Origin of the sequence: Glaciibacter sp. 2TAF33 (assembly GCF_052114945.1) — a bacterium.
Lineage (GTDB): Bacteria > Actinomycetota > Actinomycetes > Actinomycetales > Microbacteriaceae > Cryobacterium.
Genome location: NZ_JBFRFS010000002.1, coordinates 228,206 through 311,690, shown reverse-complemented (window position 1 = coordinate 311,690; position 83,485 = coordinate 228,206). Strand labels below are relative to the sequence as shown.

Here is an 83,485-nt window from a genome sequence, read left to right as displayed (position 1 = left end):
GTGCCGAAAGTCACCCCGTCCTCGAAAGTCGTCGGCGACCTGGCCCTGTACCTGGCCGCGGTGAACGCCGACCCGGCGGACTTCGAGGCGAACCCGGACAAGTACGACGTCCCGGACTCGGTGGTCGGGTTCATGGCCGGTGAGCTCGGGGACCTCCCCGGCGGCTGGCCGGAACCGTTCCGCAGCAAGGTCCTCGCCGGCCGCACCATCAAGATCGGTGTCACCGAGATCACCGACACCGAACGCACCGCGTTGAACGGCGACAGCACCACCCGGCGGCAGATGCTGAACCAGCTGTTGTTCCCCGCGCCGACCCGCCAGTTCGAACAGATCCGGGAACTCTTCGGCGACCTCTCCGTCGTCGACACCGTCGACTATTTGTACGGCCTGAACCAGGGCAGCGAACACGTCGTCGAGATCGACAAGGGTGTGCGCCTCTACGTGGGCCTGGAAGCCATCGGCGAAGCCGACGACAAGGGCATGCGCACCGTGATGACCATCCTCAACGGGCAACTCCGCCCCGTGTTCGTCCGCGACCGGTCCATCACCGTGCAGTCCAAAGCCGCCGAGAAAGCGGACGCGAACCGGCCCGGCCAGATCGCCGCCCCGTTCTCCGGCGTCGTCACCCTCCAAATCGACGACGGCGACCAGGTCGAAGCCGGCCAGGCCGTCGCCTCCATCGAGGCCATGAAAATGGAAGCCGCGATCACCACCCCCATCGCCGGCACCATCGAACGCGTCGCCATCCCCAAGACCGCCCAGGTCGACGCCGGCGACCTGCTCGTGGTGGTGCGGCCATAGCCCAAACACCGTACCGCGCCCGCTGATCTCGGGCGCGTTCTTGACAACCGATTGATTGCAGGGAGACACCAATGTCCTTCGTTTCAGCATCGCCACGTGCACCGTCAGTGCGCGACTATCCGAATGAGGTTCGCGTGAGGGCCGGCATCGCGCGCGAGCGCGTTGAGGGCGAACGCCGCGTGGCGGCCACGCCGGAGTCGGTGGGCCAACTCGTGTCCCTCGGTCTCGATGTGACGATCGAGTCCGGGGCGGGAATCACCGCTGGGCACTCCGACGCTTCCTTTTCGGACGCCGGTGCCACCGTCGTGTCCTCGCTGGACGTCGAGAGCCTCGACCTTTTCGCTCACGTGCGCCCGCTCACCCCCGAGTTCGTTTCCCGTGTCCGGCCCGGCGCCATCACAATCGGACTCGCCTCTCCCGCCGCGGAGCTGCCCACTGTGCAGGCTCTGGCAGAGCGCGGCGTCACCGCCTTCGCCCTCGAGCTGGTTCCGCGCATCTCCCGCGCGCAGTCGATGGACGCGCTCAGCTCCCAGGCACTGGTCGCCGGTTACCGCTCCGTGATCGAAGCGGCGACGCGCTTCCCACGGTTCTTTCCCCTTTATATGACCGCGGCCGGCACCATACCGCCGGCCAGTGTGCTGGTGCTCGGAGCGGGAGTCGCCGGTCTACAGGCCATCGGAACAGCCAAGCGGCTCGGTGCCAGGGTGAGCGCCAACGATGTGCGGCCGGCATCCGCCGACGAAGTGAAGTCAATGGGCGGGAAGTTCATCACCCTCGACCTCGACGCGAAAGCCGCCGAGGGAACCGGCGGCTACGCCAGGGAGCTGGGCCAGGACCGCGCCGCCCGGCAGCGTGAGCTGCTGACCCCGCACGTGGCAGCATCCGACGTGCTGATCACAACCGCCGCCATCCCCGGGCGCCCTGCCCCGCTGCTCGTCACGACCGAGATGGTGGCCGGTATGAAGGCCGGGTCGGTGGTCATCGATCTCGCCGCGGAAACCGGCGGAAACGTCGAAGGAGTGGTCGCGGGCGAGGACACCCTGGTCGCGACGCGTGCCGGTGACGGGTTTGTGACGCTGGTTGGAATGAAGGACGCCGCATCCGCAATGGCGACGGATGCCTCGCGTCTCTACGCGAAGAACGTCGCCAACCTGCTCGCGCTGATGATCAACGACGGAGCCGTCGGCCTGGACTTCGACGATGAAGTGATCGCGGGGGCGTGCCTCACCCACGCAGGGCGGGTGCGACATGCGCCGACGCTCGAGTCAATGAACGCTTTGGAAGGAGCCCGCTGATGGATCCCGTCACCCTCTTGACGCTTGTCGTACTGTCCGTCTTCGTCGGATTCGAGGTGGTGTCCAAGGTATCGAGCACGCTGCACACCCCGCTGATGTCCGGAGCCAACGCCATCCACGGCATCATCCTGATCGGCGCCATCATCGTGGCCGGCCAGGCCGACGACCCGTGGCTGCTCACCGTGGCGCTGATCGCGGTGGTACTGGCGACCGCAAACCTGGTCGGCGGCTTCGTCGTCACCGATCGAATGCTCCACATGTTCCGTGGTCGCCGGGCGACCCGCCCCGAAGTGAAGGAGGACGCCGCATGAGCATCCTGTCCCTCGAGTGGACCGCCCTGCTCTACCTGGCGGCCGCAGTCTGCTTCATCCTCGCCCTCAAAGGGCTGAGCTCACCCCGCACCGCCCGCCGCGGCAACCTGATCGGCGCCGGCGGTGCCCTCCTCGCAGTCGTGACGGTGTTCCTCTCGGTCAAGCTGGAGAACATCCCACTGATCCTGGTGGCCATCGCGGTGGGGTCGGCCATCGCCACCCCGATCGCCCGCCGGGTGCAGATGACGCAGATGCCACAGCTCGTGGCTTTGTTCAACGGCGTCGGCGGCGGCGCGGCGGCGCTGGTGGCCGTGCTCGAACTCGGCCACAACACCGACCCGTGGTTCCGGCTCGCCGTGGTGTTCACGATGCTCATCGGCGCCGTGTCCTTCGCGGGCTCCAGTGTGACGGTGGCCAAACTGCAGGAACTGATCACCACCCGCCCGGTGGTGTTCCCCGGGATGCGCTGGATCATGACGCTCGCGCTCGTTGCGGTCATCGTCGCCGGCGGTTTCGTCATCGCCAGCGGTTCCACCGGCTGGGCTATCGCACTCCTGGCGTTGGGACTCCTGGCCGGGCTGCTACTGGTGCTGCCCGTCGGCGGCGCCGACGTGCCCATCGTGATCTCGCTGCTGAACGCCTTCACCGGTCTCGCCGTCGCGGCATCCGGTCTCGTGCTCGGCAACGTGCTCCTGGTCGTGGCCGGAACCCTCGTCGGCGCCAGCGGTACCATTCTCACCCGGGCAATGGCGGCGGCAATGGGCCGCGGCGTGAGCGGCATCATGTTCGGCGCATTCCGCGGCGGCTCGACGGCGGGATCGACCGTGCAGAGCGATCGCCCGGTGCGCTCCTCGTCCGCGGAAGATGTCGCGGTGCTGCTGGGGTACGCCCAGCGTGTGGTCATTGTGCCCGGCTACGGGCTCGCGGTGGCGCAAGGCCAGCACACCATCGCCGAACTGGCCACGGCCCTCGAAGCACGCGGCATCGACGTGGCCTTCGCGATCCACCCGGTCGCCGGCCGGATGCCCGGACACATGAACGTGCTCCTTGCCGAGGCAAATGTGCCCTACGAGTCGCTGAAGGAGATGGCGGAGGCCAACCCCGAATTCAAGAACACGGACGTCACCCTGGTCGTCGGCGCGAACGACGTGGTCAACCCGGCCGCACAGACCTCCCCGGGCTCGCCCATCTACGGCATGCCGATCCTCGAAGTCGGACACGCGAACCAGGTGGTCTTCCTTAAGCGTTCGATGCGGCCCGGGTTCGCCGGAATCGAGAACGAGTTGCTCTTCGACGCGAAGACGACGTTGCTGTTCGGCGACGCGAAGGATTCCCTCGGGAAGGTCCTGGTGGCGGTGAACGCGCTTTAGCGTCGCCGGCGCTCGTGGCGTCGCGCGACGATCACAGCAGCGGTCTCGTCAGTCGCGCCACGACGGGAGCCCAACGATGTCCGTATGCATCGATGCGGCCATCCGATTCGAATTCGGACTCAAGGAGGAAGAGTCCGGGAAGCGCCGTCGTCGCTCCCAGCTCCGCCAGTACCGGCTTCAGAGTCAGCTCTGCGGCGAGAGCGTGATCCATCGCGCCCCCCACCATCACGGGGACGGCGACGACGTCTTGCATACCGGTCGCCCCCGCGAATTTGTCGAGGAAAGTCTTGAGCAGGCCGGTGTACGTCGCTTTGTAGGTGGGGGTGGCGATGACGGCGAGGTCAGAGCGGCCGACCGTGGCGACGGCCGCGGCGATGTCGTCGTCGCCCCATTCGAGCAGCGCAGGGCCGAGGTCGACCACCTCAATCACGCAGTCGGCCGGATTGCCGGACAACGCTTCGGCGACGCGTTCCGCCGCGGCGCGGGTGCGCGAATTCCGCTTGGGGTTTCCCACCACGACAGTTACGAACATGAGTTTCGCCTTCCCTGTTTTGCCAATCCCTTTAATAGATCAAGTATATTAATGATGGAATCCAGCAGTGACGTTGAGTAACGATGGGCAGGTCCGAGTGAACGCTGAGCACGAATCGGTTCGAACGGACGACGGACGGCGTCCCATCAAGGTTGCCGTCATCCACGACTATCTCGGCATCGCGGAGGCCTCCGCGGACTGGTCGGCTGTGAAGTCCCTCGCCGACGTGGACTTCTTTTCAGAGGCGTTCGCCGACGACGACGCGATCGCTCGGGCGCTGGTCGAGTATGACGTGATCAGCACGATGCGTGAACGGCTTCCGCTGACGGCATCTCTGATGGACCGGCTTCCGCGGCTGCGACTTTTCGTGGCCACGTCACAGTCAAACCGGGTGATCGACTTTGACGCCGCGGAGAAACGCGGGATAGAGATCGCCGCCACGGAGGACGGCGCATACGCCCGCGTGGCCACGGCGGAGCTGACGTGGGGACTCATTCTCGCGGCAACGCGCGGCATCGCGGCCGAGGACCGAGCGATCCGCGAGGGCCGGTGGCAGACCGGTGTCTTTCCGGCGCTCTACGGGCGGACGATCGGGATCGTCGGCCTCGGTGGGACTGGCCGCTACATCGCTCGTTTCGCACGTGAGTTCGGCATGCGGGTTCTGGCGTACAGTCCGCACCTTTCGAAGATGGCAGCCGTCGAGGGGGGCGCCGAACCGGTCGGACTGGACGAACTGCTCGAGCGCAGTGACGTTGTGACGATCCACATGGTCCTCTCCGAGTCCAGTCGGCACATCATCGATGCACGCCGAATCGCACTCATGAAGCCGTCGGCGGTCCTCGTCAACACGTCACGCGGTCCCCTCATCGACGAAGCGGCACTCATCCACGCTCTCCGCGATCGGCGAATCGCCGGCGCCGCTCTCGATGTCTTCGACGTTGAACCGCTCCCGGCCGGCCATCCGTTCACCGAATTGGACAATGTCGTCCTGAGCCCGCACAGCGGCGGATTCACCGAGGAGACCTACCGGGTGTGGCACCAGGGCAGTGCCGATGCGGTTCTCGCATTCCTTGAGCGGCGCGACATTCCGCTTCATCATCGTCGCCCGTGACTGCTGGCGCCAGCGAGGCGGTTGCGGTCGGCCATCAACTTGGAGTACTCCATGACAAATACCGTCGGGCTGGGACTTGAGGGTTTCACCTTCCCCGGACTGGACCCTTTTGAACTGGTCGATCTCGCGGCGCAAGCCGGATACACGCATGTCGGCATCCGGTTGATTGACCCCGCAACGAATACTCCGAGGCTCACACCGGGTGAGGCCCGGAATTTGCGCTCGCTCGCCCGGGAACGCGAGATCACACTGCACGGCGCCGACATCATCGATCTCGAAGGACCGCGTGTGATGTGGGAAGAGAGCCTCTCGACACTGGCGGCGTGCGGCATCACACGGCTCAGCTCGTTCTGCCGCGGTGCCGATATGAAAGTCGCAAGCCGGCACTTCCGCGATTTCGTCGCCCAGGGTCGAGAGTACGCTGTCACGCCATATGTGGAACCGGTGTCGTACTTCGGCGTGAATTCGATCGGTGTGGCCGCTGACCTCATCGCAGACGCGGGAGGCGGCGGGATCACGCTCGACACGCTGCACTTCGGCCGCGCCGGAGATGATCTCACCCTGCTCGCGGAAATCGCGCGAAGCATCCCATTCTGGGTGCAGGTGTGCGATGGTCCTGCGTTGGAGGAACTCGTCCCAGCCGGAGCCACTGTCCAGGAGCGGACTGCGTTGTTGCGTCACGAGAGTATTGCGTGTCGTTTGCTCCCCGGCGAGGGCGTCTGCGGTGTCACCGACGTCGTCCGGGCAGTCCGCGCGAACGCGCCTGGCTCTGACCTCGTGCTCATGGTCGAGGCTCCGAATCATGAGGGAGTCCGCGACGTCGGCCCACTCGCGTACGCCTCCGCCGGTCGCACGGCCGCGTCGAATGTCATCGCCCAATCCGGCTGCACGGAGGACCACGCATGAACGTCGCCCAGCCCAGCGCTCTGACCGGCCCCGTCGACGTCGGTGTCGGTCATGCACTCATAACCCTGGTCGCGCCGCGGCGAGGGCGCGAGCGAGACTACAACCGCTGGTATGAAGACGACCATTTCTGGGCGGGAGGGCTGTACTGCCCGTGGATCTTCGCGGGTCGCCGATGGACGGCGACTCGAGGGCTGACCGAGCTTCGGTACCCGGCGGTCACACCCGTGGTGGATGACGTAGCGGACGGGTCGTATCTCACCACCTATTGGATCGCTTCGGGCCGTCTGCGGGAGGCGACGGACTGGCTCGCCGCGATGAATGCCCGCCTGGGTGAGGAAGGGCGCATCTTCACGGATCGAGACCACGTCTACACGTCATTCACCGATCATGTGGGGACGGTGTATCGCGACTCTGGCGTGCCACGAGACGTCTTCAGCCTCATGGACCCCGCACCCGGGCTCGTTCTCGGGCTGGTGGACGCCGAGAGCGCCGATGACCGACCACGGCTGGAGCGCTGGCTCCTCGACGATTATCTTCCCGCGGCCGTGGTCCCGGGCGGCCACTCAACGTCTGCCATGGTCTTTCGCACCAACCCGCCGGATCCTCGGCTGCGACCCGACGTGCTCGACCGGCTGGCGCGAGTGGCAGGAAACGGGGGTCGCCTCACCATCCTTTGGTTCCTGGACCGTGATCCGGCGACGCAGTGGACAGCGACGTTTGCGCGGGTCGGCGAAGAGATTGCCGTCGGTGGGGGCGAGTTGACGCTACTCGCCCCCTTTATCCCGAGCATGATGGGGACCGACGCGTACGCTGACGTCATCCGTCCCCAGGGCGGATGACGCCAGTCGCCTCCTTCGTCAGGCCAGCGTTCCTGCCAACTCTTCCAACTGTGCGAGCCATTCGGAGGCGTTCGTTATCGACGTGTCGAAGTTGGTGTCGATGATCACTCCCTCGATCCCGTGACGCCGTGCATCAGCGATGACCTCGCCGATGCCGTCGACACCGAGCTTGACGCCAGCTGTCGATTCTGTGGCGGTTCGATACACCATGCGCACGGGCGGTCGACCTTCAGGTCGCCAGGAATTGATCCGCTCGAGCGTAGCCATCGCATCATCGAGGGAGGTGGCTGGACCGCCTGGATTCCAGAGGTCGAAGTCGCGCGCGGTGCGCCGCAGCCCGGCCTCCGACCACATGCCGGCCATCAGCGGGATCGGCTGCGGTGGTTTCGGTCGCATGATTCCGTCAGGGATATCGAACGTGGGGGACTCGTGCCGGATCGGATCTTCATCCCAGCATGCGCGCAGGGCAGGGATGAAGTCGTCGAGCCGCTTCCCGCGCGTGGAGGGGTCCACACCGGCGGCGATGTGCTCCTCGCGCGACCATCCCACTCCGAACCCCGCGATGAACCGCCCCCCGGACAGTTGGGCAAGGGTCGCGAGCCGGTTGGCGAGCGGTGCCGGGTGGTGATAACCGGCGACCAGGATGCTGGTGCCGATGCCGATGCCGGGCGCCCACGCCGCTATGGCTGCAAGGGTCTCGAGCGGCGAGTACACCGACTCGTACACGGACCGCTGGGTTCCGCCCGAGCGCTGGGGATAGGCCGAGAGCGAATCGGTCGCGAAGAGGAAATGCTCCTGGACCCACAGGGAGTCGAATCCCAACTCCTGGCTACGAATGCTGTAGTCGCGTATGAGCCCAACGTCCACGAGGGCGCCGAGTTGCGGCACGGCCAGCCCCACGAACGTCACGTCGCACACTCCGTCGTTGATCGGTACATGAGCGCATGGCCCCTTCTGTTCGTTGGTTCCTGACGCCCGCGTCGGGCGTGTTCACTTCGAGTCGTGTCGCTCATCGAGTCGAGACCGCGTGCGCGAGCGCCTCGATGCGAGACTGCAGTGTCGTCGAGATGGCATCCTGCTGTTCGGAACTCATGTCACCGTCACGGATGGACTGCCAGAGCACGATTGTGCGGTCGGGGCCGTTGTGGCCAAGCCGGATGTCGACCGTCGACAGAGCGCCAGCCTCGGTCTGCACTGAGTAGCGGAGATGCCACTCGTCGGCGTCCCTGTCCTCGAGTGTTTCTGCGATGCGTGCGCCACCCTGCGCCGTGATTGTGCGTGTCATGCCGATTCCGTCACCGGCAATTTCCGCGCTGGCCACGAATGGGTTCCACGCCGCTACCCCACCGAAATCTCCCACGACGGCCCAGACCGCTGACGGGGACGCCTCGATCTCACCACTCACTTCGACTATTGTCACTGTAATCCTCGCTATCATTTTAAGACTAGTTGTATTCTGCCTCTGAGGGGAGCAGGACTCAATGTCTTCTCATCGAAACGGAGAGATCAATTCATGAAATTCGCAAGCGAACTGTTGCAGATCCCCGGCCCGGCAGACGTCACAGACACGGTCATCAGCCGGGCCACGCTCCTCGACGCGTTGGGCTTCGACATCGGGATGGTTGGGCATCACCGTTTCGCGCGGGGCAACCCCTCTGCCGTCTTCACCCTGCTGGCTGCGGTCGCCGCGCGTACCGAGCGGATCATGCTCGGCCCCGGGGTGCTGGTCCTCCCGGCCTACCATCCGCTCGATATCGCGGAACAGGTCGCCACTTTGGACCAGGTGTCACATGGCCGCGCGTTCGTCGGTGTCGGAGCGGGATACCGGGCCCCGGAACTGGCCGCGACCGGACGCAATCCCGACGATCGCGGCTCGCTCATGACTGAGGCACTCGAGGTGCTTGAGGCGGTCTGGAGCAACGAGTCTGCGAGCTATCACGGACAACACTTCCAGTTCGACGACGTGACCATTGAGCCACGCCCGGTGCAGCAGCCTCACCCGCTCGTGATCGTCGGGACGAAGGCCAAGGTCGGAGCACGACGTGCCGGCCGCCTCGCCGACGGCATCCTCGGGGGTCTGGTGCAGACGGTCGACGAATTTCGGCCGACGATCGAGCTGTACTCCGAGACGGCGCGGGCAAACGATCGTACCGCGCGCCTGTGGTTGCAGCGCAGCGTGTGCATCGCGGACTCCCGAGCCGAACTCGAAGACAGCTGGCTTCCGGGCTTCCTGGATAACCGCCGTGGGAAACTCCTGCTTGGGCCTAACCTGGCATCGTCAGCAGTCGACCACGCCATCCTCGCCGGGCGCACTCCGAGTCTGGAAGAGGCGGCAGGGGGGTGCGCGATCATCGGAACCGCGGACCAGGTGATCGAGCAGATTCGTGAGCTCCAGCAGCAGGTCGAGGTTGACGCGCTGGTCGTGAACCACCACTGGTCCACGGGTGACAATCCTCGGATCGAGCACCAACTCCGGCGATTCGCTGACGAGGTATTACCCGCCTTCCAACCGGTTGCTTCGGCGGCGGGCCCGCGGTGACAAACCGCACGGTTCGAAAATCATCAATGGCGCGCCAATTCATGCTTTCGGGCGTATTGTGGCGATAATGACAGGGATGGAAAAGATGCTCGTGGATCGAGCACGACCGAAGAGCTCTCACCCGAGCAATTCTTCGGCTGCTGTGCGCACCTGCCGGCAGCCACGCCCCCGTTCCAAAGGAGCAATGCGATGACCACCCTGAGCGATCGAGTACCTACCAGGGGAAACGGCATTCAGCAGGTGAGAGTCGCGGAGACGGTGGCCACCGAATTGCGCCGACGCATCCTGCGCGGTGACTTCCCGGATGGGGCGCTGCCCAAGCAGGACCAATTGCGTGAAGAGTACGGTATCAGCCACCCATCACTGCGAGAAGCCTTGCGCATTCTCGAGACGGAAGGTCTGGTGGTGGTCCGTCGCGGCAACGTGGGTGGCGCGATGGTGCAGCAACCCGGTGAGGCTCGGTTCGGTTACACGCTTGGCCTGGCCCTGCAGTCGTCTGGCACACACGTCCAGGAGTTGGCGACGGCGGTTGCAACATTGGAGCCTGTTTGCGCGCGGTTGTGCGCCGAGAATCCCAAGCGGTCCAAGGACATAGTGCCGCGGCTCCGCGCGATCCTCGACACCACGAGGGACGAAGGAGAAACCAGCGAAGGTGTCCCGTTCACTCGGTCGGCCCGCAGTTTCCACTCGGCGGTTGTCGATCTGTGCGGCAACGAGCCGACGAAGATGATCGTCGGCGGTCTCGTCGCGCTGTGGGACGCCCAGGAAGAGGCGTGGGCGCAACACCTCACCGCCGAAGGCCAGTATCCCGGCCACGACCGCCGCGTCGCGACGATTGACGCTCACAGCCAGCTACTCGACCTCATTGAGGCGGGCGACGGCCCGGGCGCCGAGGACTTCTCACGCCGCCACATCCGTTCGACCCAGAAGGTGGTCCTGTCGCGGATCGAGGATCGCGTCATCCAAGCGTCTTCGGTGCGCGCGAACATACTCGGCTCGTAGCCGGGCGCCAGGGGGCATTCGACGTATGAACAGCGGACGACCGATTCCACGGCGCCCAGAGGTGATTGACGCCTGGATTCAGCCGTGGACGAAGGAGATCGTAGACGGGCTCCCGTGGCGCACTGCAAACGTGTTCAAGCGGTACGGCGAGTCCCGCGCCATGCACGGGATTCCGCTCGAAGTGATGATGGAAGAGCTGGATGCGTCGCCTGTCGACTTGGCGCTGATTTCCGGCGGCCCGGTCATGCCGAACTCGATCGTCCTGGAATGCCTTGAACGGTGGCCCGACCGACTCATCGGAGTCGTGGCGGTAGACCCCACCGACGGCATCATGAAAGCTGTTCGCGAGCTTGAGGCGCTGGCTCGGGACTACCCGATCTGCGCGATGAAACTCGAGCCGTTCTATCACTGGGCCGATCCAACGCACCGGTGGTTCTATCCGCTCTACGCCAAGTGCGAGGAACTCGGCCTGGCAGTACAGACGCAGGTCGGCGGCACCGGCCCGTACTACCCCTCGCGCTCGGGCCAGCCGCTCCACATCGACGACGTCGCACTGGATTTCCCGGATCTCTCGATCGTGTGTGGACACGTCGGAACTCCGTGGGCTGAAGAGATGATGCACGTCGCGTGGAAGCACGAGAACGTCTTCATTGACACGTCGGCACGGCTGCCGAAGCATTTCGAGCCGAGCTTCGTGAAATTCCTTTCTCGATACGGGCAGGACCGGTGCATCTACGCGAGCGACTGGCCACTGCTAGACATGGATCGGCCGCTGGTTCAGGTCGACGACCTGAACCTGACCGAAGACGTCAGGCGCAAGTTCCTCGCGGAAAACGCCATTCGGGCCTTCCGGTTGGAACGGTTCATCGCGGAAGACCCCGCCTGATTCGACGGCCGGCGGTCCCGAAACAGGACTCCGGGCAACGTGGCCCGGGAGCGAAGCCGGCTCGGTGGGTGCCGGGCGGGCTCCGAGCGGGGGCGCCACATTGACGGAGCAAACCGCACTCGCTATCATTGAAATATCATATTCAGTTTTGATATATCAAATTCGGAGAGACAATGAAGTTCTCGCGCAATCGACCAACTCCCCGCATCGCAATCATTGGCGGTGGCTTCGGCGGCATTGGCATCAGCGTTCTGCTCAAGAAGGCAGGAATTGACTCATTCGAGGTCTTCGAGAAATCAGCCAACATCGGTGGGGTCTGGTGGGACAACCGCTATCCCGGCGCGGAGGTCGATACGCCCTCGGTGATGTACTCGTATTCGTTCGAGCCGTACCGCTGGAGCCGGACCCACGTCCGGCAGGCCGAACTCCTCGAATACATGGAGTTCGTCGCCGAGAAGCATGACATTGTGCGCCATGTGCACACCCACACAACGGTTGTGCGCGCTGACTGGAGCGATAAGGCCCAGCAGTACACCGTGGCATTCGGCGATGGGTCAAGGCGCGCCTTCGACATCGTGATCAGCGCGGTCGGTCTGCTGTCCGACCCCCGCTACCCCACCTGGCCGGGTCTTGATGCCTTCAAGGGCGAGAAGTTCCATACTTCGCGCTGGGACCAGTCGATCGACCTGGCCGGAAAGCGCGTAGCCGTGGTTGGCACGGGGTCAACCGCAGTGCAGATCGTGCCCAACATCGCGCCGATCGCCGATAAGGTGACGCTTTTCCAGCGGGAGCCGGGGTGGGTCCTCCCAAAGGGCGCACAAACCTTCGGGCCCGCTGAGCGCGAAGCCCTGAACGATCCGATCGCGCAGAAACTCGTTCGCTGGGGAATGCTCGTCCAGCGCGAGAAGTTCCAGTTCCGGAACGCGGCATGGCGCCCGGGTACACCGCAGAATGTCGCTTCCGAGAAAGCGGCCCGCGCTTACATCGCGAACGTGTTCGCAGATCGACCCGACCTCGCCGCACTCGTGACCCCCGGCTACCCCTTCGGTGGCAAGCGTCCGATTCTGACCGACGACTTCTACCCGTCTCTTCTTCGCGAGAATGTCGAACTCGTCCCCCATGCGGTGGACTCCGTCACGCCGGACGGTCTGGTCGACATGAGCGGCACGCACCACGAAATCGACGTGCTGGTCATGTCGACGGGGTTCAAGTCATCCTTCGCCTCGACCTTCAACGTCACCGGGAGCAACGGAATCGACCTCCATTCCACGTGGGCCGGCGACGACAAGGCGTTCCTCGGGATCATGGTTCCGTCGTTCCCCAACTTCTTCATGCTGTATGGTCCGAACACCAACGGCGGCGCAATCGTGACGCACCTCGAGGAACAATGCCGCTACGTTGTCGCTGCCATCAAGCACCAGATACGGCATCGCTACTCTGCGCTCTCTGTCGACGAGTCCATCTCTGAGGCGTACAACGTCATCCTCCAGGATCGGCTCAAGGGCACCTCCTTCGACGGTGCGAACAACTACTACACGAGCCCCAGTGGAAGGATTATCACACAATGGTCGGACGGCGCGATCGTCTACGGTCTTGCGACCCGTTTACTGCGCCGTGTCGCATGGCGCGGCAAGCGGGTAGTCCGGTCATCCGTGCGGCCCCCCGTCGTGATTCCAGTCGACCTTGCAGCCGCACCAATACCGATCGACAACGAACTCGAAGACATCCTGCTAGCGAACGAGGTTTGATGATGAATTCCGGAATCCAATTCGCGAAGAATGTGACTGCCACGGGCCTCGGAGTGGCGGCGGTGTACGGAGCCGCACTGGTCGCGCTGCGCGCCCGTCGGGCGTGGAAAAACATGAAGATCATCCAGTCGGTCGACACCGGCTCCGTCTGGACCACCGAGTAAGCGCCTGCGCCTGAACCCGGCGAAACGAGGACCTTCGGTTCGGATAGCTCATGACACAGATCCGAGCCGAAGGTCCTCGGGTTAGCGCGTGAGGGAAATCCTGATCTCCATATCGTCGAACGGAGTACCGGCAGCATAGGTATCGTCGAACAGTTCCTCAGCCCCGGGGGCAAGACGGCTCGCGAGCACAAGCGTCGCCACTGAATCGTTCGCCCAGGAGTCGGAGACCCGCACTTCTGCCAGGTCTCGCCTGCCGCCGGCGAAACCGGTCTGCACCATTCCCGTTCCTGCGGTCAGCACGATCGTCAGCTCTCCGAGCCGGAAGTCGATCATGCCTGCGTGGCCACGGAATCGCACGCCACCGGAGAGAGCGATCTCGGCGTCGAGGGCATCCAGGTCGAAGACTGTCACCGTGTCCACCGGGAAGTAGAGCCGACCGTCCGGCAGGGACCCGCCACCGCCGTCGAGTATCTCATCCCCGTGTGCAACGCGCAGCACATAACGACGAAAGCTCCCGCGAACTCCCCACGCGAGGCCCTCGGTTTCCACGGACTGCACTACCTCAGGCACGCCACTGGCCCTTCGGTCGTCGCGTCCGGAGTCCTGTTTCAGTCGACTTCCACGAGTCGAAGTGCGTTGACCGGACAGCCGCTCACGGCGCTGCGCACGGATTCCAGCGCGCCCTCCGGCACGGCCGTCAACTCGTCCACCTCGAGCTCACCGTCGTCGTTGAGCACGAAAATATCCGGCGCCAGGCCTTCACAGATACCGAGACTGACGCACTTGTCTCGATCTACGACGATCTTCATTCAGTGACCTCCCACGCGTACGGGCGAGCTGCGCTGCTGCCACGACCGTGTGGAAGCGAACCCGATGTTTCCCAATCATAACAAACATAATGATATTGCCTGAAAGTGGCGTGAGGAACCGCCGGAGGTTCTGCGCGGTCGGCCTCAGGTAAGGCGCTGGGCAACACCGGTATCGGCGGCGCGACGCAAGGCCTCGAGCATCTGCTTCCGTGTGACGGCGTCATCGAAAGTCGGGGCGAGTCGCGTACCGTGGCGCAGATCGCTCTCGGCGAAGAGAAGTGCTTCGGCTACCGTCGCGGCGACGTACGGCAGTGAGGGGTCGGCGCGAACGTACGAGGGGGGGATCGGGAGCTCGTGCAGGGTGCTCTCTCCTGTCGTGGCCCCGTATATCGTCATGGGGCTCAACTGCAGACTCGACTGGGCCGTCACGACGATGGTGCCCTCGGTGCCGTTGATCTCCCAGTGCAGGGTTGTTCCCGCGGTTCGCCCACCCCGGTAGTGCGCCGAAATCATCACTCCGTCTGCGAGTTCGCCTGAAACGAGCAGCTGGTCCGGCGTCGTCTTCTCCACCGTGTCGTCGGTTCCCTCAAGGCGCACGATCGGGCGTTGGATTGCGGTCATCGCCGAGATCGCGGTGAATTCGCCGAGGACATTGCAGATGCCGTCGAGGTTGTGTCCGAACGGAATCGTCATCATCGTGCCGCCGAGCGAATCGTCCTGCAGATAGGCGTTGCCCGGATCGACGACGTCGCCCCACGGTCCGGCGGCGCCGACCAGCGTCGTGGAGAGCACCCGACCGACATAACCATGACGCACGAGGTCGCGGATGTAGCGCAGGCCGGGTGTAGACCGAGCCTGCAGGCCCGTCATGGCCGGGACTCCGGCGGTCGCGAACGCGTCTCGCAGCTGTGTGGTTTGCTGCAAATCGGAGCCCGAGGGCCACTCGCTGTAGACGGGCTTTCCTGCTCGTGCGATTTTCTGCAGGATTTCGTGGTGGTGCTCCACACGCACCGCGACGACCACGAGGTCGACAGCATCAGAGGCGATCAACGCGTCCGGGTTGTCGTACGCCTCTGGCACGCCGAATTCGTCGGCGGTCGCCTGAGCGGACTCCTGCCGGGTGGTGCTGACCGCAGTCAGCTGAAGTCCCGGTATCGATGCGATGGCGGGCAGGTGCGCGAGTCTGCCCCACCCCGTTCCGGAGGCGCCGATGAGACCGACGCGGATTGGGCTGTCAGCGGCGAATGCGGGCAGTGGCATGGGAGGACTCTTTCTCAACGTGTCAGCCACGCGCTTGTGTATGAAACCCGGGAGAGGCCGCCGTCGATGAAGAACTCGGATGCCGTGATGTAGCTGCTCTCATCAGAGGCAAGAAAGACGACGAGGCTCCCGAAGTCCTCCGGTCGGCCGAATCGCCCGAGCGGCACTGTCTCCCGCATCTGCTGGATGTGCGGCAATCGCGCGACCTCCGGGTCCTCAAGGATGGCGGTCGCGTGAGGTCCGGGATGAACCGAGTTCGCCCTGATCTCGTAGCCCTTGAGCGCCACGTGCACTGCAGTGGTCTTGGTCAGGTTGGCCAGGGCGGCCTTGCTGGCCGCGTAGTAGGTGGTCGTCGGCACGATCATCTCGGTCGAGTTCGACGACACATTGATGATTGAACCGGATCCGCGCGCGATCAACGCGGGCAGCACAGCCTGCATTCCGAGGAATGGCCCATACAGGTTGACGTCCATGACGCGCTTGAACTCGTCCAGTGTCGCGTCCTCGATCGTTCGGGGGAGGGCGATGCCGGCGTTGTTGACGAGCACGTCGATGCCGCCGTACGCTTCGACGCTCTCGTCGACGACCTGCGCCCACGCACCCGCGTCCCTTACGTCAAGCGGCGCGAAACGGGCGGTGCCGCCGCCGATAGCAATCTCCTCGACTTTCGCACGCCCCGCGTCAGCGAGTATGTCCGCAACGACGACGCTCGCCCCCTCCGAGGCCAAAGCGGATGCGGCGGCGCCGCCGAGTCCGCGAGCGCCGCCGGTGACGATGGCGACTTTGCCGCTCATTCGGTGCATCTGGAGATCACCTCTCTGGTTCGCGCTGGTGTGCGAGGGGTCAGTGGATTGATTCGGGCATCGGGAGTCCGTAGTGGCCACGGAGCGTCGTGGCGTCGTAGGCGCTGCGAAACAACCCGCGGCGCCGCAGGATCGGAACGACGTGGTCGACGAAGTCTTCCAGTCCGTCCGGGAAAGTCGCCGGCATGACGTTGAACCCATCGGAAGCTCCGGTGGTGAACCATGTCTCGATGACGTCCGCGATCTGTTCCGGCGTGCCGATGAGTTTCTGGTGGCCGCGGCTCCCATTGAGGCGAATGAGCAACTCGCGAACCGTCAGACTTTCACGACGCGCCATTTCGATGGTGATCTCGTATCGGCTGCGTCCGTCGACGATCTCTTCTGGGCGGCGGATGTGTTCAGGGAGCGGACGGTCGAGGTCGAGGTCTTTGATGGGTACACCGGTCTGATCCGCGAGCTGGGCATGGGCGTGGTCCAGGACGATCAGTTCGTCGAGCTGGCGTGCCTTCGCTTGTGCTTCGGCTTCGGTTCCGCCGATGACCGTCACGATCCCCGGCAGGATTATCACGTGCTCAGGGTTGCGGCCATTGGCTGCCGCCTGGGACTTGAGGTCAGCGTAAAACGCGCGTCCTTCCTCGATCGTGCCCTGGGCTGTGAACACGGCCTCGGCGTACTTCGCCGCAAATGCGATGCCGGGACCGGACGACCCGGCCTGGACGATGATCGGTCGTCCCTGGGGTGTCGGGGGGAGAAGGGCGGGGCCCTGCACGGAGTAGTACGTGCCCGCGTGGTCGATTCGATGCACCTTGGTCGGGTCTGCATAGATGCCGCGCGCCTTGTCCACGACGAGCGCGTCATCCTCCCAGCTGTCCCAGAGTTTGAGCACGACGTCGATGAATTCATCGGCGCGCGCGTACCGTTCCTCCGGTGTGGGGAAATCCGTGACGCCGAAGTTGGGGCCGATCTCCTTCGCGATGCTCGTCACCACGTTCCAACCGACCCGCCCACCGCTGACGATGTCCACGGAGGCGAACCGCCGCGCGAGATTGAACGGGTCGTCAAACGTCGTGGAGGCTGTGGCGATTAACCCGATCCGCTCGGTGGCGGCAGCGAGGGCAGTCAATTTCACAACCGGATCGAGCATCTCCCCTGGTCGTCGGCTCGGGCTCGAGATCAACCCCTGGATGTCGGCGAAGAAGATCGAGTCGAGCGTGCCGCGCTCGGCGATTCGTGCGAGGTTCTTGTAGTGCTCGATGTCGAGGTTCCAGTTCGGAACCGCCTCGGGGAGACGCCAAGCGGCCTCGTGATGCCCCACGGCGTTGATGAAGGTATTGAGGTGCAGTTGTCTGTTCACTGGGGGGCTCCCGTGTAGTGCGCCATGGCTGGCTCGATCGTCTGGTGGTCTTGTTCGCCGCGTTGTGTATCCGGCGGTGTCAGTTCGAGCCCCTCGAGGTTGTCGGCTGCACGCCATCGTGCCAGCACCGCGAAGAACTCGATCGGCCCGCCTGGGTAGCGTCCCGCGACGAATCGGTTCTCATCGTCCGGCTTGCCTTCGCCGTTCGTGTAGCTCGGTGTGCACTCGCGGAGGAACTTCAGCTGGGACAAAGAACGGCCCTCGCGGATCGTCCGCACCCATTCGTCCTCTGCCTCCTGGGAGGTCTCGACAACGCGGATGCCGCGCTCTCGAACAGTGCCGAGCAGGTATCCGATGTGGGAGGCCTGCTCGTTCAGCGTATGTGTGAAGTTCGGCGAATACCCCGTCTGCGTGAAACCCAGGAAGAAGCAATTTGGGAATCCGCGACCGTGGAGGCCGTGGAATGTCCGCATCCCGTCGGCCCACCGCTCTGAGAGTCGAGCTCCGCCGCGCCCGACCAGATCGAAGCTCCGTGAATGTGTATACGCGGTCCCCACGTCGAACCCGGTCGCGAAGACCAGGACGTCGAGCTCGTGGAGCTCACCGTTGACGATGACGCCTTCCGGCGTGACTTGCTCGACCCCGCGGCCGCCCGTGTCGATGAGCCTCACGTTGGGCCGGTTGTACGCGGGGAGGTAGTCGTCATTGAACGTGGGACGTTTGCAGTTGAACCGGTAATAGGGTTTCAGGGCTTCCGCCGTATCGGGGTCCCGTACCGACTCGTCGACGCGTGAGCGGATCCGCTCCATGATCGCGAAATCGACGAGTTCGTTGGCGGCGAACGGATCCGCCTTCCCCGCCGAGGCGGCGTTCAGCTCCATCATGGTGCGGGTCCATGAGTCGCCGACAAGGTCATCGTCGACGGCGACACCGGTGACGCACGCGGTGAAATTCGCGGACCGATGCTGTTGCCAGCCCGGCTCGAGCGTGGAGGCCCATGCCGACTCAGTCGGCCTGTTGTCACGAACGGAGATGGTGGCGGGCGTGCGCTGGAATACGAGCAACTCTTCGACGTGCGCGGCGAGGTTGGGGATCACCTGCACTCCCGTGGCACCAGTGCCGATGACGCCGACGCGCTTGCCTTTCAGGCCCGAGAGGTCCTTGCCGGCATACTCGCCATCCCAGCGGCTGGTGTGGAACATCTGGCCGGCGAAGCTGAGAATCCCAGGCACGGCCGGCAGCCGGGGTTTGTGTTGATCCCCGGTGGACAGGATGAGGTACTGCGAGCGAATCTGGTCTCCGCGGTCCGTCGACACGATCCACTCGGCCTGGTTTTCATTCCAGGCCATCTCGGTGGCCGTCGTCTGGAAGAGGGCGCTGTCATACAAGCCGTAGTACCGACCGACCGACCGGAGGTGGTCCAGAATCTCGGGCTGGTGAGCATACTTCTCACTTGGGACGTATCCCAGTTCCTCCAGCAGCGGCAGATAGATATATGACTCCGTGTCGCACTGTGCGCCCGGGTATCGGTTCCAGTACCAGGTGCCGCCGAAGTCGGCCCCCTTCTCAATCACACGGATCTTTTCGTAGCCGGCCTCCCGTAGTCGTGCCGCGGCGAGGAGTCCGCCGATGCCGCCCCCCACCACGACAGCGTCGACGGCCTCTGTGATGGGGTCCCGAGTGAAGGCCGGATCGGCGTAGTGGTCTCGCTGGAAGTCCGCGTACACGCCGTCAGCGTCGATGAACTGCCCGCTACCCTCGCTGCGAACTCGCTTCGCGCGCTCGCGGCGGTAGGTGTCGCGGGCTGCGTCGAGGGCATCAGCCCTCGCCTGGTCGTCAACCATTGTTCCTCGATTCTGCGGTGGTGGACATCGACGTTGACGCCCCATCTGCTGTCTGGGTTGCTGCCCCGGAAGCGATGAAACCCTCGATGTCAGCGATGCCGAGCGCAGCGAGGACCTCACGCGTGTGTGCGCCCGGTAGCGGGGAACTGCCTGGAGGCGGCGGAACCAAGTTGTAGGCGGGGAACCGCGGCGCGACGCCCGGCTGGATCGCGCCGTCGGTCTCGATGAGTGTGCCACGTTCGCGCACGTGGGGATCGGTCGGTGCTTCCCTCAGTGAGAGCACGGGGGAGACGCACGCATCGGTCCCCGCGTACGTTTCGATCCACTCGGCCTGGGTTCGCTGAATGATTCGCTCTGCGATCCGCGTGCGCATATCAGCCCAGCCCGCCTTGTCGTTTTGTGAAGACAACGCAATGTCGACTCCGAGCCCCGATACGAAGGCGGCGAAGAACTTCGGTTCGATGGCGCCCACTGCGACATGCTTGTCGTCCGCCGTGCGGTAGACGGCGTAGAAGGGCGTTCCCCCATCAAGCAGGTTCGACCTTCGGCGGTCTTCCCAGCGCTCCGCATTCAGCAAGGAGTAGATGATGGTGGCCAGGCTCGCCGCACCATCGACCATCGCGGCGTCGACGACCTGACCCACTCCGGTCGTGGTCGCTTCGTGTAGCGCCGCCAGGACGCCGATGGTGAGGAACGCCCCACCGCCGCCGAAGTCACCCACCAGGTTCAGAGGGATCACGGGATCTTCGTCACCGATCGCGTGCAACGTTCCCGTTACCGCAACGTAAGCGATGTCGTGACCCGCCGCCAGCTTGTACGGGCCGTCCTGTCCCCAACCGGTCATACGTCCATAGACGAGTCTCGGATTAACGCTGAGCGCGTGGTCCGGGCCGAACCCGAGCCGCTCCATGACTCCGGGACGAAAACCCTCGATGAGGATGTCGCTGTTCCTGATCAGCTCAGTGACCACGGCTTTCGAGGATTCATGGCGCAGGTCCAGGGCGATGGAGCGCTTTCCGCGGTTGACCAGGTTGACTCGAGGATCCATCGTGATCTCGTCCCCGGTCGGAGGTCGATCGACTCGGATGACGTCAGCCCCGAGATCACTGAGGATCATTGCCGCGTATGGCGACGGTGCCAGGCCCGCGAACTCGAGTACCCGGACACCGTCGAGCGGTCCCTTCCTGTTTTGCGTCACTGCGTTGTGCCCGACCTTTCCTTCATTGCGACCCGAGGGTCGTCCGGTTTTCAGCCTCGCTGTTGAAGCCCGAGCCGTTCGCGGAGCGTCCCTTGTCGTGCGGGATCGTCTGCGATGAGCCCGCGTCTACGCAGTTCAGGCATGACGAGCCGGCCGAAGTCCTCAAAGGAGCCCGGCATGTCCGTCGACATGATTGCAAAGCCATCGCAACCGTAACCCTGGAACCATTCCTCCAAGCCATCTGCCACCTGTATCGGGTCCCCGACGAAGCGTGCGCCGCCCTGCTTGCGACGTGACTCGATGACGTCGTTGAGGGTCGCATCCTCGCCGAATTTGAGCCGGGCGCCCTTGACGTAACCCTGGAGGGAGCCCTTCGTGCCGGTGAATGTCTCCAGCAATTCGTCGGTGAGCGGCTCGTCCATGGGGAGCTTTGAAAAGTCGAAGTTTGCCTGCTCGGACAGCGTGACCAGCTGCTCACCCGGCTCGAACAGTGAATCGAAGTAGGCCTCCTTCGCCTTCGCGATCTCCTCGGTCTCTCCGACGATCGGTAGCACCGCGGGGAGGATCTTGACGGTTCCGGACGGGCGCGCGTCGGCGGTGAATTGTGCTTGCAGTCCGGCGTAGTAGTCGCGCGCGGTTGCGAGGCTGTGCTGGCTGGTGAAGACGATGTCGGCCCAGCGCGCGGCGAACTGCTGTCCGCGCCCGGACTGCCCGGCTTGAAGGAGGGTCGGCCAGCCTTGTGGAGCGCGCGGCACCGTCAGCGGGCCCCGCGAGGAGAGGTACTCGCCCTCATAGTTGATCTGGTGCACGGAGTCGGGTTTGGCGAACCGTCCAGTGAGCCGGTCCATCTCCAGCGCATCCTTGTCCCACGACTCCCACAGTTGCGTCACGATCTCGACGAACTCGTCGGCGCGGTCGTAGCGCTGGTCGGGATTCAGGTAATCGGTACCGAAGTTCGCCGCCTCGTCTTCGTTCAACGACGTCACGATGTTCCACACCGCCCGTCCGTTCGACAGGTGGTCGAGTGTCGCGAACTTGCGAGCGACGTGGAACGGAGACGTGTAGGTCGTGGAATAAGTGCCGCCGAGCCCGATTCGCTCGGTATGCCCGGACAACAGCCCGAGGATGGTGATCAGATCGAGCTTGATGGCGCGAGAGCCTCGATCAACTGTCTCTTGGATCGAACCCTGGTACGCGGCCGGCATCGCGAGTCGGTCGTCGAAGAACATGAGGTCGAAGCCGGTTCGCTCGAGCTCCTGCGCGAGGTTGATGTAGAACTTGGCATCCAGGATGCCGCGATCGGCTCGTTTGTGCATCCAGGAGGTCAGGCCACCCTTCGTCACGGATGCGGAGACGAATGCGGTGAAGAGCATGTGATCTGTGCGGGACACGGTACCTCCTTGGAGGATGCGCCATGAGTGGCGACGTTGCTACGAGATGTGGACTATGGTTGCGAGTTACATTACCTGATTGAATGATTTCAAACATTACAACTAAAGGGGGAATGGTTGTGAATTATGCATGAAACTCTGAGCTTCGAGGATCGGTTTGAGATCACGCAGGTGCTGGCCAGGTACGGCCACGTGATGGATGGGCGTGATTTCGCCGGACTGGCAGGGGTGTTCGTCGAGGATGCCTCATTCGACGTGACGAGCGTGGGCGGGCCGGTCTACTGCGGTTTGTCCCAACTGGAGGGGTTTCTCGCACTCGGGGAGGCGGTCCATCCGCCGTTCCACATCCTCGCGAACGCCTGGGTGTTCCAGGACGGGGAGGCAGTCAAGTCCATGAGTAAGTGGCTGACGATCGATCAAGCCACCGGACTGCCGCGAAGCGGGGACTACATCGACACCTGGCAGAAGACCAGCAATGGGTGGCGTATCGCGGCGCGAACCGCACGCGTGCGCTGGGCTGGTGGCTCATGGAGCGACGGCTACGGGGCGTAAGTAGGACCCCGCTTCAGTCACGTGACAGATGTTCATTGACTGCTGTCCAACCCCGGGTTAGTCTTTGGCCAGCCTTTTCTTATAAGTCGTACAAGGATGTATAACTTGCTTCGCAACCTCTCACCAGCCGCTGCAGCCCAAGTCGCCTCGGTCGGCCTCACTCTCAGGCGGGCGGCGACCCACCGTGTCTGCGCCCGTGTGCCTCGCCTGTCTCTCTGACTATTTCGATCCATCCACCACGAGGAGGTTCTTTCAATGACGACAAGAAACGGACGGAACAAGCGATGACCTACACAATCGGCGTCGACATCGGCGGCACATTCAGCGACTGCGTTGCGGTCGATGACCAGGGGCGCGTATTCAACGGAAAGGCGCTGTCGACGCACGCCACAAACCCTGTCGAGGGCGTCCTCGACGGTTTGACCCGCCTCGCTGAAGAGGCTGGCGAGACACTGGAGTCGCTGCTGGCTGCCACGAGTGAGTTCAGCCACGGCACGACCATCGGCACGAACCTGATGGTGGAGCGTAAGGGTGCGCGCGTCGGCCTTGTCGCGACCAAGGGCCATGGCGATGCGCTCCAGATCATGCGTGGACGTGGTCGCACCGCGGGTGTTGCCGCCGATCTCCTCCTCAACGTGCGCGAGACCGACAAGCCGGCTCCGCTCGTGCCGCACCGTGATGTGGTCGAGGTCGCGGAGCGGGTGCTGGCCGACGGCAGCGTGCTTGCCCCACTGGACGATGACGCTGCGCGGGAGATCCTCCGCCCGCTGCTGGAGAACGTCGACGCGGTCTCGATCTCGCTGATCTGGGCGTTTCGGAACCCGGTGCACGAGCAGCGGCTGCGTGAACTGGTGCACGAGATCCGCCCGGACATCTTCGTGAGCATCTCGTCGGAGACGGCACCGCGGCTGGGTGAGTATGAGCGCACTGTCGCGACGGTGATCAACTCTTATGTCGGCCCGGCATCCAGCCGTTACCTCGGCCTGCTCGAGACGGCGCTGCACGAGCGGGGTCTGACAACTCCGGTGTTCATCATGCAGTCGAACGGTGGTGTATTGCCGGTGGAGACCGCGCGGCACCGTCCGGTGCAGACGATCGGGTCCGGTCCCGCGGGTGGGCTGGCCGGGACGGCGTTCATCGCCAGGCGCACCGGCCACAAGAACGTCATCGCGACCGACATGGGCGGTACCTCGTTCGAGGTGGGGCTCCTCATCGACGGGCGCCCGGTGCTCACCAGTGAGAAGATCATCGATCAGTACACGTTCAAGATCCCGCAGCTCGACGTGCGCTCGATTGCATGCGGCGGTGGTTCGATCGCACGGGTCGACCCGCACAGCGGGGGCCTGCGGGTTGGGCCGGAATCGGCCGGATCGAATCCCGGGCCGGCGTGTTATGGCAGCGGTGCCCTGCCGACGGTCACCGATGCTGACGTGGTGCTCGGCTTCATCGACCCCGACCGTTTCCTCGGCAGCGCGATGCAGCTCGACAAGGGTGCCGCGATCGCGGCGGTGCAGCGGCTCGCCGAGGAGGCGGAGCTGTCGCTGGAGCAGGCGGCCTCCGGCATCCTGAGGGTGAACAGTCACAGCGCGTCGATCCTGATCCGTCAGCGCACGATCGAGCAGGGGCTCGACCCGCGCGACTTCGTGCTGTACGCCTTCGGCGGGGCGGGTCCGCTGCATGCGTTCGCGTTCGCGGAACACCTCGACATCGACCAGGTTGTCATCCCGATGGGTAACGGCGCTTCCACCCTGTCGGCGTACGGCATCGCGGCGAGCGACGCGATGGAGGTGTTCGAGGAAGAGTGCACCATCCGCTCGCCATTCGACACCGACGCGCTGGCGGACACGATCGGCCGACTCGAGGAACGCGCAGTGACCCAGATGGTCTCCGCCGGGTTCAAGAAGGAGCAGGTGCGGCTCACCCGCACGGCGCAGGCCCGGTACGCCGAGCAGTACCTGCAGGAATTGAACCTGCCGGTGCCATCGGGCCCGGTGGACGCGTCGTTCAGCGACACGCTGTCCGCGACCTTCGCCGAGGAGTACTCCCGCCTGTACAGCGCCACAGCGCTGTCTGTACTGCACACCTCGGAGATCTTCACCATCCGGGTGACAGCGTCCGTGCCGCTGCAGACCGCGCCGACGGCGACGCCGACGGCCGGTGAGACCCAACCCGCGCGGGAGCGTGAGGTGTACTGGCCAGGACACGAGGCGTGGATCCGCACCGCCGTGTATGACGGCCCGCCCGCCATCGGCTTCACGATCCAGGGGCCTGCGCTCGTGCAGTTGCCCCACACCACCATCGCGGTCGCGCCCGGGCAGTCGCTCAAGACCGACGACTACGCGAACTGCATCCTCCACACCCAGAAGCAGGAGACCCAGGCATGACTCTCATCGACGCCCAGTTGGGCACCGAACAGGAAGACCGTTTCAGCACCGAGTCCGCGTTCCGGTCGGTGAAATGGGACGGCACCGCCCGCGGCTACATCCCGTCCGACCCGCCGAAGTACTCCCCAGCGGTGACGATGCACGACCCGGCGCCGGCGGAGATCGACGCGGTCACCTACGAGGTCATCCGCTACGCGCTGATGAGCGCCAACCTCGAGCACGGCGACATCATCGCGCGGCTGTCGATGTCGCCGGTGGTGATGGTCGCCCGCGACTTCCAATCGTCGCTGATGACCGAGCGCGGCGACCTCGTCTACCTGGGGTCCGGGGTGCAGTACTTCTCGAACCAGAATGCGCTGACGGTGAAGTACATCCTCGAGCACCACAGCGAGGACGGCCTCACCGATGGCGACATCTGGCTGAGCAACGACCCGTACATCGGGGCGTCGCACCAGTCCGATGTGTCGCTGGTGAGCCCGATTTTCGTGGGCGGCGAGTTGTTCTGCTGGCTGTCCAACTCCCAGCACTTCCAGGACGTCGGCGGGTCCATGCCTGGCAGCCAGGTGACGACCGCCGCGGACGCGTTCGCCGACCCGTCCTCGTGGCCGCCGCTGCGTCTGGTCGAGGGCGGACGGATGCGTGACGATGTGGAGCACGCGTTCGTGCGCCAGTCGCGTGTGCCGAACTACAGCCGGATGGACATCCGGGCGGCCATCGGCGCGATCCAGGCCACCCGCGAGAAGGTTCTGCGGATGGTCGACCGGTACGGCGCCGATGTTGTGAAGGGCGTGATGCACCGGCTGATCGACGCCGGTGAGAAGGTATTCGTCGACCGGATCGCGAAGATCCCCGACGGGCGCTGGTCGCACCGCATATACACGGAGGGTGCATTGCCGGGCGATAAGAACATCTACGCCTACCAGGTGAACGTCACCAAGAAGGGTGACCGCGTCATCGTCGACAACGCGGGCAGCGACCCGCAGACCGGGTCGATCAACCTCACTTACGCCGGGTTCAGCGGCATCGCGCAGGCGACGATCACGCAGCAGCTCATCCCGGACCTCGCCGGCGCGTACGGCGGCGCGTACCGCCGCATCGACATCCGGCCGGTGCCGGGGCTGCTCAACTGCGCCGATTACCCCGCCGCGGTGAGCCCGTCAGGCGCGTCGACGGTGATGCAGGTGCTCAGCTGCGCGGCGACAGCGGTGTGCAAGATGCTCGCCAGCGGCACCGACGGCACCCGGGAACTGACCCTGGGGGCGCCGTCGGCGAACCTCGCCTCGCTGATCGGCGGTGGACTGAACTCGACCGGCCAGCAGTTCATCTACCAGAACACCGACGGCCTGATGGGTTCGCTCGCCGGACGCGCGACCCGCGACGGTGTCGATGCCGGTGGGCAGTGGTGGATCCCGGACAGCGCAATCGAGAACGCTGAGCAGATCGAATCGGGGATGCCGTTCATCATGCTCGGACGGCGGCTGCGTCCGGCGGGCCTCGACGGCAGCGGCCGCTACCGTGCCGGCGTCGGGTTCCGCGAGACCTTGCTCGTGCACGGGGCGCTCGGGGGCCAGATCTTCTGGTACGTGAACGAAAGCTTCAGCAACGGGCAGGGCTTGTTCGGCGGCAACCCCGGGTCGATCGCCCGGGCCAGGGTGAAGCACGCCACTGACGCCGTGGACCTGCTGGGCAAAAGCGTGGGCATCGGTGGGCTCGACGACGTGAACGGTGAGGAGGAGATCCTGCCGTTCAAGGGCATGTTCGCCTTCGCCGACGGCGACGTGATCGAGTGGACCTCCCCGGCTGCCGCCGGCTACGGCGACCCGCTGCTGCGAGACCCGGAGCTCGTTCTCGCCGACATCAAGGCCGGCCTCACCACCGAGGAGATCGCGAAGCGCGTCTTCGGTGTGGTGATCAGCGAGGGGAAGATCGGCCACGCGGCGACCGTGAGTGAACGGCTCGCGACGCGGCGGGAACGCCTGGGGTCGGAGCCCAAGGCGGAGGCCGAGGCGCCCGACGGCGCCGTTCAGATCGGTGACGTGCTCCACGTGGTCGACGGCCGCTGGTGGAGCAACGGCGCCGACCTCGGCCCCGCGAGCGAGACCTACCGGTCGAACGCGGTCATCCGTGAGACAAAGCTGAGCGAGATCGGTCCGGAGTTCGAACCGGCCGACGTGGAGAGCGCCGACCGGTTCGTGCTCCGCGAGTTCCTGTGCCCGGTCACCGGGTACCGGATCGACGCGGAAATCGCCCTCGCCGGCTCGGAACTCTTGGAAGATGTGCTGATCAGAGCACTCTGATTGCGTCCAACGGAGGTACCCTCGCTCTCTCGTGCGCGGGTACCTCCGTTGTCTGACGCGCGAAACGCTCGGACGAGGTGGTTTGGAAATGAATTCAACGTCGACAGTCTGGAACAACAGGCGTGAGGGGCCGCTGGGAGGCCTGCGTGTTGTGGACTTCGGGCAATACATTGCGGGCCCGCTCGCAGCAATGATGTTGGCTGATCAGGGCGCGGACGTCGTTCGCGTTGAGCCACCCGGCGGGCCACGGTGGATTTCGGACTCCAACGCAGCTCTGCTACGCGGACGCCGGTACGTGCAGTTGGATCTGAAATCGTCCTCGGGTCAACGCCGGGCACGATCTCTCATCGCGGACGCGGACGTTGTGATCGAGAACTTCAGGCCCGGCGTAATGGCTCGACTGGGCCTCGGATACAGCGATGTGGCCGATCTGAATCCTCGACTCATCTATTGCTCGTTGCCTGGATTCGGGGCGGCGGATCCGAGAGCGGCAGTCGCAGGTTGGGAGGGAGTTGTGATGGCGGCGGCGGCGGCCTACTCGCCGATTCCGGAGGGGTGGCACGACCACGACACCGCTGCTCCACGGTTCACACCGATATCTCTGGCATCCGTTTTTGGTGGTATCGAGGGCGCCATGGCTATCACCGCAGGCTTGGTAGCGCGTGAACGCGACGGAATCGGTCAATGGATCGAGGTCCCGCTCTTTGACGCGATCCTCGAAGGGCTGGGATCACGGGGGACCACTTATGAGAGAAGCGGAACCCTATTCACGAGCTTTGGTTCTGGCGTTTATCGGTGCGCTGACGGCCGCTATGTGACTTTCATCGCCAACTGGTTTCGTCACTTGACCTGGTTTGTTGAGTGCGCCGGCGTCACGTCGTGGATCGATGATGGCCTCGTCAACGTGACAGCGTTGCGCACCTCGCCCGCAAAATCCGCGGAGCTGCAACGACGCCTCGGGGAAGTGTTCGCGACTCGGGACGCAAATGAGTGGGAAGGCATTGGCCGTGCCAGAGGGTGCAGTATCGCGATGTGGCGGTCGCCGTTGGAGTGGCTCAACGAACCGGCTGCAACCGCATCCGAGTCAATCGCCCAGGTCTCTGATCCACTGTTGGGCACGGTCAAGGTTCCGGGCAAATCGGTTCAAATGTGCAATACGTCCCGCATGACGAGTGCTCGCGAACCGGTCGAACCAACCAACCTCGCGTTGGTTGAAGCCCTTGACGAGTGTTCAGTGGACTCTCTTACGCGATCCGACGGGCACGCGTTGCAGCCTGGTGTGAGGAAGCCACCCCTCGACGGGTTCAGAGTCATCGACCTCTCTCGAGTTGTTGCGGCGCCCACGACGGCCAAAATTCTCGGCCAGCTTGGCGCGTACGTGGTCAAGATCGACGCAGACCCTCACGTCAGTCTGGCCTCGTTTGAAGAGCCCCTCATGCACGAGCATCTCAATCGCTCAAAGAAGACGATGATTCTCGACTTGCATCACACGCCCGACCAGGATCTCTTTCACCGGATGCTCGCACACTGTGACGTACTCGTTCAGAACTTCACCACCAGTGCCACTCTGCACATCGGCAGCGACGAACAAACAGTCCGAAGGAAATCTCCGCGACTGGTTCATTTGTACCTCAACGCCTTCGGAACGCAGGGCCCCTGGGCAGATTTCCGAGGCTATGCCGAGCTTGCCAACGTTGCCACGGGCGTGACCAGCCACGTTTTGGGCGCCGCGGATATTGAAACAGGGGCCCCTCCCGTTGTGGACTATCCCAGATGGTTCTTCACCGACTATGCGACCGGGGTGCTTGGCGCTTTCGGCGCACTGGTCGGGATCTACTTCCGGCAGACGACTGGCCGGGGTTCCTTCGTCGAGACGTCATTGGCTCGCGCTACGGCCTTGGAGCAGCTGGGCTGGATAGTGGAGGCCTCGACGCCTCGTGGAGCGGTTCGTGCCGGCCGGTGGGGCTGGAGTCCGAACCAGCGACTCTTTCAGACCCAGGATGGCTGGATCTTTGTGGGCGTCTCAAAAGACCGATTCGAGACGCTCGTTTCCTTGACAAGTGACCGACCGGTGGATCGGGATGCCAATTTGGAGCAGGTTCTCCAAGACGCCCTCGCGGACCTGACCACAGTCGAAGCCGAACACGTTCTTACCAAGAACGGGGCGGGAGCGCACCGAGTACAGACAGTCTCCGAAGTCATGGCTTCCGGCGGTACCGCTGATCAGCGCGGGCTCCGCGCCGAGAACGCCACTGATCGATTCGGGACGGTTGTCATGCCCGGCCCAGTCGTACGTTTCTCGGACACCCCCATGCTCACAGGAGACTTGCCCGGGCCCTTCGGTTCGGACCGCGCCAGCGCGCTCAACGAATTCGGTGTGTCCAACGATTAGACGGCCGACCTATCGACGCGGGTACGAACGAGAAGGAGCTTGACTTGTTGGACTTGAGCGGAAAATCTGTGATCATCACTGGATCTGGAAGAGGACTCGGGCGGGCATATGCGCTGGCCGTGGCCAGTGCCGGAGGCAGCGTCGTCGTCAACGACTTGGAAGAGGAATCGACAAACGCGACTGTCCGTGAGATCACCGACAAGGGCGGATTGGCTTTCGGAGTGGCGGGGTCCGTCGCCGACTACGAATTCACGGAAAGCCTGATTGCCAGGTGCGTGGACGAATTCGGCAAGCTGGATGGGCTGGTCAATAACGCAGGCATCTACCACGTCGCCACCCCTGAGGATGAGACTGAATTGCGAATGCGCCGGCTTATCGAGGTAAATGTGCTCGGCTCAATGTTTGCCGCTACGCATGCTTTTCGCCAAATGGCATCGCAGGGCTTCGGCACCATTGTCAATGTGACATCAGGCGCCCACATCGGGATACGCGGATTCACAACGTATGGGGTTTCCAAGGGCGCAGTCGCTTCATTGACCTACAACATGGCCTTGGAAGGCCAGCGCGTCGGCGTAACCGTGACCGGTCTCTCGCCGATGGCAGACACGGGCAAAGGTGAGAACGGCGCTCGAGGCCTGGATGCCGTCGGCGTCGATAACCGCCCGTCTCCAGCGCCAGTTGCGCGACTCGTAACCTACCTGCTGAGCGATCAGGCCAGGAACCTCAATGGGCAGGTCGTTCGCTTGGATTCCACTGGACTGTCGCTGCTGAGTCCACCCCACTTCAGGACCCGGATCGCTCCGGGAAGCTTCGACTCCGTTGACGACGTCCGATCCGCCTTTCACACCGTTCTCAACGGGGAGGTGCATGCCGTCGGAATGCCGTCGTAATCAAGGCTTGCGTCGAGTGGATGAGATGCCGCGCCAGCGGCACAGAAGGCACGCTGAACAGATCGAATCGGGATGTCGTTGATCATGCTCGGCCGGCGGCTGCGCCCGGCGGCCTTGGACGGCAGCGGCCGCGCTGCCGTGCCGGCGTCGGGTTCCGCGAGACCTTGCTCGTGCGCGGGGGGCGCGGCGGCCAGATCTTCTGGTACGTGAACGAAAGCTTCAGCAACGAGCACGGCCTGTTCGGCGGCGACCCCGGGTCGATCGCCCCGGGGTCGGTCTGAGCCGGGGGCATTTCCGTGTGAACCTGCGTTCGCGTTGTGTTCTTAGTGGTGAGTGAAACGCCTCGGCGGTGCGGGAGTGTTGGTCCCGCACCGCCGAGGTGCTCCTGTCGTTCGGTGAGGCTACTGCTTGCCGAGGCCTTCCTTGAGGGCGTCGGTCCAGGCGCTCCAGTCCTTGACGACACCGGAGCCGGCGTCGAGGGACTTGGTGATGTCAGGCTGGTCGACTTTCACCTTGAGGGTGTCGACCGAGAAGCTCCGCCAGGTGTCGGCGATCGCGTTGGTCCGCTTGATCTCGGCGGCGGGGCTGGACACGGACTTGGGTGCGAGGGTTGCCGGGTCGGCCTGCTTGGCCCACCACTTCTTCACCACCGGGTTGAGCTCTGCAGGGTCGATGATCCCACCGCCGGCCTTCTCGGCTGCCGCGGAGATCTCGTTGTACGTGGCGAGGGTGTCCTTAGCGAAGCGTTCCATGGCGGCGTAGCGGGCGTCGCGCAGGGCGGTCTGGATCTCCGGAGCGAGACTGTCCCAGGCGCCGGTGGAGATCACCCAGTTGGCGCCAGACGACGGGGCGGTGTTCAGGAAGCTCACCCACGGCGACACCTCGAGGAGCCCACCGCTGAGAACCGTGGTCGCCGCGTTGACGGCGCAGTTAATCACGCCGCGCTGGAGTCCCTCGTACTGCTCGTTCGATGGGGTGAAGACGCCTGTCATGCCGAGCGACTCGTTCTCGCCCTGTGCGATGGCGTTGGCCACCCGCACCTGGCGGCCCTTGAGGTCGGCGGGGGAGTGGAACTCCTTGGCGCAGGTGAGCGCGGCGGGCCCGCTGAGCATCGGGATCAGCGGGACGAAGCCGGCTTTCCTCATTTCCGTGAGGGTGGCGCTCTTGCCCTCGTAGTGCATGACCTGTTGTCCGATGCCGGCGATGTTGGTGTCCGGGTAGCCGAAGTCCTGCAGTGCGTGCTGGACGACGATGTCGTCCCAGTTGGAGACCGGGAGCTGGTCGGGGAAGTAGCCGTTGCTGACGAACGTGACGTCGGTGAGGTCCGATGACATCGCGGAGAGCGCCTCGGTGGCCGGGTGCAGGGTTCCGGTGGGGTAATAGTCGAACGTCACCACACCCTCGGTGGCCTTAGTGACGGCATCCATCCAGTCCTCGATGAGGTTGGTCGATGTCGCGCCGGGCGCGAAGATGCTGCTGACCGTCAGTTGCACGGGCTCGAGCTTGCTCCAGTCGACACCACCCGTTTCGCCCACGGCCGCTTTCTCGGTTGCCGGGGCGCTTTGGGCGGCACAGCCGGCGAGCAGCGCGGCGACGGCGACCGCGCCGACCACCGTTGATAGCACTTTCTTGGAACCAATCATCACAGAACTCCTTTGTAGTGTCATGAAGTCGGGTGCCGGCCAGGTTTCTGTCGCGACCCATGGAATGTACCATGCAATCCTTCTAAGTACTGCAAGCTTTATAGGATTGTTAGTATCCCTGCGGTGACGTTGAAAACACCTCAGCGGTGCGGGACTGTTGGTCCCGCACCGCCGAGGTGTTCGTGTCGTTGGAAGCTACTGCTTGCCGAGGCGTTCTTTGAGGGCGTCGGTCCAGGCGCTCCAGTCCGTGACGACACCGGACCCGGCATTCAGGGACTTGGTGATGTCAGGCTGGTCGACCTTGACCTTGAGGGTGTCGACGGAGAAGCTCCGCCAGGTATCGGCGATCGCGTTGGTCCGCTTGATCTCGGTGGCGGGGTTGGACACCGACTTGGGCGCGAGGGTTGCCGGGTCGGCCTGCTTGTCCCACCACTTCTTCACCACCGGGTTGAGTGGGGCGGGATCAACGATCCCGCCACCGGCCTTCTCGGCTGCCGCGGCGATTTTGGTGTTCTGGTCGAGGGTGTCCTTGGCGAAGCGCTCAATGGCGCTGTAGCGGGCATCGCGCATAGCGGTCTGGATCTCCGGGGCCAGGCTGTCCCAGGCGCCGGTGGAGATCACCCAGTTGGCGCCGGAGGACGGGGCGGTGTTCAGGAAGCTCACCCACGGCGACACTTCGAGGAGGCCACCGCTGAGTACCACGGTCGTCGCGTTGACGGCGCAGTTGATCACGCCGCGCTGGAGTCCCTCGTACTGCTCGTTCGATGGGGTGAAGACGCCTGTCATGCCGAGCGACTCGTTCTCGCCCTGCGCGATGGCGTTGGCGATGCGCACCTGGCGGCCCTTGAGGTCGGCTGGGGTGTGGAACTCCTTGGCGCAGGTGAGCGCGGCGGGCCCGCTGAGCATCGGAATGAGCGGGATGAAGCCGGCCTTCCTCATCTCGGTGAGGGCGGCACTCTCACCCTCGTAGTGCATGACCTGCTGGCCGATGCCGGCGATATTCAAGTCCGGGTAGCCGAAGTCGTTCAGCGCGTGCTGGACGACGATGTCGTCCCAGTTGGAGACCGGGAGTTGATCAGGGAAGAAGCCGTTGCTGACGAAGGTGACGTCGGTGAGGTCCGATGACATCGCGGAGAGCGCCTCGGTGGCCGGGTGCAGCGTTCCCGTCGGGTAGTAGTCGAAGGTCACCACACCCTCGGTGGCCTTGGTGACGGCATCCATCCAGTCCTCGATGAGGTTCGTGGCTGTGTTGCCGGGAGCGAAGATGCTGCTGACGGTCAGCTGCACCGGCTCGGCCTTGCTCCAGTCGAAGCCACCCGCGTCGGCGGCGCCCGCTTTCTGGGATGCCGGGGCGCTTTGGGCGGCACAGCCGCCGAGTAGCGCGGCGACGGCGAGGGCGCCGACTACCGTGGGTAGTGCTTTCTTGATACCAATCATCACAGAACTCCTGTGTCGTGTCATGAAGTCGGGTGTCGCCAGGATTCTGTCGCGACCCATGGAATCTACCATGTAATCCTTCTAATCACGGCTATCTTTATAGGGTTAACGGCTCAGGCGCCGGTATTGTTATAAACGCCGGCGTGGGAAATGCCGGCAGCGGTCGATTCCCTCCGAGGGCGCGACAGCATTCGGCAGCGTCAGTGCAGCGGAGGCATCGGGCGCCATGGGTCTGTGCCGTCCCAGCCCTGGGCCGCCTCCGCGACGACCTCATAAAGCCTCCCCACAGTGGAGGGCGGCCGGCGCTCGCTCAGCTCGATCGCCGGCAGGTTCCAGTCTTCCCAGTGATAGAAGACGTTGTTCGCCGGTGTTCCGGCCTCGGACAGCGTGGTCTCGCCCGCGGCGGTGCGGCGCGCTACCTCGGCAGGGAAATCAGGCACTGCGACTGCAATGTGATTCAGTCCCGGCGCACCGCCATGAGCTGCCAGCCATTCACTGTGCGGGGACGGCGAATCGTCATGCTGCTGCACGAGCTGGATCTGCAGGCCGTTCCAATCGGCCATCGCGGTTGAAATGTCGGGAGCGGCGACTTCACCACGGAACCTGTAGTCGCGGTTACTGAGTCGCTCCCAATAGAACCACGGGCCGATGCCGAACCGACGGGTCCATTCCATTGCTGCATCGTGGAGATTGGTGACCACGAATCCCAGCTGAACAATCTTCGAATCGACCACGCGGCGTCCTACGTCGGAATGTGGAATTGTGGCTGGCTCGGCCAGGGAAGGTCAGGGAGGTCAGCGATCGCGGAGAGCGTCCATTCTGGGGGACGCTTCTCCCGCCAGGCGTTCACGCCTTCGGCGGCATCCGTCGTCCTGCCGAGTGCGGCGATGGCGGCCGAGTCGACTCGGTGCGTGTGCATCGGGTGATCGCTTCCAGCCATGCGCCAGATCAGCCGCCGTGTCAGAGCTGCCGAAACGGGCGCTGCCGCAGTCGCTATCCGCTCGCCGAGCTCGTACGCGGCGTCCATGAGCTCGTCCGGCTGGTGGAGGCTCGCCACAAGTCCGCGGCTGAGCGCCTCTTCTGCCTCGAATATGCGCGCCGTCAGGCTCCAGTCCAGCGCGGTCGCCACTCCGACGATCTTCGGCAGGAACCAACTCGATACGGCGTCAGGTACGATCCCGCGTGAGGCGGCAACGACACCAAACCGTGCATTTGTCGAGGCAAGACGGAAGTCCATCGGAAGGATGAAAGACGCGCCGAAACCGACAGCGGGACCGTTCACCGCGGCGATGATCGGCTTGAGGGAGTCGAATGCGCGCAGCACGATCCGACCGCCTCCGTCTCGAAGACGGGTGTCGTCGTGGCCGTAGGAGAATGCGGTTCCACCCTCACTCACATCAGCACCGGCACAAAAGCCCCGGCCAGCACCCGTGACGACGACGACGCGCACGCTGTCGTCGGCATCCGTCTCGTCGAAGACGGTGACCAGCTGTTCTCGCATCGCGGGGTTCATCGCATTGAGACGGTCGGGCCGGTTCAGCGTGACCGTCGCGATGCGGCCCTCGACGCGGAGGTCGACCTCGGTCATAGTGGCCGCGCGGCCATCGCACGCTCGACGATCATCAGACGGTGCGATCGGTGAGTCCGAGTCGTTCTCGGAGAGTGCCGTCGGTGTCGGGTCGCTCGGCAACGCGTCCGCGTCGGCGAAGCTCAGGCATGACGAGTCGAGTGAAGTCCTCAAACGACCCTGGCGTATCGGATGGCATCAGTGCGAAGCCGTCGGCGCCGTAGTTGTCGAACCACTCCTCGAGAGTGTCAGCGATCTGGGTCGGGGTGCCGATGAAACGGTTCCCGGCCGTCATTGAGCGCGCGCGCACGATCTCCCGCAGCGTCGCATCGGCGCCGAACTTCGCGCGCCCTGACTTCACGAACGCCTCGACCGCGCCACGGGTGCCGGTGAACTGTTCGAGCCAACTGTCGTCGAACGTCTCGTCCATCGGAATCTGCGCGAAGTCGAAGTTCGCCTGCTCGGCCAGGAAGATCAGCTGTTCCACCGGGTCGCTCAGAGCGTTGAAGAAGTCATTCTTCTCATTGGCGATTTCTTCGGTTTCGCCGACGATGATCATGATTGCGGGAAGGATCTTCGCAGCATCCGCGGCACGGCCTTGCTCCTGCGTGATCCGTTGCTGGTCGGCGTAGTGTCCCTGCGCGGCTTCCAGGCTGTGGGCCGTTGTGAAGATCAGGTCCGCCCAACGGGCCGCGAACTCGCGGCCGCGTCCTGATTGCCCGGCCTGCAGGAGCGTCGGCCATCCCTGCGGCGGCCGCGGAACGGTCAGCGGGCCGCGCGAAGACAAGAACTTGCCCTCGAAGTCGACGCGCTTCACCTTCGCCGGGTCTGCGAATCGGCCGGTGGTGCGGTCGAGCTCGACAGCGTCCGCGTCCCACGATTCCCACAATCCCGTGACGATCTCCAGGAACTCGTCAGCCCGGTCGTAGCGCTGGTCGGCGCTTAGATGGTCGACGCCGAAGTTCTCGGCTTCGTCCTGGTTGAGCGACGTGACGATGTTCCAGATCACGCGGCCCTTCGACAGGTGGTCGAGTGTCGCGAACTGGCGGGCAACGTGGTACGGCGTGCCGTAGGTCGTCGAGTAAGTCGCCCCAAGGCCAATCCGCCTGGTGTGTCCGGCGAGCAGTCCGAGGATCGAGACGAGGTCGAGCTTCACAACCCGTGATCCACGCTCGACGGCCGGGTCCGTCGATGCGCCGTATGCGGCGGGCATCGCCAACCTGTCGTCGAAGAACAGCACGTCGACGCCGCCGCGCTCGAGTTCTTGGGCGAGCCCAATGTAATATTCCGCACTCAGGAAGCCCGGATCGGTCCGCGGATGCATCCATGCGCCCAGCGACGTCTTTGTTGTCGAAGCCGACGCGAATGCCGCGAAGACCATGTGCTCGGTACGCCGCTGCATTGCGATGCCCTTCTCTGGTGTGGGGACGGGACGGTGCGAGTTATCGTTCCATCCTAGCTATACTTTACAGGTAAAGGGCGGGGCTGTGCCCTGGAAGTCTCACTGATGAGAGTCCGCGCGTGCGGGGAGGTTCGACGATGAACGAAGATGCTGGACGATCGGGCATGGGTGCCCGTCCACTGGATGGGATCACAGTTGTGGAGGTCGGTGTCTGGCACGCCGGGCCTGGTGCTGCGGCGATCCTCGGCGATTTGGGAGCGGATGTCATCAAAGTCGAGAGCATCGATGGCGACCCGGAGCGCGGTGAGGGTGGCTCCCTGGTGCTCAAATCAAAAGCGATAGACACCCCGGGTTGGAACCTGATGTTCGAGCTGTCCAACCGCAACAAGCGCACGATCGCGTTGGATCTCGCCTCGGAGCAAGGGAACGAGGTGCTACGCAAGCTGGTCGAGCGCGCGGACGTGTTCATCACCAACCTTCGGCCCGGGGCGAAGCGCAAGCTCGGGATCGACTACGAGTCACTCTCCACGGTGAACTCACGCCTCGTGCATGTCAACATCTCCGGTTTCGGGCCGAGGGGACCCCTGGCGGAGGAGGGGGCGTTCGATACGCTCGGCCAGGCACTGGCCGGGATGTTCTACGTCACCGGTCATGACGCTCCGCAGCCGCTTCCAGTGGTTGTCGTCGACCAGCTGACCGCCCAGAATGCGGCGCAGGCCACCGTCACGGCGCTCCTGGCTCGGGAGCGCAACGGAGGAGAGGGGCAGGATGTGCACGTCTCGCTCTACGGATCGGGTGCACTGCTGTGGTCCGCCCAGCTGTTGTGGCAGGCCGCCTTGAATTCGAAGCCGATCGTGACGTACGACCGGATCCAGAAGACCCCGCTCCTGTCGGTGTACCGCTGCAAAGGTGATCGATGGATCGTAGGCACGAACCCTGGTCGGGCCCAGTGGGCGACGTTCGCCGAGGCGATCGGGGCGCCGGAGCTGGGTGACAAGCCGTGGAATGTCGACGACCGCGGGTCGCAGGAAGCGTTGTATGCGACCATCGATCCGCTCATGCTCGAACGCAGCGCGGTCGAGTGGGTGGCCTATTTGCGCTCCAAGGGATTGCTCTTCGCACCCGTACAGGACTTCGAACAGGTGCTTGCCGATGAGCAGGCCAGGGCGAATGGGTACGTCGTCGAGTACGACCATCCCCGCCTCGGGAACATACCGTTGCCCGGCTCGCCGTTCTCACTCGGCAAGCAACTCACTGCACAGTGGAAGCCGGCACCGGACCACGGTGCAGACACCGACGCAATACTGCAGGACCTTGGTCTCGACAGCGCTGCCATTGCTGAAATGCGGAAGCAGCGAGTCGTCGCCTGACGTTGCCTTCAACCAACACATGATCAAAGGGGATTAAGAATGACGAAATACGCACTTGTCACGGGTTCAGGTCAAGGAATCGGCTATGGAATCGCGAAGCGGCTCACCGAGGACGGCTTTCACGTCTACGTGACGGACTACTCCGCCAAGCTCGCGGAGGAGGCCGCGGTTCGGCTCGGGGGAACTCCAATCCGGCTCGACGTCAGCGACCCTGAGAGTGTGGCGGCAGCAGCGGCAGAGGTCTCCGAACTGGATGCGCTCGTCAACAGTGCAGGCATCTACCCCTGGCTTGGGTTCAGCGAGATCAAAGTCGAAGACTTCGACCAGCTGTTCCACGTCAATGTACTCGGCCCGATCCTGACAACCAACACCTTCGTGCCGCTCATTGCCGCCCGCGGCGGGGGAGCGATCGTGAACATCACCTCGATGTCGCAGGATCACGCTTCCCCAGGCGTGAGCGCATACTCGGCGTCCAAGGCAGCCGCACACGGCGTCACCAAGCTCGCGGCGCTCGAGTACGCTGACCGCGGCATCCGCGTGAATTCCGTCGCGCCGGGAACCATTCAGACCGAAGGGATGAGGAACGCACTCACCGACGACGAGTCGCCACGTGAATCAGCACTCATCCCGCTCGGCCGGGTCGGGGCGCCGAAGGACATCGCGTCGGCAGTGTCCTTTCTTGTCGGCCCCGACTCGTCATACATCACCGGGCAGTCACTGACCGTCGACGGCGGGTACACGACAGCGTTGTTCGACTTCTATCGTGCCGCCGCCTACGGCTCCACAAAGGCGTCGACGGAAGCCCTCGGTCAGCGGTGACGGAACGTCGCTTCGACACGATGGGCACCGTTCCTTTCGAGGGGGCTCATTGAGGTACACCGTCGAGTTCCCGCTTTCTGCCGTGCGAACTGCAGGGGATGTCGAGGCGGTGGCCCGTGCAGTCGATCGCCTCGGGTACCACGCCCTCGCGTTCACCGAACACCCCGCACCGTCGAAGGCATGGATCGATAACGCGCCCGGGCATCCCACCTTCGACATACTTGCGTCACTTGCGTTCTGCGCTGCGGTAACCGAGCAGGTGAGGTTGATGACCTTCCTGGTGGTCCTTCCGTACCACAGGCCGTTCATGGTGGCCAAAGCGTTGTCAACGATTGACCTGCTGTCGCGAGGCCGGGTGACAGCTGTCGTCGGTGCCGGTTACCTGCGCGCGGAGTTCGACGCACTCGGCGTGCCGTTCGACCAGCGCAACGAGTTGCTGGATGAGGCACTCGAGGTGCTCCCGGAGATCTGGAGAGGTGAGCCGGTCAGCCGTTCAGGGCGCAACTTCGAGGCCGCAGAGATTGTGAGCCAGCCCATGCCGGTTCAGCCCGGAGGACCGCCGCTGTGGATCGGTGGGAATGGCCGCCAGGCGCGGGAGCGGGCTGCGCGGTCGGGGGGCTGGAGCCCGCTGCTCATCGGTCCCGAGGCGGCGACAAGAATCAACACGGCGGCCATCGCGGGCATAGAAGGGCTGGCCGCCGACATCAAAGGAGTACGCGACCGGGCGCAGGTCTTGCGCGGTGACAGGGCCCACGTCGAGGTGCAGGTTCTGACCCCGCAGGCTCGCGTGATGTTCGAGGATCACCGACCGGATGAGCATCGAGAGTATCTCTCGGCTCTCGGCGACGCCGGCGTCGACTGGTTCGTGGTTCGCGTGCCCGGCGCCGACGCGGCCTCCGTCATCGAGTCCCTGGAGTACTACGCGGCTGAACTCATGCTCTGACAGTCGCCATCACGATTGTTCCTCGTGATGGGGCGGCCCTCGTGGGCTGCCCCATCACGGCAGATCACTCTACGGGTTCGATTTTCTCCACGTAGACGTAAAGCCGGGTGAGCTTGATTGAGGCGATCTTCCATCCGTCGTCGACCTTGCGGTACGTCTCCCAGTAGTGCCCGGTTCCGCGTAAGCGGTAGCCCTCCTTCTTCCAGACGAGGACGTCCTCCATCGCCCAGATCCCGGTCGCCTCATCCTCACTGGTGAGCTCGATCTCCGGCTGGTGTCCGTGGTGGGTGGTGATCAGTGGCCCGATGAAGCGGCGGTTGCGCTCGATGAACGCGTCGAATCCCGAGCCACTGGTGAGCTGGTCTCGAACCTCAGGCGGCCGCAAGGCAAGAAGGTAATCCGGGAAGCCGTTCTCGATGGGGCCGATCTGCGGGTCCGATGTGAACACCTCTCGGAATGCATCCCAGTCTTTGGTGTCCAGGGCCCGGAAATACCGGGCCTTGAGCTGCTTGATCGCTTCGATCTCGTCGGTGCGTGTGCGCGGGTCAGTATCCGTTATCACTGTTCTTCTTCTTCTTCATCTTCTTCTTCTTCTTCTTCATGGATTATTTGACGCCGTCCGTTCGGAGCGTGGTTCGTCCGGCCGGTCGGCGACGGGTGCAACTCAGGTGGCGAAACCCGAGAATTCGTGGGGCTTCGACATCGCCTTTGCGGTGTGGCCTCCGTCCACAGGAATCGCCACTCCGGTGACGAACGACGCGCTCGGAGAAAGCAGAAACGCGATGACTTGGCCCACCTCGGCGGGTTGGCCCCATCGCTTGAGAGCGATGCCCTGTCGCAGAGATTCCGTTCGGACGGTATCGGTGGCCCGCATGCCAGCGGTGAGGGGACTGGCGATGGGTCCTGGGCAGACGGCATTGACCCGGATCCCTTCGTAGCCGACTTCCATCGCTAGGTTCTGGGCCAGGTTGATCAGTGCCGCCTTCGTAGCCCCGTATGCCCAGAATCCGACGTCGCCGCCCTGTCCGGATATCGACGACGTGAAGACGATCGAGCCGTGCGGACTATTCCTGAGGTGCGGGAGCCCCGCGCGAATCGCGTGCACGGGGCCCTTGAAATTGACGTCGATGAGGGTGTCCAGGTCTTCCATCGGCAAGTCCTCGACCGTGCCATGGCGCACCGTCCCTGCATTCAGGGCAAGCCCGTCCAGCCTCCCGAATGTCCTGATGGCGAGGTCGACAGCGGCCTGGTTATCCCGGGGATTGGACACGTCACCTGCCAGGTGCACGAAGGAGTCCGTAGGCAATGGAGCTGGTTCCGGCCAGTGTCGGTCAATCCCAACGACGTTCCAGCCGTCAGCGATGAGTACGCGACAGGTTGCCTCGCCGATTCCGGAGCCCGCACCGGTGACGATCGCCGTTGGCCGGGAATTGTCGGCTCTCGTGCTCAGGGCAGCGTCGGTCATGCAGGTGCTTCTTGCGCTGCGAGTTCGGGCCGGGTGGTGCCCCACAGCAGCCGGTACGAGGCATCGTTTTGGTCCCGGCCCGCCTCGAGACTGAGAACCTCGGATGCGGGGGCCACAGCACGCGCCGCATCGGCCGGGGTCTTCATCTCGGTGACGAGGTCGTTGACGTACTCCCGCTCAGCGATCGCGAGCCGGTTATCGATGCTGACCCAGCGGTCGATGTAGCGACCGTACCCCACCCGATCGACGTATGACCCGCCGTCGCGGCGCCGCAGCAGCGACGTGACATAGGACTCGCTGATGAGATCCCCGGACGGATTGCGATCAATGAAGACATTCGCCACGCGGTGGACGTTCAACTCAAGCTTCTCGTGGAACGGCCACACCCAGTCCATGAAACCGGGTGCGTCGCCCACATAGATGCCACCGTAGTTGAGTGCCGCGGCAGGAGCGAAAGCCGACAGGGCGACGACGCGGTCGAAGCGATCCACACCTCGGCAGTAGGCGGTGAGCGCCTGCTCGATCTGATTGCGCTCCTCCGCGGTCACGCGATAGTCGTTCATGCCCTGAGCAATCGATACGAGGCATCGGACTCGTCACGCGCCCAGGTCAACGCGGCGCCGTTCGACTCAGGTCGAAGGGCCGACATATCCTTCTGCTCATGCGCGTACGCACGTGTCGCATCGCGGACATACTCGCGCTCGACGATGACGAGCCTCCCGCCGTGCTCTGCCCACCGGTCGATGTAGCGGCCGTTGCCGATGTTGTCGGTGATCGACCCGTCGTCTGACGTCGTGCGAAGCAGGACCTGGACGTAGGACTCACTGACCAGGTCGCCATCGGGATTTCGTTCGATAAAGATGTTCACGACGCGGTGCACATGCACGAGCATGCGGGCGTGGATCGGCCAGATCCAATCCATGAACTCGGATGCAGTCCCGTCGAAGATCCCGCTGTAGACCAAGTGTGCGTCGGCCGTGAACGGCGACAGCGCCAGCTGGCGGTCGAATCTGTCGAGGCCGCGGCAGTATGCATACAGGCCCTGGCTGATCTCGTTCCGCTCATCGGCGGTCACATCGTATGGCACCTCAGCTCACCCCCATGGGATTCCCGGAAGCCATGCGGGCGGCGCGCTCGCCGATCGCCCTGACGCGCTCGGCCGGATCGGAACCGACGCGGTCGGCTACCAGGCCGCGCACCTTGCCCTCGATCCAGATGGGACCGTTGGCAACCTGATCGAGCGCCTCCCTGGCGATGTCGGCCGGGTCGGCCGCACCCTCGACGCGGCCGTACGCCTTGACCATCGTGGGGGTGTTCGTTTGACCGACCACCGGTGTCAGCACGTCGATTCCGTGCTTGGCCAGCTCGACCCACAACCCCTCGCCGAGGGTGTGGCCGAACGCCTTGCTTGACGCATAGAGCGCGAACCCCGGCGAGCCGCCGAAGCCGGCGACCGAACCCATGAGCACCAGGGCACCCCGACCGCGTGGGGCCATCAGTCCGGCGAAGTGGTGCACGAAGCGAGTCTTCGAAACGAAGTTGCGCTGCAGGCGACCGGCGAGCATCTCCCAGTCATGGTCGATGAAGTCCCCGTATTTCGGCTCGGATCCCACGTTGTAGACGAGTGTGCCGATCTCGAGGTCGGCCGTTGCCGCGATCACCTTCTCCGCTCCGTCCGGCACGGAGAGGTCCACGGCGATCGTCCGGATCTCTACGCCGGGATTGGCAGATCGAATCCGCTCCGCGGCTTCGTCGAGTGTGGACTGGGTTCGCGCTACCAGCACCGGGTTTATTCCTCGGTGGGCAAGCTCGTTTGCGAACGCAGAACCAATACCCTCGGAGCCACCGATCACAATCGCCCACGGACCGTATTTCTCAGCATATTCGTTGGTCAACCTTTGACTCCTTTGTCAGTGATTCTTCGTGCCGGTACTGCCCAGGTCGGGTCAGGGTGTTTCAATCCGCTCTACGTGCACGTAGAGCCGGGAGAGCTTCAACGAAGCGATTTTCCATTCGCCGTGGATCTTGCGGTAGGTCTCCCAGTAATGTCCTGTTCCTCGCAAGCGGTAGCCGTCAGCAGGCCACACGAGCAGGTCCTCCATTGCCCAGATACCGGTCGCCTCGTCCTCGCCGGTGAGCGTGATCTCCGGTTGGTGACCGTGGTGGGTCGAGATGAGCGGACCGATATTCGTGGCGACTCTCTCCACGAAAGCGTCGATACCGGATTTCGCCACGGGTTGACGCTGCTCGGCCGACCGCAAGGCAAGAAGCTCGTCTGAAAAGCCGTTGTCGACGGGGCCAATGGCGGCGTCTTCGGCGAAGACCGCCTTGAACCCATCCCAGTCCTTGGTGTCGAGGGTTCGGAAATAGCGGGCCTTGAGTTGGCGGATCGCCTCGATCTCATCGGCTTCGATGCGTACAGCGGTATCGGTCATCATTCCCTCTTTTATGGTGTTGGTCTGGGTTAGTCATCGAGCGGGCGCGTCATTCGACGGTGAGTTGGTGGCGCATCGGCACCCGAAGGTTCGCGGTGAGCGAGAGCCCGCCGTCAACGACGAGATTGTGCCCGGTGATGAACCTGGCGGCAGGGCTTGCGAGGAAGGCCACGGCCCCGGCGACGTCATCGGGCTGGCCGAGCACGCGGAGGGGCATCACTTCCGCCCGTGCGGCAAGCATCTCCTGCATTTCGTCTTCGGTGACGCCGGGCCGCGACTTCTGACTGATCGGGGTGATGATCGGGCCGGGGGCAACGGCGTTGGCGCGTATTCCAACGGGACCCCACTCAAGCGCAAGTGTCTCGACGAGTCGAATGAGGGCGGCTTTGGCGGGGGAGTATGCGCCCAGTCCCGGATGGGGGCTCGTGCCGCTCGTGGAGGTGGTCGCGATGAATGAACCCCGGGAGTCGCGAAGCGCAGGGTACGCGGTGGAAGCCAGAAGCCACGCCGCACGGGCGTGGACGTTCATCACCGAGTCCCAGTCCTCGAGGCTCGTCTGGTCGACGAGGCGCCCGAGACGGGTGTTGCCGGCGTTGGATACGAGAGTGTCGAGGCCACCGGCGAACTCGATCGCCTTTGTGGCGACTTCGGTGGGGAACGTCGCTGTTCCCAGGTCGCCGGTCACGACCAGGACCTTCGCGCCGCGATCACGCTGCCCGTCGGCGAACGCTTCAAGCTCACCAGTCAGCGTGGTCGCCGTGATGGTGATCCGGGGCTCGAGATGCTGCGCAAGCGCGCTGTCGATCAGTTTCTCGGTGATTGCCGCACCGATCCCCCCGGGGCTCGATCCGGTGACGAGCGCGCGGTATGCGCCATACGCGCCGCTGCTGGGCATCTTCCAGTCCCCACTTCGTTGTGTCGGATGCCGCGACATGTTCGGGACAATCGCGAAAGCCCTTGTCGCGGCGTTGTATTTATCCTATAAATGATGACAACACAACGCAATGATTTGGGAGACTTTCAGATGACACGTTACGCACTCGTCACGGGCGCCGGGCAGGGGATCGGTTTCGGCATCGCCCAGCGATTGACCGAGGATGGCTACCACGTCTACGCCACCGATTACGACGAAGGACTGGCCAAGTCCGCCGCCGAGAAGCTGGGCGGCACGCCATTGCAGCTCGACGTCAGCAGTCCTGAGTCGGTGAAAGCGGCTGCGGCGGCGGTGCCTGAACTCAGCCTGCTCGTCAACAGCGCGGGCATCTACCCGTGGTCGCCGCTCCTGGACATCTCCGTCGAGGAATTCGACCGGGTCTTCGCGGTCAACGTTCGGGGGAACCTTCTCTGCATGCAAGCGTTCCATCCGCAGCTCGCCGCAGACGGCAAGGGCGCCATCGTGAACATCACTTCAATGTCGGCTCTGGCTCCTGCGGTCGGTGTCGGGTCATACGCGGCGTCGAAGGCTGCTGCCGCAATGCTCATCCAGCAGGCGGCGGTTGAGTTCGCTCAGGACGGTATTCGCGTCAATGGCGTCGCACCCGGCAGCGTGCAGACTGAGGGAACGAACCGGGCCATCAAGGATGGCGGTGAGCCCGAGAAGGCTCCCTTTATTCCACTTGGCCGCCTCGCGGGGCCGGCCGACATGGCGAGCGTTGTGAGCTTCCTGGCCTCCGCTGATGCCGGTTATGTCACCGGACAGAACATCGTCGTCGACGGCGGGTTCCTGAATAACACCTTCGCGCTGTACCGGCACGCGACTCAGCCCGCGTAGCGCGTCTGCCGATGCCGCCGCGGACGAGGCGGCTCGGCAGCATGGCGCAATCAGCGGCGGAGTTCGAACTGCACCGCGGTCCGCGACTCCAGGTACGGCTCGAGATATTCCTTGAAGAGCCGCATGTGGCGGTCATGGGCCACGTACTCGCGATACCCGTCCAGATCGTCGAAATCGAGTGTGAGTGCGAAGTCGGAGTTTGTCGGCAGGTACCCCATGTTCCCGCCGACCTGACAAGCGCGAACGGAGGGGATCTCGTCCGCGGCCGCATAGAACGCGGCCGTGACTTCTGCCAGGAGGTTGGCGGGGGCATCGTCAGTGAACTTCCAGAGTGAGCAATGTCGAATCATGCACACGAGTTTGCATCACGCGGTGGGCACAACACAACGCAAGGTCTCTGCGAGACCGGGAATTAAGATAGAAAGAAATGAGGATGTGTGAGTAACGCCATCGCACAGTGCTGGACGTCGATTTCCCGCTTCCATGATCCGCGGATGACGCCGATCATCGAAACGGCCGAGACCTACGAGCGAGAAGGCTGGGACGGTGTCCGTTATCCGGACACCCAGTCGATTTCTCCCGAGATGTTTGTTGTCCTTTCGGCGATCGCCCAACGCACGCGGCGCATCCACTTCTCCAGCGGTGTGGCCGTTCCGCTCACGCGGCATCCGGCCGTGATGGCGAGCGGATTCGCGGCGCTGCAGGAGTCCTCCGGGGGTCGAGCCAACCTCGTGATCGGCCGTGGCGATACGGCACTGGCGCACATCGGGCTCTCGCCCACGCGCCTGGGATACCTCGAGCGCTACATCCGCCATTTGAAGACATACCTCGAGGGCGGGTCGCTCCCACTCTCCGAGGTGGCGCCCGTCATGGAGGGGGCAGTGCACGGTTTCGACGACCTCGCCGCCGGTCACTTCCCGCCGGCGAGCGCGTTGGTCTGGATGGATGATGCGCTGCCGCGGGTCCCCATCGAGGTGGCCGTCACCGGTCCCAAGGCGATCCAGATGGCGGGTCGAGTCGCCGATCGTGTTGCGCTCTTCCTCGGCGCAGACCGTGAGCGCATCGCCTGGGCGATCGGCCTCGCCCGCGCTGCCGCGGAGGAAGCGGGCCGCGATCCTGGCGAGTTGTCGTTCAGCGCCTATGTGCCCATCAGCGTGGTCGACGCAAGCATCTCGGCTCAGCGCGCAAAAGAACTGATGATGCCCTTCGTCATGGCGGGTTCCCGATTCCGGGTGATGGATCGTGAAGTACGAGGCGCAGCCAGTGATCACGAGCGGAGTGTCTTGGAGAGCATCCGCGATTCCTACGACATCAACGAGCACGCGAAGTCCACGCAAGGCCGCGCGGGCGTGGACGATGAGTACCTTGCCTCGTATGCGATCGTCGGCGAAGCGGCGTACTGCCTGGATCGGTTGCAGGGAATCGCTGAACTTGGTGTGGACAGATTCTCGATGATGTTCTCCACCCCGGATCAGCCAGAACATGACGAGGTCCGTGGTCGGCTGGTTCACCAGATCCTGCCAGTGCTGCAGGGACGCTGAGTCGTTGCTTTCGCTGCGGCCGTGCAACTATAATGATTGATACGCTTGACGTCGAGCGGGCTCTGCCTGTGGCTCGGCATCGTTCAATGATGAAGGTGACGCTATGACGATCGTGAGTGAACAGACGACCGAGGCCCCCCCGGCATTCCCACAGCTGCGGGATGACCCGCTGGCGCCGCCGCCGGTATATGTGCAGTGGCGCGAGGAGACTCCGGCGAAGCTGGTCACGCTCCAGAACGGCAAGACCGCCTGGGTTGTGACGCGACAGAAGGAAGCACGCGAGGTCTTCGAGAATCCGACGGTGTCACGGGATCCGGGCCAGGAGGAGTTCCCGCAGGTGCGCCGTGGCATGAGCTTCCACCGCAACGACCTGATCATGAACCACATGGACCCGCCATTGCATGGCAAGTTCCGCAAGATGCTGGCGCCGTGGTTCACGATGAAGAAGATCAACGAGCAGCGCGACGACATCCAGAAGATCGTCGACGAGGCGATCGATCGGATGGAGACGTTCGAGAAGCCGGTCAACTTCCACAAGGAATTCAGCCTGGTGATCCCCTCAACGGTGATCTGCCGGACGCTCGGGATCGACTATGGATATCACAAAGACTTCGAGCTTCTCGCGACCGTCATCACCCGGGCCGGGTCCTCAACTGAGGACTTCGCCGCGGCGACCAAGGGCCTTTTCGCGATCTGCGAGAAGCTCGTCGACGAGTCGATCGAGAATCCAAGCGGCGGCGTGCTCCAGGTGCTCACCGACCGGCTACAGGCTGGTGACATCAACAGGGAGCAGGCGGTCGCCCACACCTATGTGATGATCGTTGGTGGGCACGAGACGACCGCGCACACGATTTCACTTGGCTTCCTGCAGCTGTTCCGTGACCCGGCCCTGGCGGACTTCCTCCGGGAGCACCCGGATCGGATTCCTGACGCCATCACCGAGATGCTCCGCCTCCAGGCCATCAACGACGGTTCGGTGGCACGCATCACCACGGAGGAGCTCGACCTCGGCGGTGTCAAGATCCCGGCCGGTGTTGGCATCATTCCGCTGATGTCGCCCTCGCATCGCGACCCTCGGGCGTGGGATAACCCCGATGTGTTCGACATCGACCGCGACAACAGCAAGCACATTGCGCTGGGCGGCGGGATCCACTCGTGCCTGGGCCAGAACCTCGCGCGCGCCGAGCTCGAGATCGTGTTCGAGACGATCCTGCGCCGCATGCCCGCCCTTCGGCTCGCGGGTGCGGAGAGCGACATCGGGTTCCAGCGCGACGGCTTCGTATTCGGTGTCTACGACCTCCCGGTCACATGGTAGTCGGCGCGCCACCGAGCGCAACCGAGCAGGTCGATGTCGCGCTCGGGTTCCACCGCACCCTCGAAGCGGGTGACTTCGATGCGTTCCAGGCACTGTTCACAACGGATGCCGTGAACGAGCTGCCGTTCCACTCACCGGTAAGTCCCGCGGAGTTCATCGGGGCCGAGGCGATTGCCGCGGACTACCGGAAGATGATCTCCAATCGTCGGGACCTGCAGTTCACGATCCACACTGTCACCACCGATAAGAGCGCGAATCGGGTGATCCTGGAGTTCTCCGGGCGGAGCATCATCGGAGAGACCGGAGCGCTGTACGAACAGGACTACGTCGGCGTGTTCACTATCGATGGAACCCAAGTCAGCCGACTGCGGCTCTATGCAGATCCGCAGCGCGCTTCGAAAGCGCTGCAGCCGATTCGCTGACTCCCACGGCGAGGGCGTGATCCTCTGAGCGGGTGGTATGCAACGCATACCACCCGCTCATTCCATGCGCGCTCCGCCTCTGCGGGACCTGCCAATGAGATAGGCCGCCATCGCCACGGCGGCACATGTTGCCAGTACGAGAATGAAGGGCGATGCCGAGCCAGCTCCGGCAACACCGACGATTGATGCACCGATTCCCCCGCCGACGAACTGGGCGCCGCCCAAGGACGCCGAGCCAGAACCCGCGATGTGCCGTACCTCCGACAGCGCGAGGGCGGCAGCATTGCCCGTGATCAAGCCGTGGTTCGCGCTGACGGCAAAGAGCACAATCGGCAGCGCGGCCGAAGGCACAATGACCGCCGCAAAGGCGGAGACGACGAGCACGCCGACACCTACGCCCAGGGTCTTGGCCGGATGGACGCCGCGCTGAGCAAGAACCGCAGAGAGATACGTGAGGCCGACCATGCCGAGCGCGTTGATCGAGTAAAAAAGACCATAAGCGATTGCCGAGTAGCCGAGGACGGTCTGGTAGATGAAGGGCGACGCTCCCGTGTACGAAAGGAGCGCGCAACTCCCCGCAGCTGAGACGAGAAGAAAGCTCGTGTATCGTCCGCTGCGGAAGACGCGGCCGAGGTCCGCGAGTTGGACTCGACGGTGTCTTCTCCCACGGGGAAGCGTCTCGGGAACGACCTTGAGCACGCCGATGAGCACGACCATGGCGATGGGAACGATCATCCAGAGCGTCACATGCCAGGGCAGGAACGTCACGACGACGCTGCCGAGGAGCGGCGAGACCACGGGGGCGAACATCGACAGGCTCACCATGAGGTTGATCTTGCGGGCGAGCGCGAAACCTGTCGCCGTGTCGGAAACGATGGCGCGGGCGATGACGACGCCACCGGCTGCGCCGACCGCCTGGGCGACGCGAGCGCCGGCCATTATGGCGAGCGTCGGCGCGATCGCCACCAAAACGGAGGCGAGCAGGCAGAGTGAGGATGCGACGATCAGGGGAGCGCGTCGTCCGAACCGGTCCGAGATCGAGCCGAAGGCAATCTGGCCGACTCCGAAGCCGAGCAGGTAGAGCCAATACGTCAGGTGAACGCCGGCGGCATCCGTGTGGTACTGGACCGCCATCTGGGGAAAGGCAGGCAGGTACAGCCCCGTCGCCAGCCCGCCCAGAGCGGTCAGGAGGGCGAGGAGCAGCACCTGGGCGCGGCCTATCTCAGGAGATTCATCAGATCCGCCCGATGGCACCTCAGCGCGGTCCGGCGGCGAACAACTGGTCCCGTCGGAGTGAGATGCGGTCCTCGTGCGGCGGATGGGTCATGATGTACGGCTGATTGCGATCGATGCCCTCGAGGACGATGCCACCGACAGCATCGGCGTCGATGATCTCAGACGAATTGCTCGCCCTGTGGGGGAGCTCGCCCTCGACGTCGGCGGTCTCGATGAGCTTGCTGCTCGCCTGGTCGCCGGTGTAGTCCGACCACGGCTTCACCGAGGTAGACGCGTCGGACTCGGCCGCCGGTCGAAGCCTCGCGCTGGAGGTGATCCGGGTCTTGATCGGACCTGGGAAAAGTACGCTCGCGCCGAACCCCTCCGCGGCGATCTCGAGTTCCGCCCGCACCGCGATCGTGAAGCCGTCAACGGCCGCCTTGGACGCCGAGTACGACGAGTGCCCGGCGAACGGGTGGATCGCGGCCGTCGAGGCGGTATTGACGATGTGCCGCTCACCGGAACCAGCCAGCATCCGTGGCACGAACGCCATGTGCCCGTGAACGACACCCCACCAGTTGATGTCGAACATCCAGCGGAAGTCCTCGTAACTCGTGTCCCACGAGGCGCGGAACGGGCGCAGAGTGACTCCGGCGTTATTGACCAGGATGCTTGTGGGGCCGAACTCGGCCTCCGCCCGGTCGGCCATCGCTTCCATCGCGGCCAGGTCGCGCACGTCGACCTGGTTCGCGATCGCCCGCCCGCCGGCTGCCACGATCTCGCCGCTCACCGTCTCTGCAGCAGCAAGCTCGACATCAGCGACGACGACACCGAGGCCGCGACCCGCGAGAACGTGGGCGATTGACCGCCCGATCCCGCTTCCTGCTCCAGTGACGACGGCCGATCCGGTGAATGATCGCATTTCGCTTCCCTTCCTTACCACTGCATGGAGGTGCCGCCGTTCGGACGCATCACTGCGCCCGTGACGAACCTCGCCGCATCAGAAACCAGATACAGGACTGCATAGCCCTGGTCGTACTCATCCCCGACGAAGCCGAGCGGGGTGCGATCGACCTGCGTTTGAAGGTGGCGGTCTCGCTCGGCGCTCCCGGCGAAGTGCCGACGCGTGATGCCGCTCTCGACCCAGCCGGCGGCGACAGTGTTCACGCGGACGCCGTTCGGACCCAGCTCGAGCGCGAGCGAGCGGGAGTACTGGTGTGCGGCCGCCTTCGAAGAGGTGTACGCGGCAATGCCGTCAATGGCACGGTCAACTCCGCCTGTGGTGATGTTGACGATCACGCCCTTGCGTTCCTGCGAAACCATCTTCTTGGCCGCGGCCTGCGAACCATGGACGACGCCGAGGAAGTTGACCGTCCAGATCCTGGCCAATTCTTCGTCGCTCACCACGGACGGGGCGCTGTCCGCTGTGATGCCGGCGTTGTTGACCCAGATGTCAAGCGAGCCGTGCGCATCGGCGATCAGGTCGGCGAGCGCATGGGATGCTGTGGGGTCCGTGACGTCAAGCGAGGCGCTCTCCGCGCTCCAGCCGCGCCCACGGATATCTTCCACCGTTTCGGCCGCGCCGGCGTCGTTGACGTCAGCGATCCAGACTGTGGCGCCCTGGCTGGCGAGAACGAGCGCGATGCCCCTGCCGATGCCGCTGCCGGCGCCGGTGACCACGGCACTGCGGCCGGTGAGTGAGAACGGGTTGTCAAGCAGGGGCATTCAGGGCTTCTTTCAGTTGTGTGGGGACGTGTTCGGTGACGAATCGCGCGATTGCGCTGACCGAGTCATCCGCTTCAGGGGCCCAACCGGCCATCAGGTGGAACACATGCTGCATGTCGGGGACCACCTCGATTGTGACGGGAATGCCCTCTGCCCTGAGCATCTCGCCGAAGGTGACCACGCCGGAGTGCATCAGCTCGGTGTCGCCGACACTGAGGAAATGTGGCGGTAATCCCGCGACGTCGGCTCGCAATGCGGTCACGTATGGGCTCGTGCGCTGGTTCTCGTCGGCGATGAACATTGACACATTCGCCCGGATCCCGGCGCGGCCGCGAGCCCCGGCCATGATGTCGCGAGGTGCATTGGTGTCGAAGGTCTCGCCGTTGCCCTCACTGTCGTAGTAGGGCGAGAGCGCCACGACGGCACCCGGTCCCTCGGCGCCCTCATCGCGAAGCTGAATGGCCAGTGCCGTCGCCAGCGCTCCGCCGGCAGAGTCACCCGCGACCACGATCCGCGACGGCTGAACGCCGCCACTGACGAGCCAGTCGAACGCAGCACGCACGTCGTCGAGCTGCGCCGGATACTTATGCTCGGGCGCCAGCCGATAGTCGACGGCGAATGCGGGAGCGCCGATCGCCTTCGCGAGGTGTCCGGTGAATTTGCGGTGGGTGGATGAGCTCCCGCCGATGTATCCGCCGCCGTGCACGTAGAGGATGGCAGCGCTGGTGTCAGCGGCAGGAGGCACGGCACGGATACCGCTGACGGGCGAGTCCACCGTCTCGTACCAGACGCCCGGCGCTTCGGTGCCTGCTTGCTCCCACTCGAGGAAGAGGCTCCTGAGGAAGCCGATCTGCTCGTTCTGATTTGCGGCGCGGCGCTCGTTCCAGCTGGTGTAGAGCTCGGCGAGCCTTTGAGCCTGTTCGCTGGCCACGTGGCCTCCTACTTCGCTCGCTGCCAGGACGACAGGATTGGACCGGCTGACTGGATGAGGCCGATCGGATCGGCGGCCAGGTGGTTGCGGGCGACCGACATGTCACGCAGGACGCGCCCGAGGGCGCTTGGGTTGCGGATGGTCTGTGAGGCGCCCCAGAGTGCGGCGAAGTTCACGACCTCCGTGCCTACCTCGTGCACCCAGGTGGTGACCTGCTTGACGCGCGATGTCAGCTCGGCCGAGACCTCGCCCTTCGTGTGGGCCGATTCCTCGGCCTCGGCCAGTACCTCGAAGGCGTAGCTGCGGACCGCGTGGTATTTGGCGTCTGCCCTGGCGAAGTCGTTCAAGAACACGTGATTCTTGTCGACCGTGGTGTCGTAGCCCTGGCGTGGCTTGCCCGCGACCACGTTGGCGACCTCTTCGAGCGCACGTTTCATGAGGCCGAGGACCACGCCGATGTGACCGGCGAATCCGATAGTGCCGCGGTTCAATTCGGATCCGACGACAGGCAGCGAAGGATCGGTCCAGAATGTCGACCGCAGGGTGTACTTGTCGGGCAGGAATCGCTCGGCAAGCGCGTAGTCGTAGCTTCCGGTTCCGACGAGCCCCGAGACGTTCCAGTTGCCGAGCATCGTGATCTCGTCTTTCGGCGCGATGTAAGCCCGGATATCGGGCGCCTTGTCGTCGAGCATCTTCTGAGTGCCGTCCTCATTGAAGATGCGCATCGTGACAGCGAGGTGGGTGGTGAACTTCGAACCGCTCGCGAACTGGAGCCGTTCAGCACTTCCTACCAGGCCGCCCTCGACCTCGACGGCCTTGCCGAGTGGAGCGGCGTAACCGGCGGTGATGGCCTTGGTCGGCCCGCTGAAGAGCTCATCTCGCCCTTCCTTCGGCAGGAAGAACGAGCTGTTCCGCGTGCCGATCGATGTTGCCATCAGCACCCAACCCGTCGAGCCGTCGGCGCGCGAAACCTCCTCGATGACCTTGAGGGCGGTAACGATGTCGGCCTGGCCGCCCCCGTAATGCCTCGGGACGAACATCCAGAAGAGTCCCTGCTCCTTCAGGGCGTCACCCGCGACGTCGGTCACGTCGGTTTCGCGCTCAGTGGCTTCCGCCTCGGCCTCGATGATTCCAGCGATGGATTTGGCTCGCGCCAGAAAATCGACTTCGGTTCCGATCGTGGGTGTTTCGATGAGCGTCATCCTTGCTCGCCTTTCTGAAGCGGTTCTTCATTGAACGATTGACCATCGTCGCGTTCGCGCAAGCGCAGCCGAGCATCACGTTAGCCGGAGCGCGCATCACTGTCAATTCTTATAAGCATTCAATTGTCAGTGGTCACTGGATGCCCAGCTGGTCAGTGAACTCGTTCGTTCCCATTCGCGCGGGGAGGAACGGCGACATCCACTCGACTGCTCCGCGTCGCGTCTGTGCAATGAGCTCCGGGAGCGGGGCGAACTCGCTCTCCCACACGGAATTGGGGGCGTTCTCCAGGAACCAGAGCAGGAGCAACCGCCGGCCTTGGTTGTCGGCCCGGAGCTGCATGTCGCGGAGGGCGGGTCGCATCATCGACGTGTCGGCCGCGCCGCGGAACACGAGCACGCTTTGCGCGCTCGCTCCTTCGCGCCCGAGCCGTTCCGGAAGGAAAGACCCCATCAGCCAGGCAGCGACCTCATCACGGTCCGACGCCTGCGGCACGTCGATGAGTTGCACGACGAGGCCCCCCGGGGGGTCGATCAGCGCGTGCACATCTCGTGCTGGATGGTCGTCTCGGTAGGCGGTACCGACGTGGTCGGCGAATGAGGTGAAGACCAATCGACGGTCGGCGAAGTTCCTGCCCTGGGCGTCCAGCTGCGGACCGGTTCCCGCGGCCCACGCGAAGTAGTCGTTCAGGTGGCCGGGGGCGATCCAGTATGTGGCAGCGTAGCTGCCGCCGGTCGAGTTGTCGTAATCGCCGTCGGCGCGAGCGTACTGGAGCGCGCGCAAGGCTGCCGGCGCCACCCAGCGCCGCCCGGAGAACACGAACGGAGCCATCATCGCCGCCGAGAAGAAGTGGTCGTCTTCGTACCAGCGGGTGTACTCACGCTCGTGGCCTGGGTTCGGATCGGCAATGTTGAGCAACATGTGGCCGACGCCGACCTCGAGCGATGTCGTTGCGCCGATCTCCGTCAGCGAGGCGGCCGGCTCTCTCATAGGCTGACTGGCGCAGCGCTGCGGAACTGCGCGAGGCGTTCAGCACCGGTCGCCCTGACGTAGTTCAGGTCGCCGCCGATCGTCACGAATGCCGTGCCTTCGAAACCGACGCCGCCAGGCGCACCAAGCCGCAAGCCGAGACGTGCGGCCGTGCTCCGGCAGTCCTCCCAGATCTCCATCAGCTTGTCCCGCCCTGCATACATGTCTGTTCCCATGTCCTGGGCCAGGTCGCCCAGACCGAAGAAGGCGAATTCCACGCCCTCGACGCCGGCGATCGCTTCGAAGTTGTCGACTCCCGCTACCGTCTCGATGAGTGGAATGAAGATGATCTCCCGGTTCGACCGACTGGCGTGCTCCGTCCAGTTCTCGCCCGACCAGCCTGCAGCCGGCACCATCGGACAGAATCCGCGTCCGCCCGAGCGGTACTGGGTAGCGGCATAGCAGGCGGCTGCCTGCTCAGCCGTCTCCACCTTGGGTACGAGAACACCGTCCGCTCCGAGATCGATGACCTGTTGGATCTGAGTCGGGTCGCCCTTGAGCACCCTCACGATCGCCGCCGTACCGGTCGCTTGTGCGGCCCGGATGTGCTGGAGGATGTCACGCACCCCGAGTGCACCGTGCTCGCCGTCGATAATGACGAAGTCGTGCCCGATCTCGCCGAAGATCGCCGTGGTGGACGAGTCGGCGGATGTCACCCACGCTCCTATCGCCTGGTCGCCTCGATCGTTCAATTCCACGAACCGTGACCGCGCTCCTGTAAACACGTGCTCTCCTCATCCCTGCGCCTATGCAGTGTGCCGAACCGCGTCACTCGCGGTTTTCGTCGGTAACAGGCTCTTTAGTAGCCCAAGCATTGTATGTATAGCACCAAATAACCTATCGAGCGGGGGAAAACGCACACTGAACTGGCAATTATTGATATGATGGCACTTGTTGATCCGTAAGACGCGTGGCGGGCTTGTCCGTCGCCCATTCGTACGCCGTTCGAAATGACCGGCGGGAAGGCAAAGATGCTCGACTTCGCTGAGGACGAGAAGACCGTGCAACTGCGCAAGCAGATACGCGGACTAATCGCCGAATCAATTCCGGTGGATTATCTCGGTGCCTTCACCGACGATCCCAACGATCACGAGATCGCCAAGGACTTCTGTCGGCTGTTGGGCGAGAACCGCCTGTTCGCGCTGACGTGGCCGATCGAGTGGGGTGGTGGTGCCGCCGGTCCGTGGGAACAGACCGCGTTGCGCGAAGAGATGTGGGCCTTCCACGAACCCCGCGGCGCCCAGTACATGGGGCTGAACTGGATCGGTCCGGTCATCATGCGCTACGGAACCCGCGACCAACAAGAGCGCTTCCTTCCGCCGATCGCACGCGGCGAGGTCGACTGGTGCCAGGGCTTCAGCGAGCCCGGGGCCGGTTCCGATCTGCCATCGCTGCGCACGCGCGCAACGAAGGTCGACGGTGGGTGGCGGATCGACGGGCAGAAGGTGTGGACGTCGTACGCAGGGATGGCGTCGTGGTGTGTTCTGCTCGCGCGCACCGGAACACAAGAGAGTCGGAAGGACGGCATCTCGGTCTTCCTCATCGAAATGGACCAGCCCGGAATCGAAGTGAGGCCCATCCCCGCGATGATCGGCCCGCACCACATCAATGAGGTGTATTTCGATGGTGCGTTCGTGAAGGAGGAGAACCTCCTCGGAGAACTGAACGACGGATGGACGATCATCAACGAAGTGCTTGCCTTCGAGCGCATTGGAATCGCCCGTTATGCCCGTTGCGAGCGGCTTCTCGCTGAGGCGCCGGCGGCCCTGGGCGAATTGTGGCACGAACTGCCCGACTCAATCGTGCAGAGATGGGCAACGGCACTGATGAACTCGCGACGGGTGAAGCTGATGGCCTACTCCGTCGTGGCGGCCCAGGAACGTGGCAAGCTCGACCCCGCCGACGCATCGGCGTATCGCATCGCCGGCACCCTCCTTGACCAAGAGGTCGCCGAGGTGCTCATGGATGTCGTCGGAGCGTGGGGATTGGGTACCACGGATCACAGGATGACCTATATTCGCGCAGTCGAGGATCACTGGCGATATGCCCAAGCAGCGACGGTGTCGTCTGGGACCGTCGAAATGAATCGGATTGCGCTCGGCCGGAGGATGGTGGCGAAGAAATGAACGGTACGGTTTCCGAAGAGGCGCTCGAGCTCGGCCAGGCTGTCGGTGAGGCGATCGACGCGGCCGGCGGCGTCGATCTCACGCGCGAATTCGAACGAGATCCGGCTAGTCGTGGCGAGCGCGTTGACAGTCTGCTCGGTCCGCTCGGGATCTGGGAGATAGCTCCGCGCGAAGACCAGGTGCAACTGGAGGCGGCCGCCGAAGCATGTCGAGCAGCAGGTGCTCGGCTGCTGATGTACCCCATCGCCGAGCGGCTTGCCCGCCCGGAGGGGAGAGATGGGATCCTGTTGGTTCCCACCACGGGGCGACGTGCCGCAGTGCACGCTGACATCGACCTGAACTGGGCTGCTGCTACTTTGCGCGGCGATTCCGCACTCCTGACCCAGCGCGGTCCGCTGATCGGCGAGAAATTGGCGAAATTCGTCGCCGAGATCGACGCTGAGATCGACTACGGGGTGCCGCAGGAAAACGCTGAGCTGGTAATCGCGCTTCAATCCTGGTGGCTGCTCGGCGCCCTCGAGCGAGCGCTCGACGATACGGTCCTCTACACGAACGAGCGCGAACAGTTCGGTCGACCCATCATCAAATTCCAGGCCACGCAGTTCCGCCTCTCTGACGTCATCGTGGCAGTGCAGGGACTGGCCGAACTGGCGAAGTACACGCTGTGGTCGATCGCCCAGAATGATCGCTCGACCGGGCTGGTGGACGCAGTCGCGTTACGGGTTTCTGCAGTCCAGGCCGCAGACACCGTGCTGCGTGCCGGCCACCAACTGCACGGCGCGATGGGATTCGCCGACGAGACGAACATGTCACAGTATTCTCGGCACACCCAGGGTTACCGTCGACTGCCCGAGGGTGAGACACGTGGGCAGCTCATCCTCGCCGAGCTCATCGCGGAGAATGGTTGGGCAAGCCTGTTCCCGATCGCTGCCGGAGCGGCCAGACGCGACGCGGCCGCAGTGCGGGTATAAGAAAGGACGACATGCTCTCGCCCCTCGAGATTTTCTCCCTCAAAGGCAGGACCGCCGTACTGACTGGTGCATCGGCGGGCCTCGGACGACGCTTCGCCGACGTGCTGGCCGGCGCCGGCGCGCACGTGGCGGTTGTCGCGCGTCGCGTGGAATTGCTGGACTCGTTCGTTGCCGCCCATGCTGGAAGCATTGCCATCCGGGCCGACCTGGCGAGGCCCGACGACGTCGACGGCATCGTCGAGCGCGTTCGCGCCGAATACGGCACCCCGGACATCATCGTCAACAACGCCGCCTACATCGCCGGTGGGGTGAAGGCGGAAGACGAGACGGCAGAGCAGATCACCTCGACCCTCAACGTCAACCTGGTGTCGCCAATCCGCCTGGTCCAGGCGTTCCAGCCCGGCATGCGCGAGCGGGGAACGGGAAGTATCGTGAACGTCACATCCATGGTCGCGAGCGTCGGAATCGGTCGTTTCCCACAGGCCGTGTATTCAGCGTCGAAGGGTGGACTGGAATCCATCACGCGCGAATGGGCGGCACAGTGGAGCCGCTACGGCATCCGAGTCAACGCCATCGCCCCGGGCTTCTTCGAGAGCGAGATCACCAAGGACGTCATCGGGCTGGAGAAGGTTCAACAGTGGATCCTGCAAAACACGCTGCTCCCGCGCCACGGCACTCCCGAAGACTTCGACGGCGCCCTGCTCTATCTGGCAAGCGATGCCAGCCGATACGTCACAGGTCAGACGCTTACTGTCGACGGCGGATGGACGGCACACTGACATGACCATGACGGAAGGTTCCCACGTGAAAACCAGACCGGACTTCGTTGCGTGGCTCACCGAGCACGCAGCGGAACTGGCAGACCTGAATCCCCGTCCCGACGACGAACTTGAGACGCGCGTGGACAAGAGTCTTGCGCTCCTCGGGCGGCTTCACGCCGCGGGAATCGTCGGATGGGGTTGGGCCGAAGATCTGGGCGGCTTCGGCGGCGACGCAACCGATCGCGCCGCGCTCTATGACGCGTTGACGGAGACCGGATTCGGTATGCCTGAGCAGGTCGGCGCCCTCGAAGTCCTCGGTTCCGCGTTGACGACCTACGCGCCGGAACTCGCGCGACGTGCCCTCCCGGCCGTTTTCGAAGGTCGTGAGCTGTGGTGCCAGGGCTTCTCTGAGCCCGAAGCCGGAAGCGACCTCGCGAGTCTCCGGACGACAGCGAAGCAGACCGCCGACGGCTGGGTGATCGACGGACAAAAGGTCTGGACCTCCCTCGGCCATCGCTCCCGTTGGTGCGGCGTCCTGGCCCGGACCGGGGCCCCGGAAGGTCGCCACCGCACCCTGACGCTGTTCTGGGTCGACCTCGAATCATCGGGGGTCACCGTGCGGCCGCTGCAGACGACGACCGGGGAGGCCGAGTTCTCTGAGGTCTTCTTCGACGCCGTCAGGGTGCCAGCCGATCACATCATCGGCGAGGTGGACGGTGGTTGGAAAGTCGCCATGCACCTGCTCCAGTACGAGCGTGGCATGTGGGCATGGCAGCGTCAGGCGATCATGCATGCAGCCCTCGACGACCTGATCGCCAAGGCGGGTACGCACCCTGCGGCAGGCGAGACCGTCGGTGCAGCCTATGTCGCTCTGGCAGCGCTGCGGGCTCGCAGCCGACAGACCGTTCAGCGTCTGGCCCGGGGGGAGCGGCTGGGGCCAGAGGTGTCCATTGACAAGACGCTGTTGAGTTCTGCGGAACACGTCGTCAGCGATGCTGTCCGTGCACTGCGGGTGAACGACTTCCTCTTCGGCGACGATGCCGATTCAAAACGCATCCGCGGCGAGTGGTACTACTCGCGGGCCGCGTCTGTCTACGGTGGCGCCGTCGAAGTCCAGAAGAACATCATCGCCGAGCACGTGCTCGGCCTTCCCCGAGAGGAACGACGTGGCTGACGAACTCGAGGGTGAAGTCCGCGAGGCGACGCGGGATCTCATCGCCTCCAGGCCCCAGGGACTGTTGTGGGCGGATCTGGACGAGATGGGCTGGTTTGAACTCGCCGAGGAGGACCCGAAACTCGCCGTCGGTGCATTGTTCGAGGGCCTCGGCGCGGCCGCCGTGGGATCCGAGGCACTGGACGCGGCAGTGCTGATCGCGCTGGCTGCGGCTGGCGCTGAGCTCTCTCTCGAGAACCGTCCTGCGGTTGTCTACTACCCGCCGGGACGTCATGCCGTGGGCCTTCTCAGCGCGACGAAGGCAACGGATGTGGACGGCATCGTCCTGTCCCGCGTCGACAACCCCGGCACGTTCCTCGCACCGTTGAGCCGCGAGGACGGGACGACAGTGCTCGCTGTATTGGATGCCGAGGGCACCACGTTCCACCCGATCAGAGGTGCCGATCCGGCACTGGGGCTTCGCCGGGTCACGGCCGCGGCCGCAACGGTTCTCGGTGAACTGGGCCCCGAGTACGCATCTCTGCTCGCAATGGCTGCCCGCCGTGCGGTGACACACGAATCGATGGGACTCGCACGCGCCATCCTGGACGTCGCCGTGGAGCATGTCACCAGCCGCAAACAGTTCGGCCGGACGATCGGCAGCTATCAGGCGGTCCAGCACCGCCTCACCGACATCGAGGTCGCACTGGGTGCTGCCGGCGCTGTGGCCGCGCTGACCTGGGAGGGTGAACCGGACTCCGTCACCATCCTGACGGCGAAAGCGCTGGCTGCGAAGGCACTCGATACCGCGGTGGGCAATGGCCTGCAGGTATGCGGTGGCATGGGCTTCACCGACGAGTTTCCCCTGGCGCGCCTCGTGCGCCGCGCACTGTTCCTGTCCGCGTTCCTGGGCGGTGCCTCACAATTGTCCGGGGCAGTCGGACGGTCCATCATTGCGTCGGGACGAGCGCCGCGCCTCTCGGGATTCGCGGCATGAGGCCCAACGAAGACATTCCGGACTTTCCGGCTGTAGGCATCACGACGATCGCGGCGGCCGCACGGTGGGCAGGCGAGCACTTCGCCGATTTACCGGCAGTCGTCGAGGGCGACCTGCGCTGGACCTTCCGTGAGTACATCGATCGGGCAGAGGCGATCGCGGCTGGTCTCGTCGCCATCGGAGTGCACAAAGGCGACCGGGTCGGCATCTGGGCCCCCAACTCCGCCGATTTCGCGGCCACGGTGCTCGGAATCGAGTTGGCCGGCGCGGCCCTGGTCCCGTTGAACACACGATTCACCGTGACCGAGACCGGCGACATCTGCGGCCGGGCATCCGTCAAAGCGGTGTTCACCGTCACGACTTTTCTCGACCGGCCGTATGCGGACGAGCTTGCGGCCCACCGGGCGGAGCGACCGGAAATCCTGGCGGGAGGCGCTCCCGTCGTCACGTTCGACGGCGGAGGAGCGGACAGCATCGAACGTCTCATCGCCCGGGGGACCGAAGAACACCGCCGCGAGGTGGACGCCCGGGTGGCCGGCTTGACCCCTGATGACACCGGGATGATGTTGTTCACGTCCGGAACGACGGGCCGCCCGAAGGGCATTCGCCTCGGGCACGGCCAACTGTTGCGTGCTTACTGGCAATGGGGCGGCATCCTGGGCGTGGAGACGGGGGACCGTGTCCTGCTCAGCAATCCCTTCTTCCATGCCTTCGGGCTTCTCGTCGGACTCCTCCTGGCGCTCGTGCGAGGCACCACCGTGTACCCCGTGGCGGTTTTCTCCTCGGCAGAGGCGCTTCGACTGATCGAATCCGAAGCCATCACGTTCTATCCGGCTCCGCCGACGGTATTCCAGACGATTCTGCAGGACCCCGCGCTGCAGTCGACTGACACGAGCTCCCTGCGGATCGCTGTCACGGGCGCGACATCGATCCCCCCGTCGTTGATCCGGGCGATGCACGAGGTACTGGGCATCGAACGGGTCTTCTCTCCCTATGGCTTGACCGAAGCGACCGGCGTTGCGACCCTGACCCGCTTCGGGGACTCGGTGGACACGGTCGCGCTGACGGCGGGCCGTCCGGTTCCCGGCGTCGAGGTCGCGGTCCTGCGACCGGACGCGGCCCACGCCGATGCCGGCGAGGTCGGTGAGATCTGCGTCCGCGGGTACAACACGCTGGTGAGCTACCTGGACGATGACACCCCACTGACGGATGAGCGCGGATGGCTGCACACCGGCGACCTCGGGGCACTCGATGCGGCGGGCAACCTGCGCGTGACCGGTCGGCTGAAGGACATGTTCATCGTCGGCGGATTCAACGTCTACCCGGCGGAGGTCGAGGCAGTGCTCGGTTCCCACCCCGGCGTCTCCGCCGTTGCGGTCGTCGGAATCCCCGACGACCGGCTCGGAGAGGTGGGCGCAGCGTTCATCATTCCGAAGGCCGGCGCCAGCGTCGAGGAGACCGAACTCGTCGAATCAGCGGTGGCGCGGCTCGCGAACTACAAGCGGCCACGGCGCTACTTCTTCGTCGACTCGTTTCCCGTGAACGCGAGCGGCAAGGTCTTGAAGCACGAGCTGGCAGCGAGCCTCACCGCACCGCCCGATGAGCAGCCAACCCGCCACGCAAGCGACCCGCCGGTGATGACCCCGCAGAAACCGCTTCCGTCGGGCTTTGGCCCCGAGACGACGGCGGATGAGGCGCTCGGGGGACCAGACCTGACCGGGATGGTGGGGATCCCTCCGGTCGTCCGCTGCACATGCTCATCAACAATGCCGCGGTCCTCGGGCACCCCCGGCAGCGGGACAGCCGCGGCTTCGACTACACCCTCGCCGTCAACCACCTCGGCCACTACCAGCTGACGGCGCGGCTCTGGCCGGCACTGATCCGGGCTGAGGGAGCCCGCGTGGTCACGTTGTCTTCGCGGGGGCACCGTTTCGCGAACCTGGAGTTCGACGACCTCCACTTCGAAAACCGCCCATTCGACGACACCGTGTCAAGACAGCTCGTGCGCGAGCTCAGGCGACATACGGCCCCCGGCGCACCGCGGAGCAGGGCGCCGCAACGACGGTCTGGTGCGCAGTGAACCCCCGACTCGACGGAATGGGCGGTGTCTACTGCGAAGACGTGGACATCGCCGAGCCCGTCGACGCATCCACGACAGCCACGCCCGGGGCGCGGCCATGGATTCTCGACCGCGACCTGGCCGAGCGCCTCTGGACGGTGACCGAGAACCTCACGAACGTGCGGCTGCCGGGATAGGTCAGGCTCGGGCGGTACCGGTCAACGCGCGACCCGCGTGAGCGCCGCCGCAGCCGCGGCGCCGATCGCGGCATGGCCGGCATCGTTCGGGTGGATTCCGTCGGGATCGAGCTGCCCTGTCGTGATCAGACCCGCCCCAGACACGAGGTGCACGTGGGAATCCGCGTTTTCGTCGCGGAACGCGTCAACAGCCTCCTCGATGGCTCCGCGGAGGTCGGAGAGGCTCGCTCCCGAGCCGTTTCGCGTCTCTTCGGCGGCCGGCCGGATCACCGGACTCAGAACGAGAATCGGTGTTTCAGGATGTCCGTTCCGCACCATGCTGAGGAAGAGTCGCATCAGCTCCCCGATGTACCGTGCATCCATCTCGATTTGCGACCAGCAGTTCGTGCCCCATGCGAGGCTGATCACGTCGGCTGGTGTGGCGGCCAGGTGAGCCGCGACCGGCAACTCGCCGCGTGCAGCGCCCGCAAACCCGAGATTCAGCAGATCGAAGCCGGTCGCCCGGGCGGCGACCGCGGTCCAGGCGGAACCGGGATCCGTGCTGGTCCATCCCTGGGTGATTGAGTCACCGTATGCGACCCATTTCGTGGAGAGCTCGAGCGGTCGAGCCTCACCGCCCTGTGCGTGCACGCCGAAGAGGCGGGGCTCGAAACGCTCGGGAAGATAGATTTCGACCGTCATGTCGGGATTCCGCTCGGGCAGTTCGATGCGCACGGTGGTCGTGGTGTCAGCGGTGACCGGGACGGCTCCCCGACGTTCACCGTCGACATAGACCGTGAACTCGCCGTGGTCGGCCGGCGTCGCCAGCGCCAGCACATCGCCCGTCTGGACGTCGATGTCGACGGCCGCCGCGTCGCCGGTGAAGCCGAACCGGACGCCCGCAGGCACCCGCGAGGCCTGGACCGTGTCAGCAGTCCATCGTTCCATTGCTGAGGCCGGCACCCGGCGGGGTCGAGCGTCTTCGACCGAGACGGCTCCCAGCAGCAGAGTATTGGCTTCCACTTGCGGCACGCTCCTTCGTCATGGGGTATCCTCGCTAACATTACCCAGATAAGAAGCGCTCCGGCGAGACAAGGGGCACTTTGCGGGCTCGCCGGGAAGCCCTCACCGCAGGGCCCGGAAGGAAGCACGCACATCCGCCACGAAGGCGTCGGGCTGCTTAAAAGGCGCGAAATGACCACCGCGGTCGTGCACTCGCCACTGCCGTAGATCGAAATAGCGCTCAACCCAGGCGCGAGGCGCGCGACGGATGTCCTCAGTGAACACCGAGACTGCAGACGGCACCTGCACCACCGGCAGGCGGTCATGCCCGGGACGCCAGGGGTCCCGCACGGCGTTCGCGTAGTAGCGTGCCGAACTGGCATATGTGCCGGTGAACCAGTAGGTTGACGCGATATCGCAGAGGTCGTCCTTGTTGAACACCGTCTCGCGCGACGAAGACGTGATGATTGGCTCCGTCCACCGTCACCGCGTACTGCTCGAGCGCGTTCATCCGCTCCTGGGTGGCCCGCCAGTCGTGGGAGTGCCGCCAGTGGTCCACCAGTTCGCGCAAGCCAGCGGCGGGGAAGCCGTAGTCGCCGTCAATATTGTCCGGATCGTCCGGGAAGCGCGTGACCGAAAGGCGCCTCCACAGGTCGTCGACATCGCCCTGCGACACCGCGATCTGAAAGGGATCGGATGCCGATCGGGAGTGGCCGGGACTGTGATCCCGAGGTGCACAGCACTCCTATAGTCGGATGCGCGGAAAGCAAAACCGCTATGATTTAAATCATTAAGGCCGATGACGCCGTCGGCCGTAACCCATCACAACGCAGTGAATGAGGAGTTGGCACCGGATGACCACAACGACCGCACCCGAAAGTACGCCCGCGAAGGCTCCAACCTTTCCGCAACTACGCGACGACCCGTTCCGGCCACCGGCAGCCTATGAGCAGTGGCGTGAGGAATCGGCGGTCGGTGCGGTGGGGCTGCACAGCGACCAACGGGCATGGGTGGTGTTGCGCTACGAGCAGGTTCGAGAGACCCTGGAGCACCCGGGCATATCGGTCGACGCACAGCATCCGCACTTCCCGAAGGTGCGCAAGGGTGTGACGTCGAGGGCCAACGACACCATGCTGCGACACATGGATGCGCCGATGCACGGCAAATACCGACGGATGATGGCGCGCCAGTTCACCGCGAAGCGCGTGAGCGAACTGCAGCCGGAGCTCGAGCGGATCGTCACGGAGACTGTGGACGCGATCCTGGCCACAGGCGGCCCGGTGGACCTCCACCAGGAACTCAGCCTGGTGATCCCGACGAAGGTGATCTGTGCGCTGCTGGGTGTGGACTATGCGATCAGCGGCGACATCCAGCGGCTGTCCAACCTCACCACGTCCGCCTCCACTCCGGCGGATGAATTGGTGGCGGCCGCGCAGGAGATGTACGGGCTCCTGGATGCCGAGATCAACGCGCAGTATGAGAACCCGCGCAACGGGCTGATCGGCACGCTGATCGAAGAATCCCGGAAGGGAGAGATAGAGCACCGTCAGATCCTCGGACAGACGTTCATGACGATCGTGGCCGGCCATGAGACGACTGCGAACACGATCTCGATGGGCATGCTGCAATTGTTGGACGCGCCCGCAATTCGGGAGCGCGTCGCAGCTGACCGGTCCCTGATCCCCGGGATGGTCGAGGACATGATCCGGATGCACTCCCTGGTCGATGGCACGCTCTCGCGGGTCGCCAAGGAGGACATGGTCATCGGCGGGCAGCAGATCACCGCAGGCGACGGAGTCATCGTCACGATCAGCTCGCCGAACTACGATCCGCGGCGCTGGGAGAACCCCTACCAGCTTGATATCGACCGCAACGACCGCGCCCACATCAGTTTCGGGGCGGGCGTGCACTCGTGCCTCGGTCAGAACCTTGCCCGCGCCGAACTCTACCTTGCCTTCGAGCAGTTGCTGACCCGCATGCCCACCCTCCGTCTGGCCGACCTGCCGGAGCCCGTCACCATGCAGAACGACGGTTTCATCTACGGGGTTCGCAATTTGATGGTCGACTGGTGATGCCTGTCCTCCACGGCGGGGGAGAGACGCTGGGAGGGATTGACGCGCTCACCCCGACCCCGATCCATGTCGCGGAGGAGGTCCTGGACGACCTCCGCCGGCGTCTGTCCAACATCCGATGGCCCGTCGACGCCGGGAACGACGACGAGTTCTACGGCGTCAGCCGCAAGCGCCTCGAGCCGCTCGTCGAGTACTGGCTAACCGGATACGACTGGCGCCGTGCAGAAGCGGAGATCAACCGCTTCGAGCAATACACGGTCGAGATCAACAACGTGCCGGTGCACTTTATGCGCCGAGGCTCTTCGCGGCCGGATGCTGTTCCGCTCATCCTCACGCACGGTTGGCCCTGGACGTTCTGGCACTGGGCGAAAGTGATGGACCCACTCGCCGAACCACCCGCCGGAGAGCCGGCGTTCGACGTGATCGCGCCCTGCTTCCCCGGCTTCGGGTTTTCGACGCCACTGCCGAACCACCCTGATATGACGTTCGTTCAGGCCGCGGAGTTGTGGCACACCCTCATGCGAGACGTGCTGGGCCACGACCGGTATGCCGTCGGAGCGAGCGACTTCGGCTCGCTCGTCTCAGCACAGCTGGCACACAAGTACGAAGATGAAGTGATCGGCCTGCACCTCGGGCTGCCCATACCGCTCACCGCGTTCCAAGGCGATCGGGCCTGGGACGTCACCGGCGGCGCAACCCTTCCCGCAGACGTCCCCGAAGACCTCCGCGCCGGAGCGAAGGGGATCGCTCGCAAGTTCGCGATGCACGTGGCCGCTCATATGTTCAGTTCAAGCACGCTGTCGTTCGGGTTCTCCGATTCGCCGGTTGGGCTGCTGGCCTACCTGCTCGAGAAGTGGAGCCGCTGGAGCGACTGCGATGGTGAGATCGAGAATGTCTTCTCGGCGGACGACATCCTCACTCACGCGATGATCTACTGGGTCAATGACGCGATCGGAACGTCGATGCGCACCTACGCAAACACGAACCGCTACCCGTGGACGCCGTCCCACGACCGGATGCCGCAAGTCGGCGTGCCGACCGGTATCACCTTCGCCGGCTTCGAGAACCCTCCGGGGGTGACCACCGAAGAGCGGGTGGCGCACTACCAACGCCTCCCGAGGGCGGCATGGTTCAACGCGACGAACCTCCGCGCCCACGAGCGTGGCGGGCACTTCATACCGTGGGAGATACCTGACGAGTGGGTTGCCGACCTCCGTGAGACCTTCCGAGATCGGACGTGAATATCCGCATCCTTGTCCTCGCATTCGGGATGGTCGCGAGCGGTATGAATTCGCTGCTTGTCGCCGGACTCCTGCCAGCGGTCGCCCGAAGCCTTGACACCACCGAGGCCGCAGTCGGCATCAGCGTTTCGGTGCTCGCGTTGACCTACGCGCTGACAGCCCCCTTCATCCCCATCGCGTTCTCGCGATTCGGCAGGCGCGCGATATTGATCGCCGCGATGATCGTCTTTCTGATCGGTGTCCTCCTTTCGGCTTTCGCGTGGGACATCTGGAGCTTCTACCTGGCCAGGGCCATCAGCGGGCTCGGCGCAGCGGCGTACGCCGCACAGGCCATAGCAGCGGCGATTGAGATCTCTCCGCCTGGCCGCAAGGGCGCTGCCGCTTCATGGGTGAGCATGGGCTTCGCGGTCTCGATGGCACTCGGAGTCCCCGTCGGGACGCTTCTCGGCAACGCCTTCGGCTATCCGATCGCCTTTCTGCTGACAGCGCTCATCGGTGTGGTCACCGTTATCGCACTCATGACAATGCGACTGGCCATCCCCGTGCATCCGGTTGCGCCATCCGTCCGGCAGCAGTTCCGGCCGCTCGCCTCGCCTCCGGTCCTGGCCGTCCTGGCGTTCACTTTCTTCTACTCGGTTTCGTTCTTCATCGTGCTGATCTACCTGTCTCCCATCCTGGTTTCGGCCGCTGGTGTTGACGTCACGATGGTCGCGGCCGCGTTGGCCGTGTTCGGTGTCTGCAACGTCGTCTCCATGGCCATCGGGGGGCGGCTGATCGATCGATTCGGCGGTCTGGCCGTCATTGTCGTCTGCCTCATGGTCATGAGCGTCGTTACTCCACTCCTGGGGGCGCCGGTCGGAGCCCTCGGGGCTTTCCTCTCCATCGCCGCGTTCGGCCTGACCGGGTCCGTCATCGGACCGGCCACGAATGTCGTCCTCGGTCGCATGCATCCGCAGAACCCCGCGACGGTGGTGGGAGCGAATATGTCGGCTGTCCAGCTCGGGGCCGCGGTCGGCGGCGCGGCGGGCGCAGCGATCTTGACGGCGGCCGGGGCCAGTTGGACAGCCTTCGCAGCCGGGCCGCCGGCCATTACTGCCGCGTTCATTTGTTGCGGCGTGATACTGGTCCGGCGGGCGCGCAAGTCCACCGAACAGGCGACCACGAGGGTGGCAGCGTGAACTGGCGACTGGTCTTCGTCCTGTTCGCCGTGTATGCGGTGGGAACGAACGCACTGATCATGGCTGGCATCGTTCCCGCAATCGCCACGGGGTTGAACACGACCGAGGCGATCGCAGGCCTCGGCCTGACCGTGTTCGCCTTGACCTACGCAGCGATCGGGCCGTTTCTGCCGATCATGCTGTCGCGGTTCGGGCGACGGACGATCATGGCCGGGGGTCTTCTCCTCTTCGTCGGCGGCACGGTCTTGTCGGGGCTCGCGCAAGATGTCGGGACCTTCATGCTGTCTCGGGTGATTGTCGCGGTCGCTGCGGCGGCAATACCGCCGCAGGCGGCGGCGATCGCCATCGCGATCTCGCCACCCGGGCGAGAGGGCCGGGCACTCGGACTTCTGACCGCGGGTATCCTCCTGTCAATTGCGACCGGTGTGCCTATCGGTTCACTTCTCGGACTCTGGCTGGGGTACTCGGGCGCATTTCTGTTCCTCGCTTCCCTCGGGATCGTCGGCCTTATCGGATTGTTCTTCATCCCACCCACCCCGAAACCGGTGAAGGCGACGGTCGCGGAACAGTTCGCACCCTTCCGCCGCCCGGCTGTGCTCGTGCTCGGACTGTGCGCGTTGTTGTTCGCCTGGTGCCAGTACTCGATCACCACCTTCTTCGCTCCTCTCCTGAAGGAGTCGGCGGGGATCTCCGACATCGACATTCCCATTCTGCTGGTGATGTACGGGCTCGCAGGCGTGGTCGCCGCTGCCTTCGGCGGAAGGCTCATCGATCGGTTCGGAGGATATCCCGTAGCCATCGGCGGATTCGTCGCGATCACCGTCACCACGCCGCTGTTCTCGGTGGCGTCGAGTTTCGTGATCGCGGCGATCGTCGTCGTTGCCTGGAGCCTCGCGCAGAATGTGACGTTCCCCGCCGCGCAGGTCGAGATGGGCCGCCTCCATCCGCCCAACGCTGCAACGGCGTTCGCCTTGTTCGCCGCCCTCGTTCAGGCCGGCGGTGCGATCGGGACCGCGGTCAGCGCTGGGGTTCTGGAGGCGCTCGGAGCGCGGTGGATCCCGCCTGTCGCAGCCATTGCAAGCGTCGTCGGAACGGTCGTGATCAGCGTGCTCGCCCACCGTCTTCGCCGCCGCGCGACAGGCGGAGAGACGTCCGTAGGCGAGCCCGTGGCTGGCCTTCCAGCATCCTGACAAGGATTAACAGCACAGACCCTTTCTTTGTGTTATCGTTGGCCCGGCAAACAAGGCCGGACCCGTGCCGGGAACCATCAACAAAGGGGTTGAGTATGACGTACTCACGTGAGCTTAATTCGACCGCAGGAGCGGCAGTCTGCGCGACGGGAGGCCGCTGATGGCAACCGTGGATGACCCGACCGAGCGCGTACCCTGGCTGAAGTGGATCGACCGTTTCAGCACACTTCTGGCGATCCTCGGTGGCATTGCGATCGTTGGGCTGATGCTCAACGTCGCGCTTGACGTCGTGGGGCGCTTCGCCTTCAACCGTCCGTTGCCGGGTACGCTCGACCTCACACAGTTCGCGTGGATGCCGGCGCTCATCTCGCTCGGGCTGGGGTATTCGCTCCTGCGCAACGAGCACATCCGCGTCAACCTCCTGACGGCGCCGACCGGCCCGCGTACCCAGCGGGTCATCGAGATCGTCTCGATGGTCTTCACGTTGGTGACCGTGGCGTTCTTCATCTGGTACGGCGCCGAGAAGGCCGCCGAAGCGTTGAACTTCGGAGAGAAGGCCGTCGGCACGCCGTGGCTGGAAATCTGGCCGTTCCGCTGGATCGTTGCCGTAGGCATGGTCGGCTTGCTCCTGCAGACACTCGCGACCCTCTTGAGGGCGATAACGGTGGAGAACTTCGTTCCGGCCGACGACGACGAGACGACGGCTGTAATCGAGGCGGAAGTGACTGTATTCGACGAACTCAAGGACGAGCTCGTCACGACCGGGAATGTGGAGAAACGATGAGCACGACCTTGCGCGAAGCGCCCCAACAGGCCAGGATCAAGACGCCGGTTGAGATCAAGGACGCGTTGACCGCACGTCGGTTCACGATCGGCCTGATCGTGACGGCGGGCGTGACAGTCCTCCTGACTCTCTATTTGTTCGTTTTCCCCTCCAGCAAGCTCATCGTCGGCTTCGTCATCATCCTGCTCATGATGGCGCTGATGCTGTTCAAGATTCCGATCGGCATCGCGATGTCCGGTGCAGCGATGCTCGGACTGTACCTTCTCGTCGGGCCGCGGGCCGTTGAAGGGACACTGAAGGAAGTCGTCTTCCAGTCGTTCGCCTCCTGGTCGCTGAGCGTCATCCCGATGTTCGTTCTGATGGGTGTCGCCCTCGGGAAGAGCGGGTTGATGAGTGGCGCGTATGACGCCGCCCGCAAGTGGCTCAGTCGACTCCCAGGCGGGCTGGCGATCGCGACCACCTTCGCCGGAGCCGGCATGGCGGCAACAAGCGGCAGCACGATCGGCATCGCCTACGCGATCGGCCGGGTCTCGATCCCTGAGATGATCCGCTCGGGCTACAAGCCCAGCCTCGCGATGGGGGCGACCGGCATGGCCGGGACCCTGGGGCAGGTCATCCCGCCGAGCGTTCTCCTGGTGATCTATGCCGGCGTCGCTGAGACCCCGGTGGGTCCGCAGTTGCTCGCGGGCATCCTCCCCGGGCTCGCCCTGGCGGCTTTGTTCACGATCGTGATCATCCTGTGGGCGTCGTTCAGCCCGCGGTCCGCACCCCGTGGCGTCCGCTACTCCTGGCAAGAGCGGCTGGCCTCGCTCATCCACGTGGTGCCGATGCTGATCATCATCGTGGTCGTCCTCGGCGGAATCTACTTCGGCGTTTTCACCGCGACGGAGGCCGGGGCCTACGGTGCACTGATCACCCTCATCCTGGGCCTGATCGTGGTTGTGGGACGGTCCAGGAAGGGCCTCAAGCGCGGCGTCACGACGATCCCGACTCGCAAGGTCGTCGGAACCTTCTTCTCCAGCACGATGATGGAGGCGGTCTCCGCAGTCGCCGCCGTCATGCTGCTCCTGGTTGGGGTGAACCTGCTCACCCGCGTCATGGCGCTGAGTGGCCTGGCGAAGTGGGTGGCCGACGCTGTCATCAACCTCGGCCTGTCTCAGCTCGGATTCCTGCTGCTGCTTATTCCGGTGTACCTGGTGCTTGGATTCTTCCTCGACACCCTGGCGATGATGCTGTTGACCATCCCGGTGTTCATGGGTCCACTTGTCGCGCTCGATGTCGACCTGATCTGGTTCGGCGTGTTCCTGATCGTGCTCGCCGAGATCGACCTGGTGGCACCACCGCTGGGCGTGATGAACTTCGTCGTCCTGGCGATATCGCAATCCAGCACCAAGGGCATGGGCCTGAAACTCAAGATCACCGACGTGTTCAAGGGCGTGATGCCGTTCATCGCAGCGTGCGTCGTGTTCCTGGTGATTCTTATCTTCTGGCCGGACCTCGCACTGTGGCTACCCGGACAGGCGGCAGCCAAGTAGCATCCGCTCCAATCAGGGATCGAGCCGGTCTCCAGCTCACGGTGGCATCCGCATCCCGCCCCTTCTTCGTCGCTCTCGTCGAGGAAGGGGCGGGATGCGACATTCAAAGCAGCTCAGCAGCGTGGCGTGAGGGCGTCCCACAGGGTGATGATCGCCGCTGCAAGGTCGCCAGGGCGGTCCTCCAGCGACGCCGGGGCGCGTGGGGCCAGCTCGATCACGAGCTGAGCCGACGCGGCGAGCTCGGCGGCGAGCTTCGGCGCCTGGCGCCCGATGTGCGCATCCTCGTCCGCGGTGGCGAACTCGAGTACCGCTACCGGCACCTGCAGTGAGCGCAGGGCTCCTTCGAGGTCATACGCGGTCACCGCGCGATAGAAGTGCCGGCGGTAGCGGATCGCCTGCAACCGGTCGATCGCCTCGTTAATCGACCACTCCGGCGCCGTGAACTCGGTGACGGCCCTGGCCTGTTCCATCCACTGTGAGGGGGAATCATCGGTGTGGTCGGCGAGCAGCGCTCGAACCGAGGGATGCTGCCCCAGGGTGGTGCCGCGCTCCGTGTTGGACAAAACGATGCTGTGGGTGAAACCCGCGAAGATGAAGCCGTCGATCGCCTCCGGGTGTGCAGCTGAGATCGCGGCCCCGAGCTTGTTCCCGCCGTTCATCCCGTAGAGGGTGTAGTGGGAACCGACTATCGCGACGGCGGCTTCGTGCAGTGTCTGGGCGAGAGCGGTGATCGTGCGCGGCCCGTCAGGAAGGAACGATTCGCCCGTGCCCGGGGGATCGAGTGCCACCACCTGGCAGTTCTCAGCGAGGAGGGGGATCAGCCTGCGATACATCCGTGACGAGCGTCCACCGTGCGGGAGCAACACGAGCGGGTCGCCTTTTCCCGCGGTCAGGAACCGAACCTGCCCGTCGTTGGTGTCGGTGAATCCCTGGCGAATCCGAAGCGACGCGTCCATCGCTGGCATGCTCCCTCTTATCGGTTCCCGTTCAGCGCGGAACGACGAAACCGCCGTTCGGCCGGAAGGTCTGTCCAGTCACGAATCTTGCCTCGTCGGAGACGAGGTAGACGATTTGCCATGCGACGTCACTCGGCTCGCCGACCAGGTGGAGCGGCGAAAGGGAACGATATGTCTCGAGCTGGTCCTCCCACCCAGCGGAGAGCTCACCATTGGGGAGAGTGTAGTTACGGCGGATCATCGGAGTATCGATGTATCCCGGTGCGACGGCATTCACGCGCACGCCATCGGACCCCAGCGCCAGTGCCATCGTGCGAGTCAGCTCCACAACCGCAGCCTTGGAGGCGACGTACGCGAGCTGTGCAGGCAGGGGTCTGTCCAGCCCGCCGGTGGCAAGGTTGACCATGCTGCCCTTACGAGCAATCAAGTGCTTGGTCGCCGCGCTGCACACGTTGAGCGCGCCGAAGAAGTTGACTTCCATCACCCGTCGCACGGCGTCCGTGTCGATATCGTGCGGATCGATGTCGATGAAGATCCCCGCGGAATTGATGACCGCGTCGATGCCGCCGTGCTCGGCCGCCGCGCCGTCGAGCGCTCGTTCAACCGCAGCCGCGTCCGTCACGTCGAGCTGCATCGCGTGCACCGTCCCGCGCAGGCCGAGGCTATTGATCCGATGCGCCTCGGCGTCGAGGCGATCAGCGAAGAGGTCCGCGGCGACGACTACGGCGCCTTCAGCTGCGAACACCTCCGCGATTCCCGCTCCGATCCCGCTTGCGGCGCCGGTGACGAGAATCACTCGTCCTGCTACGTCGAATGCCATGATCTCTGCTCCTTCACCTCTCGGCCCGGTTCAGGCCCGCGGGTCGAGAGCCACTTTGATGGGCCGTTCTTCGGTCTGGTATGCGGCTGTGCGGATCGCGTTCGTCACGTCTTCGAGGGGGAAGACGTGAGTGATCCAGTCACCGACGTCAAGCCCCTGCTCACGCAGCCCTCGCGCCTTCTCGAACGCCTTCTCCACCGTGTTCGGATGCGAGAGGCGCCCCTTGAGGGTGATTTCCTTCCACATCAGCAGTCGCCAATCGAATGGCTGCGTGGAGGGGTTCGGGGACGCAGAGCTGACGACTGTTCCGAGCACGCGGACCAGGTTCATGGCGAGTGCTTTGCCGGCCGGTGAGCCGGATACCTCGATCACCCCGTCGACGTCGCCGTGTTGTGCCACGATGGCCGCCGCCGTCTCGAGGATTGCGTCCGGGGAGCTGTCCCTGGTGGTCACGAATGTCGTCGCGCCGAATCCCGCCGCAAGCTCCAGCCTCTGGGCATCTGCTTCGAGCCCGATCAGTGTCGCGCGGCGACCAGTGGCAATGGCTGCGAGCGCACAGCTGAGACCCTGGGGGCCCGGCCCGATCACAGCGATGTGACCGCCATCGGGGACATCGGTAGCATCGGCCCAGCGGATGCCGTTGGCAAAGGGCGAACTCGCCACGAGCGCAGTCCGGTCGGAGAAATCCGCCGGAACCGGATAGACGACAGCCTCCGGGGGAACGAAGGTATGAGTGGAGTACCCGCCCCACAGGTAAGGAGGCTCTTTCGCCGAAAGCGTGCCATAACCGTTCTTGAGACCCCGTCGCTCGCAGAGGTAGTACTGGCCATGATCACAAGCGTGGCATCCCTCCGTGCACGGCCACCTGGCCTCGACCACGACCTTGTCGCCAACCGTGAGATTGCGGCGGTCGGCCGCGGCGGCGCCGATCTGGGCAACCCGCCCCACGATCTCATCACCGAAGATGACTGGAACGCGCTCGTTCACGTAGTCGAATGCACCCCGGTACATGGCAAGCTCTGAGCCGTCCACGCCGCACAGGATCACCTCGAGGAGCAGATCATCCGGGCCGATCACGGGGATTGGGAAGTTCTCCAGCCCCATGTCCTCTGGGCCGCGATAGGCCGCGGCACGTGCGAAAGATGGTGAGCCTGTTATCACGGAGGTCCTTCCAGGCAAATCGGCGGTGATTACTATGCGGGATTGTCACGAGCGTAGCAGTGTGCTTCAGTGTCCTTACAATCTCAATAATATTTATAGGAGTTAATTCATGCCGGACCTGACACTTTTTGCCCAACCACCCGCCGGCCGCTCCGATGCGCCTCTTCTGATTCTCGGTCCCGCACTTGGTGCGCCCGCCTCGATGTGGGACAAGGTTGCCGCGCTGCTGGCACCGGATTACCGCACACAGACGTTCGAACACTTCGGTTTCAATGGCGCACCGGTTCTCCACGAATCCTTCTCAATCGCTGACCTCGCTGATGCCGTCGTGCGCGTGATCGATGCCGCTGGCGTGGAGAAGGCCTACTACGCGGGGGACTCGATCAGCGGGGCCGTCGCCCTCGAGCTTGCCCGCCGGCATCCCGGCCGTGTCGCGGCGGTCGCAGCAGTGTGCAGCGTGGCACGCAAGACGGGGGACCCGAGCATGGCGCCCCTTGCAGCTGCCGTGCGATCAGAAGGAACGGCGGCGCGAGCAGATGACATCGGCGCCCGTTGGTTCGCCCCGGGGTCCCAGGACAAGCACGCCGCTGAGATCGATTCCCTGGTAGAAGCCCTGTCTAGTGCCGACGATGAGACGTACGCACGCTACCTCGACGCCCTCGACGTCCACGACGTAGGCGACCACGCCGGTGATATCACGATTCCCGTGCTCGCTGTCTGGAGCGAGTTTGACACTGGTGACGGCGAAGGCAAGATGCGGTACATAGCTGAGAATGTGCAGCAGGGGACCCTGATTGGGATCAGCGGAGCGGGCCACGTACCGCCGCTTGAACAGCCTCAATCGGTTGCGGAGGCGTTCCGCGCCTTCTTCCCCGCAGGAGAGTGAATTGACGCCCCCGGCAATGGAGTACCGGCACCTGGGTCACAGCGGTCTGCAGGTGTCGAGGTTGTGCCTCGGGACGATGATGTTCGGGGGTGCGACCGATCCAGCGACGGCACAGCGGATCATCGGCAGCGCCCGTGAGGCAGGTATCAACTTCATCGACACTGCTGACGTCTACAACGCAGGCGAATCAGAAGTCGTGACGGGGGCTGCCATCAGGGACGATCGTGATGGCTGGGTGCTGGCGACCAAGTTCGGCAACCCGATGGGGCAGGGGCCGAACGACCGGGGCCAATCGCGGAAGTGGATCATCGCCGCCGTTGAGTCGAGCCTGCGGAGGCTGGGTACCGATTACATCGACATCCTGTATCTGCATCGGAGCTTCGACGACGCCGCGCTGCCGGAGGCAGTGCGGGCTCTGGGCGATCTGATCCGACAGGGGAAGCTGAGGCACTTCGGGGTTTCGAACTTCTCAGGGTGGAGGCTGGGCCTGACATGCCAGCTCGCGGATGAGTTCGGTTTGGATCGGCCGGTCGCGAGCCAGCCGGTGTACAGCGTGGTCGAGCGTAGCGCGGAGCGTGAGCTGATTCCGGCAGCCGGGCACTATGGTGTCGGGGTGGTCAGCTACAGCCCGCTCGCCCGAGGGGTGCTGACCGGCAAGTACCAGCTGGGAGTATCGCCGGATCCGGCAAGCCGCGTGGGTCGTGGCGACCCGCGGATGCTGCAGACCGAGTTCCGGAGAACTCGCTCGTGGTCGCCGAACGGCTTGCGCGCCATGCCGCGGGTAAGGGAATGGATCTGGCGAGCTTCGCGCTTGGCTGGGTCCTGGCAAACCCTGCCATCACCTCGGTGATCGCGGGACCCCGTACTTACGAGCAATGGGACGCGTACCTGGCCTCCGCTCTGACGCAGATCGACAGTGACGACGAAGCCGCGGTCGACGAACTCGTATCGCCGGGGCATCCTTCCACTCCGGGATACAACGACCCCGCATACCCGGTGGAAGGACGACTGGCGTGAGCGGACTCGCCCCGGTACTGGAACTCAACGATGGGGCGTCGATACCGCAGCTTGGTATGGGGGTCATGTACATCCCCGCCGGGGATCTGCCTGCTCTGCTCGCCGATGCCGTGACGCTCGGCTTTCGACATTTCGACACCGCGACTCACTACGGCAACGAGGCGGGTATCGGTGAGGGCATCCGGCGACTCGACCTTTCCAGGGAGGAGTTGTTCGTCGCCACGAAGCTGCCCAACGCCGCCCATGGCTACGATGCCGCGCTTCGCGCCTTCGACCGGAGCGAACAGGCGATCGGGCACATAGATCTTTACCTGCTGCACTGGCCTCAGCCGCCGAAGGGGAAGTACCTCGAGACCTGGCGGGCGATGGTGCGCCTGCGCGGGGAAGGGAGGGTGCGTTCCATCGGTGTGTGCAATTTTCCCGCGCCGCTCCTGGACGAACTGATCGCAGACACCGGTGTTGCTCCGGCGGTCAACCAGATCGAACTGCATCCGGCGTATCCACAGCCGGCGACGCGGGCCGCGAACCAGGCGCGCGGCATCCTCACCGAAAGCTGGAGCCCGCTGGAGCATGGACGCGCGATCACGCACCCGACGATCACGGCGATCGCTGACATCCACGGATGCTCGCCGGCCGCCGTCGTTCTCCGCTGGCACCTCGACCTCGGGCTCGTCGTGATTCCGAAGGCGGCAACTCCAGCGCACCTGGCGTCGAACTTCGCGGCACTCGAGATCGTGTTGAGCGCCGAAGACCATGCGGCGATTGCCGCCCTCGCGCGAGCGGACGGTGGCTTCGGCCCCGACCCGATGGTGCACACAACGGAGCAAGGAGCGGAATAGATGGCATCAGAGAACAAGGTCGCGCTGGTGACCGGTGCGTCCGGCGGCATCGGCCGCGAGATCGCGCTGCGCCTCGCCGCTGACGGACACCTGGTGCTGGCACACTATGGCAGGGATGCCGAGCGCGGGGCGGAGACCGCGCGCCTGATCGAAGACATCGGCGGTAAGGCGATTGCGCTCGGCGCGGACCTGACGAGCGTCGATGCGATCGGTGATTTCTTCGCTAGGGTCGACGCTGAGCTCCTGGGGTGGGGCGTCGACAACCTCGACGTGCTTGTCAACAACGCAGGCGTCAGCGCTCCAGGTTGGATCGACACGGTCGATGAGTCCGCTTTCGACCGGCTCTTCGACACGAACACCAAGGGCACGTTCTTCGTGACCAAGCATGCGGTCGAACGGCTCCGTGACGGCGGTCGAATCGTGAACATCTCGTCGATGGTGTCCCGCGCCGCGTACCCCCGTTCCATCGCATACGGCATGAGCAAGGCCGCCATCAACTCGTTCAGCATCTCGCTCGCGGCCGGACTCGGCAACCGCGGGATCAGTGTCAATGCGGTTGCTCCGGGAGCCACGGAAACAGCCTTCATCGATGCCGTGACGTCCGATCCAGGCCGGCTCGCGGCCACAGTCGCGGGGACGGCACTGGGTCGACTCGGGCAACCCCGCGATATTGCGGCGATCGTCGCATTCCTGGCATCGGACGACGGCGCATGGATCACCGGGCAGATCATCGAGGCGAGCGGGGGAATGCACCTCTGACTGGGCTGCACAACCCCACTGCACGAACGCACTCGACGTTCGAATACCTGACCGGGACCCCTAAGAGTGTCGTTCCAGGAATTCCACGATGATCCCGTCGAGTAGGCCCTCGTAATACGCATAGCGGCCGTTGCCGGCCGGTAGTGGCGCCTCGAGGATCAACTGGGGATGGCTGCCGCGGTCTGTCGCCCGGGCAATGTGCTCCTCGATCGAGTCGACGAGGTACGCGACGTGGTGCACGCTCGCGCGGCCGCCGTGCGCGGCCAGGTGGTCGTGATAGGGAGACGGACCGTCCCCAGTCGGCTGGATGAGTTCGATGCGGATGTTGCCAGAGTCATAGAACGCGACGTCGGCGGAGTACGAGACGGTCCTGCCGCCGTATTCGGCGCCTGTGACCTCCAGAAGGAAGTGCCGGTAAAAGGTAAGGTCGCCGAGGAAGGCGCCGTTGATGTTGCTGGTCTCAGTGAAGTCGGGGACGACGAACCCGAGGTGGTAGATCGCCGGGTATCTGGGGTCAGATGCCACGTGGCATCCTCCGATCTGCAGTTTGGCTCGCCCAGCCGGTATTAGAAGATGGCCACAGGGTTCACAGGCGACCCTGTGCCGCGGCTGATAGCCAAGGGTGTGATCGCAGTGAAGAAGGTCCAACGCGACCGTTTACGGCAGGCGGCTACGAGCGCATCGAGAGCAGCGTTGTCGAGCAGCGGCATTCCCATATAGACGATGGCGCCGACATGAACCGGAACCCTTTCGGCACCGGTCTTTCGGGGCAGCGCGTCGTTCGCGCCGTCCGAGCCGAGCACCGCGATGCCCTTCTCGTGCAGCCATGGCAGACATGAGGCGTCGAGGCCGCCGACGTGTATCGCGCCACCTGCGAAGTCGCTGCCTGTTGCTGCGCGGCGAGCGGAGCGGCCGACGTAGATGAACAGGGCGTCCCCCTCCCGGATGTCGGTGCCCTGTGCAGCGAGTGCGGCGTCGAGCTCGTCAGGCACAACGGGGGAGAGGGGGTCGACGAAGTCGGTGCCACGGAGGGCAGGGATGTCGAGCAGTACACCCCTGGTCACGATGCCGTCGCGGAAGGCTTCGATCGAGTTGGCGTCTGCTCCCGTGGAGCGCACAAGTCCTGCCGGGCGGTCGTTGTACATGCGCCCGTCGTAGAACACGTGGCACAGCGCGTCGAAGTGGCTGGTGTGGACCCCGTGGTAGTCGATCCCGACGAAGTCAGTCGCCGAGGCGTATCCGGGGCCCGCGTCCTCGCCATCCTTGAGCATCACGTGTCGCGTGGGCGGTTCAGCAGAAGCCAGGGAACCGGACAGGTCGATCGAGCCGAAGCCGACGACGACGCCTTCCTTGATTTCCGTGGCTGCGCGTGCGGTAACCGCTGGGGTGATGAGGTTCACTGTTCCGCGCTCGTCGTCGGCGCCCCACCGCCCCCAGTTGGATACCGCATCAAAGATTGCGGGGAGTTCCTCGTCGGTGATCAGTCGTGCCTGCTTCATGTTCGTGCCTCTCGGTGAGTAGCTGGTTCACGCGTGGATCACGCGCTCGGCGAAATCCAGGATCCAACGGCGCTTTTCTTCAATCGATACGTATGGCTCCCCGAGCACATGCTCGATCGGTCCGAATTTCGCCGCCGTGACGCCGATATCCTCTGCACGACGAAAGTCATCGCGGCCGGGGAGGGAGCCGTCGGCGTTGCGCTTGAGTCCGGCGAAGACCTCGAAGGGGTCGCCGTCGCGATCCGATTCACGACGTCCTTCGTCGATGATCGCAATCGCCGCCGCCAGTTCTTCTATGGTCCCCGGGGGGCCTATCCACCCGTCACCGATTCTGCCTGCGCGGCGGAGGGCTTGCGGGACGTAGGCGCCGATGTAGACAGGTATCGACTGGTGCGGTCGCGGCACGTTGTGGGTCGGAGGGAAATCGAAGTAGCGGCCGTGGTGTTCGACGGGACCGGGGCCCCACAGCTTCCTGAGAATCTCGATCATCTCAACGGTGCGCGGAACGCGTGTCGTGAAGTCGACGCCGGCGACATCGTATTCTTCCTTCATCCAGCCCAGGCCAACGCCGAGGGCGAACCGGCCCCCGCTGATCCGGGACGCCGTCGCGCACGATTTCGCCACGATGATCGGATTCGTACGGTTCGCCAGGATCATCACGCCGGGTGCGAATCTGAGGCGCGTGGTCGCCTGCAAGACGGCCCCGGCGGTGACGAGGACGTCCGAGAACGAATAGTCCCACGGCATGCCCCCGCGTTCATGTGGGTCCTTGTCTGCCGAGCCGGCCGGCATCAACCAGTGGTCGCCCTCCATGATGCCGGCGAAGCCGCACTCCTCGGCGAGGACCGAGAGTTCGACGAGGTCTTCGGGGAGAGTGTTGACGAACTGCAGCCAGTACTCCATCGTGTCTTCCGACGTGCCCGCGCCGCGGCTTACCGTGCGCCCGCGGGAACGAGTGTCGGCGAATAGCGCACCGGCATCCGCAAGAAGCCGACCGAGCTGTAATCGGGAAGCCATTCCGGCTCACCAACCGGTTGCATGTCGGGGAACCTCTCAACCGTCTTCTGGAAGATCGCGGCGAGCTCAAGGCGTACGAGGTTTCGGCCGAGGCACGCGTGGATTCCCTCGCCGAAACCGAGATGGGGATTGGGATTGCGGCGGATGTCAAATCGTTCCGGATTCGCGAAGACCCGGCCGTCGCTGTTGGCGGACGTCGTCGAGGCGATCACCCAGTCGCCGGAACGGATGTCACGCCCCCGGAATTCGAAGTCTCGGGCCGCCACGCGGAACCGTGTGCGGGACGGCGTGACCCAGCGCATGACTTCCTCGACCGCCGACATCGCGAGAGTCGGGTCATCCCGAAGGAGCTGTGCCTGGTCGGGATTGGTGAGGAACGCGTGCATGCCGACCGCGGTTGTGTTCCGTGTGGTATCGAGCCCACCGCCGATCATGATGGTGAAGTAGCTGCGCAGTTCATGGACGGTGAGCGGGTCGTCGTCAACTCTGACCTGCGTGAGCACGCTCGCGAAGTCATCGCCGGGATTCTCACGGCGGTCACGGGCCAGTTGCTCGCAGTAGTCCAGGAGCTCGGTGTGACCAGTGCGCGAAGTCAGGTTCAAGTCACCGTTGATTGTGAGGCTGGGGTCTCCTGGCGACAGCCAGCGCCAAGCAGACCGCTGCAGGTGGTCCCAGTCCTCTTCCGGTACGCCGAGCAGCCGGAGGATCACGCGTGCCGGCAGCTCCGAGGCGATGTCGTCGACCAGGTCGCACTCGCCTCGCTCGGCGATATCGTCGAGCAGGCCGTCGACGATCCGGTCGATGTCGTCCTTCATCTTGCGCACCGCCGGCACGCTGAAGTGCTTGTTGACAGGCTTTCGGTACAGATCGTGGATGGGCGGATCGTTGCGCGCCATGCTGACGTCAAAGCCCATCTCGTAGCGCTGCTCTGGTGTGTATCGCTTCGGGGTCTTGGGGATGCGCCCGTCCCACCGTGAACTGAAGTTCTCGTGGTCGAGCAGATAGTCCCGCACGTTCTCGTAGCCGGTGATGAACCAGAAGTCCCTGCCGTACGTCGGCGCGTGTGTCCAGTGCACGGGGTCCTCGGCACTGAACCGCTTCAAAATCTCGAGATCTTCGCGGGTCTTGTACCAGTCGGGATCGAGAATTTTGTCGTCATAGGCGGCGAGCTCGGACATGGCGCTCCCTTGCGGCTTAGATTGTTAACATTACTAGCTTAACGGTCGGCGCGCCACATCAGGGCGAGCCGAGGTCGAGCGGGTTATTCGAGCCCGAGGAGCCGTCGTCCCAGGTTGCGCCCGCGTTCGAGCATCGATGCATCCCCACGCTCCCACGTTACGTTGAGGTTGACCCGGGCGAGCTTCCAGCCTCCGGACGTGCGCACGAGGTCGTTGACGTAGTAACCGCCAAGTGTGTACTCAGCTCCCGGTTCGTTGGGCATGAAGTGGACCGCCTGCATGTACATGACGCAGGTCGCGCTGTCTCCGTCGATCGTGACGCGCGGGTTGGACATCTGGTGCTGGGTCGTTGCCAGACCCGTGAAGAGTATGCGGCGGCCCTCGACCCACTCTTCCGCGGTCATGGCGACCCACTCCTGCCCCAGGCCCGTGAACTCGGCCTCGGCGGCGGGGCGGAACTTCACCTGCACCTCCTCGACGAAAATCGAACGCCAGAGCGTCCAATCTTTGGTGTCGAGTCCGGTGGCATAGTCGTAAACGACCCGCTCGACCTCAGACCGGTCGAGAAGCAATCGCACATCATGGTTGGTCATTTTCAGCCCTTTCGTCACACGCCACTAGCCCGACGCTCCCCGTATATGCCAATGTTGTCAAGTATTGCTACTTTAGCAAGGCGTGTGATCTGGGCTGAGCTATCTGTGACGGCGCGAAGGGGTAGTGGATGCTTCTAACGCTGGCCGACTACGAGGCCGCGGCCACCCGAATCCTCGCTCCGGAAGTCGCAGCGTTCTTGGCCCAGGGTGCGGGATCGTCGCGGGCGGTTCGCCGAAACCTGTCGGCGTTTCAAGATGTATTGTTCTCGCCGCGCAGGTTCGTCGACGTCGACCGGGTATCAACGTCGACGACGGTTCTCGGCCGTGAGGTCGCGTGCCCGGTATTGATCGCACCAACCGGCCTGCAGCAGCTCGCCCATCCGGATGGGGAGCTTGCGACGGCTCGAGCTGCTGCGCGAGCGGAGACGGTCGCTCCCGCAGCAGCCCTGGCGACGTATCCGGTCGAGCTCATCGCGGACGCCGCGGACGGTGCCCCGGTGTGGCTCCAGCTCTACGACTACGGGCGCGAGCACATGGATGCGCTGATCGCTCGCGCGGAGGCCGCGGGCTGCGCGGCGGTCTGCGTTACCGTCGATGTGCCCGGGCG

Annotated in this window: 85 protein-coding genes (1 of these 85 only partly in view); 43 read left to right on the top strand and 42 right to left on the bottom strand. The window is 64.4% G+C overall.

Features of this window, described 5'->3' with window-relative positions; genetic code table 11:
* From AB4Y94_RS03070 to AB4Y94_RS03055, 4 genes are all read left to right on the top strand, one after another.
* A partial coding sequence (locus AB4Y94_RS03070; RefSeq protein ID WP_441724596.1) for a biotin/lipoyl-containing protein occupies positions 1-801 on the top strand: 801 nt, incomplete at its 5' end.
* Positions 802-935: 134 nt separating this feature from the next.
* The gene (locus AB4Y94_RS03065) at positions 936-2,096 is read left to right on the top strand and encodes a Re/Si-specific NAD(P)(+) transhydrogenase subunit alpha (RefSeq protein WP_441724595.1); all 1,161 of its coding nucleotides are present in this window, start codon (positions 936-938) and stop codon (positions 2,094-2,096) included.
* Positions 2,096-2,407 carry an NAD(P) transhydrogenase subunit alpha gene (locus tag AB4Y94_RS03060; protein ID WP_441724593.1) on the top strand — a complete coding sequence of 104 codons (312 nt, stop codon included), beginning with the start codon at positions 2,096-2,098 and terminating at the stop codon, positions 2,405-2,407. Before AB4Y94_RS03065 ends, AB4Y94_RS03060 begins: the two co-directional genes overlap by 1 nt.
* Complete coding sequence (locus tag AB4Y94_RS03055; RefSeq protein WP_441724591.1) at positions 2,404-3,777, top strand: NAD(P)(+) transhydrogenase (Re/Si-specific) subunit beta; 1,374 nt, start codon at positions 2,404-2,406, stop codon at positions 3,775-3,777. Before AB4Y94_RS03060 ends, AB4Y94_RS03055 begins: the two co-directional genes overlap by 4 nt.
* 31 nt (positions 3,778-3,808) lie before the next feature.
* Here AB4Y94_RS03055 and AB4Y94_RS03050 read toward each other — a convergent pair whose 3' ends face one another.
* The gene (locus AB4Y94_RS03050) at positions 3,809-4,309 is read right to left on the bottom strand and encodes an NADPH-dependent FMN reductase (protein WP_441724589.1); all 501 of its coding nucleotides are present in this window, start codon (positions 4,307-4,309) and stop codon (positions 3,809-3,811) included.
* Positions 4,310-4,376: 67 nt separating this feature from the next.
* Between AB4Y94_RS03050 and AB4Y94_RS03045 the strand changes: the two genes are divergently transcribed.
* Genes AB4Y94_RS03045 through AB4Y94_RS03035 form a run of 3 tightly spaced genes read left to right on the top strand, consistent with a single transcriptional unit; the run spans position 4,377 to position 7,165 of the window.
* Complete coding sequence (locus AB4Y94_RS03045; protein ID WP_441724588.1) at positions 4,377-5,420, top strand: D-2-hydroxyacid dehydrogenase family protein; 1,044 nt, start codon at positions 4,377-4,379, stop codon at positions 5,418-5,420.
* Between the two features lie 51 nt (positions 5,421-5,471).
* Positions 5,472-6,326: a sugar phosphate isomerase/epimerase family protein gene (locus AB4Y94_RS03040; RefSeq protein ID WP_441724586.1), complete on the top strand. Its 855-nt coding sequence runs from the start codon at positions 5,472-5,474 to the stop codon at positions 6,324-6,326.
* Positions 6,323-7,165, top strand: a complete 843-nt coding sequence (locus AB4Y94_RS03035) for a hypothetical protein (protein ID WP_441724584.1) — start codon at positions 6,323-6,325, stop codon at positions 7,163-7,165. Before AB4Y94_RS03040 ends, AB4Y94_RS03035 begins: the two co-directional genes overlap by 4 nt.
* 18 nt (positions 7,166-7,183) lie before the next feature.
* Here AB4Y94_RS03035 and AB4Y94_RS03030 read toward each other — a convergent pair whose 3' ends face one another.
* Both AB4Y94_RS03030 and AB4Y94_RS03025 read right to left on the bottom strand, forming a co-directional pair.
* On the bottom strand, positions 7,184-8,074 hold the full coding sequence (locus AB4Y94_RS03030; RefSeq protein WP_441724582.1) for a TIGR03619 family F420-dependent LLM class oxidoreductase: 891 nt from the start codon (positions 8,072-8,074) through the stop codon (positions 7,184-7,186).
* Positions 8,075-8,174: 100 nt separating this feature from the next.
* The gene (locus AB4Y94_RS03025; RefSeq protein WP_441724580.1) at positions 8,175-8,585 is read right to left on the bottom strand and encodes an SRPBCC family protein; all 411 of its coding nucleotides are present in this window, start codon (positions 8,583-8,585) and stop codon (positions 8,175-8,177) included.
* A gap of 93 nt (positions 8,586-8,678) precedes the next feature.
* On the opposite strand from AB4Y94_RS03025, the gene AB4Y94_RS03020 reads away from it, so the two are divergent.
* The 5 genes from AB4Y94_RS03020 to AB4Y94_RS03000 all read left to right on the top strand — a co-directional run bounded on the left by AB4Y94_RS03020 (position 8,679) and on the right by AB4Y94_RS03000 (position 13,504).
* On the top strand, positions 8,679-9,704 hold the full coding sequence (locus AB4Y94_RS03020) for an LLM class flavin-dependent oxidoreductase (protein WP_441724578.1): 1,026 nt from the start codon (positions 8,679-8,681) through the stop codon (positions 9,702-9,704).
* Positions 9,705-9,893: 189 nt separating this feature from the next.
* The gene (locus AB4Y94_RS03015; protein WP_441724576.1) at positions 9,894-10,706 is read left to right on the top strand and encodes a FadR/GntR family transcriptional regulator; all 813 of its coding nucleotides are present in this window, start codon (positions 9,894-9,896) and stop codon (positions 10,704-10,706) included.
* Between the two features lie 61 nt (positions 10,707-10,767).
* Entirely contained in the window at positions 10,768-11,592 is an 825-nt protein-coding gene (locus AB4Y94_RS03010; protein ID WP_441724574.1) for an amidohydrolase family protein, read from the top strand.
* A 173-nt stretch (positions 11,593-11,765) separates the two neighbouring features.
* Entirely contained in the window at positions 11,766-13,340 is a 1,575-nt protein-coding gene (locus AB4Y94_RS03005) for a flavin-containing monooxygenase (RefSeq protein WP_441724572.1), read from the top strand.
* A 2-nt stretch (positions 13,341-13,342) separates the two neighbouring features.
* A complete protein-coding gene (locus AB4Y94_RS03000) occupies positions 13,343-13,504 on the top strand; it encodes a hypothetical protein (RefSeq protein WP_441724570.1) in 162 nt (53 codons plus the stop codon).
* 81 nt (positions 13,505-13,585) lie between these two features.
* Here the strand turns inward: AB4Y94_RS03000 and AB4Y94_RS02995 are convergent, their stop codons facing one another.
* The 8 genes from AB4Y94_RS02995 to AB4Y94_RS02960 all read right to left on the bottom strand — a co-directional run bounded on the left by AB4Y94_RS02995 (position 13,586) and on the right by AB4Y94_RS02960 (position 22,163).
* The gene (locus tag AB4Y94_RS02995) at positions 13,586-14,074 is read right to left on the bottom strand and encodes an HtaA domain-containing protein (RefSeq protein WP_441724568.1); all 489 of its coding nucleotides are present in this window, start codon (positions 14,072-14,074) and stop codon (positions 13,586-13,588) included.
* 38 nt (positions 14,075-14,112) lie between these two features.
* The gene (locus AB4Y94_RS02990; protein ID WP_441724567.1) at positions 14,113-14,313 is read right to left on the bottom strand and encodes a ferredoxin; all 201 of its coding nucleotides are present in this window, start codon (positions 14,311-14,313) and stop codon (positions 14,113-14,115) included.
* A gap of 144 nt (positions 14,314-14,457) precedes the next feature.
* Positions 14,458-15,573, bottom strand: coding sequence for a Gfo/Idh/MocA family protein (locus AB4Y94_RS02985; protein ID WP_441724565.1), 1,116 nt, complete (start codon positions 15,571-15,573; stop codon positions 14,458-14,460).
* 14 nt (positions 15,574-15,587) lie between these two features.
* Positions 15,588-16,367: an SDR family NAD(P)-dependent oxidoreductase gene (locus AB4Y94_RS02980; RefSeq protein WP_441724563.1), complete on the bottom strand. Its 780-nt coding sequence runs from the start codon at positions 16,365-16,367 to the stop codon at positions 15,588-15,590.
* Between the two features lie 49 nt (positions 16,368-16,416).
* Positions 16,417-17,730, bottom strand: coding sequence for an LLM class flavin-dependent oxidoreductase (locus AB4Y94_RS02975; protein WP_441724561.1), 1,314 nt, complete (start codon positions 17,728-17,730; stop codon positions 16,417-16,419).
* The gene (locus tag AB4Y94_RS02970) at positions 17,727-19,574 is read right to left on the bottom strand and encodes a flavin-containing monooxygenase (protein WP_441724560.1); all 1,848 of its coding nucleotides are present in this window, start codon (positions 19,572-19,574) and stop codon (positions 17,727-17,729) included. Before AB4Y94_RS02970 ends, AB4Y94_RS02975 begins: the two co-directional genes overlap by 4 nt.
* On the bottom strand, positions 19,567-20,772 hold the full coding sequence (locus AB4Y94_RS02965) for a CaiB/BaiF CoA transferase family protein (protein ID WP_441724558.1): 1,206 nt from the start codon (positions 20,770-20,772) through the stop codon (positions 19,567-19,569). The genes AB4Y94_RS02970 and AB4Y94_RS02965 overlap by 8 nt, the downstream gene beginning before the upstream one ends.
* Positions 20,773-20,822: 50 nt before the next feature.
* Entirely contained in the window at positions 20,823-22,163 is a 1,341-nt protein-coding gene (locus AB4Y94_RS02960; RefSeq protein ID WP_441724556.1) for an NtaA/DmoA family FMN-dependent monooxygenase, read from the bottom strand.
* 126 nt (positions 22,164-22,289) lie between these two features.
* On the opposite strand from AB4Y94_RS02960, the gene AB4Y94_RS02955 reads away from it, so the two are divergent.
* The 5 genes from AB4Y94_RS02955 (at position 22,290) to AB4Y94_RS02935 (ending at position 30,678) form a co-directional block, all read left to right on the top strand.
* Entirely contained in the window at positions 22,290-22,715 is a 426-nt protein-coding gene (locus AB4Y94_RS02955) for a nuclear transport factor 2 family protein (protein WP_441724554.1), read from the top strand.
* 284 nt (positions 22,716-22,999) lie between these two features.
* Positions 23,000-25,099 carry a hydantoinase/oxoprolinase family protein gene (locus tag AB4Y94_RS02950; RefSeq protein ID WP_441724552.1) on the top strand — a complete coding sequence of 700 codons (2,100 nt, stop codon included), beginning with the start codon at positions 23,000-23,002 and terminating at the stop codon, positions 25,097-25,099.
* Positions 25,096-27,396 carry a hydantoinase B/oxoprolinase family protein gene (locus tag AB4Y94_RS02945; protein WP_441724550.1) on the top strand — a complete coding sequence of 767 codons (2,301 nt, stop codon included), beginning with the start codon at positions 25,096-25,098 and terminating at the stop codon, positions 27,394-27,396. The genes AB4Y94_RS02950 and AB4Y94_RS02945 overlap by 4 nt, the downstream gene beginning before the upstream one ends.
* Positions 27,397-27,484: 88 nt before the next feature.
* Positions 27,485-29,788 (top strand): CoA transferase, encoded by a 2,304-nt coding sequence (locus AB4Y94_RS02940; protein WP_441724548.1) that lies wholly within the window; start codon positions 27,485-27,487, stop codon positions 29,786-29,788.
* Positions 29,789-29,832: 44 nt separating this feature from the next.
* Positions 29,833-30,678 (top strand): SDR family NAD(P)-dependent oxidoreductase, encoded by an 846-nt coding sequence (locus AB4Y94_RS02935; RefSeq protein WP_441724546.1) that lies wholly within the window; start codon positions 29,833-29,835, stop codon positions 30,676-30,678.
* 401 nt (positions 30,679-31,079) lie between these two features.
* On the opposite strand, the gene dctP (AB4Y94_RS02930) is transcribed toward AB4Y94_RS02935, so the two are convergent.
* The 5 genes from dctP (AB4Y94_RS02930) to AB4Y94_RS02910 form a co-directional block, all read right to left on the bottom strand.
* Positions 31,080-32,321 carry a TRAP transporter substrate-binding protein DctP gene (gene dctP, locus AB4Y94_RS02930; protein ID WP_441724545.1) on the bottom strand — a complete coding sequence of 414 codons (1,242 nt, stop codon included), beginning with the start codon at positions 32,319-32,321 and terminating at the stop codon, positions 31,080-31,082.
* 195 nt (positions 32,322-32,516) lie between these two features.
* Entirely contained in the window at positions 32,517-33,758 is a 1,242-nt protein-coding gene (dctP, locus tag AB4Y94_RS02925; RefSeq protein WP_441724543.1) for a TRAP transporter substrate-binding protein DctP, read from the bottom strand.
* A gap of 200 nt (positions 33,759-33,958) precedes the next feature.
* Entirely contained in the window at positions 33,959-34,492 is a 534-nt protein-coding gene (locus AB4Y94_RS02920; protein WP_441724541.1) for a VOC family protein, read from the bottom strand.
* 8 nt (positions 34,493-34,500) lie between these two features.
* Entirely contained in the window at positions 34,501-35,346 is an 846-nt protein-coding gene (locus AB4Y94_RS02915) for an enoyl-CoA hydratase-related protein (RefSeq protein ID WP_441724539.1), read from the bottom strand.
* Between the two features lie 34 nt (positions 35,347-35,380).
* Positions 35,381-36,706, bottom strand: coding sequence for an NtaA/DmoA family FMN-dependent monooxygenase (locus AB4Y94_RS02910; protein WP_441724609.1), 1,326 nt, complete (start codon positions 36,704-36,706; stop codon positions 35,381-35,383).
* Between the two features lie 158 nt (positions 36,707-36,864).
* On the opposite strand from AB4Y94_RS02910, the gene AB4Y94_RS02905 reads away from it, so the two are divergent.
* The 3 genes from AB4Y94_RS02905 to AB4Y94_RS02895 all read left to right on the top strand — a co-directional run bounded on the left by AB4Y94_RS02905 (position 36,865) and on the right by AB4Y94_RS02895 (position 39,859).
* Positions 36,865-38,097, top strand: coding sequence for a CaiB/BaiF CoA transferase family protein (locus tag AB4Y94_RS02905; protein ID WP_441724537.1), 1,233 nt, complete (start codon positions 36,865-36,867; stop codon positions 38,095-38,097).
* 39 nt (positions 38,098-38,136) lie between these two features.
* Positions 38,137-38,916 (top strand): SDR family NAD(P)-dependent oxidoreductase, encoded by a 780-nt coding sequence (locus tag AB4Y94_RS02900; protein ID WP_441724535.1) that lies wholly within the window; start codon positions 38,137-38,139, stop codon positions 38,914-38,916.
* Positions 38,917-38,998: 82 nt separating this feature from the next.
* Positions 38,999-39,859: an LLM class F420-dependent oxidoreductase gene (locus AB4Y94_RS02895; RefSeq protein WP_441724533.1), complete on the top strand. Its 861-nt coding sequence runs from the start codon at positions 38,999-39,001 to the stop codon at positions 39,857-39,859.
* A gap of 64 nt (positions 39,860-39,923) precedes the next feature.
* On the opposite strand, the gene AB4Y94_RS02890 is transcribed toward AB4Y94_RS02895, so the two are convergent.
* From AB4Y94_RS02890 to AB4Y94_RS02860, 7 genes are all read right to left on the bottom strand, one after another.
* Positions 39,924-40,421, bottom strand: coding sequence for a nuclear transport factor 2 family protein (locus tag AB4Y94_RS02890; protein WP_441724531.1), 498 nt, complete (start codon positions 40,419-40,421; stop codon positions 39,924-39,926).
* 102 nt (positions 40,422-40,523) lie between these two features.
* Positions 40,524-41,324 (bottom strand): SDR family NAD(P)-dependent oxidoreductase, encoded by an 801-nt coding sequence (locus AB4Y94_RS02885; protein ID WP_441724529.1) that lies wholly within the window; start codon positions 41,322-41,324, stop codon positions 40,524-40,526.
* Complete coding sequence (locus AB4Y94_RS02880) at positions 41,321-41,872, bottom strand: nuclear transport factor 2 family protein (RefSeq protein WP_441724527.1); 552 nt, start codon at positions 41,870-41,872, stop codon at positions 41,321-41,323. The genes AB4Y94_RS02885 and AB4Y94_RS02880 overlap by 4 nt, the downstream gene beginning before the upstream one ends.
* 11 nt (positions 41,873-41,883) lie before the next feature.
* Positions 41,884-42,399, bottom strand: a complete 516-nt coding sequence (locus tag AB4Y94_RS02875; RefSeq protein ID WP_441724525.1) for a nuclear transport factor 2 family protein — start codon at positions 42,397-42,399, stop codon at positions 41,884-41,886.
* Between the two features lie 13 nt (positions 42,400-42,412).
* Complete coding sequence (locus AB4Y94_RS02870; RefSeq protein WP_441724607.1) at positions 42,413-43,177, bottom strand: SDR family NAD(P)-dependent oxidoreductase; 765 nt, start codon at positions 43,175-43,177, stop codon at positions 42,413-42,415.
* Between the two features lie 93 nt (positions 43,178-43,270).
* Positions 43,271-43,759, bottom strand: coding sequence for a nuclear transport factor 2 family protein (locus tag AB4Y94_RS02865; protein ID WP_441724523.1), 489 nt, complete (start codon positions 43,757-43,759; stop codon positions 43,271-43,273).
* 49 nt (positions 43,760-43,808) lie between these two features.
* The gene (locus AB4Y94_RS02860) at positions 43,809-44,654 is read right to left on the bottom strand and encodes an SDR family NAD(P)-dependent oxidoreductase (RefSeq protein ID WP_441724521.1); all 846 of its coding nucleotides are present in this window, start codon (positions 44,652-44,654) and stop codon (positions 43,809-43,811) included.
* Positions 44,655-44,783: 129 nt separating this feature from the next.
* Between AB4Y94_RS02860 and AB4Y94_RS02855 the strand changes: the two genes are divergently transcribed.
* A complete protein-coding gene (locus tag AB4Y94_RS02855) occupies positions 44,784-45,530 on the top strand; it encodes an SDR family NAD(P)-dependent oxidoreductase (protein ID WP_441724519.1) in 747 nt (248 codons plus the stop codon).
* Positions 45,531-45,580: 50 nt separating this feature from the next.
* On the opposite strand, the gene AB4Y94_RS02850 is transcribed toward AB4Y94_RS02855, so the two are convergent.
* Complete coding sequence (locus tag AB4Y94_RS02850; protein ID WP_441724517.1) at positions 45,581-45,880, bottom strand: Dabb family protein; 300 nt, start codon at positions 45,878-45,880, stop codon at positions 45,581-45,583.
* A 144-nt stretch (positions 45,881-46,024) separates the two neighbouring features.
* Here AB4Y94_RS02850 and AB4Y94_RS02845 point away from each other — a divergent pair, with 144 nt between their 5' ends.
* From AB4Y94_RS02845 to AB4Y94_RS02835, 3 genes are all read left to right on the top strand, one after another.
* Positions 46,025-47,071, top strand: coding sequence for an LLM class flavin-dependent oxidoreductase (locus AB4Y94_RS02845; protein ID WP_441724515.1), 1,047 nt, complete (start codon positions 46,025-46,027; stop codon positions 47,069-47,071).
* A gap of 103 nt (positions 47,072-47,174) precedes the next feature.
* Positions 47,175-48,386, top strand: a complete 1,212-nt coding sequence (locus tag AB4Y94_RS02840) for a cytochrome P450 (protein ID WP_441724513.1) — start codon at positions 47,175-47,177, stop codon at positions 48,384-48,386.
* The gene (locus AB4Y94_RS02835; protein WP_441724511.1) at positions 48,380-48,808 is read left to right on the top strand and encodes a nuclear transport factor 2 family protein; all 429 of its coding nucleotides are present in this window, start codon (positions 48,380-48,382) and stop codon (positions 48,806-48,808) included. The genes AB4Y94_RS02840 and AB4Y94_RS02835 overlap by 7 nt, the downstream gene beginning before the upstream one ends.
* 57 nt (positions 48,809-48,865) lie before the next feature.
* Here the strand turns inward: AB4Y94_RS02835 and AB4Y94_RS02830 are convergent, their stop codons facing one another.
* The 7 genes from AB4Y94_RS02830 to AB4Y94_RS02800 form a co-directional block, all read right to left on the bottom strand.
* Complete coding sequence (locus AB4Y94_RS02830; protein WP_441724509.1) at positions 48,866-50,014, bottom strand: MFS transporter; 1,149 nt, start codon at positions 50,012-50,014, stop codon at positions 48,866-48,868.
* Positions 50,015-50,063: 49 nt separating this feature from the next.
* Positions 50,064-50,945, bottom strand: coding sequence for an SDR family NAD(P)-dependent oxidoreductase (locus AB4Y94_RS02825; RefSeq protein ID WP_441724507.1), 882 nt, complete (start codon positions 50,943-50,945; stop codon positions 50,064-50,066).
* Positions 50,946-50,959: 14 nt separating this feature from the next.
* Positions 50,960-51,748: an SDR family NAD(P)-dependent oxidoreductase gene (locus tag AB4Y94_RS02820; RefSeq protein WP_441724505.1), complete on the bottom strand. Its 789-nt coding sequence runs from the start codon at positions 51,746-51,748 to the stop codon at positions 50,960-50,962.
* Positions 51,735-52,679: an alpha/beta hydrolase gene (locus AB4Y94_RS02815; RefSeq protein ID WP_441724503.1), complete on the bottom strand. Its 945-nt coding sequence runs from the start codon at positions 52,677-52,679 to the stop codon at positions 51,735-51,737. Before AB4Y94_RS02815 ends, AB4Y94_RS02820 begins: the two co-directional genes overlap by 14 nt.
* An 8-nt stretch (positions 52,680-52,687) precedes the next feature.
* Complete coding sequence (locus tag AB4Y94_RS02810; RefSeq protein WP_441724501.1) at positions 52,688-53,881, bottom strand: acyl-CoA dehydrogenase family protein; 1,194 nt, start codon at positions 53,879-53,881, stop codon at positions 52,688-52,690.
* A gap of 133 nt (positions 53,882-54,014) precedes the next feature.
* The gene (locus AB4Y94_RS02805) at positions 54,015-54,869 is read right to left on the bottom strand and encodes a hypothetical protein (protein WP_441724499.1); all 855 of its coding nucleotides are present in this window, start codon (positions 54,867-54,869) and stop codon (positions 54,015-54,017) included.
* Complete coding sequence (locus tag AB4Y94_RS02800; protein WP_441724497.1) at positions 54,866-55,564, bottom strand: HpcH/HpaI aldolase family protein; 699 nt, start codon at positions 55,562-55,564, stop codon at positions 54,866-54,868. Before AB4Y94_RS02800 ends, AB4Y94_RS02805 begins: the two co-directional genes overlap by 4 nt.
* Before the next feature lie 294 nt (positions 55,565-55,858).
* Here AB4Y94_RS02800 and AB4Y94_RS02795 point away from each other — a divergent pair, with 294 nt between their 5' ends.
* The 7 genes from AB4Y94_RS02795 (at position 55,859) to AB4Y94_RS02765 (ending at position 63,172) form a co-directional block, all read left to right on the top strand.
* Positions 55,859-57,034 (top strand): acyl-CoA dehydrogenase family protein, encoded by a 1,176-nt coding sequence (locus tag AB4Y94_RS02795; protein ID WP_441724495.1) that lies wholly within the window; start codon positions 55,859-55,861, stop codon positions 57,032-57,034.
* On the top strand, positions 57,031-58,005 hold the full coding sequence (locus tag AB4Y94_RS02790) for an acyl-CoA dehydrogenase family protein (protein WP_441724493.1): 975 nt from the start codon (positions 57,031-57,033) through the stop codon (positions 58,003-58,005). The genes AB4Y94_RS02795 and AB4Y94_RS02790 overlap by 4 nt, the downstream gene beginning before the upstream one ends.
* Before the next feature lie 11 nt (positions 58,006-58,016).
* Complete coding sequence (locus tag AB4Y94_RS02785; RefSeq protein WP_441724491.1) at positions 58,017-58,784, top strand: SDR family NAD(P)-dependent oxidoreductase; 768 nt, start codon at positions 58,017-58,019, stop codon at positions 58,782-58,784.
* Positions 58,785-58,809: 25 nt separating this feature from the next.
* The gene (locus AB4Y94_RS02780) at positions 58,810-59,940 is read left to right on the top strand and encodes an acyl-CoA dehydrogenase family protein (RefSeq protein ID WP_441724489.1); all 1,131 of its coding nucleotides are present in this window, start codon (positions 58,810-58,812) and stop codon (positions 59,938-59,940) included.
* Positions 59,933-60,916, top strand: coding sequence for an acyl-CoA dehydrogenase family protein (locus tag AB4Y94_RS02775; protein WP_441724487.1), 984 nt, complete (start codon positions 59,933-59,935; stop codon positions 60,914-60,916). Before AB4Y94_RS02780 ends, AB4Y94_RS02775 begins: the two co-directional genes overlap by 8 nt.
* Positions 60,913-62,772, top strand: a complete 1,860-nt coding sequence (locus tag AB4Y94_RS02770; RefSeq protein WP_441724486.1) for an AMP-binding protein — start codon at positions 60,913-60,915, stop codon at positions 62,770-62,772. The genes AB4Y94_RS02775 and AB4Y94_RS02770 overlap by 4 nt, the downstream gene beginning before the upstream one ends.
* 220 nt (positions 62,773-62,992) lie before the next feature.
* Positions 62,993-63,172 (top strand): hypothetical protein, encoded by a 180-nt coding sequence (locus AB4Y94_RS02765; protein WP_441724484.1) that lies wholly within the window; start codon positions 62,993-62,995, stop codon positions 63,170-63,172.
* Positions 63,173-63,193: 21 nt separating this feature from the next.
* Here the strand turns inward: AB4Y94_RS02765 and AB4Y94_RS02760 are convergent, their stop codons facing one another.
* The 3 genes from AB4Y94_RS02760 to AB4Y94_RS02750 form a co-directional block, all read right to left on the bottom strand.
* Positions 63,194-64,174: an SGNH/GDSL hydrolase family protein gene (locus tag AB4Y94_RS02760; protein WP_441724482.1), complete on the bottom strand. Its 981-nt coding sequence runs from the start codon at positions 64,172-64,174 to the stop codon at positions 63,194-63,196.
* 102 nt (positions 64,175-64,276) lie between these two features.
* Entirely contained in the window at positions 64,277-64,594 is a 318-nt protein-coding gene (locus AB4Y94_RS02755) for an alpha/beta fold hydrolase (RefSeq protein ID WP_441724611.1), read from the bottom strand.
* Positions 64,476-64,829, bottom strand: coding sequence for an epoxide hydrolase N-terminal domain-containing protein (locus AB4Y94_RS02750; RefSeq protein ID WP_441724480.1), 354 nt, complete (start codon positions 64,827-64,829; stop codon positions 64,476-64,478). Before AB4Y94_RS02750 ends, AB4Y94_RS02755 begins: the two co-directional genes overlap by 119 nt.
* Before the next feature lie 178 nt (positions 64,830-65,007).
* Here AB4Y94_RS02750 and AB4Y94_RS02745 point away from each other — a divergent pair, with 178 nt between their 5' ends.
* The 6 genes from AB4Y94_RS02745 to AB4Y94_RS02720 all read left to right on the top strand — a co-directional run bounded on the left by AB4Y94_RS02745 (position 65,008) and on the right by AB4Y94_RS02720 (position 72,153).
* Positions 65,008-66,225 carry a cytochrome P450 gene (locus AB4Y94_RS02745; RefSeq protein WP_441724479.1) on the top strand — a complete coding sequence of 406 codons (1,218 nt, stop codon included), beginning with the start codon at positions 65,008-65,010 and terminating at the stop codon, positions 66,223-66,225.
* Entirely contained in the window at positions 66,225-67,466 is a 1,242-nt protein-coding gene (locus AB4Y94_RS02740; RefSeq protein ID WP_441724605.1) for an epoxide hydrolase family protein, read from the top strand. Before AB4Y94_RS02745 ends, AB4Y94_RS02740 begins: the two co-directional genes overlap by 1 nt.
* Positions 67,463-68,644: an MFS transporter gene (locus AB4Y94_RS02735; protein ID WP_441724477.1), complete on the top strand. Its 1,182-nt coding sequence runs from the start codon at positions 67,463-67,465 to the stop codon at positions 68,642-68,644. Before AB4Y94_RS02740 ends, AB4Y94_RS02735 begins: the two co-directional genes overlap by 4 nt.
* A complete protein-coding gene (locus tag AB4Y94_RS02730) occupies positions 68,641-69,834 on the top strand; it encodes an MFS transporter (RefSeq protein WP_441724475.1) in 1,194 nt (397 codons plus the stop codon). Before AB4Y94_RS02735 ends, AB4Y94_RS02730 begins: the two co-directional genes overlap by 4 nt.
* A gap of 160 nt (positions 69,835-69,994) precedes the next feature.
* Positions 69,995-70,618 (top strand): TRAP transporter small permease subunit, encoded by a 624-nt coding sequence (locus AB4Y94_RS02725; protein ID WP_441724473.1) that lies wholly within the window; start codon positions 69,995-69,997, stop codon positions 70,616-70,618.
* On the top strand, positions 70,615-72,153 hold the full coding sequence (locus AB4Y94_RS02720; RefSeq protein ID WP_441724471.1) for a TRAP transporter large permease: 1,539 nt from the start codon (positions 70,615-70,617) through the stop codon (positions 72,151-72,153). Before AB4Y94_RS02725 ends, AB4Y94_RS02720 begins: the two co-directional genes overlap by 4 nt.
* Before the next feature lie 113 nt (positions 72,154-72,266).
* Here AB4Y94_RS02720 and AB4Y94_RS02715 read toward each other — a convergent pair whose 3' ends face one another.
* Genes AB4Y94_RS02715 through AB4Y94_RS02705 form a run of 3 tightly spaced genes read right to left on the bottom strand, consistent with a single transcriptional unit; the run spans position 72,267 to position 75,090 of the window.
* Positions 72,267-73,118: an alpha/beta fold hydrolase gene (locus tag AB4Y94_RS02715; protein ID WP_441724470.1), complete on the bottom strand. Its 852-nt coding sequence runs from the start codon at positions 73,116-73,118 to the stop codon at positions 72,267-72,269.
* Positions 73,119-73,140: 22 nt separating this feature from the next.
* A complete protein-coding gene (locus AB4Y94_RS02710; protein ID WP_441724468.1) occupies positions 73,141-73,929 on the bottom strand; it encodes an SDR family NAD(P)-dependent oxidoreductase in 789 nt (262 codons plus the stop codon).
* 30 nt (positions 73,930-73,959) lie between these two features.
* Positions 73,960-75,090: a zinc-dependent alcohol dehydrogenase gene (locus tag AB4Y94_RS02705; RefSeq protein ID WP_441724466.1), complete on the bottom strand. Its 1,131-nt coding sequence runs from the start codon at positions 75,088-75,090 to the stop codon at positions 73,960-73,962.
* A gap of 109 nt (positions 75,091-75,199) precedes the next feature.
* Between AB4Y94_RS02705 and AB4Y94_RS02700 the strand changes: the two genes are divergently transcribed.
* From AB4Y94_RS02700 to AB4Y94_RS02680, 5 genes are read left to right on the top strand one after another with little or no spacing between them, the layout of a single operon-like run.
* Complete coding sequence (locus AB4Y94_RS02700; RefSeq protein ID WP_441724465.1) at positions 75,200-75,976, top strand: alpha/beta fold hydrolase; 777 nt, start codon at positions 75,200-75,202, stop codon at positions 75,974-75,976.
* Between the two features lies 1 nt (position 75,977).
* A complete protein-coding gene (locus AB4Y94_RS02695; RefSeq protein ID WP_441724463.1) occupies positions 75,978-76,826 on the top strand; it encodes an aldo/keto reductase in 849 nt (282 codons plus the stop codon).
* Positions 76,766-76,993, top strand: coding sequence for a hypothetical protein (locus tag AB4Y94_RS02690; RefSeq protein ID WP_441724461.1), 228 nt, complete (start codon positions 76,766-76,768; stop codon positions 76,991-76,993). The genes AB4Y94_RS02695 and AB4Y94_RS02690 overlap by 61 nt, the downstream gene beginning before the upstream one ends.
* Positions 76,990-77,832, top strand: a complete 843-nt coding sequence (locus AB4Y94_RS02685; RefSeq protein ID WP_441724459.1) for an aldo/keto reductase — start codon at positions 76,990-76,992, stop codon at positions 77,830-77,832. The genes AB4Y94_RS02690 and AB4Y94_RS02685 overlap by 4 nt, the downstream gene beginning before the upstream one ends.
* Positions 77,833-78,591, top strand: coding sequence for an SDR family NAD(P)-dependent oxidoreductase (locus AB4Y94_RS02680; RefSeq protein WP_441724457.1), 759 nt, complete (start codon positions 77,833-77,835; stop codon positions 78,589-78,591).
* A gap of 60 nt (positions 78,592-78,651) precedes the next feature.
* On the opposite strand, the gene AB4Y94_RS02675 is transcribed toward AB4Y94_RS02680, so the two are convergent.
* The 5 genes from AB4Y94_RS02675 to AB4Y94_RS02655 all read right to left on the bottom strand — a co-directional run bounded on the left by AB4Y94_RS02675 (position 78,652) and on the right by AB4Y94_RS02655 (position 82,878).
* The gene (locus AB4Y94_RS02675; RefSeq protein WP_441724456.1) at positions 78,652-79,116 is read right to left on the bottom strand and encodes a VOC family protein; all 465 of its coding nucleotides are present in this window, start codon (positions 79,114-79,116) and stop codon (positions 78,652-78,654) included.
* 41 nt (positions 79,117-79,157) lie between these two features.
* Complete coding sequence (locus AB4Y94_RS02670; protein ID WP_441724455.1) at positions 79,158-80,090, bottom strand: cyclase family protein; 933 nt, start codon at positions 80,088-80,090, stop codon at positions 79,158-79,160.
* 27 nt (positions 80,091-80,117) lie between these two features.
* Positions 80,118-80,993, bottom strand: a complete 876-nt coding sequence (locus AB4Y94_RS02665) for a TIGR03619 family F420-dependent LLM class oxidoreductase (protein WP_441724454.1) — start codon at positions 80,991-80,993, stop codon at positions 80,118-80,120.
* A gap of 29 nt (positions 80,994-81,022) precedes the next feature.
* Positions 81,023-82,285, bottom strand: a complete 1,263-nt coding sequence (locus AB4Y94_RS02660; RefSeq protein WP_441724453.1) for a cytochrome P450 — start codon at positions 82,283-82,285, stop codon at positions 81,023-81,025.
* Between the two features lie 83 nt (positions 82,286-82,368).
* Positions 82,369-82,878, bottom strand: coding sequence for a nuclear transport factor 2 family protein (locus AB4Y94_RS02655; protein WP_441724451.1), 510 nt, complete (start codon positions 82,876-82,878; stop codon positions 82,369-82,371).
* Positions 82,879-83,006: 128 nt separating this feature from the next.
* Between AB4Y94_RS02655 and AB4Y94_RS02650 the strand changes: the two genes are divergently transcribed.
* Positions 83,007-83,485: the start of an alpha-hydroxy acid oxidase gene (locus AB4Y94_RS02650; protein ID WP_441724447.1), read on the top strand. It continues 568 nt past the right edge of the window; the window shows 479 of its 1,047 coding nt (coding positions 1-479); the start codon lies at positions 83,007-83,009; its stop codon lies beyond the right edge, outside the window.

Bases quoted from the DNA above. Each gene is read 5' to 3' on its own strand.
- AB4Y94_RS03000 (WP_441724570.1), top strand. From the start codon at position 13,343: ATGAATTCCGGAATCCAATTCGCGAAGAATGTGACTGCCACGGGCCTC.
- AB4Y94_RS02945 (WP_441724550.1), top strand. From the start codon at position 25,096: ATGACTCTCATCGACGCCCAGTTGGGCACCGAACAGGAAGACCGTTTC.
- AB4Y94_RS02990 (WP_441724567.1), bottom strand. From the start codon at position 14,313: ATGAAGATCGTCGTAGATCGAGACAAGTGCGTCAGTCTCGGTATCTGT.
- AB4Y94_RS02665 (WP_441724454.1), bottom strand. From the start codon at position 80,993: ATGGAGTACTGGCTGCAGTTCGTCAACACTCTCCCCGAAGACCTCGTC.
- AB4Y94_RS02910 (WP_441724609.1), bottom strand. From the start codon at position 36,706: ATGGTCTTCGCGGCATTCGCGTCGGCTTCGACAACAAAGACGTCGCTG.
- AB4Y94_RS03050 (WP_441724589.1), bottom strand. From the start codon at position 4,309: ATGTTCGTAACTGTCGTGGTGGGAAACCCCAAGCGGAATTCGCGCACC.
- AB4Y94_RS02855 (WP_441724519.1), top strand. From the start codon at position 44,784: ATGACACGTTACGCACTCGTCACGGGCGCCGGGCAGGGGATCGGTTTC.
- dctP (WP_441724543.1), bottom strand. From the start codon at position 33,758: ATGATTGGTATCAAGAAAGCACTACCCACGGTAGTCGGCGCCCTCGCC.
- AB4Y94_RS02700 (WP_441724465.1), top strand. From the start codon at position 75,200: ATGCCGGACCTGACACTTTTTGCCCAACCACCCGCCGGCCGCTCCGAT.
- AB4Y94_RS02980 (WP_441724563.1), bottom strand. From the start codon at position 16,367: ATGAGCGGCAAAGTCGCCATCGTCACCGGCGGCGCTCGCGGACTCGGC.
- AB4Y94_RS02825 (WP_441724507.1), bottom strand. From the start codon at position 50,945: ATGCGATCATTCACCGGATCGGCCGTCGTCACTGGAGCAGGAAGCGGG.
- AB4Y94_RS02715 (WP_441724470.1), bottom strand. From the start codon at position 73,118: ATGCCAGCGATGGACGCGTCGCTTCGGATTCGCCAGGGATTCACCGAC.
- AB4Y94_RS03005 (WP_441724572.1), top strand. From the start codon at position 11,766: ATGAAGTTCTCGCGCAATCGACCAACTCCCCGCATCGCAATCATTGGC.
- AB4Y94_RS02785 (WP_441724491.1), top strand. From the start codon at position 58,017: ATGCTCTCGCCCCTCGAGATTTTCTCCCTCAAAGGCAGGACCGCCGTA.
- AB4Y94_RS02790 (WP_441724493.1), top strand. From the start codon at position 57,031: ATGAACGGTACGGTTTCCGAAGAGGCGCTCGAGCTCGGCCAGGCTGTC.
- AB4Y94_RS02955 (WP_441724554.1), top strand. From the start codon at position 22,290: ATGCATGAAACTCTGAGCTTCGAGGATCGGTTTGAGATCACGCAGGTG.
- AB4Y94_RS02950 (WP_441724552.1), top strand. From the start codon at position 23,000: ATGACCTACACAATCGGCGTCGACATCGGCGGCACATTCAGCGACTGC.
- AB4Y94_RS02710 (WP_441724468.1), bottom strand. From the start codon at position 73,929: ATGGCATTCGACGTAGCAGGACGAGTGATTCTCGTCACCGGCGCCGCA.
- AB4Y94_RS02840 (WP_441724513.1), top strand. From the start codon at position 47,175: ATGACGATCGTGAGTGAACAGACGACCGAGGCCCCCCCGGCATTCCCA.
- AB4Y94_RS02970 (WP_441724560.1), bottom strand. From the start codon at position 19,574: ATGGTTGACGACCAGGCGAGGGCTGATGCCCTCGACGCAGCCCGCGAC.
- AB4Y94_RS02720 (WP_441724471.1), top strand. From the start codon at position 70,615: ATGAGCACGACCTTGCGCGAAGCGCCCCAACAGGCCAGGATCAAGACG.
- AB4Y94_RS02655 (WP_441724451.1), bottom strand. From the start codon at position 82,878: ATGACCAACCATGATGTGCGATTGCTTCTCGACCGGTCTGAGGTCGAG.
- dctP (WP_441724545.1), bottom strand. From the start codon at position 32,321: ATGATTGGTTCCAAGAAAGTGCTATCAACGGTGGTCGGCGCGGTCGCC.
- AB4Y94_RS02915 (WP_441724539.1), bottom strand. From the start codon at position 35,346: ATGACCGAGGTCGACCTCCGCGTCGAGGGCCGCATCGCGACGGTCACG.
- AB4Y94_RS02905 (WP_441724537.1), top strand. From the start codon at position 36,865: ATGAACGAAGATGCTGGACGATCGGGCATGGGTGCCCGTCCACTGGAT.
- AB4Y94_RS02740 (WP_441724605.1), top strand. From the start codon at position 66,225: ATGCCTGTCCTCCACGGCGGGGGAGAGACGCTGGGAGGGATTGACGCG.
- AB4Y94_RS03035 (WP_441724584.1), top strand. From the start codon at position 6,323: ATGAACGTCGCCCAGCCCAGCGCTCTGACCGGCCCCGTCGACGTCGGT.
- AB4Y94_RS02820 (WP_441724505.1), bottom strand. From the start codon at position 51,748: ATGCCCCTGCTTGACAACCCGTTCTCACTCACCGGCCGCAGTGCCGTG.
- AB4Y94_RS03020 (WP_441724578.1), top strand. From the start codon at position 8,679: ATGAAATTCGCAAGCGAACTGTTGCAGATCCCCGGCCCGGCAGACGTC.
- AB4Y94_RS02940 (WP_441724548.1), top strand. From the start codon at position 27,485: ATGAATTCAACGTCGACAGTCTGGAACAACAGGCGTGAGGGGCCGCTG.
- AB4Y94_RS02805 (WP_441724499.1), bottom strand. From the start codon at position 54,869: ATGAGAGAGCCGGCCGCCTCGCTGACGGAGATCGGCGCAACGACATCG.
- AB4Y94_RS02900 (WP_441724535.1), top strand. From the start codon at position 38,137: ATGACGAAATACGCACTTGTCACGGGTTCAGGTCAAGGAATCGGCTAT.
- AB4Y94_RS02795 (WP_441724495.1), top strand. From the start codon at position 55,859: ATGACCGGCGGGAAGGCAAAGATGCTCGACTTCGCTGAGGACGAGAAG.
- AB4Y94_RS03015 (WP_441724576.1), top strand. From the start codon at position 9,894: ATGACCACCCTGAGCGATCGAGTACCTACCAGGGGAAACGGCATTCAG.
- AB4Y94_RS02690 (WP_441724461.1), top strand. From the start codon at position 76,766: ATGGATCTGGCGAGCTTCGCGCTTGGCTGGGTCCTGGCAAACCCTGCC.
- AB4Y94_RS02670 (WP_441724455.1), bottom strand. From the start codon at position 80,090: ATGAAGCAGGCACGACTGATCACCGACGAGGAACTCCCCGCAATCTTT.
- AB4Y94_RS02860 (WP_441724521.1), bottom strand. From the start codon at position 44,654: ATGCCCAGCAGCGGCGCGTATGGCGCATACCGCGCGCTCGTCACCGGA.
- AB4Y94_RS02845 (WP_441724515.1), top strand. From the start codon at position 46,025: ATGACGCCGATCATCGAAACGGCCGAGACCTACGAGCGAGAAGGCTGG.
- AB4Y94_RS02850 (WP_441724517.1), bottom strand. From the start codon at position 45,880: ATGATTCGACATTGCTCACTCTGGAAGTTCACTGACGATGCCCCCGCC.
- AB4Y94_RS02745 (WP_441724479.1), top strand. From the start codon at position 65,008: ATGACCACAACGACCGCACCCGAAAGTACGCCCGCGAAGGCTCCAACC.
- AB4Y94_RS02985 (WP_441724565.1), bottom strand. From the start codon at position 15,573: ATGCCACTGCCCGCATTCGCCGCTGACAGCCCAATCCGCGTCGGTCTC.
- AB4Y94_RS02680 (WP_441724457.1), top strand. From the start codon at position 77,833: ATGGCATCAGAGAACAAGGTCGCGCTGGTGACCGGTGCGTCCGGCGGC.
- AB4Y94_RS03040 (WP_441724586.1), top strand. From the start codon at position 5,472: ATGACAAATACCGTCGGGCTGGGACTTGAGGGTTTCACCTTCCCCGGA.
- AB4Y94_RS02770 (WP_441724486.1), top strand. From the start codon at position 60,913: ATGAGGCCCAACGAAGACATTCCGGACTTTCCGGCTGTAGGCATCACG.
- AB4Y94_RS02835 (WP_441724511.1), top strand. From the start codon at position 48,380: ATGGTAGTCGGCGCGCCACCGAGCGCAACCGAGCAGGTCGATGTCGCG.
- AB4Y94_RS02810 (WP_441724501.1), bottom strand. From the start codon at position 53,881: ATGACGCTCATCGAAACACCCACGATCGGAACCGAAGTCGATTTTCTG.
- AB4Y94_RS02660 (WP_441724453.1), bottom strand. From the start codon at position 82,285: ATGTCCGAGCTCGCCGCCTATGACGACAAAATTCTCGATCCCGACTGG.
- AB4Y94_RS03060 (WP_441724593.1), top strand. From the start codon at position 2,096: ATGGATCCCGTCACCCTCTTGACGCTTGTCGTACTGTCCGTCTTCGTC.
- AB4Y94_RS02865 (WP_441724523.1), bottom strand. From the start codon at position 43,759: ATGACCGATACCGCTGTACGCATCGAAGCCGATGAGATCGAGGCGATC.
- AB4Y94_RS03055 (WP_441724591.1), top strand. From the start codon at position 2,404: ATGAGCATCCTGTCCCTCGAGTGGACCGCCCTGCTCTACCTGGCGGCC.
- AB4Y94_RS02885 (WP_441724529.1), bottom strand. From the start codon at position 41,324: ATGACCGACGCTGCCCTGAGCACGAGAGCCGACAATTCCCGGCCAACG.
- AB4Y94_RS02725 (WP_441724473.1), top strand. From the start codon at position 69,995: ATGGCAACCGTGGATGACCCGACCGAGCGCGTACCCTGGCTGAAGTGG.